Annotated in this window: 109 protein-coding genes (2 of these 109 running past the window's edge); 58 read left to right on the top strand and 51 right to left on the bottom strand. The window is 51.6% G+C overall.

The annotated features are described in order from the left end of the window. From modB to FMR86_RS04655, 16 genes are all read left to right on the top strand, one after another. On the top strand, nt 1-355 hold the 3' portion of the coding sequence (modB, locus tag FMR86_RS04730; protein ID WP_163349935.1) for a molybdate ABC transporter permease subunit. It extends 311 nt beyond the left edge of the window; 355 of the gene's 666 nt are visible here — the last part of the coding sequence; the start codon falls outside the window, past its left edge; its stop codon occupies nt 353-355. Beyond that, nucleotides 352-1,056 carry an ATP-binding cassette domain-containing protein gene (locus FMR86_RS04725; protein WP_163349934.1) on the top strand — a complete coding sequence of 235 codons (705 nt, stop codon included), beginning with the start codon at nt 352-354 and terminating at the stop codon, nt 1,054-1,056. Before modB ends, FMR86_RS04725 begins: the two co-directional genes overlap by 4 nt. A 674-nt stretch (nt 1,057-1,730) precedes the next feature. Further along, the gene (locus FMR86_RS04720) at nt 1,731-2,750 is read left to right on the top strand and encodes a molybdopterin-binding protein (protein WP_163349933.1); all 1,020 of its coding nucleotides are present in this window, start codon (nt 1,731-1,733) and stop codon (nt 2,748-2,750) included. Nucleotides 2,751-2,819: 69 nt separating this feature from the next. Further along, complete coding sequence (locus FMR86_RS04715) at nt 2,820-5,537, top strand: molybdopterin-dependent aldehyde oxidoreductase (RefSeq protein ID WP_163349932.1); 2,718 nt, start codon at nt 2,820-2,822, stop codon at nt 5,535-5,537. A 237-nt stretch (nt 5,538-5,774) separates the two neighbouring features. Next, a complete protein-coding gene (locus FMR86_RS04710) occupies nt 5,775-8,054 on the top strand; it encodes a pyridine nucleotide-disulfide oxidoreductase/dicluster-binding protein (RefSeq protein WP_163349931.1) in 2,280 nt (759 codons plus the stop codon). Then, a complete protein-coding gene (locus tag FMR86_RS04705; RefSeq protein WP_163349930.1) occupies nt 8,051-8,266 on the top strand; it encodes a DVU_1557 family redox protein in 216 nt (71 codons plus the stop codon). The genes FMR86_RS04710 and FMR86_RS04705 overlap by 4 nt, the downstream gene beginning before the upstream one ends. Next, nucleotides 8,266-8,934 (top strand): DVU_1556 family methyltransferase, encoded by a 669-nt coding sequence (gene trsM, locus FMR86_RS04700; RefSeq protein ID WP_163349929.1) that lies wholly within the window; start codon nt 8,266-8,268, stop codon nt 8,932-8,934. Before FMR86_RS04705 ends, trsM begins: the two co-directional genes overlap by 1 nt. Nucleotides 8,935-9,039: 105 nt before the next feature. Beyond that, nucleotides 9,040-9,504 carry a DVU_1555 family C-GCAxxG-C-C protein gene (locus FMR86_RS04695; protein WP_163349928.1) on the top strand — a complete coding sequence of 155 codons (465 nt, stop codon included), beginning with the start codon at nt 9,040-9,042 and terminating at the stop codon, nt 9,502-9,504. Further along, nucleotides 9,494-10,843 carry a radical SAM (seleno)protein TrsS gene (gene trsS / locus FMR86_RS04690; RefSeq protein ID WP_163349927.1) on the top strand — a complete coding sequence of 450 codons (1,350 nt, stop codon included), beginning with the start codon at nt 9,494-9,496 and terminating at the stop codon, nt 10,841-10,843. Before FMR86_RS04695 ends, trsS begins: the two co-directional genes overlap by 11 nt. Further along, entirely contained in the window at nt 10,836-12,170 is a 1,335-nt protein-coding gene (locus FMR86_RS04685; protein ID WP_163349926.1) for a DVU_1553 family AMP-dependent CoA ligase, read from the top strand. Before trsS ends, FMR86_RS04685 begins: the two co-directional genes overlap by 8 nt. After that, the gene (locus tag FMR86_RS04680) at nt 12,167-13,204 is read left to right on the top strand and encodes an XdhC family aldehyde oxidoreductase maturation factor (RefSeq protein ID WP_163349925.1); all 1,038 of its coding nucleotides are present in this window, start codon (nt 12,167-12,169) and stop codon (nt 13,202-13,204) included. Before FMR86_RS04685 ends, FMR86_RS04680 begins: the two co-directional genes overlap by 4 nt. 2 nt (nt 13,205-13,206) lie before the next feature. Beyond that, entirely contained in the window at nt 13,207-14,340 is a 1,134-nt protein-coding gene (locus tag FMR86_RS04675; RefSeq protein WP_163349924.1) for a DVU_1551 family NTP transferase, read from the top strand. Next, complete coding sequence (locus FMR86_RS04670) at nt 14,337-14,957, top strand: histidine phosphatase family protein (RefSeq protein WP_163349923.1); 621 nt, start codon at nt 14,337-14,339, stop codon at nt 14,955-14,957. The genes FMR86_RS04675 and FMR86_RS04670 overlap by 4 nt, the downstream gene beginning before the upstream one ends. Nucleotides 14,958-15,057: 100 nt before the next feature. Next, nucleotides 15,058-16,200, top strand: a complete 1,143-nt coding sequence (locus FMR86_RS04665; protein ID WP_163349922.1) for an iron-containing alcohol dehydrogenase — start codon at nt 15,058-15,060, stop codon at nt 16,198-16,200. After that, entirely contained in the window at nt 16,200-17,390 is a 1,191-nt protein-coding gene (locus FMR86_RS04660; protein WP_163349921.1) for a nitrogen regulation protein NR(II), read from the top strand. The genes FMR86_RS04665 and FMR86_RS04660 overlap by 1 nt, the downstream gene beginning before the upstream one ends. A 3-nt stretch (nt 17,391-17,393) precedes the next feature. Continuing rightward, nucleotides 17,394-18,737, top strand: coding sequence for a sigma-54 dependent transcriptional regulator (locus tag FMR86_RS04655; protein WP_163349920.1), 1,344 nt, complete (start codon nt 17,394-17,396; stop codon nt 18,735-18,737). A gap of 151 nt (nt 18,738-18,888) precedes the next feature. On the opposite strand, the gene FMR86_RS04650 is transcribed toward FMR86_RS04655, so the two are convergent. Further along, nucleotides 18,889-19,263 carry a helix-turn-helix domain-containing protein gene (locus tag FMR86_RS04650; protein ID WP_163349919.1) on the bottom strand — a complete coding sequence of 125 codons (375 nt, stop codon included), beginning with the start codon at nt 19,261-19,263 and terminating at the stop codon, nt 18,889-18,891. Further along, nucleotides 19,220-19,516 carry a type II toxin-antitoxin system RelE/ParE family toxin gene (locus FMR86_RS04645; RefSeq protein WP_163349918.1) on the bottom strand — a complete coding sequence of 99 codons (297 nt, stop codon included), beginning with the start codon at nt 19,514-19,516 and terminating at the stop codon, nt 19,220-19,222. The genes FMR86_RS04650 and FMR86_RS04645 overlap by 44 nt, the downstream gene beginning before the upstream one ends. Before the next feature lie 204 nt (nt 19,517-19,720). On the opposite strand from FMR86_RS04645, the gene FMR86_RS04640 reads away from it, so the two are divergent. The 5 genes from FMR86_RS04640 (at nt 19,721) to FMR86_RS04620 (ending at nt 24,620) form a co-directional block, all read left to right on the top strand. Beyond that, nucleotides 19,721-20,266, top strand: coding sequence for a TlpA disulfide reductase family protein (locus FMR86_RS04640; protein ID WP_163349917.1), 546 nt, complete (start codon nt 19,721-19,723; stop codon nt 20,264-20,266). A 10-nt stretch (nt 20,267-20,276) separates the two neighbouring features. Further along, nucleotides 20,277-20,864, top strand: a complete 588-nt coding sequence (locus tag FMR86_RS04635; protein ID WP_163349916.1) for a peroxiredoxin — start codon at nt 20,277-20,279, stop codon at nt 20,862-20,864. 516 nt (nt 20,865-21,380) lie between these two features. Then, the gene (locus FMR86_RS04630) at nt 21,381-22,562 is read left to right on the top strand and encodes an iron-containing alcohol dehydrogenase (RefSeq protein ID WP_163349915.1); all 1,182 of its coding nucleotides are present in this window, start codon (nt 21,381-21,383) and stop codon (nt 22,560-22,562) included. 527 nt (nt 22,563-23,089) lie between these two features. Continuing rightward, nucleotides 23,090-24,256 (top strand): ATP-grasp domain-containing protein, encoded by a 1,167-nt coding sequence (locus tag FMR86_RS04625; RefSeq protein WP_163349914.1) that lies wholly within the window; start codon nt 23,090-23,092, stop codon nt 24,254-24,256. Nucleotides 24,257-24,326: 70 nt separating this feature from the next. Beyond that, nucleotides 24,327-24,620, top strand: coding sequence for a hypothetical protein (locus tag FMR86_RS04620; protein ID WP_163349913.1), 294 nt, complete (start codon nt 24,327-24,329; stop codon nt 24,618-24,620). Nucleotides 24,621-24,709: 89 nt separating this feature from the next. Here the strand turns inward: FMR86_RS04620 and FMR86_RS04615 are convergent, their stop codons facing one another. Both FMR86_RS04615 and FMR86_RS04610 read right to left on the bottom strand, forming a co-directional pair. Then, complete coding sequence (locus tag FMR86_RS04615; RefSeq protein WP_239057147.1) at nt 24,710-25,612, bottom strand: transporter substrate-binding domain-containing protein; 903 nt, start codon at nt 25,610-25,612, stop codon at nt 24,710-24,712. A 179-nt stretch (nt 25,613-25,791) separates the two neighbouring features. Further along, nucleotides 25,792-26,742 carry a hypothetical protein gene (locus FMR86_RS04610; RefSeq protein ID WP_239057139.1) on the bottom strand — a complete coding sequence of 317 codons (951 nt, stop codon included), beginning with the start codon at nt 26,740-26,742 and terminating at the stop codon, nt 25,792-25,794. 88 nt (nt 26,743-26,830) lie between these two features. Here FMR86_RS04610 and FMR86_RS04605 point away from each other — a divergent pair, with 88 nt between their 5' ends. The 6 genes from FMR86_RS04605 to FMR86_RS04580 all read left to right on the top strand — a co-directional run bounded on the left by FMR86_RS04605 (nt 26,831) and on the right by FMR86_RS04580 (nt 33,153). Continuing rightward, a complete protein-coding gene (locus FMR86_RS04605) occupies nt 26,831-27,658 on the top strand; it encodes a hypothetical protein (protein ID WP_163349911.1) in 828 nt (275 codons plus the stop codon). Nucleotides 27,659-27,969: 311 nt separating this feature from the next. Beyond that, a complete protein-coding gene (locus FMR86_RS04600; protein ID WP_163349910.1) occupies nt 27,970-29,439 on the top strand; it encodes a class I SAM-dependent methyltransferase in 1,470 nt (489 codons plus the stop codon). Nucleotides 29,440-29,448: 9 nt separating this feature from the next. Next, complete coding sequence (locus FMR86_RS04595; protein ID WP_163349909.1) at nt 29,449-30,216, top strand: exodeoxyribonuclease III; 768 nt, start codon at nt 29,449-29,451, stop codon at nt 30,214-30,216. A 241-nt stretch (nt 30,217-30,457) separates the two neighbouring features. After that, a complete protein-coding gene (locus tag FMR86_RS04590) occupies nt 30,458-32,611 on the top strand; it encodes a methyl-accepting chemotaxis protein (RefSeq protein ID WP_163349908.1) in 2,154 nt (717 codons plus the stop codon). Between the two features lie 144 nt (nt 32,612-32,755). Further along, nucleotides 32,756-32,905 (top strand): hypothetical protein, encoded by a 150-nt coding sequence (locus tag FMR86_RS04585; protein WP_163349907.1) that lies wholly within the window; start codon nt 32,756-32,758, stop codon nt 32,903-32,905. Nucleotides 32,906-32,973: 68 nt separating this feature from the next. Further along, nucleotides 32,974-33,153 carry a hypothetical protein gene (locus FMR86_RS04580; RefSeq protein WP_163349906.1) on the top strand — a complete coding sequence of 60 codons (180 nt, stop codon included), beginning with the start codon at nt 32,974-32,976 and terminating at the stop codon, nt 33,151-33,153. Nucleotides 33,154-33,292: 139 nt separating this feature from the next. Here the strand turns inward: FMR86_RS04580 and FMR86_RS04575 are convergent, their stop codons facing one another. Further along, the gene (locus FMR86_RS04575) at nt 33,293-33,463 is read right to left on the bottom strand and encodes a hypothetical protein (protein WP_163349905.1); all 171 of its coding nucleotides are present in this window, start codon (nt 33,461-33,463) and stop codon (nt 33,293-33,295) included. A gap of 161 nt (nt 33,464-33,624) precedes the next feature. Between FMR86_RS04575 and FMR86_RS04570 the strand changes: the two genes are divergently transcribed. From FMR86_RS04570 to cbiD, 5 genes are all read left to right on the top strand, one after another. After that, nucleotides 33,625-34,365, top strand: a complete 741-nt coding sequence (locus tag FMR86_RS04570; RefSeq protein WP_163349904.1) for an RNA methyltransferase — start codon at nt 33,625-33,627, stop codon at nt 34,363-34,365. A gap of 82 nt (nt 34,366-34,447) precedes the next feature. Next, on the top strand, nt 34,448-35,191 hold the full coding sequence (locus tag FMR86_RS04565) for a tetratricopeptide repeat protein (protein WP_163349903.1): 744 nt from the start codon (nt 34,448-34,450) through the stop codon (nt 35,189-35,191). Between the two features lie 27 nt (nt 35,192-35,218). Continuing rightward, nucleotides 35,219-36,604 (top strand): cobyrinate a,c-diamide synthase, encoded by a 1,386-nt coding sequence (locus FMR86_RS04560; RefSeq protein WP_163349902.1) that lies wholly within the window; start codon nt 35,219-35,221, stop codon nt 36,602-36,604. A gap of 31 nt (nt 36,605-36,635) precedes the next feature. Beyond that, nucleotides 36,636-37,805: a DNA polymerase IV gene (gene dinB, locus FMR86_RS04555; RefSeq protein ID WP_163349901.1), complete on the top strand. Its 1,170-nt coding sequence runs from the start codon at nt 36,636-36,638 to the stop codon at nt 37,803-37,805. Further along, nucleotides 37,798-38,895, top strand: a complete 1,098-nt coding sequence (gene cbiD / locus FMR86_RS04550; protein ID WP_163349900.1) for a cobalt-precorrin-5B (C(1))-methyltransferase CbiD — start codon at nt 37,798-37,800, stop codon at nt 38,893-38,895. Before dinB ends, cbiD begins: the two co-directional genes overlap by 8 nt. Here cbiD and FMR86_RS04545 read toward each other — a convergent pair. Next, entirely contained in the window at nt 38,886-39,158 is a 273-nt protein-coding gene (locus tag FMR86_RS04545) for a hypothetical protein (RefSeq protein WP_163349899.1), read from the bottom strand. The two genes, cbiD and FMR86_RS04545, sit on opposite strands and share 10 nt — an antisense overlap. A gap of 141 nt (nt 39,159-39,299) precedes the next feature. On the opposite strand from FMR86_RS04545, the gene cbiE reads away from it, so the two are divergent. From cbiE to FMR86_RS04525, 4 genes are all read left to right on the top strand, one after another. Further along, entirely contained in the window at nt 39,300-40,523 is a 1,224-nt protein-coding gene (gene cbiE / locus FMR86_RS04540) for a precorrin-6y C5,15-methyltransferase (decarboxylating) subunit CbiE (protein ID WP_239057138.1), read from the top strand. Beyond that, the gene (gene cobM / locus FMR86_RS04535) at nt 40,524-41,282 is read left to right on the top strand and encodes a precorrin-4 C(11)-methyltransferase (protein WP_163349897.1); all 759 of its coding nucleotides are present in this window, start codon (nt 40,524-40,526) and stop codon (nt 41,280-41,282) included. A gap of 17 nt (nt 41,283-41,299) precedes the next feature. Beyond that, entirely contained in the window at nt 41,300-41,695 is a 396-nt protein-coding gene (locus tag FMR86_RS04530) for a secondary thiamine-phosphate synthase enzyme YjbQ (RefSeq protein WP_163349896.1), read from the top strand. Nucleotides 41,696-41,791: 96 nt separating this feature from the next. After that, nucleotides 41,792-42,544 (top strand): GGDEF domain-containing protein, encoded by a 753-nt coding sequence (locus FMR86_RS04525; RefSeq protein WP_163349895.1) that lies wholly within the window; start codon nt 41,792-41,794, stop codon nt 42,542-42,544. A 25-nt stretch (nt 42,545-42,569) separates the two neighbouring features. Here FMR86_RS04525 and FMR86_RS04520 read toward each other — a convergent pair whose 3' ends face one another. From FMR86_RS04520 to FMR86_RS04510, 3 genes are all read right to left on the bottom strand, one after another. Beyond that, nucleotides 42,570-43,268, bottom strand: coding sequence for a hypothetical protein (locus FMR86_RS04520; RefSeq protein ID WP_163349894.1), 699 nt, complete (start codon nt 43,266-43,268; stop codon nt 42,570-42,572). Between the two features lie 101 nt (nt 43,269-43,369). Then, nucleotides 43,370-44,263 (bottom strand): DMT family transporter, encoded by an 894-nt coding sequence (locus FMR86_RS04515; RefSeq protein ID WP_163349893.1) that lies wholly within the window; start codon nt 44,261-44,263, stop codon nt 43,370-43,372. Nucleotides 44,264-44,476: 213 nt separating this feature from the next. Continuing rightward, complete coding sequence (locus FMR86_RS04510) at nt 44,477-44,728, bottom strand: hypothetical protein (RefSeq protein ID WP_163349892.1); 252 nt, start codon at nt 44,726-44,728, stop codon at nt 44,477-44,479. A gap of 272 nt (nt 44,729-45,000) precedes the next feature. On the opposite strand from FMR86_RS04510, the gene FMR86_RS04505 reads away from it, so the two are divergent. The 5 genes from FMR86_RS04505 to FMR86_RS04485 all read left to right on the top strand — a co-directional run bounded on the left by FMR86_RS04505 (nt 45,001) and on the right by FMR86_RS04485 (nt 50,402). Further along, nucleotides 45,001-47,136: a SpoIIE family protein phosphatase gene (locus FMR86_RS04505; RefSeq protein ID WP_239057137.1), complete on the top strand. Its 2,136-nt coding sequence runs from the start codon at nt 45,001-45,003 to the stop codon at nt 47,134-47,136. Between the two features lie 51 nt (nt 47,137-47,187). Beyond that, the gene (locus FMR86_RS04500) at nt 47,188-47,433 is read left to right on the top strand and encodes a cysteine-rich small domain-containing protein (protein ID WP_163349890.1); all 246 of its coding nucleotides are present in this window, start codon (nt 47,188-47,190) and stop codon (nt 47,431-47,433) included. 13 nt (nt 47,434-47,446) lie between these two features. Next, entirely contained in the window at nt 47,447-48,001 is a 555-nt protein-coding gene (gene amrA, locus FMR86_RS04495; protein ID WP_163349889.1) for an AmmeMemoRadiSam system protein A, read from the top strand. 64 nt (nt 48,002-48,065) lie between these two features. Next, nucleotides 48,066-48,974 (top strand): phosphotransferase, encoded by a 909-nt coding sequence (locus FMR86_RS04490; protein WP_163349888.1) that lies wholly within the window; start codon nt 48,066-48,068, stop codon nt 48,972-48,974. A 3-nt stretch (nt 48,975-48,977) separates the two neighbouring features. Then, the gene (locus FMR86_RS04485) at nt 48,978-50,402 is read left to right on the top strand and encodes a metallophosphoesterase (RefSeq protein WP_163349887.1); all 1,425 of its coding nucleotides are present in this window, start codon (nt 48,978-48,980) and stop codon (nt 50,400-50,402) included. Nucleotides 50,403-50,453: 51 nt separating this feature from the next. Here FMR86_RS04485 and purN read toward each other — a convergent pair whose 3' ends face one another. The 3 genes from purN to FMR86_RS04470 all read right to left on the bottom strand — a co-directional run bounded on the left by purN (nt 50,454) and on the right by FMR86_RS04470 (nt 55,758). Continuing rightward, the gene (gene purN, locus FMR86_RS04480) at nt 50,454-51,128 is read right to left on the bottom strand and encodes a phosphoribosylglycinamide formyltransferase (protein WP_163349886.1); all 675 of its coding nucleotides are present in this window, start codon (nt 51,126-51,128) and stop codon (nt 50,454-50,456) included. Nucleotides 51,129-51,343: 215 nt separating this feature from the next. Next, nucleotides 51,344-52,852 (bottom strand): uroporphyrinogen-III C-methyltransferase, encoded by a 1,509-nt coding sequence (cobA, locus tag FMR86_RS04475; protein ID WP_163349885.1) that lies wholly within the window; start codon nt 52,850-52,852, stop codon nt 51,344-51,346. Between the two features lie 251 nt (nt 52,853-53,103). Further along, entirely contained in the window at nt 53,104-55,758 is a 2,655-nt protein-coding gene (locus tag FMR86_RS04470; RefSeq protein ID WP_163349884.1) for a valine--tRNA ligase, read from the bottom strand. 230 nt (nt 55,759-55,988) lie between these two features. On the opposite strand from FMR86_RS04470, the gene FMR86_RS04465 reads away from it, so the two are divergent. Next, entirely contained in the window at nt 55,989-57,233 is a 1,245-nt protein-coding gene (locus FMR86_RS04465; RefSeq protein ID WP_163349883.1) for a BPL-N domain-containing protein, read from the top strand. A 130-nt stretch (nt 57,234-57,363) separates the two neighbouring features. Next, nucleotides 57,364-59,325 carry a DUF342 domain-containing protein gene (locus FMR86_RS04460; protein WP_163349882.1) on the top strand — a complete coding sequence of 654 codons (1,962 nt, stop codon included), beginning with the start codon at nt 57,364-57,366 and terminating at the stop codon, nt 59,323-59,325. Here the strand turns inward: FMR86_RS04460 and FMR86_RS04455 are convergent, their stop codons facing one another. The 20 genes from FMR86_RS04455 to aprB all read right to left on the bottom strand — a co-directional run bounded on the left by FMR86_RS04455 (nt 59,326) and on the right by aprB (nt 81,933). Next, complete coding sequence (locus FMR86_RS04455; RefSeq protein WP_163349881.1) at nt 59,326-61,131, bottom strand: hypothetical protein; 1,806 nt, start codon at nt 61,129-61,131, stop codon at nt 59,326-59,328. Continuing rightward, nucleotides 61,055-61,867, bottom strand: a complete 813-nt coding sequence (gene truA / locus FMR86_RS04450) for a tRNA pseudouridine(38-40) synthase TruA (RefSeq protein WP_163349880.1) — start codon at nt 61,865-61,867, stop codon at nt 61,055-61,057. The genes FMR86_RS04455 and truA overlap by 77 nt, the downstream gene beginning before the upstream one ends. 177 nt (nt 61,868-62,044) lie before the next feature. Then, nucleotides 62,045-62,731: a MotE family protein gene (locus FMR86_RS04445; RefSeq protein WP_239057136.1), complete on the bottom strand. Its 687-nt coding sequence runs from the start codon at nt 62,729-62,731 to the stop codon at nt 62,045-62,047. Continuing rightward, nucleotides 62,655-63,092, bottom strand: a complete 438-nt coding sequence (gene fliJ / locus FMR86_RS04440; RefSeq protein ID WP_163349879.1) for a flagellar export protein FliJ — start codon at nt 63,090-63,092, stop codon at nt 62,655-62,657. The genes FMR86_RS04445 and fliJ overlap by 77 nt, the downstream gene beginning before the upstream one ends. 25 nt (nt 63,093-63,117) lie before the next feature. Next, nucleotides 63,118-63,282: a hypothetical protein gene (locus FMR86_RS20370; RefSeq protein WP_203544778.1), complete on the bottom strand. Its 165-nt coding sequence runs from the start codon at nt 63,280-63,282 to the stop codon at nt 63,118-63,120. A gap of 13 nt (nt 63,283-63,295) precedes the next feature. Next, the gene (locus FMR86_RS04435; protein WP_163349878.1) at nt 63,296-64,504 is read right to left on the bottom strand and encodes a hypothetical protein; all 1,209 of its coding nucleotides are present in this window, start codon (nt 64,502-64,504) and stop codon (nt 63,296-63,298) included. A gap of 327 nt (nt 64,505-64,831) precedes the next feature. Then, nucleotides 64,832-66,925, bottom strand: coding sequence for a methyl-accepting chemotaxis protein (locus FMR86_RS04430; protein WP_163349877.1), 2,094 nt, complete (start codon nt 66,923-66,925; stop codon nt 64,832-64,834). A gap of 168 nt (nt 66,926-67,093) precedes the next feature. Continuing rightward, nucleotides 67,094-67,285: a ferredoxin gene (locus tag FMR86_RS04425; RefSeq protein WP_163349876.1), complete on the bottom strand. Its 192-nt coding sequence runs from the start codon at nt 67,283-67,285 to the stop codon at nt 67,094-67,096. A 122-nt stretch (nt 67,286-67,407) separates the two neighbouring features. After that, nucleotides 67,408-68,193: an ABC transporter substrate-binding protein gene (locus tag FMR86_RS04420; protein WP_163349875.1), complete on the bottom strand. Its 786-nt coding sequence runs from the start codon at nt 68,191-68,193 to the stop codon at nt 67,408-67,410. 158 nt (nt 68,194-68,351) lie between these two features. Beyond that, nucleotides 68,352-69,065, bottom strand: a complete 714-nt coding sequence (locus FMR86_RS04415) for an ABC transporter ATP-binding protein (RefSeq protein ID WP_163349874.1) — start codon at nt 69,063-69,065, stop codon at nt 68,352-68,354. Between the two features lie 3 nt (nt 69,066-69,068). Then, entirely contained in the window at nt 69,069-70,238 is a 1,170-nt protein-coding gene (locus tag FMR86_RS04410; protein WP_163349873.1) for a branched-chain amino acid ABC transporter permease, read from the bottom strand. Nucleotides 70,239-70,266: 28 nt separating this feature from the next. Further along, nucleotides 70,267-71,169, bottom strand: coding sequence for a branched-chain amino acid ABC transporter permease (locus tag FMR86_RS04405; RefSeq protein ID WP_163349872.1), 903 nt, complete (start codon nt 71,167-71,169; stop codon nt 70,267-70,269). Between the two features lie 66 nt (nt 71,170-71,235). After that, the gene (locus FMR86_RS04400; protein ID WP_163349871.1) at nt 71,236-72,369 is read right to left on the bottom strand and encodes a branched-chain amino acid ABC transporter substrate-binding protein; all 1,134 of its coding nucleotides are present in this window, start codon (nt 72,367-72,369) and stop codon (nt 71,236-71,238) included. Nucleotides 72,370-72,395: 26 nt separating this feature from the next. Beyond that, nucleotides 72,396-73,151 carry an ABC transporter ATP-binding protein gene (locus tag FMR86_RS04395; protein WP_163350051.1) on the bottom strand — a complete coding sequence of 252 codons (756 nt, stop codon included), beginning with the start codon at nt 73,149-73,151 and terminating at the stop codon, nt 72,396-72,398. A gap of 619 nt (nt 73,152-73,770) precedes the next feature. Then, entirely contained in the window at nt 73,771-74,454 is a 684-nt protein-coding gene (locus FMR86_RS04390; protein ID WP_163349870.1) for a hypothetical protein, read from the bottom strand. Between the two features lie 21 nt (nt 74,455-74,475). Continuing rightward, entirely contained in the window at nt 74,476-75,696 is a 1,221-nt protein-coding gene (gene qmoC, locus FMR86_RS04385) for a quinone-interacting membrane-bound oxidoreductase complex subunit QmoC (RefSeq protein WP_163349869.1), read from the bottom strand. A gap of 14 nt (nt 75,697-75,710) precedes the next feature. Next, on the bottom strand, nt 75,711-77,984 hold the full coding sequence (locus FMR86_RS04380; protein WP_163349868.1) for a hydrogenase iron-sulfur subunit: 2,274 nt from the start codon (nt 77,982-77,984) through the stop codon (nt 75,711-75,713). Nucleotides 77,985-77,990: 6 nt separating this feature from the next. After that, nucleotides 77,991-79,229, bottom strand: a complete 1,239-nt coding sequence (locus FMR86_RS04375; protein ID WP_163349867.1) for a CoB--CoM heterodisulfide reductase iron-sulfur subunit A family protein — start codon at nt 79,227-79,229, stop codon at nt 77,991-77,993. 158 nt (nt 79,230-79,387) lie between these two features. Continuing rightward, entirely contained in the window at nt 79,388-81,379 is a 1,992-nt protein-coding gene (aprA, locus tag FMR86_RS04370) for an adenylyl-sulfate reductase subunit alpha (protein ID WP_163349866.1), read from the bottom strand. 68 nt (nt 81,380-81,447) lie between these two features. After that, on the bottom strand, nt 81,448-81,933 hold the full coding sequence (gene aprB, locus FMR86_RS04365; RefSeq protein WP_163349865.1) for an adenylyl-sulfate reductase subunit beta: 486 nt from the start codon (nt 81,931-81,933) through the stop codon (nt 81,448-81,450). Between the two features lie 881 nt (nt 81,934-82,814). Here aprB and sat point away from each other — a divergent pair. The 13 genes from sat to FMR86_RS04300 all read left to right on the top strand — a co-directional run bounded on the left by sat (nt 82,815) and on the right by FMR86_RS04300 (nt 96,598). Further along, on the top strand, nt 82,815-84,095 hold the full coding sequence (sat, locus tag FMR86_RS04360) for a sulfate adenylyltransferase (RefSeq protein WP_163349864.1): 1,281 nt from the start codon (nt 82,815-82,817) through the stop codon (nt 84,093-84,095). Nucleotides 84,096-84,273: 178 nt separating this feature from the next. Beyond that, nucleotides 84,274-85,914: a chorismate mutase gene (locus FMR86_RS04355; protein ID WP_163349863.1), complete on the top strand. Its 1,641-nt coding sequence runs from the start codon at nt 84,274-84,276 to the stop codon at nt 85,912-85,914. Continuing rightward, nucleotides 85,877-86,131, top strand: coding sequence for a hypothetical protein (locus FMR86_RS04350; protein ID WP_163349862.1), 255 nt, complete (start codon nt 85,877-85,879; stop codon nt 86,129-86,131). Before FMR86_RS04355 ends, FMR86_RS04350 begins: the two co-directional genes overlap by 38 nt. A 121-nt stretch (nt 86,132-86,252) precedes the next feature. After that, nucleotides 86,253-88,169 carry an aconitate hydratase gene (locus tag FMR86_RS04345; RefSeq protein WP_163349861.1) on the top strand — a complete coding sequence of 639 codons (1,917 nt, stop codon included), beginning with the start codon at nt 86,253-86,255 and terminating at the stop codon, nt 88,167-88,169. A 101-nt stretch (nt 88,170-88,270) separates the two neighbouring features. After that, on the top strand, nt 88,271-90,172 hold the full coding sequence (locus tag FMR86_RS04340; protein WP_163349860.1) for a SurA N-terminal domain-containing protein: 1,902 nt from the start codon (nt 88,271-88,273) through the stop codon (nt 90,170-90,172). Between the two features lie 185 nt (nt 90,173-90,357). Next, nucleotides 90,358-91,542 (top strand): bifunctional glutamate N-acetyltransferase/amino-acid acetyltransferase ArgJ, encoded by a 1,185-nt coding sequence (gene argJ / locus FMR86_RS04335; protein ID WP_163349859.1) that lies wholly within the window; start codon nt 90,358-90,360, stop codon nt 91,540-91,542. Nucleotides 91,543-91,578: 36 nt separating this feature from the next. Next, entirely contained in the window at nt 91,579-92,196 is a 618-nt protein-coding gene (locus FMR86_RS04330) for an HD family hydrolase (RefSeq protein WP_163349858.1), read from the top strand. A 157-nt stretch (nt 92,197-92,353) separates the two neighbouring features. After that, nucleotides 92,354-93,166, top strand: coding sequence for an ABC transporter permease (locus FMR86_RS04325; protein ID WP_163349857.1), 813 nt, complete (start codon nt 92,354-92,356; stop codon nt 93,164-93,166). A 9-nt stretch (nt 93,167-93,175) separates the two neighbouring features. Next, nucleotides 93,176-94,015 (top strand): ABC transporter ATP-binding protein, encoded by an 840-nt coding sequence (locus tag FMR86_RS04320; protein WP_239057135.1) that lies wholly within the window; start codon nt 93,176-93,178, stop codon nt 94,013-94,015. Between the two features lie 18 nt (nt 94,016-94,033). Then, nucleotides 94,034-94,480, top strand: a complete 447-nt coding sequence (mlaD, locus tag FMR86_RS04315; RefSeq protein WP_163349856.1) for an outer membrane lipid asymmetry maintenance protein MlaD — start codon at nt 94,034-94,036, stop codon at nt 94,478-94,480. A gap of 34 nt (nt 94,481-94,514) precedes the next feature. Beyond that, nucleotides 94,515-95,183, top strand: coding sequence for an ABC transporter substrate-binding protein (locus tag FMR86_RS04310; RefSeq protein ID WP_163349855.1), 669 nt, complete (start codon nt 94,515-94,517; stop codon nt 95,181-95,183). Between the two features lie 12 nt (nt 95,184-95,195). Further along, nucleotides 95,196-96,101: a VacJ family lipoprotein gene (locus tag FMR86_RS04305; RefSeq protein WP_163349854.1), complete on the top strand. Its 906-nt coding sequence runs from the start codon at nt 95,196-95,198 to the stop codon at nt 96,099-96,101. 5 nt (nt 96,102-96,106) lie between these two features. Continuing rightward, nucleotides 96,107-96,598: a YfcE family phosphodiesterase gene (locus FMR86_RS04300; RefSeq protein ID WP_163349853.1), complete on the top strand. Its 492-nt coding sequence runs from the start codon at nt 96,107-96,109 to the stop codon at nt 96,596-96,598. A 72-nt stretch (nt 96,599-96,670) separates the two neighbouring features. Here the strand turns inward: FMR86_RS04300 and FMR86_RS04295 are convergent, their stop codons facing one another. Further along, complete coding sequence (locus tag FMR86_RS04295; RefSeq protein WP_163349852.1) at nt 96,671-96,892, bottom strand: hypothetical protein; 222 nt, start codon at nt 96,890-96,892, stop codon at nt 96,671-96,673. Between the two features lie 25 nt (nt 96,893-96,917). Then, nucleotides 96,918-97,517, bottom strand: a complete 600-nt coding sequence (locus FMR86_RS04290) for a MarC family protein (RefSeq protein ID WP_163349851.1) — start codon at nt 97,515-97,517, stop codon at nt 96,918-96,920. Nucleotides 97,518-97,783: 266 nt separating this feature from the next. On the opposite strand from FMR86_RS04290, the gene FMR86_RS04285 reads away from it, so the two are divergent. Next, nucleotides 97,784-99,820 (top strand): methyl-accepting chemotaxis protein, encoded by a 2,037-nt coding sequence (locus FMR86_RS04285; protein WP_163349850.1) that lies wholly within the window; start codon nt 97,784-97,786, stop codon nt 99,818-99,820. A gap of 171 nt (nt 99,821-99,991) precedes the next feature. Here the strand turns inward: FMR86_RS04285 and secA are convergent, their stop codons facing one another. The 4 genes from secA to FMR86_RS04265 form a co-directional block, all read right to left on the bottom strand. Further along, nucleotides 99,992-102,505 carry a preprotein translocase subunit SecA gene (gene secA, locus FMR86_RS04280; protein ID WP_163349849.1) on the bottom strand — a complete coding sequence of 838 codons (2,514 nt, stop codon included), beginning with the start codon at nt 102,503-102,505 and terminating at the stop codon, nt 99,992-99,994. Between the two features lie 160 nt (nt 102,506-102,665). After that, the gene (locus FMR86_RS04275; protein WP_163349848.1) at nt 102,666-103,802 is read right to left on the bottom strand and encodes a (Fe-S)-binding protein; all 1,137 of its coding nucleotides are present in this window, start codon (nt 103,800-103,802) and stop codon (nt 102,666-102,668) included. Beyond that, a complete protein-coding gene (locus FMR86_RS04270) occupies nt 103,802-105,187 on the bottom strand; it encodes an FAD-binding oxidoreductase (RefSeq protein WP_163349847.1) in 1,386 nt (461 codons plus the stop codon). Before FMR86_RS04270 ends, FMR86_RS04275 begins: the two co-directional genes overlap by 1 nt. Nucleotides 105,188-105,265: 78 nt before the next feature. Continuing rightward, on the bottom strand, nt 105,266-106,147 hold the full coding sequence (locus tag FMR86_RS04265) for a LysR family transcriptional regulator (protein WP_163349846.1): 882 nt from the start codon (nt 106,145-106,147) through the stop codon (nt 105,266-105,268). 168 nt (nt 106,148-106,315) lie between these two features. Between FMR86_RS04265 and FMR86_RS20365 the strand changes: the two genes are divergently transcribed. Beyond that, nucleotides 106,316-106,474: a hypothetical protein gene (locus tag FMR86_RS20365; protein WP_203544777.1), complete on the top strand. Its 159-nt coding sequence runs from the start codon at nt 106,316-106,318 to the stop codon at nt 106,472-106,474. A 96-nt stretch (nt 106,475-106,570) separates the two neighbouring features. On the opposite strand, the gene smpB is transcribed toward FMR86_RS20365, so the two are convergent. The 13 genes from smpB to ffh all read right to left on the bottom strand — a co-directional run. Next, entirely contained in the window at nt 106,571-107,041 is a 471-nt protein-coding gene (gene smpB, locus FMR86_RS04260) for an SsrA-binding protein SmpB (protein WP_163349845.1), read from the bottom strand. Nucleotides 107,042-107,050: 9 nt separating this feature from the next. Then, nucleotides 107,051-108,835 (bottom strand): phosphoenolpyruvate--protein phosphotransferase, encoded by a 1,785-nt coding sequence (gene ptsP / locus FMR86_RS04255; protein WP_163349844.1) that lies wholly within the window; start codon nt 108,833-108,835, stop codon nt 107,051-107,053. Continuing rightward, nucleotides 108,836-109,153, bottom strand: coding sequence for an HPr family phosphocarrier protein (locus FMR86_RS04250; RefSeq protein ID WP_163349843.1), 318 nt, complete (start codon nt 109,151-109,153; stop codon nt 108,836-108,838). It lies immediately after the preceding gene. 41 nt (nt 109,154-109,194) lie between these two features. After that, nucleotides 109,195-109,941 (bottom strand): PTS system mannose/fructose/sorbose family transporter subunit IID, encoded by a 747-nt coding sequence (locus FMR86_RS04245; protein ID WP_163349842.1) that lies wholly within the window; start codon nt 109,939-109,941, stop codon nt 109,195-109,197. A 155-nt stretch (nt 109,942-110,096) separates the two neighbouring features. After that, nucleotides 110,097-110,936, bottom strand: coding sequence for a 16S rRNA (cytidine(1402)-2'-O)-methyltransferase (gene rsmI / locus FMR86_RS04240; RefSeq protein ID WP_163349841.1), 840 nt, complete (start codon nt 110,934-110,936; stop codon nt 110,097-110,099). After that, a complete protein-coding gene (locus FMR86_RS04235; RefSeq protein ID WP_163349840.1) occupies nt 110,881-111,282 on the bottom strand; it encodes a YraN family protein in 402 nt (133 codons plus the stop codon). The genes rsmI and FMR86_RS04235 overlap by 56 nt, the downstream gene beginning before the upstream one ends. Next, nucleotides 111,264-111,917 (bottom strand): ribonuclease HII, encoded by a 654-nt coding sequence (locus FMR86_RS04230; RefSeq protein ID WP_163349839.1) that lies wholly within the window; start codon nt 111,915-111,917, stop codon nt 111,264-111,266. The genes FMR86_RS04235 and FMR86_RS04230 overlap by 19 nt, the downstream gene beginning before the upstream one ends. 220 nt (nt 111,918-112,137) lie before the next feature. After that, the gene (rplS, locus tag FMR86_RS04225; RefSeq protein ID WP_163349838.1) at nt 112,138-112,488 is read right to left on the bottom strand and encodes a 50S ribosomal protein L19; all 351 of its coding nucleotides are present in this window, start codon (nt 112,486-112,488) and stop codon (nt 112,138-112,140) included. A gap of 46 nt (nt 112,489-112,534) precedes the next feature. Then, nucleotides 112,535-113,845: a tRNA (guanosine(37)-N1)-methyltransferase TrmD gene (gene trmD, locus FMR86_RS04220; RefSeq protein ID WP_163349837.1), complete on the bottom strand. Its 1,311-nt coding sequence runs from the start codon at nt 113,843-113,845 to the stop codon at nt 112,535-112,537. Nucleotides 113,846-113,870: 25 nt separating this feature from the next. Further along, entirely contained in the window at nt 113,871-114,434 is a 564-nt protein-coding gene (rimM, locus tag FMR86_RS04215; protein ID WP_163349836.1) for a ribosome maturation factor RimM, read from the bottom strand. Nucleotides 114,435-114,468: 34 nt separating this feature from the next. After that, complete coding sequence (locus FMR86_RS04210) at nt 114,469-114,702, bottom strand: KH domain-containing protein (protein ID WP_012765792.1); 234 nt, start codon at nt 114,700-114,702, stop codon at nt 114,469-114,471. A 78-nt stretch (nt 114,703-114,780) separates the two neighbouring features. After that, nucleotides 114,781-115,017 (bottom strand): 30S ribosomal protein S16, encoded by a 237-nt coding sequence (gene rpsP, locus FMR86_RS04205; protein WP_012765791.1) that lies wholly within the window; start codon nt 115,015-115,017, stop codon nt 114,781-114,783. Between the two features lie 72 nt (nt 115,018-115,089). After that, nucleotides 115,090-115,343, bottom strand: partial view of a signal recognition particle protein gene (gene ffh, locus FMR86_RS04200; RefSeq protein WP_163349835.1) — the 3' end only. 1,264 nt of this gene lie beyond the right edge of the window; 254 of the gene's 1,518 nt are visible here — the last part of the coding sequence; its start codon lies beyond the right edge, outside the window — the gene reads right to left on this strand; the stop codon is at nt 115,090-115,092.

Raw genomic sequence — 115,343 nt, 5'->3', positions numbered from 1 at the left:
ACCCATGCGTGCGGCCTTTGAAAAGCTGGACATCCGGCTGCTGGAAAACGCAGCTGTGCTGGGGCTTTCTTCCACCGCCACCTTCTTCAGGGTGGTACTGCCCAACAGTCTGCCCGGTCTGGCGGCCTCGGCCATGCTGGTCTTTGCCCACAGCCTCGGTGAATTCGGAGTAATCCTCATGGTCGGCGGTTCCATCCCCGGTTCCACCAAGGTCGCTTCCATCGCCATATACGAAGCAGTGGAAGCCATGCGTTACGACGACGCCATGTACATGTCGTTGGCAATCATCCCGGTCAGCTTTCTGGCCTTACTCGCCATCAACCGACTCAACCGTGTCAGCCGGAGCAGAGTATGACTTTGAAGATAAATATCCGTAAACAGTTGCCCAACTTTGCACTGGACGTAAATCTGGACTGTAAACCCGGCACCCTGACCGCCATTGTCGGTCCGTCCGGGGCCGGAAAAAGCACCTTGGTGCGCATCATCGCCGGGCTGGAAAAGCCGGATGCCGGAACCATCTCCCTCGACGGAAATATCTGGGTGGATACAGCCGCAAAAAACTTTGCCAAGCCGCAGCAGCGCGGGCTGGGACTTGTTTTTCAGGAATACACCCTCTTCCCGCACTTGAATGTGCGCAAGAATGTGGCTTTTGCCGCTGTGGATAAAGAGTGTGTTTCCGGGCTGCTGGAAAAATTCGGAATCTCGCACATCGCTGAAAGCAAGCCGGCCAACATCTCCGGCGGGGAACGCCAGCGGGCGGCCTTCTGTCAGGCCCTTGCCCGCGAGCCGGTGCTGTTGTTGCTGGATGAACCCTTCTCTGCGCTGGATATCGCCACCCGCGAAGGGTTGCGCAAAGAATTGCGCGCCCTGAAAAGCGAACTGAATATCCCCATCATTCACGTTACCCATGATCTGGAAGAGGCCTACTATCTGGCCGATTCCATCTTCGTTTTGGAGAACGGGCATGAATCACCGCAATGGCTGGAACGTCAGCGCAATAAATTTTGTGCTGAAACAAAGCCGCGCCCCCATCTGGAGCTTGTCGGCAATATGTAATGTCAACCAACAGGTTGTCATGGTCAACTCCGGTTAACCATAATTTCAGCAAAAACCTGCCGGGAAACGCGCTGATTCAACCCGGCAGGTTTCCGTTTTGCACAAACCCCAATATGACCGTTGCAGTTCCGCACAAACCCTTATCCAGCCTTGCATAGCGCGGTTTCCATTCTGCACAGTCTGCTTCTGACACACATCCGCATGACAACTGTCCCATAATGACACACTCCCGACACAATCAGCTTTTTATGCGAACTTTCACATGTTAAACCTGAAATTATAGCAGACAAATAAAAACCTGTAAAAAAAAATTTAAAAATATTGATCCAGTCTTAAAAATCATCTTTTCACCAAACCACCGTTTTCATTAACTATGTCATTTTGGACCTAATTTTGCTTTAAGATTTACTCAGTTGAGGTGGATTCTGCACATCCCTTGCCCGTCAAGGGCTGCAGAAGCTTGTCCAAAAAGGAACGATACCAAACCGCCAATATATTGGGGTTACTTGACTTATTATTCCCACTTGGACATATAAAACCCAAAATCATAATGATTTTTTAAAAGCATTTCCGCGCTGATCTATTATCTTTAATTATGTCTTTTTTGATATACTCAACAAGGACTTTGCGGAAATTGAAGAAAGCGAACCTATTTCACTCCGGAGCCTTATTTCATGATGAAAACTGTTCCTGTTCAGGATGCCATCGGCAATGTCCTCTGCCAAGATATGACCCGCATCGTCCCCGGCGAATTCAAAGGCCCCGCCTTTAAAAAAGGCCACATCATCACCCCGGATGATATTCCGGTGCTTCTGGAGATCGGCAAGGAACACGTCTACATCCTGACCCTTGAAGAAGGCCAGCTGCATGAAAACGATGCCGCCAGACGCATTGCCAAAGCAACTGCCGGTCCGGGAATCACCCTCACCGACATCAGTGAAGGACGCATCAACATGGTTGCCTCCCCCGGTCTGCTCTGCATCAATGTGGAGGCTTTAAACCGTATCAACTCCATTGACGAAGTTGTGGTGGCCACCCTGCACAATGGAATACAGATTACTGAATCCCGCGAAGTGGCCGGAACCCGCGTAGTTCCGCTGGTTATTGATGAGAGTAAAATAGAACAGGTTGAGGAAATCTGTCGCGACTGCGGTCCCATCGTCAGTGTGAAGCCTTTCCGCAATCTCAAAGTGGGCCTCATCACCACCGGAAGCGAAGTCTACCATGGCCGGATCAAGGACAAATTCGGTCCGGTAATCCGCAAAAAATTTTCCCAGCTTAATTCGGAAGTCATGGGTCAGACCTTTGTCAGCGATGACCCCGACATGACCAGCACCGCGATCCTCAAAGCAATTGATGACGGAGCGCAGATGGTGGTGGTCACCGGCGGTATGAGCGTCGACCCCGACGACCAGACCCCGGCATCCATCCGGGCCACAGGTGCTGAAATAGTCACCTACGGCTCCCCCACCTTTCCCGGAGTAATGTTCATGCTCGGTTACCTGAACGGTGTACCCATCGTCGGTCTTCCGGGCTGTGTCATGTACTACCGGGCCAGCATTTTCGACCTTATAGTTCCGCGGATTGTGGCCGGCGAACGCCCCACCCGCGCTGAAATCGCCGAATTGGGCCACGGCGGTTTCTGTGCCGGTTGCGACACCTGCCGCTACCCGCTGTGTTCTTTCGGTAAATAGAGGATAGTTCGACGTCCTTCCCGGACGCCTGCTAATACAAAAAAGCAGTAATTCAAGGAGGTTCTTTCCATGATCAAACGGACTCTGAAAGTTAACGGCGTTGAGAAATTCATCATCTGCGAAAATGATGAAACCCTCGCCAATGTTCTGCGTGAAAAACTCGGTCTGCTCAGCGTAAAGATCGGTTGCGGAACCGGACAGTGCGGTAGCTGCTCCGTTATTATAGACGGCAAGCTCAAACGCACCTGCGCCCTGAAAATGAAACGTGTTGAAGATTTCACCGAAATCCTCACCACCGAAGGTATCGGTACCCCCACCGAACTGCACCCCATCCAGCTCGCATGGATTGCCCACGGCGGCGCACAGTGCGGTTTCTGTACCCCCGGTTTTGTTGTCTCCACCTACGCCCTGCTCCTTGCCAATCCCAAACCGACCCGCGCAGACATCCGTGACTGGTTCCAGAAGAACCGCAACGCCTGCCGCTGCACCGGTTACAAACCCTTGGTTGACGCAGTGCAGGACGCAGCAGCAGTAATGCGCGGCGACATGTCCGAAGACGATCTGCTCTTCAAGATGCCTGCTGACCAGCGCATCTGGGGTTCCAAATATCCCCGCCCCACCGCAGTGGCAAAAGTCACCGGTACTCTGGACTACGGTGCAGACCTCGGCCTGAAGCTGCCCGAAGGTTCCCTCAATTGCGCCCTTGTACAGGCTGAAGTTTCCCACGCCAACATCATCTCCATCGACACCAGCGCAGCTGAAGCCATGGAAGGCGTTGAAAAAGTCGTTACCTACAAGGATATCAAAGGTAAAAACCGCATCACCGGTCTGATCACCTTCCCCACCAACAAAGGTGACGGTTGGGATCGTCCTATCCTTAACGACGAAAAAGTCTTCCAGTACGGTGACGCCATCGCTATCGTCTGCGCTACTTCTGAAAAAATCGCAAAAGAAGCAGCCAAGCTGGTTAAAGTAGAACTGGAACAGCTTCCCGAATACATGAACGCCCCTGCCGCCATGGCAGAAGACGCCATGGAAATTCACCCCGGCACCCCCAACGTTTATTTTGAACAGAAGATCGTCAAGGGCGAAGAAACCGCTCCGATCATGGACAAAGCCGACGTTGTTCTTGAAGGTTCCTACTATGTGCAGCGTCAGCCGCATATGCCCATCGAGCCGGACGTAGGTTTTGCTTTCCTTGATGATGACGGCAAGCTCAACATCCACTCCAAGTCCATCGGCCTGCACCTGCACGCAGCCATGATCGCTCCGGGCTTAGGCGTTGAACTCGAAAACCTGATCATGGTCCAGAACTATGCAGGCGGTACTTTCGGTTACAAGTTCTCCCCCACCATGGAAGCACTGGTCGGCGCAGCCTGCCTCGCAACCGGCAAGCCTGTTTTCCTGAACTACACTTGGGAACAGCAGCAGCAGTACACCGGTAAACGTTCTCCCTTCTTCACCGACATCCGCCTTGCCGCAAGCAAAGACGGCGACCTGCTCGGTATGGAAACCGACTGGACCTGCGACCACGGTCCCTACTCCGAATTCGGTGACCTGCTGACCCTGCGCGGTGCCCAGTTCATCGGTTCCGGTTACAAACTGGAAAATATCCGCGGCCTCGGTAAAACCGTCTGCACCAACCATGCATGGGGTTCCGCTTTCCGCGGTTACGGCGCACCTGAAACCGAATTCGGCTACGAAGTCATGATGGACGAACTGGCTGAAAAAATCGGCATGGATCCCTTCGATCTGCGCGAAAAGAACGTCTACCGCCCCGGCGACACCACTCCCACCGGCTGCCAGCCTGAAGTCTACTGCATGGAAGACATCTTCAAGGCCGGCCGTCCCAAGTATGAAGAGATGAAAAAGTGGGCTGCTGAAGCAGCTGCCGAAGGCTGCAAACGCGGCATCGGTATCGCAGTAGGTATCTACGGTTCCGGCCTTGACGGACCTGACACCGCTGAATCCGCAATCGAACTGAACAAAGACGGTTCCGTAACCCTCTTCAACTGCTGGCACGACCACGGTCAGGGTGCGGATATCGGTTGTCTGGGTACCGCCCACGAAGCCCTGCGTCCCCTCGGCCTCGCTCCCGAGCAGATCCATCTGGTCATGAACGACACCCGCAACTGCCCCAACGGCGGTCCCGCAGGTGGTAGCCGCTCTCAGGTTGTTATCGGTAACGCAATTATCGCCGCCTGCCGCAACCTCATGGACGCCATGCGCAAGTCTGACAACTCTTACATGAGCTACGACGAAATGGTCGCAGCGGGTAAAGAGCTCCGTTACGACGGTAAATGGTCCGCTCCGGCCACCGATTGTGATGAAAACGGTCAGGGTTCACCCTTTGCCTGCTACATGTACGGTCTGTTCATGTCCGGCGTAGAAGTTGAAATCGCTACCGGTAAAGTTCAGGTTGAAAAGATGAAGCTCATCGCAGACATCGGTAAGATCAACAACAAACTCGCTGTTGACGGCCAGATGTACGGCGGTCTCGCTCAGGGTGTCGGCCTCGCACTTACCGAGGACTTCGAAGACATCAAGAAGCACGCCACCATGGTCGGTGCAGGCTTCCCCTACATCAAGCAGATCCCCGATGATATCGAACTGGTGTACGTTGAGACCGAACGTCCCAACGGTTCCCACGGCGCATCCGGTGTCGGTGAGCTTCCGCTGACCACCCCGCATGCTTCCATCATCAACGCAATCTACAACGCCTGCGGCGCACGCGTAACCCATCTCCCGGCTCGCCCCGAGAAGGTTCTCGCTGCCATGAAAGGCTAATTAGTTGAATGTAAGCCCGGATTCTGGTTTGATACCGGAGTCCGGGCTTTTTTTGCCTCCGGCGGCTCTACCGAGAGTCCCTCCGGGGGCCAAAGAACCCTTTTGATTCGCCACTTCCTGTGGCTCACCCCTTCGGGGCGTTGCCTTACAGGAAACGTCCAAATCCGCTTTCCTGCGGATTTGTGGAAAAAGGGTTCTCTGGACTCTCCCAAAACCTTTCAATAGGGCTTCGCCGTTATGGATCAAAAAAATCTTCGTGATTGGGAAGCGCGGTGTACTCAGGAAGAGCCGCCTAAGTGTAAAGCTCGTTGTCCGCTGCATGTAGACGGGCGCGAGTTTTGTCGTTTTCTTCAGGCAGGACAAGTGGATAAAGCATGGGCTGTGCTCTGCAAAACCATGCCCTTTCCTGCGGTCACTGCCAGAATCTGCGGCGGGGACTGTCAAAACGACTGTCTGCGCGCCCAGAGGGGCGGCGGCATTGAACTGGCTTCACTGGAACGGTTCGCTGCCGAGAACGCCAAACGCACTCCCATAATCCGGGCTTTGCCGCCAAAAGGAAGAAACATCGCGGTCTTCGGTGCTCACCTTTCCGGGCTGACCGCCGCATGGGACCTCGGCAAGAAAGGTTTTACCGTCATTGTCTTTTGTGAAAACAAAATGCAGGGTCTCGGTCATCTCCCGGCAGAGCTGGTCAGCAATGAAATTATTGAAAAAGAACTGGCCCAGCTCGGCAAAATGAACGTTTCCTTTGCAGAGCACGGCAAGCCAGATGCGCAGACGATCATGGCCGCCAGCAAAAGCTTCGATGCTATTTTTATTGATCCTCTGATCTTCAACGCCACCCAGTTCGGCCTAAGTCAGGTGGACCCCGCCACCTTGGAGACCAGCATTGATTTTCTATTCGCCTCCCCGGATGTAAGCGGTAAATCAATCACCGAACTCATCGCAGTAGGCCGCAAGGGAGCTCTTTCCATTGAACGCAAGCTCCAGAACGCCTCACTCACTGCCGGACGGGACCGCGAAGCACCGTTTGAGACAAAGCTTTTCACTAATATCAGCAAGGTGGCAACGGTTGATCCTGTTGCTGTTCCAGACGGAGGCTATTCTTTGGAACAGGCCCGCGAGGAAGCATCGCGCTGTCTGCTCTGCGAGTGCATGGAATGCGTGAACAACTGTGTTTATCTGCAGGAATTCAAGAGCTACCCCAAGGCTTACGCCCGCCAGATTTACAACAACGCCTCCATCGTCATGGGCACACGCATGGCCAACACCATGATCAACTCCTGCATGCTCTGCGGACTCTGCGAACAGGTCTGCCCTGAAAATTTCGCCATGCAGGACATTGTCCTCGAAGCCCGGCAGGATCTGGTTGAAAAAGGACACATGCCGCCCTCGGCCCATGAATTCGCCTTCCGCGACATGGATTTTGCCGATTCTTCCGTCTGTGCGCTGGCCAGACACCAACCCGGCACAGAGAGCAGCAGACAGTTTTTCTTCCCCGGCTGCCAGCTCAGCGCATCCGACCCCGGAGCCATTGAACGCACCTACGCGCACCTCTGTTCCGTGCTGGACGGCGGAACAGGACTGCTGCTGCGCTGCTGCGGCGCGCCAGCGGACTGGGCCGGACAAAAAGATATGTTCGGACGTAAAATGGAATCCCTGAAACGGGACTGGGAGTCCCTCGGCCGTCCGCAGATTATCGCCGCCTGCCCCTCCTGCATGGAGAGCCTGCAAAAAGGATTGCCGGAAGCGGATGTTATTTCCCTGTGGACAGTTCTGGGGTCTGAACTTGGACAGCTGTCCCAACACCCGGAACTGGAACTGCTTTCCTTACAGGACCCCTGTTCCGCACGCAGCAATCACGATTTGATGAATGATGTCCGTATGCTGCTCAGCGGACTGGACATCACCTTTGAAGAGCCGGAACTTTCCGGCTCCCAGACCGAATGCTGCGGTTTCGGCGGACTGCTCAGCAATGCCAACCAGCCGCTTTCCCGCAAGGCCGCAGAGCATCGGGCTGAAAAACTGGACCATGACGGAGTGACCTACTGCGCCATGTGCCGCGACATGCTTGCCAAAGCCGGAAAACGGTGCATGCATTTTCTGGATATAATTTTTCCTGACGGCAACGAAGATCCCGCCGGACGCATTGCCCCCGGCTATTCCGCCCGGCGCGAAAACAGGGTCCGCTTAAAGGAAAACCTGCTCCGCCAGACCTGGAACGAGCAGCCCGAACCACGCCACGATTACGAATCCGTGGCAGTGGAGTTCACTGAGGAAGCCCGGACCATGATGGAGGAACGGCGTATCCTTTTATCGGACATCCAAAAAACACTGCATGCGGTGCAGGATTCAGCGCAAGTGTTGGAAAACACAGAGACCGGACACAAGCTGATACAGTTCCGCCCGGTAACAGTCACCTACTGGGTGGAGTATGAAATGAAAGGCGGGAGCTATCTTGTCCACCGGGTCTGGTCTCATAGAATGAGAGTTCTGGGAGTAGGAGGTAATTCATGAGTACCTTAAAAGTTCTGGATGAAGATTTTTCCTCGTGGAAATGCGCGACCTGCAATAAACCGCTGAACCCTTCTCCGGTGGAACTGGAATATCTGGACAGCCGCTTCAATGTGGAACTGCCCGCCTGCCCGGATTGCGGATTTGTGCTTATTCCCGAAGAACTGGCTTTAGGAAAAATGGCCGAGGTGGAACGGATGCTGGAGGATAAATAATGACCGGGACCCCGCTCTGGGAAAAATCCATCCTGCGTGATGCCGCCGGAAACACCCTGCGTCCCGGAGGTTTCACCCTCACCGACCGGGCCGTTACCCTGACCGGACTTCCCGTAGACGCACGGGTTCTGGATGTGGGTTGCGGACTGGGCGCAACAGTGGAATACCTGCGCGCTCAGCACGGCCTGAACGCCTGCGGCATGGACTATTCCCCGCGCCAGCTTGCCGAAGCCCCGGCAGACCTGCCACTGACCCGTGCGGACGGCTCTTCTCTCCCCTTTGCGGATTCCAGTTTTGACGCAATCTTCTGCGAATGCGTACTCTCGTTGCTGCCGGACAAGGAGCAGACCATCAGCGAATTCAAACGGGTGCTGAAGGAAAACGGCAAGCTGATCATCAGCGACCTATATCAAAGAGGAAAAGGACAACACGGCACCGGACAAATCCAATGCCTTGACGGATCATGTGCCAATTCACCGCTCTATCTGGGGCGCATCGAACAAATTTTAAAAGAAAACTCCATGCATATAGCCGCCATCGAAGACTATTCCCGGCTGCTGGTGGAACTGGCCGCCAAACTGGTCTTCGCCGGGGAAAATATCCCCTCGCGCGGGCAGAATTGCTGCGAACGCCCAGGCTATATGCTGATGATTGCAACTCAAGACTAACTCCCTAATATAACATGGCGAAGCCCTAATAAAAGTTTTTGGGATTCTTAAACCCTTTTTACAAAAAGGGTTTAAGGCCCCCGGCAGGGCCGCCGGAGGCACCACATGACCGATACAGATCTTAGAATAATGCAATTAAACGGCGCAGGTTATTGCTGCGCCCAGATCATGATCATCCTCTGCCTTGATAACCTGCAGCAGGAAAACCCGGACCTTGTGCGCGCAGCACAGGGCCTTTGCATGGGCATGGGCGACTGTGCCGGGACCTGCGGTATTTTAAGCGGCGGACTCTGCGCGCTGGGACTTTACGCAGGCAAGGGCACGGACGTGGAGACATCCGAAGACAATTATCCACTGCTGGTGGAAAGCTTCCGGGAATGGTTCAAAAAACGGGTTACGACAGATTTCGGCGGCATAGCCTGCAGCGACATTCTGGACGGTGAATGCGGACAGCCAAGGGCGGACCGCTGCGGAGTGCTGCTGGGCGAAGCTTATGCGCAACTAGTGAATATTTTACTTGAAAACGGTTATGACCCGGCTGTGGGAAGGGATGATTCCGATGGATATTAGCTTTGATGTTGTGGAAACAGAGTCCCTCTGCCCGGTCTGTTTAGAAAAGATTCCCGCCCGCCGCGTCACGGAAAATGGCGAAAGCCGCATTGTAAAAGAATGCCCTGAACACGGAAAATTCAGCACTCCTTTCTGGCGCGGTGAACCTGCTGTTTCCGGCTGGTCGCGCCCGAAGATTCCTTCCGCTCCTCCGGTGATGGATACGGCGGAGAGCAAAGGCTGCCCCTTTGATTGCGGCCTCTGCCCGGACCATAACCAGCACACCTGCACCACACTGGTGGAAATCACATGGCGTTGCGATCTGAAATGCAAGGTCTGCTTTGCCTCGGCAGGCCAGAAAGTCCCGGCTGATCCCACTGTACCGGAACTGGACAAACTGCTGCAGAAAGTGCGGGCCACAGCCGGACCATGTAATTTACAGCTTTCCGGCGGCGAACCTGCTGTGCGTGATGATCTGCCGCGCATTGCCGAACTGGCCAAAAAACACGATTTTCCTTTTGTGCAGGTTAATACCAACGGGGTGCGTGTGGCCCGCGAACACGGCCTTGCCAAACGCTGGGCAGCGGGCGGTGTGGATTCCGCCTTCCTGCAATTCGACGGAACCCGTGACAATATTTACAAAACCATTCGCGGTCGTGCACTGCTGGAAGAAAAGATCAAGGCAATTGAGAACCTCACTGCGGCGGGGATCGGGGTGGTGCTGGTGCCGACGATTGTTCCCGGTGTGAACGATGATGACATCGGGGAAATCCTGAAACTGGCTGTTTCATATGCTCCGGGCGTGCGCGGGGTGCATTTTCAGCCGGTCAGTTACTTTGGACGCTACCCCGCCCCGCCTTCAGACGATATGCGCATCACCCTGCCGGAAATCATGACCGCACTGGAAGAGCAGAGCGAACACCTTGTGCACCGTGACGACTTTATGCCTCCGGGATGCGAACATTCCCTGTGTTCCTTCCACGCCAATTATCTAGTTATGGAAGACGGCAGCCTGAAAAAACTTTCTGCAAAAAAGGAAGGCTGCTGTACCCCGAAGCCTGCATCCGAAGGCGCGGATAAATCCAAGGCTTTTGTGCGCCGCCAGTGGGCCGCACCGGAAGAAACCTGCGACTGCAAAAAGCCGCAGGACGACCTTGATCGCTTCTTGAGCCGGGCCAAAACACACATTCTCGCCATTTCCGGAATGGCATTTCAGGACGCATGGACCCTTGACCTTGACCGCTTAAAAGGGTGTTGTATCCATGTGGCTGCTCCGGACGGCAGGCTGATTCCGTTTTGCGCCTACAATCTCACCGCCATGGACGGCTCCACCTTGTACAGGAGGATGATTGATGACTGAACACCCGCTGGGTAAATGGCTCAATCTGCGCATGGGCCGTGCTCCCGATCTGCAACCCGTATCAATACGCGAACTTCAGGAATGGCAGTTTGATTCCCTGCGCCGGACCTTGTTTCAGGCTGTTAAGAACTGCCCCTTTTACCATGAACGGCTGGCCGGAATGCAAACCGGGGCCGTACACTCCCCTGCGGACCTCGCAAAGCTGCCTTTCACCACTGCCGATGACCTGCGCGCAAATCCCGACAGTTTCCTCTGCGTTTCGCAGGATGAAATCGCGCGGGCCGTGACCCTCGCCAGTTCCGGCTCCAGCGGTCCGCCCAAACGGCTGTTTTTCACTGCCGGGGACCTTGAACGGACCATAGATTTTTTTCATTACGGAATGGCCCCCATGCTTAAGGAGGGGGAAACCATTCTGGCAATCCTGCCCGATTCCCGGCCCGGCGGGGTCGGCTCCCTTTTTGCGGAATCCATTTCCCGGCTGGGCGGGGAAACCGTTCTTCCGGTCAACCCGTCCTACATCAGCACCCTGCTCAACCTGCTGCTCGATAATCACGCCAGCTGCATCTTAGGTCCGGCCATCCAGATTCATGCACTGGCCCGGCTGCTGGAAAGCAAGAACATCGTCATCAACCATGTGCGCTCGGTACTGCTTTGCTGGGATGTGTTGCCGCAAGCCAGTATGCAGACTATTTCACGGGTCTTCGGCTGCGAGGTCTTCTCCCACTGGGGCATGACTGAGACCTGCCTCGGCGGAGGTGTGGACTGCCACGGTGGATCGGGCATGCATCTGCGTGAACCGGATTTCTATGTGGAAATCATCAACCCGGCCACTGAAGAGCCGATCCCGGACGGCCATAAGGGCGAAATTGTGATCAGCACCCTTTCCCGGCGGGCCATGCCGTTAATACGCTACCGTACCGGGGATGTGGGCTGCATCATGCCTGATGAATGCTCCTGCGGGCTGCCCCTGCGCAGACTGGGTGCGGTGGAAGGACGGCTCGGTGACGGCATTATACTGCCCGGAGGAAGCAGGCTCGATCTTAATGAGCTGAACAACGTCATTCTGCCCCACAAGGCTGTCCTTGATTTCACCGTTGAATATCAACCGGAAACAATGCAACTGTCCCTTAAGCTGGACGTGCTGCCGGACACAAAACCGGGACCGGAAATCAAAAAACAGCTGCTGAGCTACCATAAAATCAAACAGGCATGTGATAACCACAATTTGAATTTATCAGTCAGACTTGCTAATCAGGACGGAACCATCCACTCCGGTTTCGGAAAACGCTCCATAACAATCAAACCGCTACAGGCCGGTACTCTATGAAAAAACTCATTTCCAATCTCTGCTCCCAGCTTGAATCCGGCAACGACCTTATTCTGACCTCCATTGTAAAAAGCTCCGGTTCCACTCCCCGTTCTTCGGGCAGCAAAATGGTGGTCATGCGTGACGGATCTATTGACGGGACCATCGGCGGTGGACTGGTGGAGGCACTGGTCCAGAAAGAAGCGGCCAAAATCTTTACTGAAACCGCAAATTCCGTATACTTCCGCGAATTCGACCTCTCCAACGAACTGGCCGCCAATGCGGACATGATCTGCGGCGGACATGTGGAGGTAATGCTTGAACATCTTCCTGCAAACGAGGAAACAATCGCGGTCTTTTCTGCGATCAACAAAGCTTTACGTCAGGGCAAACATGCCGTCCTGTTCACGGCTTCTGAAAACGGACTTATTAAAGAAAGGCAGGCCGTGCGGCCCTGCTGCCAGTTGCCAAAGCTGCAATTTGCCGAAGAAAAAACAGCGACTGACCAGCTTGAAGCAGCCATAAAATCCGGTACCCCGGTAATGAAAGAACAGGGTGATACGCTGCTTACCACCGAAGCCTTCATCCCCCAGCCGGATCTATTTATTTTCGGAGCCGGACATGTTTCCCGGCCCACAGCGGAGCTGGCCCACTCAGTCAATTTCCGCACCGTGGTCCTAGATGACCGCACGGACTTCGCCAATGAGGAAAGATTTCCGCAGGCAGCTGAAATCCATGTGCTTGATGATTTCAAGGATTGCTTTGCCGGACTGGAAGTCAACGGAAATTCATACATTATTATCGTCACCAGAGGACATCTGCATGACAAGACCGTACTGGGGCAGGCTCTTGAAACGCCTGCCCGCTATGTTGGCATGATCGGCAGTTCAAAAAAACGCAACGCCATCTACGATGCCCTGCGCGAAGAGGGAACCGCGCAGGAACAGATAGACCGTTGCCACTGCCCCATCGGGCTTTCAATAGGAGCCCAGACACCGGAAGAAATAGCAGTATCAATTGTAGGGGAACTGATCCAGAAACGTGCCGGGGGTTGAGCATGAAAATTTATGGACTGATTCTGGCGGCGGGTTTTTCCTCACGTATGGGCAAGCTGAAAGCCCTGCTGCCTCTGGACGGCTGTACCGTGCTTTCGCGCTGCATCCGTTCGCTGGTTAACGGCGGAGCCTCTGATATCTTCGTGGTTACCGGACATATGGCGGAGCAGGTCGGTGCGGAAGCCAAAACACTGGGCATGCATGAAATTTTCAACCCGGACTATGAGCAGGGCATGTTCTCCTCTGTACAGGCCGGGGTGCAGGGGCTGCCCGATGATGCATCCGCCTTTCTGGTCCTTCCGGTGGATATTCCGCTGGTGCGTTCTTCCACCATCCGAGCCCTGACCTTTGATTACTCATCTGCCCCCGCAAAAATCATCTACCCCTGCTTTCGCGGCGAACGGGGCCACCCCCCGCTGATCAGTGCCGAACTTATCCCCGAGATCATCGCCCATGACGGCAGCGGCGGCTTACGCACGGTCCTTGAACGGTACGACAGTGAGGCCCGAGAACTGAACATGCCGGACCTCGGCATCCTGCGCGACCTGGACACTCCCGAAGATTACGAACAGGCCCGGCTTATTTCCCGGCGGAGGGTTCCCCTGCCTGAAGAATGCGAGGCCCTCTGGGAACTGGCCGACACCCCGCTGCAGACCCGTGAGCACTGTAAAACCGTAGCTGAAGCGGCCTGTCTCATGGCCGAAGCCCTGAACAGGACCCGCAAACAGCAACCGCTGGACCTTAATGTGGTCAAATGCGCGGCCCTGATGCACGATGTGGCCAAGCTCAAACGCAACCACGAAGCCGCAGGCGCAGCTATTCTCGCGGGTTACGGATTTTCCGGTATCGCCGACATTGTGGCCGCCCATCGGGATACGGACATCAAGCCCGACTCCCCGCTCACCGAGCAGGAAATCGTCTTTCTGGCTGATAAACTTTTTCAGGGCACCAATCCGGTCTCCCTGGACCAGCGTTACGGCAAAACCCTTGAACGCTGGAAGGACGACCCCGAAGCTGTGGCCGCCATTACCGGAAGGCTGGCCCGGGCCAAGGACCTGCTGGCCCGTTATGAGCAGGAAGCCTGTATCAGCGTACCCGAACAACTCTCCTCGCTGGCCGCCAAGGAACTGGTATGATCATACTCATCCGCCACGGGGAAATAGAAGGCGCCAAAGGTCGCGCAGTGGGTCAGATTGACCTGCCCCTCTCAGAAAAAGGACTGATCCAATCTGCGCAACTAGCTGAATCTTTAGCATCTTTCCGCCCCTCGCATATCTATTGCAGTCCCCTGAGCAGAACGGTGCAGACCGCATCATTCATTGAAAAGCAGTGCGGAATGGAAGCTGTCCACGTTCCTGAAATCAAGGAAATCAGCCTCGGTAATTGGGAAGGACAAAGCTTCAGCGATATCAAATCCAGCAATCCCGAGGAGTTTACACAGCGGGGTGCTGATCTGGCCGGATTCCGCCCACGGGGAGGAGAGAGCTTCAACGACCTGAAAAAACGGGTCGCTGATTTCCTCAGAGAACTTGATGAAGAAGGCCCGCTCATGACGGTGACCCATGCCGGGGTGATCAGGACCGTGCTGCATATTGTACTCGGTTTTCCGCTGGATAATATTTTCAGGATGAAACCGGATTACTGCCATGCCACTGTGATTGAACGAAAAAAGGGCGGGTTCCTGCTGAAGGCATACAACCTGCCTCCCGAACCGGGGCTGGGCAGACATCTAAGCCGGTTGATGCCGGATTAAGGTCGGTTCCCCTGCCCTTGACTTATTTTGCATACGGACAGACAATAAAATAATGCAATAATTATATGACGATACACATAATTCTAAGCAGGGGTAATATATGCAGGTAACCAAATTCGCCATCCCGGAAGTTATTTTCGGCAACGGCAGCATCAACTATCTGGCCTCATGCGCACAGCGGCTGGGAGCCAAACGGGTCCTGCTGGTCAGCGACAAGGGATTGGAAGAATCCGGCTGGGTAAAAATCATCCTCGACCTGCTGAGTGCCGCAAATCTGGACTGCGTGTATTTCGACGGACTGACCGCCAACCCGCGGGCCTGCCAGATTCAGCAGGGTGCCAAGCTCTACCACGACCACAAGGCCGATGTTATCATCGGACTGGGCGGAGGCAGCCCCATTGACGCCTCCAAGGGCATTGCCACCATCGTGAGCAACGGCGGGGAAATCCACGATTACGAGGGAGCCAACCGCATCAGCCGCCCGCTGCCGCCAATGATCCTGATCCCCACAACCGCCGGAAGCGGGTCTGACGTATCTCAATACGCCATCATCACCGACAAACAGCGCAAAGTAAAAATGGCCATCATCAGCCGTTCGCTGGTGCCCAATATTTCCATCATCGACCCCGACCTGCTGATCACCAAACCACGGGAACTGATCCTTGCTTCAGCAGTGGACGCACTGGCCCATGCCATTGAATCCTATGTCTCACGGCTGGCCTCCCCATTTACGGAATCGCAGGCCCTGACCGCCATCAGGCTCATTGCCGGAAACATCAAGACCGCAGCCAACTCCAAGGACGCAGAGGCCCTGAAAAATCTTTCCATTGCCAGCACCGCAGCGGGCATGTCTTTCAGCAATGCGGGCCTCGGGGTCGGCCATTCACTGGCCCACTCCCTTGGCGGACGCTATGATGTGACCCACGGATTGACCCTGCCCATTCTGCTTCCTTCGGTGGTCCGCTTCAATAAACATTGTGCGGAACGGAAAATGGAAACCATCGCCCGGACCATCAACGAAAGCTGCCCGGCCCCGGCCAAGCAGAAAAAACACGATTTAAGCGAAATCCTGCAATCCATGTTTTTGGAACTGGGCATCCCCATGCGTTTACGGGAAATTGTCCCGAACAACGAACAAATGGAAGAAATCTGCCGTCTGGCGGCCAAGGATGCCTGCACAGTGACCAACCCCCGGGAAGCGGACTGTGAAGACCTCATGTCAATCTGTGCGGAGGCGTGGTAATGGCTAATAAAACATCACTCCACGACCTCATCGGCATTGAACACCACAAGCTGAACTTCTTTCAGGATCTCCAGAAAAACATCAAGGAACTGAAGGATACCAACCGCGAGTCCGAAGACCAGCGTTGCGAAATCGCGGCCATCCTCGACGGCATTACTGATGTAATGATGGTCCTTTCCGAGGATCTGGAAATCATCTCCGTAAACCGTATTTTTGAAAAACTGTTTCCCGGAATCAATCCCATCGGCAAGAAGTGCTACGCCCTGTTCCGAGACAGTGACCACCCCTGCCCGGAATGCCCGGCCTTTAAATCACTATCCACCAACTCAGTCTGCAAGGACACCGCCATCTTCCGCATTGAAGGCAAAAACCTGCGCTTTGACATGGTCGCTTCACCGCTTAAAACACCCGGAACAGAGGAAGACCGCATCCTGATTTTCAAACGGGATGTGACCATGGAAAAAGAATATCAGGCAAAATTTTATCAGGCGGAGAAAATGGCCACCATCGGGGTGCTGGCCGCAGGTGTGGCCCATGAAATCAACAACCCCATGGCCGCAGTAGCCGGATTTGCCGAAGGCATCCAGCGCAGGCTGACCCGGCTGGATGACAAAATTCCCGACGATCTGGCCGAAGATCTCTATGACTACACGAACACCATCCTCAAGGAGTGTCTGCGCTGTCAGGACATTGTTAAAACCCTGCTTTCATTCAGCCGCCCGGTGGCCTCGGAATTCATTCCCGTGGACATGAATCAGGTGGCCGAAGATACCCTGCGTCTGCTGGACCACCAGTTCCGCCGCTACCAGCATGTCCGGCTGGAAGTAAAACTGACCTCACCCATGCAATTCATACTCGGTAACGAGGCCCAGTTGAAACAGGTAATCCTCAACCTGCTGACCAACGCGGTGGACGCCATCGAGCACAACGGCAGAATCAGCATTGAAACATTCATTGAAAACGAACATGTGGGACTGAAAGTCAGCGATTCCGGTTACGGCATTCCCGAAGAAAACCGGGATATGCTCTTTGAACCGTTCTTCACCACCAAGCAGGTGGGCAAGGGAATCGGCATCGGTTTATCCACCTGTTTTAACATAGTAAGAGAACACAGCGGCGAAATCATTGTGGACAGTGAAGTGGGCAAAGGTTCCAGCTTTACTGTACTTTTCCCCCTGCAAAGAGATTAGAGAATGCCTGAATCATACAAAGTGCTTGTTGTAGACGACGAAAAATCAATCCTCAAACTGCTCAGCAAAGAGCTGGCCAGTCCGGAACGGATTGTCCAGACCGCAGACTGCGCCAAGAGCGCGCGGGAAATGGTCCGCAAGGAGCGTTATGAAGTTATCGTCTCCGACATTCGCTTACCGGACGGGGACGGACTTGAACTGCTCACCGAATTCAAAGACATGGAACCGGATGTGGAAGTGATCCTGATCACCGGGCACGGCAACATCGATAACGCCGTGGAAGCGATCCGCATCGGGGCCTACGATTACATTACCAAACCTTTCCGCCTTGACCGGGTGGAACTGGTGGTGGACCGGGCATGGCAGAGGGTCTGCCTGACCCGTGAAAACCGCAGCTACCGCCATTCCCAGCAATGCGATACCGCAAGCTCACAGCTCATCGGCAGTTCAACGCCCATCAAACAGATCCGCCACCTGATCAACAAAGTCGCGCCCACCAATGTCCCGGTGCTGATCACCGGGGAATCCGGGGCCGGTAAAGATGTTGTGGCCCATTCCATACACTGCGCCAGCCAGCGCGCAGGCAAGCCCATGATTGTTAAAAACTGCGCCACCCTGCAAAAAGAACTTTCGCGCAGTGAGCTTTTCGGACACACTAAAGGTTCCTTCACCGGGGCCACGGAAAACTGCGACGGGCTGATGACCTTTGCCCATACCGGGACCCTGTTCCTTGATGAAATCGGGGAACTGCCCATGGAAGTTCAGGCGTCACTCTTACGCGTGCTGGAATCGCACACCTTCCGCCGCGTGGGCGAAAAAGACGAACGCACCGTGGACATCCGCTTCCTTTTCGCCACCAACCGCAACCTCGCCAAAGAGGTTGAGGAAGGCCGCTTTCACGAAGCACTTTTCCACCGCATCAACGTCTTCAACATCAGCCTGCCGGAACTCAATGACCGCCGCGAGGATGTGCCCCTGCTCATAGATTTCTTCATCAACAAGCTCGGCTTCCAGATGGGGCAGGGCGAATACACCATCAGCGAACGGGCCATGCAGTGCATGCTCTCCTACCACTGGCCGGGCAACGTCCGCGAACTGCGCAACGTGCTGGAACGCAGCATCATCCTGGCCGACAACAACACCATCACCTGCGCCTGTCTGCCCAAGGAAATCGCCGACCAGCCCGAACGGGAAGGCGAGGGAGGAATCCTCTCGCTGGAACGCATGGAGCGCGAACACATCATCAAGGCTTTGGATTTCTTTAACGGAAACAGGCAGAAGGCCGCACAGGCTCTGGGCATCGGACGCAAGACCCTTTACCGCAAGATTGACAAGTACGGGTTGTAGCGGAAAGATTTAAATAGGAAATTTAAAACCGCCCTGTGGGAACATGGGGCGGTTTTGTTTTGGCAAATCTAACAAGAACTACGCTAATCGATATAGAACTGGTTAGAACTATTTAGGTCGTAGTAGGTTTGGTTAGATCCTGTTAGTTTTTTTACAAAAAATGCTTGTACGAAACATTCAAAGCTTCGCCCAGCTTCTTAGCCATCTCAATAGTAATATTACGCACTCCGCGTTCCATCTCGGAAATATTATTTTTATGAATTCCGGTGGCAGCGGAAAGCTGGGCCTGAGTCATATCTTCACGGAAACGCGCACCGCGCAGCAGGTCGCCCGGTGTGACATCGGGGAAGGCTTCATCCACGGTAACAATCTCTTCGCCCTCATCATTAAATTCCTGCACATCAAGACCTGCCAAGGCCCAGAAGGATTTGGAGGCTTCAATAAATTTTGCGGCCTGAGATGCAGGCACTTTTATACAAAAATCAACCGAATCTTTTGTAGTTGACCTTCTCGTGAGTTCCAACATATTTGACCTCCATTATCTGGATTGAATCATCTTTTACCACCCAAACCGCCACATAGCGCGGTTTGCCTTTATTCAAATGACAGTGGTACACACCGTCCATCCCCTTGAGCTTTCCATAATTGGGCCAGCCTGCCTGCTGCGGCCCTTGGACTTTCAGGTTTGCATTGAGCAGAAAAAACGCCTGCTGCACGGGCTTCGGTAGTTTTTTGATCCGTTTTTGCAGCTTTGTTGCAATATTTACTGTCCAGCTCATGCCCAAAAGATAACCAGTGAATGGTTATCAGTCAACTATCAAGGTTTAGCAAACATCCAAGCACATCGGCTCACAAAGCAGATTTAGACCTCCCTCAATTCCATACCATTTCAGTGCCAAACCAACCCCAGCAGTACTCCGGCTGGACTTCCTCCCCCATTCAGGCAGGATATATTGTCCATAAACTCCCGAGGAGGACCAAATATGCGCAAAATCTGTTTTGTTTTAATAATCCTTTCATTGTTTTTAAGTTCAGTTACTTACGCCAATCCTCTCCAGCCCGGAGACAGTTTCCCGGACATTAAACTGGAAGGCAAGCTTAGTGCTGAACACGAAAAATATCTGGGACTGAGCGGTGCCGGGCCTTGGAATATTCAGGATATTAATGCCGACTACATTATTATAGAAGTCTACAGCATGTACTGCCCGCACTGCCAGAAAGAGGCCCCGGCAGTGAACTCATTCTGCAACCTGCTCAACAAATCCGAAAAATGTGCTGATGTGAAATTTTTCGGGCTTGCCGCGGGGAACTCAGAATTTGAGGTGGACTTTTACAGAAAAAAATTTTCCGTGGAGTTCCCTTTGTTCACAGATACGGATTTAGACCTGCATTCGGATTTAGGGGCACCCGGCACCCCGCATTTTTTCATGCTTAAAAAGGAAGGCAAAAAATTCAAGGTCATCCTCTCCCATGCCGGCCCCTTTGAATCAGCCGAAAAATTCCTGAAAGCAATCAAAGACAAGCTTTAGGAGAATAGAAATGAAACGAATAATTCTCTGTACCGCCGCCCTTTTCCTGCTCTCCAGTGTGAGTGTGCAAGCAAAAGTTGCCGAAGAGCAGATATATAAACAGGAAAGACTCAAGCCCGTGGACAGCAAGCTCAAAGTCAAAGTCGGAGAAAAAGCACCGGACTTCACCCTGCCCTCCACGTCCGGTAAAAGAATCAGCCTCTCGGACTACCGGGGCAAAAAAAATGTGGTCATCTCATTTGTGCCTGCAGCGTTCACCCCCATCTGCTCCGACCAATGGCCGGGTTACAATATCGCCCGTGAACTCTTTGAAATGCATGATGCAATCATACTCGGCATCACTACCGATAACGTCCCTTCGCTGCATGCGTGGACTTCCCAGATGGGTGACGGCGGAGTCTGGTTTCCGGTGCTCTCGGACTTCAACCCCCACGGGGAGGCGGCAGGCACATATGGTGTCCTTAGACCGGAAGGAATCAGCGAACGGGCAATTATCATTGTCGATAAAAATGGGATGCTCCGTTACATTGACGTACACGATATAAACAAACGACCGGACCTCGGAGGAATCATAAAGGGACTTGAAAAATTGAACTGAGTGCCAAAACGAAAAGAATGAATTAAAGCCGTTCCGTTAATTCGGGACGGCTTTTTATTTTCTTCAATGCAAAACAAAACTTTTTAGCCTAACACAAACAGCAACAACACACAAAGAAAACAACTTGATCATACAATCAACTAACAATAACCATAAAATTTAATGCAGAAAACAACCTTCAGCGCATTTATTTAATCTTCATATATGCTCAACCAAGCACAAGTGCCATCTGACACACAGCACTACATCGCTGGTCCATAATGACACACCCCCCTTTCACCCCCCGCAATGTAACACTTTTGTCACTCTTGTTCTATTTTTCACATTGAAATAACCAATTTCAGCAGTGCAAATGGATCTCAAATGATTCATCACGAAAAGACACAAAAACAGACAAGTTGCCTAAATATAACACTTTTTCACTTTGGCACACGTCTTGCCCTATGAAAAGCGTTAATAAGTACACGACTAGGCCCAACCTTCAATAACCTATTAAGCTACAAGGATGGACTCAAAATGGCAGTACGTGAACAAGTAAACGGCTTTTTTATCCCCAGCGTAACCCTTATCGGTATCGGCGCACACAAAGAAATCCCCTCCCGCATCAAAGCTCTCGGCGGCAAAAAACCCCTGCTCGTAACTGACAAGGGTATCACTGCTGTAGGCATCACCCAGCAGATTGTAGACATTCTGAAAGCTGAAGGTATGGACTGCGTAGTCTATGACGAAACCATTCCCAACCCCACTGACAACAACGTTGCCGACGGCGTAAAAGCCTATCAGGACAACAAATGTGACTCCCTGATCACCCTCGGTGGCGGTAGTTCTCATGACTGCGGTAAAGGCGTTGGCCTCGTTGTTGCCAATGGCGGTAAAATTCACGATTTCGAAGGCGTGGACAAATCCACCAAACCCATGCCTCCTTATGTAGCGGTTAACACCACCGCAGGTACTGCTTCTGAAATGACCCGTTTCTGCATCATCACTGATACTTCCCGCAAAGTTAAGATGGCTATCGTTGACTGGCGCGTTACCCCCGGTATCGCACTTGACGATCCGCTGCTGATGATGGGCATGCCCCCGGCACTGACCGCAGCAACCGGTATGGATGCACTGACCCACTCCGTTGAAGCCTGGGTTTCTACCATCGCCACCCCCATCACTGACGCTTGTGCTGAAAAATCCATCCGTCTGATCCACAAATACCTGCGCCGCGCAGTTGCCAACGGTCAGGACATCGATGCCCGCGAAGGTATGTGCTACGCCCAGTATCTCGGCGGTATGGCCTTCAACAACGCATCTCTGGGTCACGTACACGCCATGGCTCACCAGCTTGGTGGTTTCTATGACCTGCCTCACGGTGAGTGCAACGCAATCCTGCTGCCCCACGTTGAGCAGCACAACCTGATTGCTAATGTTGAACGTTTCGCAATCATGGCTGAATGGCTCGGCGTTGATACCAGCGGCATGGACGAACGTGATGCAGCTGACGCAGCGCTTGATGCAATCCGCCAGCTCTCCGCTGACGTAGGCATCCCCGCAGGTCTTATTGAACTCGGCGAAAAATACGGCAAGAAGGTCTCCGAAAAAGACATTCCGACCATGACTGCCAACGCTCAGAAAGACGCCTGCGGTCTCACCAACCCCAGATGTATGACTGACGAAGCAGTTGCCGCTATCTACAAAGCAGCTCTGTAATATAAAAAGTTCCATCCTGCCTGCGACATCTGCAAGTCGCGGGCAGGATGTACAAATGTTTTGTCACAGGCATGCGGATCATTTTGCATAACAGAGGTCATGGATTGGCAAAGGTCTGATCCGTTTTGCCTGACATGTGACACTCGGTATGAAGGAGTCACATAACTTCCGGCACTGGCGCGCAGGTGGAGCTGCAAACTTAATTGCCCGGATGGACAAAGTATTTACCGAGGGGGATTATCCCCCTCAGAAATTTACCCCGCGCAGGCCCGGTTGCTGTTTAAGCCCGCAATTACAGCATACGGACCAATGCATAAATTGTTTCAATCACGTGCGGTCTTAACAGACCGTAACCCCGGCACCTTGGAAACAAATGCAATCGGGCCTGCACAATTTTCTCCCCGCACTCTGCTATCCCCACTTTTTAAATTTCTGTATCTTTTCGTATCCCTAACACCGAACTATTGTGTTTGAGCGGTAATATCTTTATTACAACCGTTGAAACCCCACACACAAAGGAAAACACAATGTTCATCGTCGAAAAACCATACGTATCCGAGCTGTTAAAAAAGACCCTCGCAAAGCTGGGCAAGCCTGTACTTGAAAACGAAGTCGCCAGTGAAGCGTTGCAGAACACAGACGTCTCACTCAGCCCGGAAAATGATTTCGTGACCGAGTATAACCGGGACCGCAACCAGCCGGTCTACTCCAACTCGGAAAACGCCATTGACTGGATCGACAGCAATCTGAAGAGCGGTGATCTGCCGCGTACTATCAGGCTTTTCAAAGACAAGGGAGCCTTCCGTGATCTGGTTAGGGACATGTATCCGGACTTCTTTTACCGCACCCTGAAATTCGAAGAGCTGGACAGCGTTAACGCAGAAGAACTGCCCATACCCTGCGTGGTCAAACCCTGTGTGGGATTTTTCAGCCTCGGCGTACATATGGTGGAATCTGTTGCAGGCTGGACGCAGGCTGTGGAGAGAATCAAAACTGAAGTGGAAGAAATTAAAACCATGTATCCGGCCAAAGTGCTGGAACTGGACAACTTCATCATTGAGGAATGTATCGAAGGTGAGGAATTCGCTGTAGATGCCTATTATGATGCCGAAGGCAATCCGGTAATCATCAACATCCTCGGACACCTCTTCGCTTCCAGCGATGACGTCAGCGACCGCTGCTACATCACCTCCACAGAAATCATCAATCAGCACCATGATGAATTCCTGAACCTGCTGCAGGAAATCGGCAGCCGCGCGGAGCTTAAAAACTTTCCCATCCACATCGAAGTACGCACGGACGGACGCGGCAACCTCGGGGTCATAGAAGTCAACCCCATGCGTTTCGCAGGCTGGTGCGTTACCGATCTGGCCCACTATGCCTACTCCATCAATCCCTACAAATATTTCATGGAAGGGTTAAAACCGGACTGGGCCGAGATATCAAGATGCTGTGAAGGCAAAGTTTACGGCATGGTCATCGGTGAAATTGATTCAAGTGTTGACCGCAGCCAAATAAAATCCGTGTATTACGATGGATTCAAGGCTAATTTTTCCAAAGTGCTGGAGTTACGGGAAATTGATTACACAAAACATCCAGTCTTTGCCTTTATCTTCGCGGAAGTTGGCGCAGATAATATGGATGAGTTAAAGAAGATGCTGCATGCGGATTTTACGGAATATTTAAAGTTTTAACCCCACCTTTGACAACGCCACCCATTTACGGCAGGTTCCGGGTATTATATCAACCCCTCAAGGAGATCGTATGAGCGAAACAGTCGAAGATTTGACTATACATTACGAAGAAGACGGTCAGGTAATTGTAAAAGAACTGGACAAAGAAGTGCTGACCAAAGGCGCATGGACCACCATCATGTTCCGCTACAAGCAGCTGGACCGTAAAAGCGGTGAATACGGCAAGGACATGTACACCATCCGCCGTTTCCGCAAAATGAAAGGCGAATACCGCCCACAGTCCAAGTTCAACATCTCCAGCCCGGATCAGGCCCGCAAGATCATCAATGCCCTTGAAGGCTGGATCAAGGATCTGGAAGATTAAATTCTGCCGCTGAAGAATTGCCGCAGGGCAATAAAAAACTCCGCCCGGTTATCGGACGGAGTTTTTTTTAGTTCAAAACAGCTGATTTATTACGACTTAATATTCAAAAAAAATTCACCATAATATTGAAACACGCCGGGATAATATTTGTTGACCATCCCCCGGTATTCCCCGCTTTCTTTCAATTCTCTGAAGAACTTATTAAATTCATCCAACAACTCTGGAGATTCCTTGCGAAAAGCAACCCCCATGCGCTGCTCCTCAGATATGGGACCTATTATTTTCAAGGAATCTCCCCACTTGTCCAGAGCTACAAGGGCGTCGGGAACATCAATTAGTGAAACATCGGCCAGCCCTTTAAGCAGAGCCGGAGCCAGATCGTTCACTCCACCGGGAAAATTAAGAACAGCAGTAGTGGAGCTGTTGAAATTATATAAGGCCGGGTCAAGGCAGGTCTTTTCCTTTCCCATGACCAGAGCCCCCGCAAGGGCTGCCCTAACCTGCCGGATGGCATCTTTGACATTGCCGTTCCTTTGCAGGGGAGCCATTGGAAAATCTTTACGGGCAAGACAGAGGACCTGAGTGGGAAATGTAGGCGTCGAATAATCAACTACCTTTCGCCTCCACTCAAGCATGGTCAGACCAGTGGCGATGACATCACCCCGGATTTCAGCACGCCCCAGAAGCTTGACATTGTCACCCACCGGGAAGACATGGCTTCCGGTTAAATCGCCGAACACCCTGCTCCAGTTGGACTGCACAAATTCGTAGCGCACTCCAAGGTGCCGGGCAAAACGCTGCATAAGCTCCACATCCAGTCCGGTCCCTTCTGCTGTCACAAAATTAGCATAGGGGATTCCCAGATGGCGAAGCACACCTTTTTCTTTAATATCTACCAGATCAGACGCAAAAACATGCGCAACGGAAAAGACTACAAACAAGCAGGTAATGCAAAAAGAATAAAAATAATTTTGCAACCCCTTTACACGCATCACTAATGCCTCCGTCAACTTAAAACACCCACCATTACCCCTTAAAGACTATAGTTTCGCTACTGCCATAACGGACACTTAGCAACTGAATATTTTCACATTACACGCACTAAACAGAGAATCACAACACTAATCTGTTTAACTTCAAGAAGTTAAAACAAGTATTAAAAATGAAACTTCTAATTAACCGTATACGCCCCGCCGGCTTCCACCTTCTTGACAGTTGAATTGGAAATGGTGAACCAGAGAAACTCGCTGAACTTGGTGCCCAGCTCGTTCTGTTCACTATAGGTACAACCAACCAGCCATCCGGCATCGGTGTAGTAACAATCTGTTGCAGACTCCATCTCCAGTGTTTCAGGATACATGGAGTTTACTTTTAAATATTCTTTTACTTCAGGATAATATTTGCGATCCGCAGAAAGCTGCGGCTTGGGACCGAACTTTTCCAGTTCTTTCATGAATGCTTCATACTTTTCCCGGTAACGCTCATATTTGCTCTTATAAAGCTTTTCTCCGGGATTGAGCTGCATCAACTCTTCATAAATATCCATATTCGCCTTGAAATCGCGGACAGGCAGGGCCTGCGCCTGAGCGTAAAGTTTGCGTTCCAGTCTTTTGCGCAGCTTCTTGTCGTACCCTTTCAATTCCTTGCGGTACTTGCTGTTTTCAGGATCAAGGTCGGCCAGTTCAGCATAATACTTGGCCAGATCGGCATAATTCCACTTGGAAGTCCTGTTGATACGCTCCAGCAGATCTTTTTCCGTAGCCAGATGAATCATGGCCCGCAACTCATCATTCATGAGTTCTTTATTCTGCTCCGCTACGGTCAGGGCTGTTTCGGCATTCCCGGTCTCAATGAGCCTCTTCATGGCCTCGACAACCTTGGCTCTTTCCGCATCCTGCTTCTCTGTAAGAATGCGCTCCTGCTCAACCCTGTTCTGCTCGGCAATACGGGCCTTTTCCTCGGCAATGGACTGCTGCACAGTAAAAACCCCATACCCGGCCGCAAGCAGGACAATCCCCCCTGCAATGCAACCCAGCAAAATCTTCCGCGACTGAATGAATTCTTTAATGGTTTCAATATTCATGGCCGCAAAGATACGGTCACTGCTTTTAGCCGTCAACAAAACATGTACCCATTTCCCCTTTTTTTGTTATCCGACCTAAACATTTCTTTAGATACTCCGATATGACCACCATGGAAGGAATACGGTCATGATAATAAACGGATCAGCACTAAAAAGTAATTACGGAGCTCCGGCTTTACTGGACAACGGTTCTCCGCTTTTGGGCGGGAGCCGGACTTCCGGCGTTAGAGCGACGCGCCTGAATGTTTCGGCCTCGCCCGTAAATACTGCTGATCAATTTGCAGACCTGATCGCTCAGAAGACCGTATCTCCGGATAAAACAGGCGAAATTCAGAAGGGTTCCGAGGGTGACGCACAGAATCCCAAGGACCCTTCTGACCTGGCCGGGGCACTGGCCGGCGCAGCCGATTTCATCGAAGGCAAGTTCGGCCACGATGCAGCCACCGCTTTCAAAGGCATAGTCATTGCCAATTCCGGTGATCAGATCACTGAAGATTCCCTGAGCAACGGACTCTTGAAATCCATCCAGTTCATTGACCGCAACTTCGGCTTTGCTGCCGGGGATCAGGTCATGGACCATTTCAATTCAAATCTGAACAACGCCATCAACGGCTACTTTGAAAACGGACTGCAGGAACATTTCTTTGCCGCCAGTCCGGGAACGGGCGCGCAACTGACCCTGCAGAACACATTTGCACAGGTCAGCCAACAGTTCGGAGAAGACACTGCCGAAAACATCAAGAGCCTTATTGAGCAGGTACTTGAAGACGAAGGCAAAAGCCTTGATTCCCTCAAGAAGGGACTTGAGGAAGGCTTATCCGAAGCGGAAAAGACCAACCCCGGAATCACAGATCTGGCCGCGCCCCTCGCAGCTGGGGAAATTATGGACAAGCTCCAGTCCGGCAGTTCCGTCATGGCACCGCCGCCCGGTTCAGTATTAAATCTCTCAGTGTAGCCTGTAAAACCGGATTCAATCTCCCTAATTTACTGTTCAAGATTCTTTTTTTTTGCTATCGGTAAGGAATCCAGTTCAATAAGCATTAAATGGAGGAGATGGATATGAGCTTTTTCTGGTTTTTCTTCGGCCTTGCAATGACTATTGCCGCTATTGCTTTCATTAAAGCAGGCAGCAACGAAGACTAGTCACTTGATTTACGGGATGGTGCCCGTTATTTTTTTAAGCCCGCTTTATGCGGGCTTTTTTTATGTCCGTCTTTCAGGTAATTATGATGAATCCCAATTCAACAGCAACAATACGGACAGAAAGTGAGCAGACAGGCAATACTGGAGCAGATCCAAAAAAACAGTGCAGCTTGGAACATCGTCCCCAGCGTAATAAAAAACAACGCGGGCGAACCGGAATTTGAAATGCTGCTGGCAAATGCCGAAATGCGGGACCCAGGCACGGCCTCCCTTCACTTCCGGGAAACCCGTTGCGGCGGTTTTGAATACGCATCAAGAGCGTTCCTGCACGCCCACCTGCAACCGAACGACCTGTTCATCGATGTCGGTGCCCATTTCGGACTGTACACACTGACCGCCGCCAGAAAATTTCCCGACCGGGTCGATGTACTGGCTATTGAGCCGCATCCGGCCAATTTGAAAAGATTGTCCATGTGGTGCGAATTCAACGAATGCGCACAAAACGTAAAAATCGCACAATGCGCCGCTTCCTCGCAGAGCGGACAGAGCGAACTGATCCAGAATTCCTCCATGGGACACAGCCTTGTTCCCCAGCCGGGCAACCGCAGTCAGGGAGAACCGCTCCCGGTCCGGCTGGAAACCCTGGACAATATCGTCCGCCAAGCCGGACACATGGACTCAAAGCGGCGGGTCATCCTCAAAATCGACACCGAAGGCCATGAACTGGACACCCTTACAGGAGGGCTGGAGCTGCTCAAAACAGGCCGGGTAGCAGCCATCATCTGGGAAAAAGGACATTTCCATAATTCCAAAAAAGGAATTATGGAATTCACCGCCATAATGGGAATGCTGCGCGATCTGGGCTATGATTCCTACCGCTTTCCCCACGAGGACATGGGCGGCCCGCTGGTCCCCTATCCTCCCAGTCACGAATTGTGCAATGTGATCAGCATAGACAGATCCATCAAGCCGCAACAGGTCTACGAACAGCCGTGGTCGGCTCACGCGGTGATGTCCTCTTCCATGCGCCCTCCGGTTTCGGAAAATTTCATGATCGGTTTTACCGAAGAATTGATCAGGGAGAAAAAAACAGACTGTGGACGCTGGGCCCGCTGGAATATGCTCGGAAGTGAAGCTGATTTGCGGGCAGGCATGGCCGGACAACTGGTGCCTGAAAAAAGCACCGTTCTTGATGCCGGGGCCGGAATGATGCTCCTGCGCGATTATATCCCGGAAAGCTGCACCTACGTCCCGCTGGATATGGTAGCCCGCAACCGGAACACCATAGTGGCCGACCTCAACCAGCAACAATTCCCGGTTAAAAAATACGATGTGGTCTGCGCCCTCTTCCTGCTGGAATTCCTGCATGAACCGCAGCTGTTTTTCGACTGGACTTTCAGCAATTCAGATAAATTAATCTTCACCTACCACCCACTGCTGCCGGGTGCGGACGCAGGCAAACGCCGGGCTGCGGGATTTTTTAATGACTTCAATGTTGATGAACTGAAAGCCATGGCCCTGCAATCAGGCTGGAAAAATATTTCTTTCACTGACATTACCTTCGGGCAGGCTTGTTTTGAATGCTTAAAATAAGGATTGAGTATGAAAATTTATTCATGGAACGTGAATGGCTACCGTGCTGTAATAAAGAAGAATTTTAACGAATGGTTTGCAGAGAGCGACGCCGACGTGGTCATGGTTCAGGAAACCAAGGCCCATCCGGACCAGATTCCGGATAAAAACCGCGATTACGAGGGCTACGAATCATTCTGGAACTGGTCCAAGGTCAAAAAAGGATACTCCGGTACGGCCTGCTTTTCCCGCCAGCCGGTGCTCTCCCATTCCTTCGGCCTTACAGATGAAAAGTATCAGGGCGAAGGGCGGGTAGTGCTCATGGAGTATGAACACTTCTACCTGTTCAATATCTATTACCCCAACGGGCAGATGAGCGATGAGCGACTGGAATACAAAATGGGCTTTTACGACAGCTTCCTCGAATACGCTGAAGAACTGCGCAAGAAAAAGCCCATCGTGGTCGGCGGAGACTTCAACACCGCGCACAAGGAAATCGACCTCAAGAACCCCAAGGCCAACTCGGAACGGTCCGGCTTCCTGCCCATTGAGCGGGCCTGGCTAGATAAATTCATCGAGCACGGCTACGTGGATACTTTCCGTATGTTTGACGAAAGTCCGGGCAAATACTCATGGTGGAGCTACCGTTTCAACGCCCGCAAAAACAATGCAGGCTGGCGTATTGACTACTTCTTTGTCTCCGAAGAACTGAAGGACAAAGTAAAAAATGCATGGATAGAAGCCGATGTATTAGGTTCCGACCACTGCCCCATTGGAATTGAATTGGATTTCTCCTGATCCTCCTACCTGAAAAAACTGAATTTGGGATATGATTCAAAAATACCGGCAGCCCTGCAACAGGACCGCCGGTATTTCATTATAGGACACATATACGTCACCATCGTTTACGTAATTTTATGGATTCCTTCCTTCTTTTATTGTAATGTTGAATCTAAATCTAAACTTAAATCCTACGGATCCGATAGGATAATAAGTCCATAGATGACAAGCCAGTCACAACAACACGAGGGAGGGACACATGTTTAAGAACATGCGCATAGGCACCAAAATCGCGCTCAGTATCAGTGCGCTCATGATCGTCATTTTCGTTGCATTCACGGCTATTACAGCCAGTCAAAGCAGGGAAAACTCAATTCAGCAGACTGAGCTTCTGGCTAACGAGATGGCAGGTCGATACGGCAATGAAGTCAAGGGAATCATTGAAAAAGCCCTTGATGCTTCATGGGCAGGTGCTGCAGCCATGCAGAGTATCGCAAGCTTCAAGGACAGTGCAAATCGCGAAATGGTCAACGATTTCGTCAAAACCCTGACCGAAGCGGACCCCATGTTTTTCGGAACCCAGATTGTTATCGAACCCAACGAGCTTGACGGTCGCGATGCAGAGTTTAAAGGAGACAAAAATTTCGGTCCCAACGGTGAGTACGGGCAGTACGGATGGTATGACGGCACCACCTGGAAGCTTGCCGAGATGCACAAAAACGACCCCAACAATACCCGTGCCTGGTACATGGTCCCACGCGACACAAGAAAGGCAGTCCTGACCGAACCTTATACCACCGACGTTGTTCCTGAAGTAATGGCAACGGTCAGCGTACCCATCCTCAAGAGCGGAAAATTCATCGGAGTTGTCGGCATCGACTTTGTCCTCGGCTCATTTGAAAAAATGGTTAAGGACATTCATCCCATGGAAACAGGCTACGCCTTCATCACCTCCAACAAAGGATACTGTGTAGCCCACCCGAATAAGGATATTGTAACCAAGAATATTACCGAAGCCTTTCCCGCAGAAGACCGCGATGCAATCCTGAACGCCATTGAAAACGGCAAGACCTTCAGCAAGGTTATGGTTTCCCCTAAAACCGGGAAAGAATTTTATTACGCTTTTGAGCCCATCGTTGTCAGCGGCACCACCACTCCATGGTCCATCGGTCTGGCAATCCCCACAGACAAGATCTACGCTGAGGCCGATGCTTTCCTGCAGCAGATCATAATTATGTCAGTCATCGCCCTGCTGCTGGTCATCGGTGCGATACTGGTTATTGCCCGCTCCATCTCCAAACCCATCGGTATCATGGTCGAAGGTGCGCAGGAAGTTGCAAACGGCAACCTTGATATAAAACTGGACTCAATAGAATTCAGCGGAGAACTGCAGACACTCCATGAGGCTCTTGGCAAAATGATTGCGAACCTTATCAAGCTGATTTCCACTGCCGAAGAAAAATCAGAAGAAGCGGAACGCCAAACTCAGGCCGCAAACGAGGCCCTTGAAGAAGCCAGACAGGCCAAGGAGGCAGCAGACCGCGCCACAGCCGAAGGCATGCTTCAGGCCGCGCGCCAATTGGAAGATATTGTGGCACAGGTTACTTCCGCATCAGAGGAGTTGTCCTCTCAGATTGAAGAATCCGCACGCGGCTCTGACACTCAGCGCGAACGGACATCGGAATCCGCCACCGCCATGGAAGAAATGAACGCTTCCGTGCTTGAAGTGGCCCAGAATGCTTCGCAGGCAGCGGAAAGTGCCATGGACGCCAAAAGGAACGCTGAAAACGGCGGACGCATTGTTGCCGATGTTGTCTCCTCCATTGATTCCGTCAACGAGGCATCCACAAAAATGGTCAGCGGCCTGAACGAACTGGGCACGCAGGCTGAAGGCATCTCGCAGGTCATCACCGTGATTACCGACATTGCTGACCAGACAAACCTGCTGGCCCTGAACGCGGCCATTGAAGCAGCCCGTGCAGGTGAAGCAGGACGCGGATTCGCGGTTGTTGCCGACGAAGTCCGCAAACTGGCGGAAAAGACCATGCAGGCCACTCAGGAAGTTGAGCAGGCAGTGCACGCCATTCAGGCTGAAACCCGCAGAAACATCGAAGAGATGAACAACGCGGCCAGCATGGTATCCAAGAGCACCGAATACGCCGGACAGGCAGGTGAAAGTCTTGAAACCATCGTTGAGTTCGTTGACTCAACAGCGGATCAGGTCCGGGCCATCGCTACTGCCAGTGAAGAGCAGTCCGCAGCCAGTGAACAGATCAACCGTGGAACTGACGAGGTAAACCGTATCGCCATGGAAACCTCCGAAGCCATGCAGCAGTCCATGATTGCTGTATCAGATCTGGCCAGACTTGCAGGCGACCTGCAAAATCTGATTGAGGAGCTGAAAGACGTGTAATTAACCACTGATATAATTAACAAAAAAGGTGGCGAGATTAATTCTCGCCATCTTTTTTTATAATTATTAAACTTTTTACTTGAAAACGATTCTCAAGTTCATTAAGACTATTTTCAGGCAAACAACAAAAACAGGAGAAAGACCATGACCCAGACAGCCAGTATTTCTTCGATCAATAAGAAAAAATTTCTGAAAAAAGCATTTAAAGGGTTCAGCGGCTCCAACGAAAAAAGAAGTAAAGACGCAGGCGCCCCTCCTTTCCCGGTTCCTGAAAAAGAAACCGGGCATTCCTGACCGGGACGGACTGAGTCCAAGTGACCGTGAAGTTGAAATAAAATAAATAAACCAAGGCGGAACATAAAATGTCGGACGTTGTAAAAGAAGCAGCCCGTATGCGGCGACAATACGGATGGAAAACATACCTTATAAAATTTAAGGACTACTACTCTTACACTTTTGACCCCAGCCTTTTTCCGGATTTTGAATTACTAGGTGAAGTAGGTGCCGACGGAGCGATCATCCCCTCCTCCAAGGCTAACTAAGCAACCTCAGCACTCTCCCAAGGTTGTGACACCCATGCTATAACCCGACTTCACCCTCCCGGCTTCGCGGCTCTACTGCAGCAGCGGATCATATTCATTTCATCCACTGCATGCAGGCGGAGCCGGGAGATATCCGGGACTACCCCCCGGAACAGCTTTCGCTGGATTCATCCCCCACCCGCTCAAGAACCTCCTTCAAGGCATCGGGAATTTCCCCGCCGCCATTTAAAAGCTCACGCACTTCATCTGCGCTGAGTCCTGCGGATTCGGCAATGGCCAATATTTTTTCTGAAATTTCAGTATCATTCATAATCTTTGTTTTACACGCCCTCCACTTAGTTTGCAAAAAATGATTTTCCGGCAAAAACGAAACTGGACATCAGCTAAAGATGGCTCTATTAAAGCCCTTCGTCTGGACAAGAAAAGGGATTGCCCGCTGCTTTAGACGAAATAATTTTCTCCGGAGCAAACATGCTGGACAACCTGAGCATAGTACTTTTCGGTACCAAATACCCTGAAAATGTGGGTTCATCAGCCCGCGCCATGACCAACATGGGCTGCAACAACCTGACCCTCGTGCGCCCGGCCTCGTGGAATATGGATAAAGCCCTGCCGTTGGCAACGGTTAAAGGCCGCGACATTGTAGAAAAAGCCGTTGTTTCTGACAACCTTTCAGAAGCCCTGAAAGATCATACCCGGGTCTACGGCACAACAGCCCGCACCGGCGGCTGGCGTAAAGGGGTAATGACTCCCTCCAACGCAGCACCGCTCATAGTGGAACAGCTCCGGGCCGGGGAAAAAGTAGCTGTGGTTTTCGGCCCCGAGGACCGGGGACTGACCAACGACGAAACCCAGCTCTGCTCACGACTGATCAATATCCCCACCAGCCGGGACAACAGTTCCCTGAACCTGTCTCAAGCCGTGCTGATTATCTTGTACGAATGTTTCAAGAACGCACTGGATAAGCCCTTCACTCCGGCAGGACCGCCGGAAGAGCGTTCCACCTCGTTTGAAGAACAGGAAATACTGGCTTCCAACCTGCAGGAAACTCTGCTGGCCATCGACTTCCTGAAAGCCGACAACCCGGACTACTGGATGATGCCGGTCAGAAGATTTATGGCCAGAATCGACATCAAACGAAATGAGTTCAACCTGCTCATGGGAATCTGCCGTCAGATTAAATGGATAGCCGGACAGGCAGGCAAAAAATAACGAGATCATCAGCCAAGCCCCTTCTCAATTTCGAGAAAGAACGCTACAGTAAAGTGTAATTCAAGACTTGCGGAGCCTGTAAATGACTGAAGATAATACAATTCAAGATCTAAGTGGAGTTTTCTCCCGCCAGAGAATCGCCAAAGTCGGGACCGGAACCACCACCCGACGCGTTGCCCAAATCGGCTACTATTTTGTTGAACAGATGGCAGAAGACCTTTTTCAGGTCCGGCCCCTGAACAGCAATTTCGTTCCCACCGGAGACCCGGAAGGAATCACCCGCGACGAACTTCTGGAAGCATATACCCCTGAACCTGAAATGTACCACAAGCAGGTTCTGCCCAACATGAAGGATCTGCAGAAAACCCTTGCCCGCGCGGACCGTCACCGCCAGCAGGGAAAGACCTTCAGTGCCGAGATGGAATATAACAACGCCATCAAAGTGGACGAAATGAACGTACGCGGCAATTTCGGCGTCGGTCTCTGCCTGATGCAGAGAGGCGAAACTGACCGGGCCAACGATGTTTTTGCCCGCCTTGTTTCCATGGACGCGCCCTTTGCCCCGGAACACAAGCATATGTTCAATGATTTCGGCATCAACCTGCGTAAATCCAAAATGATCCCGCAGGCTATCGAATATTATTCCAAAGCCATTGCTCTCAGCCCGGAAGATGAACACCTGCGCTACAATCTTGCCCGCGCTTGTTTCGAAGACAAGCAATATGAAAAAGCACGCGAAGAACTTGCCAAGTGTCTGGAACTTAATCCGGATTTTGAAGAAGGCAAAAAATTTGTCGCCTATCTGGATAAAAATAAGCTGGGCTGATCAGAAAAAAAGCTTTATAGAGTTCCAATGAACTCAATCAAAGGATTCATTGTAGCAGGAACGCATAGCGGTTGCGGCAAGACCTCGGTAACACTGGGGCTTATGGCTGCACTCGCCCGTCGTGACATTAAAGTCCAGCCCTACAAAACAGGACCGGACTTTATTGATCCGGGGCACCACACCCGTGCTGCGGGCAGACCCTGCCACAACCTCGACGGCTGGATGCTTTCCGGCATAACCCTGCGTGATATTTTCTCCCGCTACGCTCAGGATGCCGATGCCTGCATTGTTGAAGGCGTAATGGGCCTTTACGACGGTTATTCCGCTCTTGATGAAACCGGCTCCACCGCACATCTTTCCAAAGAACTGAATCTGCCGGTCATACTGGTGGTCGATGCCGGGTCCATGGCCCGCTCCGCTGCCGCACTGGTGCAGGGATTCTGCAATTTCGACCCGGACACACCTGTTGCCGGGGTGATTTTCAACCGCGTGGGCAGCAGCAACCATGCCCGAATCCTCGAAGAAGCCATATCACTTACTGATGTTCCGCTCATCGGCTGCCTGCCCCGGCGGGAAGAAATAGCCACTCCCTCACGCCATCTGGGCCTTGTAACCCCGGAACATCTCGATGATCTCGACTCCAAATACAACGGACTTGCCGACTGGGTGGAGGAAAACCTCGACCTCGAACAAATCATTGAAGCCCTGCCGGACATCCCGGTTCAGCCCCGCTTTGATGAAGTGCCCATGATCCCCAAAACAAGAATCGGGGTGGCACAGGACGACGCTTTCTCCTTCTACTACGAAGAAAACCTGCGCTTGCTGCGCGAGGCCGGGGCAGAACTGGTCCCCTTTTCCCCCATAGAAGACAAAGCACTGCCCGAGAACATTTCAGGACTCTATTTCGGCGGAGGTTACCCGGAACTGGCTGCATTTGATCTGGCCCAGAACACCAAGCTGCGGCGGACCATTGCGGATTTCTCAGCAGCAGGACACCCGGTTTACGCCGAATGCGGCGGATTCATGTATCTCATGGAATCCATCAACAAGAATGACCGGATCTTTCCCATGTGTGGAATCTTCCCTTTCCGCTGCTCCATGCAATCCCGTTTCCAGGCACTGGGATACCGCGAAGTGGAACTGTCCCGGCCCACAATCCTCGGCCCGGAAGGGACAACGGTCAGAGGGCATGAATTCCATTACTCCGCCCTTGAAGAGATGGATGACACCCTGCTGGATCGCGAGACATCCTATCAGGTTACCTGCAAAAGGAATGCTTCCGCCAGCGAAGGCTTCATTGCCAACGGCAACACTCTGGGCAGCTATATCCACCTGCACTTTGCCAGCAATCCGCTGGTGGCGGAAAATTTTGTAAAAGCCTGTGTAAACTCTTCCCGTACGGAAGATCTTTAAGCTGACTGCATTACTCCGGGACGGATACCCCATGCAGAAGTACATCATGCATATAGACATGGACGCCTTTTTTGCGTCCGTGGAACAGCTGGACAATCCCAAGCTGCGCGGCAAACCCGTGGGCGTCGGCTCCCTGCACGAACGCTCCGTCTTAAGTGCGGCCTCATACGAAGCCCGCAAGTTCGGGGTCCGCTCGGCCATGCCCGTACGCCAGGCCCTGAAACTCTGCCCGCAGCTGCAGGTGGTTTCCGGCAGCAGGCACAGATACAAAGAGATTTCGCATAAAGTAATGGAGGTGCTCTCCAACTACTCTCCGGTGGTGGAAAAAGCCTCCATTGACGAAGCCTACATCGACATCACCGGGACGGAAAAACTCTTCGGCACTCCGTTGCAAATTGCTCAATCCATCAAAGCTGATATTCGCAAAGCCACCGGACTGACCGCATCCGTAGGCATCGGGCCGGTTAAATTTCTGGCCAAAATCGCTTCCGACCTCAATAAACCGGACGGCATATCCATCATCACAGCTGATCAGGTGCAGGATTTCCTGAAAACCCTGCCGGTGGAAAAAATCCCCGGCGTGGGCAAAAAAGCACTGCCCCGACTGCGCTCTTTCGGCATCACCTATGCCGCCGACCTGCGCCGCTATCCCCCGGAATTCTGGAAAGAGCGGTTCGGGGAGCGGGGACTGGTCCTCTATGACAAAGGCGCGGGCATCGACCCTACCCCGGTAACTGAGGGCGCGCCCATGAAATCCTCCAGCGCGGAAAACACCTTCGGCGAAGATGTTTCCGACATCCACACCCTGAAAACCCTGCTCCTCAAACAATCCGAACGAATTGCAGCGGACGTGAGAAGGCACGGTGTCAAAGGCCGGACCGTGACCCTGAAAATCAAATTTCCCGACTTCCGCCAGATCACCCGCAGCCGGACCCTTGATTCCCGGACCTCCCATGCCGGGACAATCTACAATACAGCATGCGAACTGCTGAATGCGGAACTACCCATCGGCCCCATCCGGCTGATCGGCGTCGGTATCTCCAATTTCGAAGAACGCACCAGACAGCTATCCCTGCTGGATGACCCGGATAAGCCGAAAGAAAACAAGAAACTGGAACAACTGGACAAGGCTGTGGATCAGGTCCGCCTTAAATTCGGCAAGGACATGCTCACCCGGGGGAGGCTGCTTGAAGATGAGTAAAGAGCTGCGCGAAGGATACACCACCGGGTCTGCGGCCACAGCCGCAGCCATGGGAGCCATCAGGGTACTGCTCGGCTCCGGCCCGCCGGAACAGATTGAAATCCCCCTTCCGGTCAAGGGAACTCTGGAAATTCCCGTTGCATGGATCAGGAAGGAGAAAGCTGGAGCACGCGCAGCAGTCATCAAAGACGGCGGAGACGATCCGGACGCCACCCACGGCCATGAAATCCATGCAGTGGTGGAAATCCATCCGGCTGACTCCCTGCGGGTGGAACTTAACGGCGGAACAGGTGTCGGCAGGGCAACCCTGCCCGGACTGCCCGTACCGGTTGGAGAAGCAGCCATCAATCCTGTGCCCCGCAGGCAGATCATTGCCGGTGTGCTCAAGGAAATCAGCAACACCGCACCGGATTTGTGCGGACTGGTCAAAATCACCATTGAAGTGCCGCGGGGCGAGGAAATCGCCAAAGAAACCATGAATGCACGGCTTGGCATTCTGGGCGGGATCTCCATACTGGGCACTCAGGGAATAGTGCGCCCATACAGTCATGCTTCATGGAAGGCTTCCATCGCCCAATCATTGAATGTGGCCCGTGCAGCCGGACTGGATGAAATAACCTTCACCACCGGACGGCGCAGCGAAAGATTTTATCTGGAGCAATTCCCCCGGACACCGCAGATCGGCATGATTCAGGCAGCGGATTTCTTCAAATTTTCCATGCAGCAGGCCCGGCTGAAAAAGATGCATAAAATACGCTGGTCCATTTTCATCGGCAAGCTGGTCAAACACGCCATGGGCTTTCCCTACACCCACGCCAAAGACTGGGCCATTGATTTTGACCTACTGGCTGACTGGTGTGCTGAACTTGGTATGCCCGAAAAATTGGTCGAAAAAAACCGGGCCGCGATAACGGCCCGGCATATATATGAAATGGTCCCCGTAGAATCGCGCGAAGCTTTCATCAGCATGCTGGTCCGTAAAGCATGCGAGAATGGCCGCGCATTCAGCGGGAACTCGGAGGTAGCAGTAGAATACGTCCTCTTTGATTTTGACGGCAATATGATCTACAAATCTGAAGATCAGAAATAGTCCTCTTCATCATGTTCTCCAAGGGAATACAGGACATAAACACCTGCTGCACCTGCCAGCAGGGCCACCACATAAAAGGGCGTACAGCGGTTTTCCGTACCGGCACTGTAATGCACTATCTCCTGTTCGATATGCATGTTGCCCATAATGTCATTTACATCGGACATGGTTTTTCCGGCCAGCATGGGAGCGGTGAGGGAGAATCCGTAGAAAGCAGTAAGAAAGGAACCGAGTAAAAGAGCTATGGCGATCAACTTTTTCATATCTAATCACCTCCGCAAAAAGTATGGAAGGGGTCAATTCCATAGTAACAGATTCTTATTTTTTTGCTAACTAATATTAAAAAATTTTACGATTTAAAATCTTCCTTTAATATCCGGCCAATAGATTACATGGAACATAAAATGAAACATCCATTACAAATAATCGGGTTACATCCGGGCAGCCTTGCAAGCTCGCAGGAAGCACAAAAAACCATTTCCAAAGCTGATGTGCTCAGCGGAGGAAAACGGCTGCTGGATGCTTTCCCGAAATTCAAAGGTAAAAAAATACCCTTTGCTTCGCCCATGGAAGAATATGCACGGACCCTTGAGAAGCAGCTGCAAAAAGGAAGACAGGTAGTTCTGCTGGCTGACGGAGACCCTCTGCTTTTCGGCATCGGAGCATCCCTGATCCCCCTGCTGGGCGAGGAGAATGTTGTAATCAGCCCCGCGCTGTCCGCAATTCAGCTCGGTGCGGCAAGACTGGGCAGCAGCTGGAAGGATTTTAAAATAATTTCCCTGCACGGGCGCGATGATTTTTCCACGCTCTTCGGTGCTATGCAGCGCAAAAAAGACTGCGCCGTGTACACCGACAAAACCAACACCCCGCAAGCCATTGCCAAACGGCTGGTGGATAAGGGGATAGACAACTACTCCATGGCCGTGCTGGACCAGTTGAACACCCCGGAAGAGGTGGTCGCGCAGGGCAGGCCGGAATCTTTCCTCAATTTCAGCTGCTCGGACCTGAACATCATTATCCTCACTGCGGACAATAAAGATTACAGCACCCCGCTCTTCGGGCGCTCTGATGATGAATTTATCAGGGAGAAGGGTCTGATCACCAAACTCCCGGTGCGAGCGGCAGGCATCGCCCTGCTGGACCTGAGAAAAAACCAGACCGTCTGGGACCTCGGCGCGGGCTGCGGCTCAGTGGCCATCGAAGCTTCATTTCTTGCTGCTGATTCGCGCATTTTCGCAGTGGAAAAAAACAACCCCCGCGTGGCAATGATCAAAGAAAATATCCGCAATCTGCGCGCATGGTCTGTGGAAGCGGTCAGCGGAGAAATGCCGCAGGCTCTGGCCCAACTGCCCGACCCGGACCGCATCTTCATGGGCGGAGGCATCGGGCGCGATGACTCGGTTATCCGCGAAGCTGCCGCAAGACTGAGACCCGGCGGCAGGCTGGTGGTCCACGCCATCCTCATGGGCAGCATCCAGCGCAGCCGCGATCTTTTTGACGAACAGGGCTGGCAGTGGCAGTCCATGCAGATTCAAGCTTCAACTTCTGATCAACTGGCCGGGGATGTCCGCTACAAAGCATACAATCCGGTAACCATACTCTGGGCCGACAAGCCCGAAGGACAATAAATGGGTAAAGTATATTTCATCGGTGCCGGACCGGGCGACCCGGAACTTATCACCGTAAAAGGCCAGCGGATCATCCGCGAAGCCGGGCTGGTCCTCTATGCCGGATCACTGGTTCCTGAAGCAGTAATTGCCGAAGCCTGTGAAAACGCGCGCATTAAAAACTCCGCCTCCATGTCTCTTGAAGAGACCGACCGGATCATGCAGGAACATGCAGCCAAGGGAGAAATCGTGGCCCGCGTGCATACCGGAGATCCGGCCCTCTACGGAGCGGTACAAGAACAAGCCCGGTTGCTGCGGGCAGCCGGAATTGAATATGAAGTCATTCCCGGAGTAACCTCGGCCTGCGCTACAGCGGCAGCTTCCGGCGCGTCATTCACCGTTCCCGGCGGGACCCAGACCATGATCCTGACCCGCATGGCCGGACGGACCCCGGTACCGGAATCCGAATCCCTGCAAAAACTGGCCGTGCACAACTCAGCCATGGCTATTTATCTTTCAGCGGGCAATCCTATGGGCATTCAGGAAGAACTGCTTGCCGGGGACATGGAACCGTCCACCCCGGTCATCCTCGGTTACCGCATCGGCTGGCCCGAAGAAAAATCAGTGGAAACCACCCTTGAAAACCTTGCCCGCACCGCAGAAGAAAACAACTTCACCCGGCAGACCATTTTCCTGATCCTGCCCGGAAAGAATGATGACAGTGAATCCCTGCTCTACGATGCCGGATTCAGCCACATGTTCAGAGAAAATAAGGATTAAACACAGGAGAACAGAAGATGGAAACCTTGCAGATCCGAACCAACAGCCGCGAAGAGATGATCGATATCACCGGAACAGTGCGCCAGCTGGTCAAAGACAAAGGCTGGCAGTCCGGCGCGTTGCTGCTCTACTGCCCGCACACCACCGGGGCGGTCACAGTCAACGAAGGAGCCGACCCGGACGTGGTCCGCGATATTATCGTGAACATGCGCAAGCTCGTCCCCCACCGTGGAGACTACCAACACATGGAAGGCAATTCCGATGCACACATAAAAACCTCCATGTTCGGTCCGGACCAGATGCTGATCATCGAAGACGGGGATGTTATGCTCGGTACATGGCAGCGTATATTTTTCTGTGAATTTGACGGACCGCGCAGCAGGAAGCTGTGGGCGCAGTTTATGGGCAGCTAGGCAATAAATTTAATTGCTATTTTAGCCATCATGCGCCAAAGTTCCCGCAACGCATAGATTTAAAATAACAACTACAACATTTACCCCGATACTTCCATGACAGCTGAACAAAAGCCCCTGAAGCGCGACTCACAACCGAACAACCATTTCATGCGCAGACTCTTCTGCTTCGCCGCATTAGCACTCATAACCATACTGACGGTTGCTCTTGTCGGCAGGTATACGGACATTTCCCATCTCTGGACAACCGCTTCCATTGCCCTGCTGGGGACCTTTATGTCAGCCCTGCTGGTCGTATTCCTTGAAATAAAAATTTCAAAACTCACCAGCGGCTACCAAGCCCGCATTAACGAACTTGAAAATCTTTCCAGCGTTGACAAACTTACCGGACTGGCAAACAGACTCAGGCTTGATGAAGTTTTCAACTATGAGGTGGGCAAGGCGCAGCGGCACGGCAGTTCCTTTTCCATCCTGCTGCTTGATCTGGACAGGTTCAAAAACATTAATGACAACTTCGGAAATGATATCGGAGACAAGGTTCTTCAGGAAACAGCACAGCTGCTGAAAGAGAACCTGCGCAAAACAGACACCATCGGTCGCTGGAGCGGGGAGGAATTCCTGATCATTGCTCCTGAGACAGCAGACGACAAGGCCATGCAACTGGCGGATAAAATCCGTAAACTCGTTGCCGGGCACTACTACACCCCGGTGGGAACGGTGACCTGCTCCATAGGGGTCGGTTCTTTCCACGATGAGGACAGCAGGGAAAGCATGACCGACCGGGCTGACCGGGCCCTGCTCAACGCAAAGGACGCAGGACGCAACAGGGCGGTGTACGGAGAGGCATAGCTCCCGCCGGCCGGATGCAGGCTGATTAAACCGCCCGGCTCTTCAAACTGGCAAAAGCCAGAATCACACCCAGCACCCCGCCGAGGAAAGCGGCAAAGATGATACGCATGTCCGGCGGCAGCATGAAGGTCACGGTCTGGGCCGGAATCCAGAAGATGGGCACAGTCTTTTTAAGTACGAATCCCCACATGTTCTCCCAATCGATGGCGGCAAAACGGGCCGCAACATCCACTGGTTTGATCAGAGCAACCAGCTTCCCTTCATAAACCTGAATATGGTCATCGTAAATCTTATGCAGGATCATGAGCACCGGAGCGAATACGGTGTTGAGCATGACGCTGGTGGTAAATGAAATGAGCAGCCGGGCAAAAAATCCGTCTTCAGCTGTGATGTTCACACCCAGCGAGGTCAGTACTGCCGGGGACCCCACCGCGAACACCGCGAAACAAGCCTTCAGGAAAAGTCCGATGAATCCCCACATGACCGCTTTGGCAATGAGTCCGAATCCGGGCCGCCAATAGCGTCCGTCCACAATGCGCAGGGCCACGCATTCCCCGAAAGTGGCCAGAATTGCGAACTTGAAAAAACTCAGAATATAACCGTGTTCTTTGGTGTAAAGCTTGAAAGTCTCAATGGGATGCGGCTGGCATGCAATCCAGACAAAGATCAGGGCAATGACTGTGAAAACAATATAATCCGAACGTTTCAGGGAAATTTTATTCATGGCTGCCGGCTTGTTGAGGTTGAATTCTGCGAAACATGTCCCGCTCCGCTGCATGCAGATAGCTTCTTTACCTTTCTTCTGCCTCGGATAAAAGGTTTAATTTACCCTTCAGACTGCTTGGCACTTGTCCCCAGCCAGATAGCCAGCAGCGCAAGCAAAGCCCCGCCAAGTTCAATAATCCCGGCAGGCTTAGCAAAAATCAGCATATCCCAGATAAAAGAAAGAGCGGGCATGATCAGGATGGTCAGTCCGGCCTGCGCGCTGGTTACTCCGGGCAGCCCTTTGGAGATCAGAAGCCAGCCGAGAGCCTGCGACACAACGCCGTAAAGAACCAGCCAGAATGCATCACCAAGCGTGGGAATGACAATGGACGTTGATTCCCAAATAAAAAATATGCCCATGCTGACCGCTGAGGCAAGGGTTACAAGAGCCACAACTGTAACCGCAGAAATACCGGCTGAACGCATCTGGATATAACGGATGGCAAGGGTATAGAGAGCCAGCCAGAATGCCGCACTCAAACCGAGTCCGGCCCCTGTAAGGTCGCTGTGCAGCAGGTTGGCCGGGCTAATGCCGATCAGCAGGCACAGTCCGCTTAAAGCAAGAGGTATGGCCAGACCGAAGCGGAGCGAAAGCCGCTCCTTAAAGAAAATCCAACCGGCCAGAGCAAGAATAAACACCTGAAAATTGATCAGGATGGTGGCCACGCCGGGACCGAGAATATTGATGGACCTATGCCAGCACATCAGGTCCAGAGTAAGGCACAGCCCACCGCCGCAGATAAGCCGGAAATGGTTCTGCAAAACCTTTAAAAAAGAACTTCGACCGAACCTCATGGCAATAACGGTCAAACATATCCCGCCGATGAAGACCCGGTAGAAAGCCGAGACATCGGCACTGGTACTCGACAGTTTGGCAAAGACAGCGGAAAAACTGATGCAGACCGCACCCAGAACAACAAAAAGCAACGGAGAAACAGCCGGCAAATGATTCAATTTTGCAACACCAGTTGCATCCTTGCATCCCTTTGGAAGCACCACAGACCCATCATCCTGCATAAAAACAGCACCTTAGCTGAAAAGATAAAAAGAAAGCCAACCCAGAAAGGTTTAAACCAGCAATTTATATTCCTTTTTAATCTTCAGAATGCCGAATTGAGAAGATAGATCTTCGGTCTGTTTAAACACACGCAAAACAGATGATCCTGATCATAAGAAACAGCCTACCCGCCCTTTATCACCCTCCGAGACAGGGCAGGGGCAGATTTGCGGGCCGACCCGCTTCTTGGCACCGTTCAGGACCATGCGCAGACAGAAACGGGAACCGTGTCCGCCGCTCTCTGCCACACAATTAAAAATTTCTTCCCCGGCGCGGTCAATGGCCTCGGCCACGGTCATACCCTGTCTTTGCAAACGCTGGGCCTTCTTCCTGAGCAGTTCTTCCAGCAATGCGGTGTTCATAAGCCACCCCCGAAATGTTCTCGAACCCTGTTCATATCCACGGATGCCGGATTTCCGGCACATCCACTCCCTGACAAGTTCTGATGCAATTTCCAATCCTTCGTTGCCGTCCGGCAATAAAGCAGATACAATAAAAAGCAAAACAAGCGGTAATAATTGCGGAAGTCACTTTTAATATAGCATTGTCAGGCTTTTGAAGCGACCTTTTTCGCATTATTTTTTGAACTGACTCCAAATACATATCCGGCAAAAAAATACCAGAAACTATGAGCATGCGTTTTAAATTATTCATCCTGCTGCTGGCCTTCAGCCTGATCCCCCTGCTGGTGGTCTCCATTATCAGCCGTCAGGGCATTCAGGATCTGGGGCAGGTCCAGTCCCACAACCTGCGTGCGGACATGATAAAGATCCTGACCGATGAGATGCACCAATCCGCCAAAGATTCGGCCAAACTGGTGCAGCAGCAGGCCGTATCGCTGGAATTCGCCCTCAAAGCCATCGGTGCTGAAGCCGAGGATGTGCTCAACGATCCAGTGGAAGGAACCCCTAAAGTCTACTTTGCCGAAGACTTCAATACGAAAGGCAGGCAGCCTGCTGACTTCGGGCCTTCCCCGCAATATTTTGTCATCAGTGAACAAGGCCAGAAACAACCGTCTTCAGTAAGTCTGGAGGAGCCCGTTTTTTTCTATCCCAAGGGACAGGAGCAGCTGAAAAATATACCGGACCTGACCAGACTTTATCTGCTCAAGCCTGATTTGAAAGCTTTTTTCAATCAGGCCGGAGCAGCATTGCACCGCGTATATATCTGTCTTAACTCCGGGCTGCACATTGCCTATCCCGGACACGGCAACTACCCGGAAAATTACGATCCCCGCAAAAGGCTCTGGTTTACCGAAGCGGTTAAAGCAGGCTCAATTGTCTGGGACAAATTCATCGACGCCTCCACCGGGCAGCAGGTTTACACCCTTTCCAAGCCTATCCGGGACCGCGAAGGCAAAACCATCGGGGTGGTCGCCATCGATATCCAACTGGTGGAGCTGCTGCGCAAGGATGACCTTTCCTCACAATGGTCCAGTGCCATCCAGTCCTTTGTGGTCGGCCCGGTCAAAACTGACAACGGGGTGGAACTGCGCATCTGGGCTGAGGCGGGGCACAAAGAAGCCAATATCTCATGGCAGACCGACCTGCCCAATAAAGCCCGCTACCTGCAATCGGCAGACAAACAGTCCATGGCCAAAATGATCAGCTCCATCAGCAAAGGGGAGTCCGGGGTAATCCGCATGCCCTGCAACGGGGTGGATTCTGTCTGGGCCTTTGCGCCGTTTCGCAACGAGGGCAGCTATGTGCTGATCACCCCGGAACGGATCATCACCCGGGTGCCGGACAGAGCAGCCCTGCAGGCACTGAGCTTAAGCAAAGATCTCTATGTTGCCGTTGGAGCAGCCTCCCTGTTCACCCTGCTCACCGTCGCGCTGGTGGCTTTTCTGGGCAGCCGCAAAGTTCTCAAACCGTTGCTGGCCATGACCGATGCCGCTGAAAAAATTTCCGAAGGCGATCTTTCCGTGCATGTTGACGTCAAAACCGGTGACGAACGGGAAACCCTCGCCAATGCCTTCAACCACATGATCCCCAAGCTGCAGGACCACCTGCGCATCACCAAATCCATGGAACTGGCGCAGGAAGTCCACACCAACCTGCTGCCCATGGAATCGCCGCAAACAAGCGGTCTGGATATTTCCGGCATAAGCATTTCCTGTGACGAGACCGGGGGAGATTACTTTGACTACTACACCCCGCCCCGGACCGGGGGAACCGGAATCCTGCTCGGCGACGTAACCGGGCACGGAGTCTCCGCGGCCCTGCTCATGACCACCGGACGCGCGCACCTGAAGCATGCCTCCGGGCACATGGAACCGCTGGCCGAACGCATCGAGGAAGTCAACAGGCTGCTCTGCTCCGACATCGGAGATACCGGGCGGTTCATGACCCTGTTCTGTCTTGAAATTTCCCCGGATAATTCCGCTGCGACATACGTCCGCGCCGGGCACGATCCGGCCACCATCTACGACCCGGCCCATGGCGAAAAACGCGATCTAATGGGCTCGCCCATGCTGGCACTGGGTATATTTGATGAGGCCCGGTACGATGAATTCGATATTGAACTGCACGAAGGGGAAATCATTTTCATCGGCACAGACGGCATATGGGAGGCCCGCAACACCAAGGATGAAATGTTCGGACGGGATCGGCTCGACCAACTCATCTTTGCCAATGCCCACAGATCCGCCGCTGAAATCCAGCAGGAAGTAATAGCCGCTGTCTACAAATTTCAGGACGGCATGGAGCAGGAAGACGACATTACTCTGGTTATTATTAAAGTTAATAAATTCAATAAAGACAAAGCATGATGCGCTTCGCCGCTTTGGTTTATAAACCAACGGTTGCTTTAAGGACTACATATGGAAAACAGTCACCGTTTTTTTAGAAATATAGATTGCAAATACTTCCCCTGTCATAAAACCAGCGACGAAACATCCTTCAACTGCCTGTTCTGCTTCTGCCCGCTCTATCTGCTGGAAGATTGCGGAGGACGGTTCAAGATAACCGCCAAAGGAGTGAAAGACTGCACGGACTGCAAAATTCCGCACCGGCCCGAAGGCTACGATTACATCATCAAAAAGCTTAAAGAAGCCAACGAGAAATAACTCCGGAGAACCAATGTCAGAAAATTTCAGTTTCACCCTGACTCAGGAAGAAAAGGACTACCTCAAAGGTCTGGTCCGCAAATCCATCCTCTGCCGCTTGAACAAGCAGGAGGAAGCCATTCCCGAACCTGTAACCGAACATCTGCGCGAAAACTTCGGGGCCTTCGTGACCCTGAACAAAAACGGACATCTGCGCGGCTGCATCGGAAACGTGCAGGGAACCGGACCGCTCTACAAAACCATCTGGAAAATGGCCCGCGCCGCCGCTTTTGAAGACCCCCGTTTTCCGCCACTGAGCGAAGCCGAGTTCGAGGAAGTTGAAATAGAAATTTCCATCCTCAGTCCCATCAGCCTCTGTCCCGATACAGATAAAATCACAATCGGGCGGCACGGCCTGATCATGCAACGCGGCCAGCAAACCGGACTTCTTCTGCCGCAGGTGGCCGTGGACTGGAAATGGGACCGCGACCAATTCCTCGCCCAGACCTGCCAGAAAGCAGGCATGGAACCCACGGCATGGCAGGACCCGGCAACCAATATTTTCTGGTTTGAGGCAGAAGTATTTTAAGATGCCTCCGGTGGCCAAAGAAACTTTTATCAAGGCTTCGCCGCCTTGCCTGTGAGGTTTTGCCATGCTCGATGCTCTCTCCCCATGGGGTCTGACTACCCTTGAACGCCACAACGATAAAAATATTCCCGGCAGCCCGGAGCGGGCAATTTCGCGCTCGGTGATTGAGGATACAGAGAACCGACTCTGGCTCATGGAGCGTATAGCCGGGACGCAGCAAAAAAGCCGCGCCGCCATTGCCGAAAACCTGCTCACTTTGCAGAAATCCGGCATGGACTGGCTGCTGCCTTATCAGGAGACAAAGGACGGTCAGGTCATTGCCGAGATCATGGGCTTCCCTTGGCAGCTCTCGCCTTTTTATGAATCAGACGAACTGCCCCGCCCGCAATATGTTTTTGATGCCCAGCGGGGCACAGAACTGGCCAAATTTATTGCCCAATTGCGCGAGCACAGCAAGGGTAAGGAAATGCACGGACAGGACCAGTCTTTCGCGCTGATCAATTACGCCCGCGAGCTTGCCGCTACCGTCAAGGAGCGTGAACCGCAGATCTACAAACGGCTGGAACCGATCTGCGCCCACCTTTTCCCGAAAATGGAGCAATTCCCGCAACTGCCCAAGGCTTTCTGCCACGGTGATTTTCATCCGCTGAACGTGCTCTGGAAAGGCAAAAAAATCGGCGCGGTCATCGACTGGGAATTTTCCGGCCTGCGCCCGGAAATCTACGACGTAGCCAACATGATCGGCTGCGTGGCCTTTGAAAATCCCGGCGCACTGGGCGAAGGACTCATCCCGGCCTTCATGGACGGCCTCTACGACAACACAGACATCAGTGACGACAGTTACGAATCACTGCCCGCCTACATACCCTCCCTGCGCTTTGCATGGCTTTCCGAATGGCTGCGTAAAAAGGATCATGAAATGCTGGAGATGGAACTGGAATTTATGGAGCTGCTTTTGGCGGTGATGGGGTAATTGATGTTTTCGGACCGGGCTGCAACAAAATCCCTGCCGAAACTGCATTTATGTGCAGTAATGCTGGTTTTGCTGCTGCCCTTCCTGCTGGGGAACAACAAAGGCTGCGGCACAGCCGCCCCTTCAACATTTATCGCCATCAGCGACGTCCACTTCAACCCTTTTGACGACACAACCCTCTTTGACCGTCTTGTTGCCGCCCCGGCAGAAGACTGGGACGAAATTTTTCAAAGCTCGACCAAAACGGCACTGCCCGCTTACGGCGAAGAAAGCAACTTCACCCTGCTCAGCAAAGCCCTTGATTCCGCTACGAGTCATGATGCCAATCCTGCAGTGGTCATCTTCCCCGGCGACATTCTCTGCCATAACTTCAAAACCACTTTTGACAACCTTTACGGCTCGGTTGATCAGGATGCGCTGGAATCATTCATCATGAAAACCGTGCGTTTCTTTGTGCTGCAAGTCCGGGAACGATTCATAGACGCCCCGGTGCTGTTCACCCTCGGCAATAACGATTCCTATGCCGGAGATTATGATCTGGTGGCTGGCGGGGATTTTCTGGCGGAGACTGCGGATCTGTTTAAAAACCAATGGCTGGACGACTGGGTACAAAGCTCGACTTTCAACCAGAGTTACAAAGCAGGCGGCTACTACACGGCATCCGTAAGTAAAAAGAGCATCCGGCTTGTCAGCTTAAATTCAGTGCTCTTTACCACCCACCGTCCCGCCCCGGTGGCCGGGGATGCGGCATACATCCAGCTGGACTGGTTTGAAGAGCAGCTTGCCGCCGCCCAAAACAGCGGCCAGCAGGTTTACGTTGTAACCCACGTACCGCCGGGGACCAACATCTACAGCACCATTGCCAACCACATGGATGCACAGGGCAGGATCGCGGACGTGGATGATATGTGGCACGATGGATACCAGACCCGCTTTCTGGCCATCATGGAAGCCTACCCAAACCTGAGCATAACCTTCTTTTCCGGACACACGCATATGGATGAATTCCGGCTGATATACAACGACGCGCGCAGCAACACTCCGGCCACAGTACTGGGACAGCCGGCCATATCACCTGTTTTTGAGAACAACCCCGCGTACAAGGTTTTCAACGTCAATATAGAAAACTGGGAACTTCAGGACTACACGGCGCAAGCCCTGCGGCTGGATCAAAGCAGTGAAAAATTCAGTCAGGAATACAAATTCACAACGCAATACAACTTAAGCAATGCCACAGCCCCAAGCATGGCGGCACTTTCAAATTCTCTGGCATTAGGCGGTGAAGATAAGACGTCCTACATCCAATATTACTATTCAGGCAGTCCGCGCTCGCCCATCACCGAAACAAACTGGCACGGTTACCGCTGCTCAACAGGATTTGTGCGGGCGGATAAGTATAAAACTTGTGTGAATAATTCGGTGCCGTAAAAAACGAAGGACCATTTTCCTGATGCCAGAAAAATGGTCCTCTAAAATCTTCTAAAATCCGACTTCCAATGGCGGATTGATCAAACTCAACCCATCCGTCTCAGCCAAATCCACATCAGCTTCAGCAAGCTTCACAAACCGCCCTTCCACGGACAATCTATCCTTTGCCAGCCACTGCACAGCCTGCGGCAGAATACGGTGTTCCTGCTTAAGAATACGTTCGCGCAGTTCGTCCTCATCTTCGCCGGGATAGGCGGGTACCGCTGCCTGAATGATCACGGCCCCGTGGTCCATTTTCTCATCCACAAAATGGGCGGTGCACCCGGCCAGCTGCACGCCGTATTTGGCAGCATCGCCCTGCCCGTCCACACCGGGAAAGCTGGGCAGAATTGCCGGATGGATATTCACAATTTTACCGGGGAAAGCATTCAGAAATACCGGAGTAATAATGCGCATGAATCCGGCCATAACCACGGCTTCCACCCCGGCCTCTTTGAGAATCCGCACCATCTCTGCGTCAAATTCCTCGCGGGGACCGAAATCCTTATGGCTCAAAACCGCAGTGGGGATGCCGTAAGCTTCGGCCCGCTTCAGGCCGTAAGCATCAGCTTTATTGGAAAGAACAACTTTGATGTCTACATCAAGGATGTTGTCTTCCATTTTTTCAATAATGGATTGTAAATTTGATCCGCTACCAGAAATAAGTACGGCAATAGGAAGACTCAAGATTCCCTCCGGGGGCCAAAGAAACTTTTAATAAGCTGTCGCTACGTTAGCAAAGACCGTCATAATATTTGGTTCTAACTCTAAACTTCTCGGCGAAGCCCTAATAAAAAGTTTTGGGATTCTTAAACCCTTTTCCCAAAAGGGTTTGAGGCTCCCGGCAGGGCCGCCGGAGGCATAAAAAAATGGAGGACCGCAAGGGTCCTCCATTTTAGTAACTATGCTTCCTGCACCAGAGTATCTACCAGTGCGGGGATGGTGTAATCTTCGGGCTGGATATCCGGCTCATAACCAAACCCTTCGAGGGTCTTGGCGGTGATGGGCCCGATGCAGGCGATTTTTACACTGTCTTTGTATTTATGGAAAACTTCCGGCTCAATTAGATTGAAGAAGTTTTCAACTGTGCTGGAGCTGGTGAAAGTCAGGTAATCGATCTTTCCGGCTTCGAGGGCCTCGGCAATGGGACCGGGATCGTTCTCGGAAAGTCCGGTCTCATAGACGGGCAGGATTTTAACTTCTGCTCCGGCCTTGCGCAACTCTTCGGGCAGCACTTCGCGGGCGATCTTGGCACGCGGGATGAGTACTTTCTTGCCCTTGATGCCCTTTTCGAGCAGCCCGGCAACAACGCCCTCGGCAACGTACTTTTCAGGTACGAAATCAGGCTTGATGCCTTTTTCGACCAGCGCGTCAGCAGTGGCGGGTCCGATGGCGGCGATTTCGATTCCGGCAAAAGCGCGGGCGTCGAGACCTGCTTCGTCCATCTGGCTGAAGAAATGTTTCACGCCGTTCACGGAAGTGAAAATCAGCCAATCCCAGCTGGACAGCCCTTTGATCTCGGCCTGAACGTCGGAGTAATCAGCAACTGGCTCGATGTTGATGGTCGGGAACTCATGCACGCAGGCACCGAGCTTGCCGAGAGTGGAAACAAGACCGCTGGCCTGTTCACGGGCGCGGGTAACCACAACGCCTTTCCCGAGCAGGGGTTTCTTCTCAAACCATGCCAACTTGTCATGCAGAGAGCAGACGCCGCCCACAACGATGATGGAAGGAGCCTTGAACTTGCGCTCTTTTGCTTCCTCGGCAACATTTTCGAGGGTGGAGACAAAAGACTGCTGGTTGCAGCGGGTACCCCAGCGAACGAGGGCCACCGGAGTTTCGGGATCACGTCCGTTCTTGATCAGGTTTTCCGCGATCATGGGCAGGTTTTTCACGCCCATGTAGAAAACGAGGGTGCTGGTGGATTTAGCGTAAACGGCCCAGTTGTGACCGGACTTTTCCTTGGTGGGATCTTCGTGTCCGGTGATGAAGCATACGGAGGTGGTGAAATCGCGGTGGGTTACCGGGATACCTGCGTAAGCGGGTGCAGCAACACCAGCAGTGATACCGGGAATGACTTCAAAGTCGATTCCGGCTTCGACCAGCTCTTCAGCTTCTTCGCCGCCGCGACCAAAGACATAGGGATCGCCGCCTTTCAAGCGGGCGATGACTTTGCCTTCGCTGGCTTTCTCAACGATGAGTTCGTTGATTTTATCCTGCGGCAGGGTGTGGTCGCCGCCTTTTTTACCTACGTACAAAATTTCGCAATCAGCTTTGCAGTAGTTCAGAAATTCAATGTTTGCCAGGTAGTCGTAGATAAGCACATCCGCTGTTTCCAAGACTTCTTTAGCTTTAACAGTCAACAGCCCCGGATCACCCGGTCCAGCTCCAATCAGATATACCAAACCCATATTTGAACCCTCTCTGGTTAAAGGCAATTTGATGCGCTATGCGCTTTTGACGAATTGATTTCGCCGCCGGCGGCCAAAGAAACTTTTTGAAAAAAGTTTCTCTGGACTCTTCAAAAACTTTTAATAGGCTGTCGCATTTAGCGCATTAAAGCGGCGAAGCCCTAATAAAGCGTTTTGGGATTCTTAAACCCTTTTGGAAAAGGGTTTAAGGCCCCCGGCAGGGTCCCCGAAGGGCCGCCGGAGGCTATAAGCTATTCCATTACGCTTACGAGACGATCTTTCAGCTCGGTAAGCTTTGCTTTCTTATCGTTAATCTCTTCCAAGCGGGCTTTTTCTTTTTCCACAACAGCTGCGGGAGCGTTGCTGACAAAGCCTTTGTTGGAAAGTTTCTTTTCGATTATTACGAGATCTTTGTCCAGCTTGGCGAATTCCTTGTCCAGACGGGCAAGTTCGGACTCGAAGTCCACTGCGCCTGCGAGAGGTACGAAGAGTTCGTTACCCTGCACAACTGCGGTACCGGATGCGCTGGGACCTTCTGCGTCGGGACCTGCGGTTACGCTGTCCAGACGGGCCAGAGCTTTAAACAGATCGATGTTGTCGTTGATCAGCGCGGCGGACTGCTCATTGGCAGTGCGCACGATGAGCTCCAGCTTCTTGGAAGGAGCAATGATCAGCTCGGTACGGATGTTACGTACGGCGGAAACAAGACCCTGAAAAAGTTCCATATCTGCGATGGCTTTTTCATTGCGGCAGTTGTCGCGCTTTTCAGGGTAAGCAACGGTGGCGATGTCGTTGTTCTCAATTCCGGGCAGTACAGACCAGATTTCCTGAGTGACGAAAGGCATGGTCGGGTGCAGCAGGACCATGGTCTCGGAAAGAACGGTCCAGAGCACCTTCAGGGTTGCGTCTTTGCGGCTTGCATCGTCGCTGTAAAGATCCGGCTTGATCATTTCGAGATACCAGTCACAGAACTCGTTCCAGATGAACCTGTACATGGTCTGGGCCACTTCGTTGAAGCGGTAGGCTTCCACTGCTTCGCGCATGGTGTCCTTGACTTCTTCGAGACGGTGCAGAATCCACTCGTTGGCGAGGCCGGATGCATCTTCGAGGGACGCTTCAGGCTTCTTGCCGTCGAGGTTCATGAGCGCGAAACGTGCGGAGTTCCAGATTTTGTTCACGAAGTTGCGATAACCGTCAATGCGCTGCTCGGAAAGCTTGATATCGCGGCCCATGGCGGCAAAGGAAGTAAGGGTAAAACGCAGGGCGTCAGTACCGTACTTGTCGGACATTTCCAACGGATCGATGACGTTACCGGTGGACTTGGACATCTTCTTGCCGTGTTCGTCACGCACAAGGGCGTGAATGTAAACGTGGTGGAAAGGAATCTGGTCCTGAAAGTGGATACCCATCATCATCATGCGTGCGACCCAGAAGAAAAGAATGTCGAATCCGGTGATCAGCACGGATGTGGGGTAGTACTTGGCAAGTTCCGGAGTCTCTTCAGGCCAGCCCAGAGTGGAGAAAGGCCAGAGAGCGGAAGAAAACCAGGTATCAAGTACGTCTTCTTCCTGAGTAAGCTTGGAAGAACCGCACTTGGTACACTTGCTGGGATCTTCATTGGAAACAATGAGTTCGCCGCACTCTTCACAGGTCCAAGCCGGGATACGGTGTCCCCACCAGATCTGACGGGAGATGCACCAGTCGCGGATGTTGTCCAGCCACTCGTAGTAGACCTTTTCCCAGTTGTTAGGGAAAATTTTGGTTTCGGAAGGAACAGCGGCGCGGGCTTTTTCAGCCAGCGGCTTCATAGCCACAAACCACTGTTCGGAAACATGCGGCTCGATGGTGGATTTACAGCGATAACATTCACCCACGGAATGCTCGTGATCATCGATGGAGATGAGGTAGCCTTCAGCTTTGAGGTCCTCAACGATAACCTTGCGCAAATCGTCCTTGTACATGCCCTGATATTTCTCAGGACCGTTTTCATTGATGTTGCCGTCTTCGTCGAACACGGAAATAACTTCAAGGTTATGCTTGCGGCCCAGTTCCCAGTCATTCATGTCGTGAGCGGGAGTAACCTTCAGCGCACCGGTACCGAATTCCATGTCTACGTAGGAATCACCGATGATGGGCAGTTCGCGTCCTACGATGGGCAGGATCGCGGTCTTGCCGATGAGATGCTTGTAGCGGTCATCTTCGGGGTTAACGCAGATGGCGGTATCGCCGAGCATGGTTTCGGGACGGGTGGTGGCGATGGTCAGTTCGCCGGAACCGTCGGAAAGCTTATACTTGAGATTGTAGAAATGGCCCGGTTTGGGGGAGTGTTCCACTTCGTCATCAGCAAGGGCGGTGTGGCAGCGGTTACACCAGTTGATGATGTAGTTGCCTTTGTAGATGAGACCTTCTTCGTAAAGCTGAACGAAAACCTTGCGTACAGCCTTGGCGCGATCTTCATCAAAGGTGAAGCACTCGCGGTCCCAGTCTACGGATGCGCCCATGCGGCGGATCTGCTTGAGGATATGGCCGCCCTTCTCTTCCTTCCATTCCCAGACGCGCTCGATGAATTTCTCACGGCCGAGGTCGTCACGGGTCTTACCTTCGGTCTTGAGCTGACGCTCAACAACGTTCTGGGTGGCGATGCCTGCATGGTCGGTGCCCGGAACCCAAAGAACGTTCTTGCCCTGCTGACGCTGGTAGCGACAGAGGATATCCTGCAGGGTGATGTTCAGGGCATGGCCCATATGCAGCACACCGGTGACGTTGGGCGGCGGAATCACGATGGAGTAAGGATCGCCGTCTGCTTCGGGATCGGGGGTGAAGGTCTTGTTTTCTTCCCAGTGGTCAAGCCACTTTTTTTCTACATCCCAAGGTTCATAACCTTTGGGGAGATTTGATTCCGCCATGTAAGGACTCCTGTTCAAATATAAATTCTTAAGCAAAAGAACACATAGCGGGTCACCGTTTCCCGGCTTCCCGATGCGTAATTTATGCTAAGTTGGTTTTATAATAATATTTTTTAAAAAAGATGTGCTTTGCCTGCCCTGATTTTCCGTGTATTTACGGGTCAGGGGTCACAGACAGAAGCACCCGCCTCGTCAACTTGCGCTACACACACTTATAAAGAGACACGAACATGTCAAGTATCTATATATTATGGGACGACTCCCACATCTGGGGACTGCTGGTAAAAAGAGCCCTTGAAGCATGGAACATCGACCACGAACTGGTGCGTGGGCATCAAATAGCGCAAGGACTGCTTTCAGGCAAGCCTCCGGCGGCACTTATCGTTCCCGGCGGCTGGGCCAAAGGCAAGGCCATGCGCCTCGGCGGACCGGGAATCCTCGAAGTCCAGAAATATGTAGGCGAGGGCGGTAACTACCTCGGTTTTTGCGGCGGAGCCGGACTGGGATTGTCCGATGCCGGAGGATTGGGCTTAAGCTGCTGGCAGCGCAAGGGTTTTGAAAACAGGCTGCATCATTTTTTAAGCGGACACATCAACGTTCAGTTGGACCAGTCCAATCCGCTGGTACCGGACTGTCTTGGTGAAAGCGCACTTATTCCGGTCTGGTGGCCGGGACAATTTTCTCCCAATGAGCGAGACTCTACAACTGCACTGGGCCGTTACCGCGAACCGGGCAACGACTTCTGGGTGGCCGACCTGTGCATCAATTCACTTCCCGAAGGCACCCTTAATGACTGGCGGAACATGTACGGAATATCCCTTCTGCCGGAATTTCTGCATGACCGTCCGGCTGTGATTTCCGGACAGACCGGGAAAGGAAATTTCATCCTCAGCTACCCACACCTTGAAACTCCCGCATCTCCGCAGGCCAATATCTGGCTTTCACATATTCTCGACTGCATGCAGGGACAGGAAACGCAGGAACGGCCAACTCTTCCGGCATGGGAACTGGCCGACACCCCCATTGAATGGGAAGACCCGGACCTTGTCTCAGTACGCAAATCCCTTGAAAAGATCATCGCCACCGGACAGGGACATTTTCTGCTCTTCTGGCGCAACCCGTGGCTGCTTGGCTGGAGGCGCGGTATTCCCGGCGCGGCATTAAACAGCCTCTATGCACTTATTTGCAAAGTAACCACCCACAATCCCAATGATGCTTCCATTGAATTATGGAACAGCTGCAAAGATGAATTTATGAAATACATGGACGTCTTTGAAGAAGGGGTTACCGGATATCTTCTCGCAGAACGTTTCGCCATGACCATGCGCACCCTTGAGCCTGATACTATATTCCCCAAGGCATTGCAGGAGCAACGCAACGGACTTTTCGGTCCTCCTCCCGGAGCAGGTGGAATTTACGCAAAACTCCTCTCCATGCTCGAAGAACTGGTCTGGGTAATGCATAAAGCAAAATAAAAAACTGTCGAAAAAGCTTATATCAGTAGTATTTGAACATTGACTGAATCTAATATAGGGTAAATTAATAAATAAATATTTTCCAATTCCGGCTTAACGGCAATTGCTGCATACACGGGTAATGTGATCCATGACTGAGCAAGCGACATCTGCACGGGGAGCAGACCTTCGCAACAAGCAGAACAATACTGCTGTTGAAAACCGTGATGCCGTGCTGGAATTCCAGCTCACCCCGGATAAAATGGCTGCCTTTGTTTCTTCCTACACCCCTGCGGAAGGGGAAGGAACTCCTCTTTCCCTTGAATTTATGAAATCCGAACTGGAACGTTCCGGCATAAACGGCGAACTGGACCACGACGGAGCCATGTTCGCTCTGAAAAGGGCCGGGGAAGGCAAAAGCATCATCAATGTAGCCCTTGTGCGGGCCATATATCCCCAGAATGCCATAGACGGACAGATCATCACTGACGCGGACCTGAATTTTCCGGTAATGCCGGACATGGAATTCGGCACCCTTAGTGAGGCGATCCCTGCATCATGCGGCAGAAATCTGGATGGCGACGAAATTCCTGCCGAAGAGACCCATACCCCCAAGCCGCTTGCCCTTGCAGATGCAGATAACCGCAACTGCACCCTTGATGCAGAAAGCAGAAAACTTGTTGCCGATATTTACGGCCTGGTCAAAATACAAGACCAGCAGGTCATGGTAGAGCCGTTGATCAAGGTCTCGGCCGACATGATGAAAGTTTCGGCCAGACTCTATGCCCACGACTGCTTTGGAGTCAGGTACGATCTCGGTGCCCTTGAACCGGCCCTTGAAGCAATGGAAATTTCCCGCCCGCTGCAACACGTGGCCGGGCAGACCGCTATAAAAAAAGCCCGCGAAACTGGTGTGGCTCAGGAAGCAGTCATCGCAACCGGAACAGAACCGGTTCCCGGCAGGGACGGATATTTTGAATATGACCGCGAAGAAGCAACTTCCTGCTCCATCGGCACCACCGGGGAAGATGACCGGGTTGATTTCAAGGATCGCGGGGTCCATCCCATGGTCAGTCCCGGAGATATCATCGGCAAAATCCATCCGCCCGTGGAAGGCAAAGCCGGCGAGGATGTTTACGGCAGGCTGACCCCGCCGCCCGGCGGCAATCCCCTTGAAATAAAAACCGGAGCCCATGTTGCCCCTATGCCGGATGGCATCACCTACAAAGCCACGGCCACCGGAATTGTTCACTTTCAGGACAACACTCTGGCGGTCAAAGATGTGCTGGAAACAAAGGGTGACGTGGATTACTCCACCGGGAATATCAAGCTGGAAAAAGGCTCGGTACATGTCAACGGTTCCATCAGGGAAGGATTCACAGTGGAAGTCCCGGCCCACGTTGTGGTCAAGGACTCCATAGAAGGAGCCAATGTCACTGCCGGGGGAGATATTGAAATCAAGGGCGGACTGGTTATGTCCGGCAAAGGACTTGCCAAGGCAAAAGGAACTATTACCGCTCAGTTCGCATCCAATGCCCGCATTGAGTGCGGCGATGAAATCATCATCAAGCATGAGATGAGCAATTGCATGATTCGCTGCAAAGGACCGGTCAGTGCTTTAGGCGGCAAGGGAATTATCCAAGGCGGGATTGTCAGCTCGGAAGTCAGCATCGAAGCCAATGAAATCGGCTCGGAAATCGGAGTAAAGACAGTTGTCGGAATTTCAGCCAAACAGAAAATCAACAAAGAGCTGATCAAAGAAAGGGACGCCCTGCGGGCGCGGCTGATGAAGATTAATTCAGCCATAGGTCAGGGGGACGATGAAACCATTCTTAAATCCACTCCTGCAGCCAAGCAGGAACAGATGAAGCAGATTCTTGTGCTCCGTGGACGCATCAAGCTAAAGCTGAAAGAAATCCGCAAGCAGCTGTCCAAAGAACTGCACGATTACTACAAGTCCTTGGAACAGCTCTCCATCCGTGTACACCGTAAAATTCATCCCGGTGTTGAAATCAAGATCGGCGGCAAAACCGTGCAGATCAGCAAGCCCACCCCACGCATGAAATTCCGCTTTGATGCTGACGAACGGACCATTGTTGCGGCTAAATTTTAATCAGCCCTTGGTGGAAACAAGTCGTCCGGTATCATCTGTCGGGTCATCAAAATCGAAATCAAAACTGTCCTCAAAGGTATCCACCAGTTCTTTTTTTACTTCCAGTTCCAGCTCGGTTCGCGGTGAAGGTTCGGGCAGCCACGGTCCGGGCAAAGATGTTTCCGGAATCAGGTAGGAGCTGACTTTGTTCTCTATGACCCTGTCGCTGACCTCCTGCCAGCGGGAGAAAAGGCCGTCCTCCTCATCTTCCAGCAGTTCGCGGACCTTATCCGGATCAGCCAGCAGGGCATCGTAGAAGGCATCGGAATCAAACCAGAGCAGCTTGTCTTTTTCAGCTTCCTTTAGGCCCATCCATTCCAGATCAACTTCATTGTCAATAACCGGATCGCGCCAGAGGTCGGCAAAACCTTCACGGAAAAGATCCTCCGCAGGCAGGATTGCTTTGCGCAGGTCGTTATAGCTGTCAGTAACCAGCCCGACATTCTTTTCCATCTCGGTTACTGCGTCCACCACCCGCAGGGGCAGGCTGTCCCCGAAGCTTCCATCCACTTCAACTGTGACCCTGCCCCGGTCAAGAGCGAATTCACCGCCGGCAACACGGACTTCACTATAACCGTCGATGGTCATCTGTGAATCTGAGCCGGGATGGGCAGTGGCATTTAAACCCAGCACTTCCAGCCCGGAATCCGGGTCCAGCACCAGCCTTTCCCCGATCTTGGGATTGACCGCCGTAATATTTACCGCCTTGCCGTCAATAAGATAATAATCGTCACCTGTATAAACCGGAGAGACAAGCTTACCATCAACTTTCTCGGCACCTATTTTATCTGATGTGGAAGCAGCTGAATTGGCGATACGTGTCAGCACTGTATCCCAATCATCGCCGTCCTCCACATAAAAATCGATGGTCCCGGACTCGGTACCGATGGAATAGCCTATAGAATAATCCCCCGCGGCAATGGTGGTCGTTGCGTTGGCGTCAAAAGCTTTGGTCAGAAATTGTGACGGACCTCCGGCAGAAGCATTGGAGAGTTGATAAAGCCCCTCCTCTGCCGGACCGATGGGCTTCTGCGTGGCATAAAGTTCCAGATTGGAGATAAGATGTCCGCTGGTGTCACTGAAGGAAAGCTTGTTGGCGGCAGCCAGATCCTGCGTGCTGTCGCCCCGGTTCTCTTCAGTGACCACGTAGGCGGTGTTCACGGAAAAAGCCAGGGCCGATCCGGTGCCCATCAGATCATCAGGATTGGACCCCACAGCATTCTGCTTGAAGATGCGAGCCTGTACCGGAAGAGTGCTTTCATTGACTGCATCGCGCACTGCTTCCAGTAACTGATCATTGGTCATCCCCCCGGTAATATCCACCTCTAAATTTTTAGTGGATGAGCCGAGGGTCATGTCAAATTTATAAGTTCCGGCATCAAGGGAGGTTGCCGCTTCCCCGCTGAAGCCGCGTGAATAATAACGGTAGTAACGCTGATAATCATCTTTGTGGGTCAGGGATGAGCTGATATTCTTATCCAGCAGGGGATCATTGACCACCAGCCGGGAGCTGCTCAAACCAAAGCCCTGACCGGGCCAGCGGAAAGAAGAAAGGGTTTCGCTTAAGGATTTGACCCTGGACTGCACCTCCATGGCCGCGGAGGGTGCGGTGAGCTCGTACTTGTTTTTCAGTGCGGCACGACTGAACCTGTCCTCCCAGTATGAACCGGGAAAGACCTGCTTCAGGGAATCAGACTTCTGTGTTGATTCCGCTATCCTGAGCTTGCTTCCGTCCAGTGTCAGTTCCGCCACAACCCGTTTCTCCATAGTAAACACCGGCCATACACAACCCCTGTGCAGGAGCTGTGGCCGGAGCCAGAGTTCTGTCCTTCATCTGTAATAATGATCGGACAGTTTCGGGCTGGGCTTTACCCCGCCCGATGCGTACCAGACAGCCGACCATGTTGCGGACCATCTGCTTCAGGAAGCCTGAACCGCAGACTTCCAGAACCATTTCCTGCTCGGTCTGGCCGGGGTAACGTTTGAACTCATGGATTGTACGTACGGTGGTTTTGATCAAAGTGCCGGTATTCTGGAAGGAAGAAAAATCGTGCTCGCCCAGAAAATACTCCATACCCTGATCAAGAGCGACAAGATCAAGAGGGCCGCATTTCCAGACATAATGCCTGCGCCATGGAAGGAAAAAGCTGTTCTCCAGCCACAAGGTATAAGTATAAGTTTTGCGGATCGCACTGTAGCGGCAATGAAAATCGGGAGAAACGGAAATTGCTTCCAGCACAGTCACATCGTCAGGAAGCAGGGAATTTAGTGCCCGCTGCCATTTCACAGCAACAAAGCTTTCATCCACATCAAAATGGGCTACCTGCCCCAAGGCATGCACGCCGCTGTCAGTACGCCCGGAACCATGAACCCGCACCGGGGTTTTGGTAACCCGCGCAATGGCCTTTTCCAGCACGCCCTGCACAGTGCGCAGCCTGGGCTGCAACTGCCAGCCGCAAAAATTGGTGCCGTCGTAGGCTAGAGTCAACTTAATTCGTTGCATTTTAAGAATTATTTGATGCGCTATGCGCTTTTGATAAAAAGAGTTCGCCTCCGGCGGCTTAAACCCTTTTCCAAAAGGGTTTAAGAATCCCAAAACGTTTTAATAAGCTTCGCTGTTTTTTTAATTCGAAGACCGTCACTGAAAATAATCTGCGAAACACAACTAAAACGTCTTCGCTTATTCTTCCAGAGGAGTCTGGAGCTTGGTCAGTTCTTCGGAAAGTTTGGCAGCTTTCTTGGGAGTCACGAACCCGAGGATGGCTCCGGCACTGCGCCCGCGCATGCCTGACAAAATCTTGACAGCGAGATCTGTATCTAGGGATTCGATAACCTGTGCGGCCTGCTTGGCCTTCATGGCAGTGTAGACGCCTACGAGATGCTTGATTTTCTTGTCCTTGAGCACATCGGCATCGGCGATCATCTTCTTGAGACGCTTTTCAAGATCATTCAATTCGGCCAGCTTCTTGTCCAGACTCTGCTCAAGTGTGCGCAGTGAGCGTTCCTTGCGGGCCAGTTCATCTTCCTTGGCCTTAAGGGCTTTCCAGTCCGCTTCGGGCATATTGGAAGGCTTGGCAGCTTTTTTGGGAGCTTCTTTGGCTTTATCTTTGGCCTGGGCTTCAGCAGCGACTGCTTCAGGGGGAGTGACGGCGTTGCGTACAACATTGCCGCTTTCCACCACCGCTTCCACAACCTCTTTAACTTCATCATGATGACCAGTCAGATCGAAACCGATGGACCCGATGAGGGAAAGTTTAAAAAGTGCCAGAAAAATCAGGCAAAAGAGTATTTTAGAAATTTTCAGGTTTGAAGCGAATTGTTGCCATTTCGTCGTACTCTTTTTGTTCTTTGAGACTTTCTTCTTCATGATATTTCTTCGCCTGATTCTCTTTTAGCTTTTCGAGCAGTTTACGATCTTTTGACTTTTTCACAGCTTCTGCACGACACTTTTGCAAATTAAGGGCCAACTGTTTGAGGCGGTTCTGAGCAGCAACAAGATCCTCCTGCAGGGCCATATCATACTGCTGCCAAAGCCAGACTTCGTCTGCAGTACGGTTTTCGGATCTGGTCTTGCGGTGGGCGACGACCAATTCTTCAACAGCCCAGAGTTTTTTCTTGGCCTCCTGATGCAGGCGCAGGGCTTCCGCAAGAGCAAGCTTGGCCTGCTCTTCCGCCTGTTCCCTGAACTCCAGAACCTTTTCAAGCTTGAATACAAAAGGCTTGGCCATATTATGAATTGATCATCGTGGAGGACTATTTCTTTTCTTCGGGCTTTCCGGCCAGCCCGCAATAACCTTTATCTTCATCTGCGTAACGCCACATCATACACATGGTTCCCTGACAAAACTTCATCTTGTCATCACTGGTCATAAGGTAGGGACAGTATTTAAATTTGGCTTCGCTTTCAGAATAGAGCATGGATACCTCGCTGCTAGTTGGATACGACCTTCTCATAGATCAGGCACTGCTTGCCCATGGCCTGCTTGACATATTCCTTGACCAGAACGCCGATGCGCTCCTCGCGGGTGAACTTGTCGGCATACCTGCCGTTCTCGTACACTTCCGGGAATTTGTCGGACAGGACCGGATGCTCGGCGGCAATGTGCTCGATCTGCTTTGAGTACTCGGAAATATAATGATCAATGTCCTGATCGGACATGGCTTCGATTTCACGGACCTTTTCAGCAAAAGCCTTAGGAGTGGGCAGTCCGTTGGATTCCATCAGGTCGGAAAAGGCGCGTCCGAAACGCTGGCTGCCTTCAAAAATATGCTTGGGGCGAACCACGTTCAGCCCGGCCCATCCGGCACTAAGCCACTTGAAAAGATAACTCACGGTCTCAGCGGGATTATTCTTATCCTGAATGAACAGGTTCACGGCCATTGAATCGTACATGAAGGTATCCATCCAGCCCATGCCGCCGGAAGTCAGTCCGGGGATGCCGCTGTAAAAATAGTTCCACTGATTATCATCCACCACCAGTCCCTTCATACCCACGCTGGACTTATCCATCTGCTTGGACACGGAAAGGAATACATCGCGACCTTCATATTTGAGCAGCACCAGCAGACGATTGAGATCGTAACGGTAGTACCCTCCACCGAAAGAGTCGGGAGTGTTGACTTCAAATTCCTTGCCCCGCCAGACCCTGGGGGTATCGCAATCATCAAGATATTTCCACGGCTGAGCCTTTTCAATGGCAAACTGGCTGTCCGCATGCCAGCCGCTGACCCGGATTACCGAAGGATAAAGGGCATAGTTGGGAATTTCAGGGTTGTAGGTATATTCAAGAATACGCTTCAGCCCGGCATTTACCTGCAAACGCATGGCTGCGCCATTGGAGGAATCCCGCTTGGGCAGCTTAATGATCTTATCCGTTTCCGGAGTATCATCTACATACTTGATAAGAGCCTTGATCTTTGAACCGTCAAAGCTGGAATCCTTCCCGGCCAGAAAAGTAAAAAGGTAATTCAGTCCGGCATCAACATCTTTCGGAAGGGATACTTTTTTATCTTTCTTCTTTTCGCCAAAAGAACACTCCGCATCCGCTGCCATGAAAAGCATAGGAACCATGGCGACCATGACCAGGGCAACTGCACGAAATAATGCCCGAAAAGACATCAGACCCATAGAAGTTTTCATATATTCTATTCACCTTCCCGTCTGTTTGCGACGGGTTTTTATTCATTTTTCGTACTTCATATTTATGCACTAATCCGCGTCTTGGCAAGCCCGACATAATGGCGGAAACCTGCAGGATTGCTGTGCTGAACGCAATTCCATCCTGTTATCGGGACTAGCAAAATAAATACCCTTTGCGGGTTCGTCCATAATTCAGGAAGAATACGTGTAACTGCTCCACTTGCCAGCCGGAAGGGAAAAGGTCAACTGTCTGTAATCCGTCGGTCACAAAAAGGCCGGGATGAATTAATCTTCATCCCGGCCTGCTGAATTAATATTTTCCTGCTCTTACGAGTTCTTTAAATCATCAATCAGGTTGTTGAGCATATTGGAAAGCTCGGCAAGATTGGCCATGGCATCTGCCGACTGTTCCATGGCGTTAAAGTTTTCATCCGCAATACGGTTGATTTCCGAGGTGGACATATTGATCTCTTCGGAAGCGGCACTCTGCTCTTCCGCAGCTGTAGCGATAGAACGAACCTGCTCCGCTACCAGTTCAATGATATCAAGGATGGAGGTCAGTGCTTCCCCGGCCTCATTAACCAGAACGGTGGTGGAATCAACCATTTCCGCAGTCTCGGCCATGGTATTGATAGAATTCCGTGATGACTGCTGAATAGAGCCGATAGCACCGCCAACTTCGGAAGTAGCACTCACGGTCTTCTCGGCAAGCTTGCGGACTTCATCGGCAACAACTGCGAATCCGCGTCCTGCTTCCCCGGCCCTAGCCGCTTCAATGGCCGCATTCAAAGCCAGCAGGTTGGTCTGGTCCGCGATATCGGTGATCACGCTCATGACACTGCTGATGGATTCAGCCTTTTCGCCCAACTGGCCCATTTCATTACCCAGCTTTTCAGATTCGTTTTTAAGGTTACCCACAGCGGTCACAACCTTATCCACAATCTCCGAACCACGCCCGGCTTCACTCTTGGCCCGCTCGGCTTCTTCCGAACTTCTGGAAGCATTGGCTGCCACTTCAAGAACGGTGGCATTCATCTCTTCCATGGCTGTAGCATTTTCAGCTGCCCGTTCGCGCTGCATTCCCGAACCGCTCCTTGATTCCTCAATATTGGCGGAAAGCTGGGTGGATGAGGATGAAATACGTTCCACGATCTCCTCCAGCTGCCCGGCGGCCTGCATCATACCCTCGCGCTTGGCGCTCTCGGCCCGGCGGGTAGCTTCTTCGGCCTCTGCAAGAGCCCTTTCGGCCTGCACAGTCTTGTCTTCCGCCTCGCGGGTCTTTTCGTCAGCAAGGGAAATTGTCTTCACCAGCTCTCCGGTCATGGCTTGCAGGTTATTCAAAAGCTCCTTCAATTCGGCCCGGTATGAAACATCTTCCGGCTCTGCTTTGTAGTTACCTGCGGCAATTTGTCTGGCGAACTCGCCCATGGCGTGTATAGGCCGTACCAGCCTGCTGTTAACCAGCACCGCACCAAGGGCCCCGAAAACCAGAGCTGCAACTACGGCAATAAGCAACATAGTCAGGTTGGCTTCCTTGGATGCAGCATAAATTTCGGCATGGGGAATAAAAGCGATCATGGTCCAGCCGGTCTCTTTGGAACGATAGACTTCTGCCGAAAATTTCATTCCCTGAAACTCAAGATCGCCCAGCCAATCCTCCTTGGAATTGTAAGCAACTTTCAAGGCCGGATTATCAATTTCATCAATTTTCTTAAAATTATTCTTCGGAGTTTTGGGGTCAGCCAGAATTGTTCCGTCTCCCTGTACCAGAACAACAAAACCGGTTTCGCCGATCTTAAGATTGTTGATGATTTTGGTCAGACCACCAAGAGAGATATCAACAGCGGAAACCCCGATAAAGCTCCCGCGACTGTCCTTAATCTTTGTTACGTATCCGATATTGGGAATTCCCTGAGTGGTTATATATGCGGAAAGGAGAGTGGATTCGGTAGGTGAATTTTTCCCCTCTTTATACCAGGGACGTTTGCGCGGATCATAATCATTTGTCATAGCCTCTGTTCCGTCCTGCGTATATCCGCCGTCTTCAAAACCCATATAGACGTAGGCAAAAGCCGGATTAGCTTTCATTAAATCATTGGCAAGACGGTTAACCATAATTTCACTTTGATCAGTTGCCAGCTCGGCAGGCTTTGTGGTTCTGTCCAGCTCAAAATATTTTGTCCATTTACCCATGGCCGTCTTTGTTTCATCCAGTCCGGCCACGAATCTGCTGACATTTTCAGCCTTATTCAAAATTTCAGTTATGTAACTGTTGATGAGCTTGAGTTCTTGACTGGCCGTTTTACGGTATGACTCTTCGGCAGTACTGTCGAACTGCACTGAAACGGTAAACATCACCACTGCAACAGAAATTATCATGGGCAGCACAATAGCCATAATCATTCTTGTTCTAATCTTCACAGTAAACACCCCTTTTTAGAAACTGCTGACATATACAAAAACTCAATACATATTAACCACAATAAGCTTTTTTTGTCTATGTAACAAAAAAACAATTTCTTTGCTTACTCTCAAAAAAAAGACGCCCGTAAAGGCGTCTTAACATACAGTCCATATTTGGAAACACATCTATTCAATAACAATACACTCCACCGGGCAGGAATCAATTGCTTCCTCCACACAGTCGAGATCAACAGCATCCTCTTTGATCACTTCCGCCTTCTCACCTTCGGAATCAAGGGCAAAGACTTCCGGACAAAGCTCCACACAGGTTTCGCAACCAATACACTCATCCTGATCAATTACTACTTTCTTAGCCATAATCTGCCTCCAGAACTTTCGGGGAATTACCGCTTTTATTTTGGAAACAACTTAATCATAAAGTGTATCTTTTGGGCAAGCTTTTAATTGCAGCAGGATCAGGACTTTTGCATACAAATGAATCAATACATTGCTTCGTGCTTTTCCATTATCATGGAATATTTGCCGCTGGCTTTAATCTTCTTCAGCCCTTTATTAAACTTCTCCAGCAACATCTCTGCATCAGGATCATGTTTAGAAATAATCAGACGCATCGGTTTTGGGGACAATCCGGCATTGATTTTACCAAATTCATCTTCACGGCCCATCAACAATTGCCTAATCAAAAAGTCTCCGACAGCTTCGGCTTCAGCCAAAAAATCAATATGCCCTTTGAGAAGCATCAAAATCCCATTGGCACTATTCGTAATCACTTTGCAACGATAGCCGCGCTTTTTTAAATCCTCAAGCTGCGCGTAGCCCAAAGGCACTCCTACTATGTAAGGATAAACTTTCTCGGCGTTAAGCGATTCATTGTCTTGGAATTTATTTTTATAATAAAAGAACATAAATTCTGTTGAAAACAATTCATCAGAAAACAATCCGAATTCTTCCCGGTCCACCTCTTTGCGCCAGGGGTAGCTGCCAGCGCACCCGCCCTTCTCCACTGAAAGCAAAGCTCTGGTCCAAGGATAAAATGTATTGCTCACCTCAATCCCGACTTCTTTGAACACCTCGGCAACCAGTTCAGCCGCCATCCCGTTATCAACCAGGTATTCAGAAACATACGGTGGCCATTCTCCTGTTGCGAGGGAAACGCTTCTCCTTTCCGCCAACCCATCCACTGGAGAAGACAACAGAAACAAAAGCTGAATTATTATAAATATGGCGGATTTAATACTTAACAACGTCTTTACCTTGCTCTTCATACAATTCAATTATCACCGGGCAACAACAGGTACTTAGCTATAACATATCCATGCAAAGCTGTCTAAACAGTTTCGATAAATCGTTACATGCCATACAACGTAAAAAATCCCCTGAAACATGACTTTCAGGGGATTTCCAACAATTGATCCTATGTGTGCTATTCGCCGAGATAAGCCTTCTGAATATCCGGGTTGTTAAGCAGCTTGGAAGCTTCATCTTCCATAACTACATTTCCGGTTTCCAGAACATAACCGCGATGAGCCATGCTCAAAGCGACTTTTGCATTCTGCTCAACCAGAATAATCGTCGTGCCCAGCTTGTTAATTTCATTGATAATATCAAAAATCTGCTTAACGATAAGCGGGGCGAGACCAAGAGAAGGTTCATCCAAAAGGAGCACCTTGGGACGACTCATGAGCGCACGTCCGATGGCCAGCATCTGCTGCTCTCCGCCGGAAAGGGTTCCGCCGGCCTGTCTGCGTCTTTCACGCAGGATTGGGAACATGGCAAAGACCCGTTCCATGTCGTCAGCAATCTCGGTATCACTGCGAAAGAAGGCACCCATGTCGAGGTTTTCCTCAATGGTCAGCCGGGGAAAAATACGCCTTCCCTCAGGAACCTGACAAAGTCCCATGGCGGGCAGACGGTCGGATGCAACTTTATTGATGCATTCGCCCTTGTAATAAATCTCTCCGGCAGTGGCCTGAACGATGTTGCAGATGGTCATCAGGGTTGTGGATTTCCCGGCACCGTTGGCACCGATGATGGAAACAATCTCCCCTTCCATGACCTTGATACTGATTCCTTTAAGGGCCTTGATGCTGCCATATCCTGCATGGATATCACGAAGTTCTAAAATAGGTTCTGACATGGCTTAATCCTTTTCCGCCTTCATAGTGCGTTTGGGAGGCAGCAGCCCCTGCGGCCTGAAGAGCATCATCAGGGTCATTACGCCACCGAAAACCAGCATGCGGTAGAGTTCAAAATCCCTGAAAATCTCCGGCAGGGCAATAAGGGCCAATGCGCCGAGGATAACCCCGGGAATTGAGCCCATACCGCCGAGAACAACCATGGAAAGAACCATTGCCGATTCAAGGAAGGTGAATGATTCCGGGCTGACAAAACGCATGCGGGCCGCATAGAAAGCACCGGCCATACCGCCGAAGCAGGCACCGGAACAATAAGCCAGCAGCTTCATATAAAAAGTCGGGATTCCCATAACCTCGGCGGCAGTTTCGTCCTCACGAATGGCTTCCCATGCGCGCCCGATACGGGAATGGTTCAAACGGTAGACCGCGATGATGGTGAAGACCACCAAGGCGAGAATCACGTAGTAGATCAGGGAAAGCTTTTTCAACCAGAGGTGCTCAAGGGTGAATCCATTGGCAAAATCAGGCCAGTAAATTCCCGGAGCCTTAATCCCGGTGATCCCGTTGGGACCGTTGGTCAGGCTCATCCAGTTATTGAAGACCATACGCACGATTTCCGCAAAGCCCAGCGTTACAATAGCCAGATAGTCACCGCGCATACGCATGGAGCAGTAACCGATGATGCAGGCTCCCAGTCCGGCCACTGCCGCACTGATGGGCAGGCAGATCCAGAAAGCAAGCTTGTAGGAAACCGAAAGCAAGGCATAGGTGTATGCGCCCAGACCGTAAAAAGCGATGTAGCCGAGATCGAGCATGCCTGCGAGGCCGACAACAATATTCAAACCGAGGCCGAGGCAGATGTAAATCATGCAGTTGATGGCCACGTCCTGCGCATAGCGACCGAAAAGATGCGGATAAGCACAGGCAAAAGCAAGTATGGCAAAAGCCCAGAGAGCAAAAGGAACGCTTGATGCTGCCTTCTGCACCCCTCCGGCTGCGGCCCCCATCGGTTTAGTGAAAAAGTTAAAAGCACCAATGCTGTTCAGCTGTCTTAGGACAAGAAGAAAAGAGCAGCCCGCTGCAATCTTCCACCAGACCGAAAAGGTGGTTGCCACTTCCAATCCTTCAGGCTTGATCCCGAGCAGGGGCCAGAGCAGGACGAACAGCCAGATCATCCCAACGCCTAAAGAAGTCCAGTGCTTTTTAAACTCTGGTATCGTCAACGTTCTCTCCCATGATTCCTGAAGGTCTGAAATAAAGCACCCCGATAAGGATCAGGAATGCGAAGACATCCTTATATTCACCGGAAATATAACCTGCGGCAAAAATTTCGACCATGCCGATGATGAATCCGCCGATCATTGCCCCGGTAATATTGCCGATTCCGCCCAGTACAGCGGCGGCAAAAGCCTTGATGCCCGGCACAAAACCCATATCGTAACGCACGGATCCGTAATAAAGGCCAACCATGATACCCGCCGCAGCAGCCAGTCCGGCACCGATGGCAAAGGTCAGGCTGATGATACGGTTGGAATTGATACCCACCAGCGCGGACATAATCTTGTCCTGAGCAGTGGAACGCATGGCCTTACCGATGCGGGTCTTGAAAACCAGAAAATTGAGGGCCACCAGCAGAAAAGCGGTCAGGCTGACGATGAACAGCTGCATGTAGGAAAGCATTACTGTTCCGAACTCAAAGCCGCCCTGAGTCAGTTCTGTGGGGTAGGCGCGGTCATAAACGCCCTGAGTGAGCATGAGTCCGTTCTGCAGAAAGATGGACATACCGAGCGCGGAAAGCAACACAGACAGTCTCGAGGAGTTACGCAGGGGCTTATAAGCCACTTTCTCCACGGCCATGGCCAGCATAGCGCAGTAGGCCATAGCCAGAATAAGTGAACCGGACAGGCAGACCCATGCCGGAGCACCCTGCGACAGCAGATAGCTCATGAAGATAACACCGACATAGCCGCCAGCAGCAAAAAACTCCCCGTGGGCGAAGTTGATAAGCTGGATGATGCCGTACACCATGGTATAACCCAGCGCGATCAGTGCGTAGACACTGCCGAGGGTGATACCGTTGATGAGTTGTTGAAAAAAATATTCCATGGATTCCCGGGGGCTGTTCGTAAAGGCCCCCGCCCGTTACGGGCAGGGGCCGACATTTATAGGCTTCTAGTAAAGCTTGCCGGTTGCAGGGTTCCAGTAGTTGATGAACTTGCCGCCATCAACCTTACGGATAATATAGTTGGAGCCGGAGTCTCCGTTGGGCTTGAACTTGATGTGCTTGGTGGCACCATCGTAGTCCAGCTTCATGAGTTCCGCTTTGACCTTTTCAGGATCAGTGGAACCGGCAGCCTTGAGGGCCTTGAAATAGGCCATGGCGGAGTCGTAAGCATAACCGGAGTATGCGCCGGGCTCACCGTGCTTGGGCTGGTACTTGGCGTAGAATTCTTTGTATGCGGGAGCTTCGTTATCAATGTAACCGAAGGTCAGGTAAACATCTTCAGCAGCGTCTTTTGCGATTTCAATAAGCTGGGGATGGTAAACTGCGTCCTGTGCCAGACGGGCAGCCTTGATTCCCATACGCTTGGCCTGAATAAGCATCAGCGCGCCGGTGGCGGAGTTCTGCATGGACATGTAGAACACATCAGGGTTGGTATTCTTGACTTTGGTCAGAATGGCGGAAAAGTCTTTATCGCCCTGGTTGACGTGCTCGTGACCGAGAACCTTGATTCCAGCTGCCTTGCACATCTTTTCAACGCCGTCGGCAAGCCCCTGAGAATATGCGGTCTTATCGTCAACGATGTATACGGACTTGGCACCAAGTTTATCCTGCATAAATTTCAATGCGATAGCCCCCTGATCGTCATCACGACCGCACATGCGGAACATGTAGGGCAGACCGCGGGAGGTAACTTTTTCGTTGGTGGAGGCCGGGGTGATCATGATGATGGATTCTTCATCAAGAACTTCAGATGCGGGCAAAGTTGCGCTGGAGCAGTAGGAGCCGACAACAGCGTTTGCTTCTTCGTTGATCAGTTTGTTTGCGGTAGCAACAGCCTGACGGGGTTCGCATGCGGTATCCTGCGGCAGGACCTCGATTTCATCAAAACCGGGGATTCCGCCGTTCGCTTTAACAACTTCCACTGCGGTGAGTACGCCGTTTTTGATGTCATTGCCGTCAGCGGCGTAGGGTCCGGTCAACGGTCCCATGGTACCGACTTTGAGGGTTTTAGCGAACACCATGCCTGCGCTCAGCATAAGAATAGCTGCCACAAGCATAGCTGTCATGATAGAACGTTTCATAAAATGAGCCTCCCTAAAGTGAATAGTTAGTTACCCAGATATGCCTCAATTACAGCAGGATTTTTCTGAATTTCTTCAGGGTTACCCTTTGCAATCATTACTCCGTGATCCAGAACCACCAGCCGCTGGCAGATGCCCATGACAACTTTCATGTCATGCTCAACCATCAGCACATTGATGCCCCTTTCAGAGATTTTACGGATTGTTTCCATAAGCTCGGCACTCTCCGCCGGGTTCAATCCCGCAGCAGGCTCGTCAAGAAGAATGGAGGTCGGCTCGGAAGCCAAGGCCCTCGCAATTTCAAGCCTGCGCTGATGGCCGTATGGAAGACTGGACGCAACCTCGTCAGCATATTCATCCAGCTCCGCAAAACGAAGCTCGTCCATGGCCTTTTCCTTGATCCGCTGCTCTTCCCTTTTCTGGGCCGGAGTACGGAAAATAGCACCGAAGACCCCGCAGGATGAGCGGGAATGCTGGGCGACCATTACATTTTCAAGGGCGGTCATGTTCTGGAACAGACGAATATTCTGAAAGGTTCTGGCAATGCCTTTATGAAGCACCTGATACGGCTTGAGCCCGGTAAGATTCTCGCCATTGTACTCCACGTGGCCGCCGGAGGCTGAATAGACCCCGGTTATCACGTTAAAGACTGTGGTTTTGCCAGCGCCGTTGGGACCGATCAGCCCCACAATCTCCCCCGGCATGAGAGAGAAGTTAACCTCTGCCAAAGCCTGCAGCCCACCGAAGCGGACGCTCACGTCGTGTAAATGAAGTTCTGCCATATTGGACATACCTATACACATTATTCTTCTTAAGATCAAGACAGAAGGCGATTTTTATTCCTTACTAACCCGATCTAAAGAATTAATATTCGCAACAATAATGCTTTACTTTAATTTGAACTACTATACTGATTGCAGAATCAGCACCCCTACTTACTTTGCAGCAATACAGTTGATTGCCAGATCAAAAAACATCAGAATCTAAATATAACTATATTCTGTATTCTAGTACTTTTCTCTAACATTAGTATCCACATATGCTGATTCACATTTAATCATACAGATTATAATGCTTAATAAAAGTCTTTTTTTGCCTACAAAATTGTCCATATATTTAGCACTATTTTCCATATTTGGCTAATTTCAGGCCAAACTGACGCGCGTTTGGGATTAGCTGACTTTTCATCTCCTAAAAACAGCTAATGGTGAATTTAGTTCGAGTTTTTCTCCATATCGCATCACATCGGATTTTTTACACTGACAAATGAGTTCTCACTTATGTAAAATTTTTATAAAAAAATTTTATTCTGTGCGCTTTTAAATAAAAAAAGACCCTGTCCGCAATGCGGACAGGGTCATACGAACTTCAATTGAATGAAGCTAAAAGGCTTTTAACGGCCTACCAGCTGTCATCACCGAAGGGATCGGAACCGAAGCCGAAATCTTCAGCAGGTGCACCACCGGTTTCGGGAGCACCAGCGGAGTCGCCAGCAGCAGGAGCTGCGCCTTCAGCAACAGCACCGGCAGCTACGGTTACAACACCGTGCTTTTTAACGTCTTCGATCATCTTGAGGAGTTCATCAACCTTGCCGATGTACTCTTCAACTTTTTCCTGAGAAGTAACGATGACTTTGTCGCCTTCGTCTTTACCAGCAGCTTCGAAAGCTTCACACTTGCCTTTGTACTCAGCCATGGCTTTTTCGGTTTCACCGAGTTTGCCTTCAGCAGCAGCAAGTTTGGTTTCCAGATCCTGAACTTTAGCAGCCTGTTCAGAAACAGTGGAACGGTATTCAGCGAGCTTTCCGAAGATAGCGTCAACCTGAGTCATTACGTCGCCGGGAAGTGCGCCAACGGATACGTTGTCGCCAAGGCCGGTAACCTGACCGGTTTTCATTTTAGCCAGTTCAGGATGCTGTTCGTAGATCCATGCTTTTGCAAGTGCAGCTGCAAAAGGTTCGAATTCAGCATCGATGTCTTTCTGAGTCATGTAACCCAGAAGTTCCTGTACGGAGTTGTTGCTTTCGCCACCCTTGATGTAGGACACAAAAGTGCTCATGGGGAAAGTTTTGCGTGCTTCAGACATGGTTAGTTCCTCCTTGCTCTATTACAGAGTAAAAGTCTTTTCTTCACGGACCGGCATGGGCAGACGGCCGATGTATCTTGCATAAGTTAAAGCTGCGGTCCTGTAGACGAGGTGTCCAAGCTTGGACCACGGCAGATAGACAAACATCATGAATACGGCGATCAAGTGTACATAGTACATGGGGTATGCGAGAATTGCCACGCCGAGGAGACGCAGTACTTCACACATTATGCCGGTTACGGCGATAGTCCAGATCAGGCCGAGCAGGTACCAGTCATAATAGCTGGATACATGTACGGACTGGTCCTGATTCAGGCGACGCTTGGTGAGCAGCACGAGAGAGTAAATCAGCAGTACTGCGCCAACGTTGGCCAGAATCTTGATCGGGTGCCACAGCGGCATGGGAGTATGACCAATGGGAGAGAGGAAAGGAATAATCTTTCCGCCCCAGTGGGTCACAGCAACCACACCGGTTACTACCATCAGGCAGATGAATGCGAGCATGATGAAACGGTGGCCGTTGAACTTCTGTTCGTCAGCTTCGTCGTTTTCACCGCATTCTTTCCACTTGGAGTGGGTCAACAGTTCGTTTTTGCAAACGTCGATGAAACACTCCAGCATGCCGGGCTTTTCAGACTTGTCACCTACAGCAAAGACCTTAGGCTGGTCCTTGAAGGATGCAATAAGGTTCTTCACTCCCTTGTAGAAGGTCCATGCCATGAAGCCGAAGGCGATCATGAAGATGGGGTCAATGGTGAAGTCGCCGGGAAACAGATGTCCGTAAACGATTTTACCATCTTTGAGAGGGAAGAAGGAACCGCGAACTCCCGCCATGATGAACCAGATCACCATGTAGATTGCTGCCGGGATAGCAATAAGCTTGGGCAGGTGTTTGGGGGAGCTCATCCACTCACCAATAATGGTGGGGGTCATCATCTTCTTATAGGACATATTGCGCAGCCCTGCGAGCAGGTCAGCCGGACGTGCGCCGCGGGGGCACAGGTCGGAGCAGGTACCGCAGTTGTGGCAGAGCCATATGTCGATATCACTTTCAAGTTTATCTTTAAGGCCCCACTGAGCCCAAACCATTTCCTTACGCGGGTAAGGATTATCGGCAGGCGACAGGGGACATGCTACGGAGCAGGTAGCGCACTGGTAGCACTTCTTGAGGCTATCGCCACCGACTTCCTGCAGTTCCTTGATGAACTGAAGATCCGGTTTAATGCGAATATCTTTTTCCATATCGCGTCTACCTCCTAGTAGCCCTTGAACGGGTTAGGACCGATCTTGATCATCTCGTTGACAAAGTTATCGATCATGTCGGGAACTTTGTCGTATTCGTCGATGGCAAGTTCAGCCTGGACAACACGCTCGGGTTCAACGCCAAGTCTGTTCAGAGAATCAGCGACGTTTTCCATACGGCGGTTACAAAGCTCAGAGCCTTTCACAAAGTGGCACTGGTAGTCTTCACCGTATTTACAACCGAGCAGCAGAACTCCATCAACACCCTTGGACATTGCATCTGCAATCCAGATGGTGTTTACGGAGCCGAGGCAACGGACAGGAACGACACGAACGTAGGGGGACCAGCCTTTACCGCGCATAGCTGCCATATCGAGTGCCGGGTAGGCATCGTTTTCACAGGCCAGTACGATAAAACGGGGACCGCCGACTTCCATATCATCAGGAACTTCAACCTGCTTGATCATGGAACCGATCATGTCGATGTTGTAGTTGTCAAAACCGATTACGCGCTCAGGGCAGGCACCCATGCAGGTACCGCAACGGCGGCAACGGGACGGGTTCGGCATTGGTGTTCCTTTTTCATCATCATCCAGTGCGCCGAAGGGGCATTCCTCGGTACAACGCTTACACTGGGTGCAGCGCATGAAGTTGAAAACAGGATAGGTGGAGTCACCGGAGCGGGGGTGTACAGCTACGCCGTGGTTGGAGGAGTTGATACACTGGATCGCTTTCAGGACCGCACCTGCTGCATCCTCACGGGCCAGTCCCATGGACATGGGCTGACGAACACAACCTGCGGCGTAAATACCGGTACGGCGTGTTTCGTAGGGGAAGCAGATGTAGTTGGAGTCTGCATAACCATCGAACTGCTGGAGGTCGGGGAATGCGGGCCCCTGTCTGTATACGAGGTTGATGGTCGGATCATGCGCGGTGGTGGGAACCATACCGGTGGGAACTACGACCAGTTCAGCTTCGATTTCAATATTTTCACCGAGCAGGGTGTTGCTTGCGGCAACGACCATACCGGCACCGGATTCCTTGATGGAAGTAACGGTACCCTTGGTCAGCATAACACCGGGGTTATCCTGGGCTGCGCGGTAGTAACGCTCGTTGATGCCGGGCACCATCATGTGATCGTAGATGATGTAGGCTACAGCGTCGTCGTCTTTTTCACGTACGTAGTTGGCCTGCTTGAGAGCAACAAGGCTGTTCAGCTCGGAGCTGTAAGGCAGGTGCTTGTAAGATTCCATGTCTTCGTAGACAAAGGTCTCTTCTTCTTCACCTTCTTCAGCAGCGGGTGCTTCTTCAGCTTCTTCGGTGGACTCGGCAGCTGCGGCTTCCTGTGCGGCGAACTCTGCTTCACTGAGGCGGGTATCAAGTACGAAAGCAACGGACTTTGCAGTCATATTGCCTTCCTTGACCATTGCTTCAAATTCAGCAGCAGTAACAACCTTGGAAGAACCGTAGCCCATGGGCTCTACGTATTTGGTGTCCTGAGGTACCCAACCGGTAGCCAGAACACAGGCACCGACAGCCATCTCTTCAACGGAGCCGCCGACTTTCACTTTAGCAGTGTATTTGCCGGGAGCACCTTCGAGAGCTTCAAGCTGTGCGGAGGTCAGCACTTTGATTCTGGAATTGGACTGAACTTCAGAGATCAGTGCTTCGATTCCGGTTTCGTGTGCTTCAGTATAAGGGTAGGAAAGAGGGAATGTTTTGTACATTCCGGCAGCCTTACCACCGAGGTTGGCTTCTTTTTCCACCAGAATTACGTCGTGATTGGTCTTGGCAGCGTAGAGAGCTGCAGTAAGACCGGTGAAACCACCACCCATGACCATGACAACTTTAGTAGCGTCAAAAGCCTCGGATCCCTGCTCATTGGTTTTGAGCAGCTTGGTTACGCCCATCTTGACGTATTCGTTTGCCATCATTTTGAGGAGTTCAGGAACTTCGCCGTTAGGATCTGGCATGGTGCCATCGGGATTCCTGAAAACCTTGATGCACTGTTCACGCAGGTTGACTCGTTCGACAGCGACATTGTCGAAGTCGAAAATATCCCAGTCAACGCGAGGGCTGGTGCCGCAGATACATACTGCGTCAACGTTGCCAGCGTCGATATCTTCCTGAATGAGCTTTCTTCCTTCCTCGCTGTTCAGGCGCGGATGCACCTTAACGACCGGACACTCGTTCGCGTAAACGCGACCGACCAGTTCAGCCATATCTTCAGCGTTCAGGTAAGGAGATACGCTCGCTTGGTCGAAATAAACACCGATTTTTTCGGGCATGTCGACTTACCTCCCTATGACCGTTTGGATCGCTTTGAGAGCAGCAGCAGTACCGGACTGGGCTGTCTTCATGACATCCAGAGGCTGCTTTGCACACCCGGCTGCGAAAATACCTTGTTCCTCACCGCCGACAATAAAGCCCTGATCGTCAACCTGCACGCCGGAGGGAACCGGAGTTCCTGCCAGACTGGGCTGCATACCGGTGGCCAGAACCAGAAGATCATGCTCGTTCTGGGACTTGATACCGGATTCAGCATCCTCAACAGTAACGAGGACGTTGCCGGAACCGGATTCTTCCACAACTTCAGCGACCTTACCTTTAACGGCATTGATCTTGTCATCGGAAAGAATACGCTTGGCGAACTTGTCGTAACGTCCCGGAGTACGCAGGTCGATGTAGTAAATGGTGACCTTTGCATCGGGATACTGTTCACGCACATAAGCAGCCTGCTTCAGGGAAGCCATGCAACAGATGTAGGAACAGAAATTGAGGTGGTTTTCATCGCGGGAACCCGCACACTGTACGAATGCGATGTTTTTGGGCTGTGCACCGTCTGAGGGGCGCACAATCTGACCGTCGGTAGGTCCGCTGGGAGCTGCAAGTCTTTCCATCGCCATGTTGGAAATACAGTTCTTTACGGTACCTGCGCCGAGGTTGGAAAGCTTGGTAACATCGTAAGGCTTCCAGCCGGTAGCATAAACGATGGAACCTACATTAAGTGTGATGACCTTTTCTTCTTCTTTAAGATCGATAACATCGACGCCTTCAAGAAGCTTGAGATCTTCATCGGTGCAATTTTCTTTTTCAAGAACGTATCTTGCGGGGAACGCAAAAGGAACGTCCATGTAAAGAGCCTTGCGGTCGCAGAGTTTGTACTCGAACTCATCGGTAATGTTGTTGGTCAACTTCTCGATGACATCGTTCAGTTCAACACTGCCCGGACCCACATATCTGGGTTTGATGCGAACCTTGACTTCGTATTCGCCTTTGGAACCGCTGATGGATTCCACTTCAGCCAAGGTAAAGAACTTAACGTTCTTATTGTTTTTGATTCTCTGAAACTGAATCTCCAGTCCGCAGGAAGGAGGACACAGCTTCGGAAAATATTTATTCAGCTGCATCACCCGGCCACCCAGATACGGCGCCTTCTCCACGATGAAGACTTCATGGCCTACTTCAGCGGCTTCGAGTGCAGCAGTGATACCACTGAACCCGCCGCCTACGACAAGTATGCTATTTGACATTCTCTATCCTCCTGAACTCTTAGAAGCCCTGAGCCTTAAAATGGCCCAAACCCGGACACCGACCATCGGTCGCAATTCGGATTCAGACCATTTCAGTGCAAGCCGTAAAAGAACGGCTGCGGGCTTTAAGCCCGCAGCCGCATATAGTCATTCCCGGCTTAGGTGGGGATGATCTGGTGGTATGCTTTCTTGAATACGGTGGTTTCACCTTTTTCAACGTCATACTTGGAGTTGACGAAGCATTTCCACTTGGAGTCATCGAGACCCATGAAGTCACCACGGTAGTAGAAACCGGGGTAACGGGACTCTTCACGGAATTCAATGTGCTGCATGTGCAGGCGTACAGTCCACAGTCTGTGGAACTGTTCCCAACAGCGCATGAGTTCGTGGAGGTCACGAGCAGCCAGTTTTCTGGAGTCTTCTTCGAGCATTTCGAGAAGATGGAAACCGGTGTGCAGCAGGGACTTGGAGGTAACGTACATGGTACCAACACCACCACCGTATTCATCAGTTGCCTTAACAAGGCGCATCATGAAGTTCTTGGGAGTGATGTAGTTGGGGTTAACTACGGGGTCGGTAGAGATGCCTTTACCTTCTTCGTAGGTGTACCAGGGCTGGTAGATCTCTTTAGCGAGATCAGCAGCGTTTTCTTTCAGAGCGGGTTTGAAGTCTTTGTGATCAACAACCCAGCGTACCATCTGCTTACCAACGATACGACCTTCAGCGTGAGAACCGGAAGAGAACTTGTGACCGGATGCGCCAACACCGTCAGCACAGGTCCAGAGGCCGTTAACGGTGGTCATACGGTTGTAGACTTTACCGTTGTCAGCTTTAACTTTGTAATCTTCGGGAACCCAGTCTTCGTCCGGACCGGAAGTCCAGATACCGCAGCAACCGGAGTGGGAGCCGAGGAGGTAAGGTTCGGTGGGCATGATTTCGGAACCGGAGTTTTCAGGTTCGATGTTCTGACAAGCCCAGAGGTTAGCCTGACCAACACACATGTCGAGGAAGTCTTCCCAAGCTTCGGACTCGAGGTGCTTCTGCTCAGCGGGGGTCAGTTCTTTGAAAGTGTTCTGCAGTGCGGTAGCGGTGTCCATGTAGATGGGGCCGCGGCCTTCACGCATTTCACGGAGCATCATGTGGTTACGCAGACAGGTCGGGATAATGTGACCTTTAGCGTAGCCGCGCTCTTCGTAAGGCTTGAGCATTGCGCGGTTAGTTTCGCAGTAGTCTTCGCCTTTGTAGTTGGTTGCTTTAGCTTTGAAGAGCAGGAACCATGCACCAACCGGACCGTAACCGTCTTTAAAACGAGCGGGTACGAAGCGGTTTTCCATCATGGTCATTTCAGCGCCAACCTGAGCACACATGGTGTAGGTGGAACCTGCGTTCCATACGGGGTACCATGCACGACCCATACCTTCACCGGTAGAGCGAGGACGGTAAACGTTAACTGCACCACCACATGCAACAACAGCAGCGTTACATTTGAAAACGTATACTTTGTTTTCACGAGTGGAGAAACCTACAGCACCAGCGATGCGGTTGGGCTCGTTAGCGTCGAGGAGCATTTTAACGATGAAGATACGTTCCATGTAGTTATCTTCGCCGAGAGCGAGCTTAGCTGCTTCAGCAACGATGCACTTGTAGGATTCACCGTTAATCATCATCTGCCAGCGACCGGAACGAACGCAAGCGTCGCCGTTACGCAGGGAGAGACCAGCTGCTTTAGCAGCTGCACCGTCGAGGTTCTTACCGTCTTTTTTGATCCAGCAGGGAAGGCCCCACTCTTCAAAAAGGTGAACGGAGTCATCAACGTGACGGCCGAGGTCAAAAATAAGGTCTTCGCGAACGAGGCCCATGAGGTCAGTACGAACCATGCGTACGTAGTCATCAGCATCGTTTTCGCCAAGATAGGTGTTAATAGCGGAAAGACCCTGTGCGATAGCACCGGAACGTTCCATAGCAGCTTTATCGAGAAGCATGATGGAGATGTCGCCACCAGCTTTTTCGATCCAACGGCATGCTTCATAAGCAACACCGCAGTTACCCATACCACCACCGACGAGGAGCAGGTCCACGTCTTTTTCTATAAGCTCAGGTTCTGCGAGAGCAACACCTTTGGAAGCTTCTTTACTAGGGAGAAGAGGCATGTTTCCTCCTTAATTAGGTTTTTAAGATTGCGTGAATTAATACACCTAAGACAAATGCTTAGCAGTGATTAATCCAGATCCTTCCAAGCAGTAGTCTTGTCTGCTTCAGCAACGTCAAACTTCTGTCCGAGAACTTCTTTGGGGGTAGCCAGTTCAGTTTCGGTGAAGAGCAGCTCGTTGTCGAAATCAGTCGGCTCGGGTTTACCTTCATAAGGTTTGATAGAACCTTCAGGGGTAGTGCGGATGGGGAACTTGAAGCGTTTTACGTTACCGTTACGGAATTTAACGGTCCACATGATGTCTTCAGCAGAACGCATGGGGATGGAAGTACCACCCATGGGTGCGAAGTCACCGTAGGGACGTGCTTCGATAGCGCCCTGGGGACAAATTTTAACGCAGGAGTAACACTCCCAGCATCCTTCGGGTTCCTGGTTGTAAGCCCGCATTTCTTCGGGATCCAGGATCATAAGATCGTTAGGGCAGATGTACATGCAGGCGGTCTTTTCTCCACCTTTACAGCCATCACACTTTTCCGGATTGACAAAGGTCGGCATACCTAGTCCTCCTAAAAGGGTTTAATGTTATCAATCACCGACATCCTATAACCATTTATAATCTTGCCTAATGTTTAAGGCTCGTGAAAATAGTAACTATCAAGCCCCACACCCGGTGTCAAGACGAAAGTGAAATTTAGAACAAGCTAATTTCAATTCCGTTAAATAAACGGTTCTGAAACACTGCCGCCAAGGTTTTCGCAACCTTAAAAACAGGCACGGCCTTTTGCGGCAAAACAATAATGTGTTCCATCATGGATAGGTATTTAGTTCAATCTAGCCTTTAATTGCAAGCCTTTTTTTCAGATTATGAGATATTCTTCACAACGACTCTAACAAACTGATTTTACACGCCAAGAACGTAGAGATTCCCCTGATTTTCTCTAGAAAAAATTCAAACCATATCTACATATAATATGATAAGACAAAACACACCCTGCCACCAAACCTTCGCGCAGCCCATGTTTTCACCCCGAAACCTCCCCTACAAAACCAACACGCAAGCACATTTCCCGAAAACTCAAGCATCAAAAGCACAAAACCCATTGAATTTACTATTCAAATTCAACACTAAAAATCAAAATCAACAATCCGACGACCTAGAGCAAGTGAAAAATTTCACTCCTTTTCAAATTTGCCCTTGACATTTCTTTCACAAACCATTCATAACCCCTTTTAAGCTTTATGGGGAAAATGCTTTTTAGGACTATCCTGAAAGCTCACTCCATGATAATGGTTTTTACGAATTTTCGTTCCGCAGACCCGCTTCACTTTAGAAGCGCAGCCTCCACAGTATACCCGGAGGCCGAAGATTTCTTATCCGGAGGTCTTGCGGAAGGGCCAAGGTGTTGAAAAAATAATTACTACAAGGAGACGTAAACATGTCTAAGCTCGTAGCCCCTCACGGTGGTAAAGGTCTTGTATGCTGCCTGCTCGAAGGCGCAGAACTCGCTGCTGAACAGAAAAAAGCAGAAGGTCTGAAAAAGATTGAAATTTCCGCCCGCGCAAAGGGTGACCTCATCATGATGGGATGTGGTGGCTTCTCTCCCCTGAACGGCTTCATGGGTAAAGCTGACTGGAAAGGCGTTTGTGAAAAATTCCTGATGGAAGACGGCACTTTCTGGCCTGTTCCGGTAACCCTCGACTCCGACGATGAAGACGTTAAAGTCGGCGACGAAATCGCTCTCGTAAACGACGGTGAAGTATACGCAACCATGCAGATCACCGAAAAATACGAAATGACCGAAGAAGACAAGAAGTGGGAATGCTACGAAGTCTTCAAAGGTGAAGGTGAAGAGTCCGAAGATTCCATCTTCTGGAAGACTGCTCTCGAAGATCACCCCGGCGTACAGATGGTTATGGCTCAGAAGAAGTACAACCTCGCTGGCCCCGTTAAAGTTCTCTCCGAAGGTGAGTACCCCGAACAGTACAAAGGCGTTTACCTGCGTCCCGCAGAAACCCGTGCAATGTTCGACGAAAAAGGCTGGTCCACAGTTTCCGCTCTCCAGCTCCGTAACCCCATGCACCGCTCTCACGAGTTCCTGGCAAAAATCTCCATCGAAGTATGTGACGGTTGTCTGATCCACTCCCTGATCGGTAACCTCAAGCCCGGCGACATTCCTGCTGATGTTCGCGTTAAAGCTATCGACACTCTCGTTGAGCACTACTTTGTTAAAGAAAACGTTATCCAGGCCGGTTACCCCCTCGATATGCGTTACGCAGGTCCCCGTGAAGGCCTCCTCCACGCTACCTTCCGTCAGAACTACGGTGTTAACCGCATGCTGATCGGTCGTGACCACGCTGGTGTTGGTGACTTCTACGGTCTGTTCGAAGCTCAGGAAATCTTCGACAAGATTCCTTACGCAACCGAAGCTTGCCCCGAGCCCGGCAAAGCTCTCCTTTGCGAGCCCATGAAGATCGACTGGACCTTCTACTGCTACAAGTGCGACGGCATGGCTTCCCTGAGAACCTGCCCTCACGAAAAAGAATCCCGCGTAATCCTCTCCGGTACCAAGCTGCGTAAAGCTCTGTCCGACGGTGCTGAGATCGTGGATCACTTCGGTCGTGACGAAGTACTCGTACAGCTCCGTGAATACTACGAAGGCCTCACCGAAAAGGTTGAAGTCAAAATGCAGGGCGCAGCTTCCGGCGACGCAATGTAATTTGAGTAGTATCACTACTTGCTTATTCAGGGGGGAGGCGTTTTGCGCCTCTCCCCTTTTTTTTGTAATAATCTAAAATCACGGGTATTTTTCACGTAAAACGACGGGGGTTGCCCATCAAAGCAAATCGCGCTATTAAGGTGGACTTCCCTATATCACATTTCAGGAAACAAAAATAATGCCCGAATATAAAAAATTTGACCGTTCCGGCGGTTCCGCACCGCGTAGACAGTCCCTGCTTGACGAAATCAAAGAGCTGGACGCAAGACTTCTTTCCCTCATATCCCGCAGAAATTACCTCATGGGTAAAGCTGCATCCAAGCGCAAGCAGAAAGGTCTGCCCCTCGGTGACCCGGATATGGAAAGACGTATCTTTGAAACATGGACCGCAGAAGCCGGTAACAAAAAGTTTGACGTGAAAACAGCACGCCGCGTTTTCGATCAACTTAACAACCTTGCTTACGCAGGTGTTGCCAAACCGGAAAACCGCAAGCTTTCCACTTATGTTCTTTCCCCGCCCCAGAAGCCTGTGAACGTGACCTTCGACGGTCCCGGCTCCCTGCTGCAGTCCAAGCTCTGGATTGCACTGAGTGCTGCTGCCGGTGCTGAATCCAAAATGGGTCCGCTCTGCGTCAATGACGAGATCACCGAATTGATCAAAGCATTCAACCAGGCCGGAGCACATCTTTCATGGGATGGCGAGACCGTTGAATCCCGTTCCGGTGACGGCATTGAATTCGAGGAAAAACTCGTCTTTGCCGGAGATGACGCCATGACCATGTTCCTGACCATTGCCTTCGGTCTTAAGACTGTAGGCAAGTTCAAAATCGCCGGCGGCCCCATCCTTAAACAGTACGACTCCAGACCTCTGGCCGAAATTCTTTCCCCGCTGGGCGCAAGGCTGAATACCCTTGACTTGCAGAGCCACGGACTGCCTGCACGCCTCGAATGCGGCGGACGCATGGCCTCCTCCCTTGAAATTTCTGAAGACATTCCTGCTGGATTTGTTGCTGCACTGGCTCTGGCCGCGTGGACCTATCCGCAGGGACTGACCTTCAAATTCGCTGAAGACTGGCAGGGCAAAGACCTGCTCAAGGAAGTTGTTGCTGTGCTCAAGAAGTGCGGAGTTAAAGCCAAGCTCAGTGAAACAGAATGCTCTGTTCCGGCCACCAAGGGGATCTCCGTACCGGAAGAACCGGCCATTGCACTGGAACCCGAACTCTGTGCCGCCCTGCTCTCCATCCCCGCTTTCAGCGACGGTCAGGTGACCATCAACGGAGAATGGCCCAAATCCGCCATTGCCGAAGATGCACTTGTAACCCTCAAGAAAGGTGGCGTGGACATTAAAATTTCCAAAGGAAGTATCACTGCATCCAAGGGTGAAGCTGCAGCTGATCTCTCCTTTGATTTCGGAAATGCAAACGACCTCTTCCCCGTGGGTCTGGCCCTTGCGGTCAACTCCCGCTCCGAATGCAAGCTCGGCAACATTGCCGACACTGTGCTGTTCGAACAGGGCGTTGAACTGCTTGAACGTCTCGGCATCAAGTACGAGCGTGAAGATGACGGCCTTACCGTTATCCCCGGCAGACTCAAATGGGACGAAGCATGGTCTGCACCGACCCCCTTCTTCGGTATTGCTCTCGGTCTTCTGGCCTGGATGCGTCCCGGAATCTCCATTGAGAATCCCGGCGATGTAACTGATCTCTGGCCCCGTTACTGGACCCTCTACAACAGCCTGCCGGAAATCAATGGACTCAAAGACCCTGAGGTTAAGAAAAAAGATGAATCAAAAACCAGAAGAAGAATCAAAATCGATTAGTATCCCTGAGATCGAAGTAGAAATCGAAAACTTTAAGAAGGAACTGGAACTCTGCATTCAGCGCACTAAAAAGCTGCTGGAGAGCGAGGTTCCTTCTGAAGGGATCTTTTTTGCCAATGAAATCTTCGAATCCAAACAGGATAAACTACGTCTGGAAGCAGAGATTGACATCCGTCAACGAAAAATAAACCGAATGCGCCTCGGAATGGAAGGATAACTGACCCCCGCCCTCATAACAGCTTTAGCGGGCACTTTATGAAGTACGCGGGTATGCGACGTACAACAGGACACTTAGTTTCAAATCTGCTTATGAAAAGCACAATCACTCCGGAGGTATCATGGGTTTAAACATAACTGAAAAGATCATATCAGCGCATCTCTTGAACGGCGAAATGAAGCCGGGCACTGAAGTCGGGCTACGAATTGATCAGACTCTTACTCAGGATGCCACCGGCACGATGGCTTATCTGCAATTTGAAGCCATGGGTATTGATAAGGTCCAGACCGAACTTTCTGTAAGTTACGTGGACCACAACACCCTGCAGATGGGATTCCGCAACCCGGATGACCACCAGTACCTGCGTACGGTCGCCGCCAAGCACGGCGTTGTCTTTTCCCCGGCCGGAACCGGTATCTGTCACCAGCTGCATCTGGAAAACTTTGCCAAGCCCGGCAAGACCCTGATCGGCTCCGACAGCCACACCCCCACCGCAGGCGGACTCGGTTCTCTGGCCATGGGTGCGGGCGGACTTTCCGTTGCCCTGGCCATGGCCGGACAGCCTTACTCCATCCCCATGCCCAAGGTGGTCAAGGTGGATCTTTCCGGCGCACTGACCGAATGGGCTTCAGCCAAAGACATCATCCTCAAGCTGCTTGAGCTCAAGACAGTTAAAGGCGGCGTGGGCGTTGTATTCGAATTCGCAGGAGAAGGCGTTAAGTCTCTCACAGTTCCCGAACGTGCGGTTATCACTAATATGGGTGCGGAACTGGGAGCTACCACTTCCATCTTCCCCAGTGATGACAACACCAAGGCTTTCCTTAAGGCCATGGGCCGCGAAGAAGACTGGTCCGAACTCATTGCCGACACTGACGCAACTTACGCCGAAGTAGTCGAAATCAACCTTTCCGAGCTGGAACCGCTGGTGGCCCAGCCGCATATGCCGGACCGTGTTGTCACCGTAAAGTCCCTTGCCGGGCTCAAGGTCAACCAGTCCGCCATCGGCTCCTGCACCAACTCTTCCTACTCCGACCTGAAAACAACAGCGCTGATCCTGCAGGACCAGCAGCTGCCTGAAGGCGTGGACCTGATGATCTCCCCCGGTTCCAAGCAGGTTCTCAAAATGCTTGCCTCCGACGGACTCATCGCCAATTTCCTTGATTCCGGTGCACGTCTGCTGGAATGTACCTGCGGACCCTGCATCGGCATGGGCGGTTCCCCCACCTCTGCCGGAGTCAGCGTGCGTACCTTCAACCGTAACTTTGAAGGCCGCAGCGGAACCCAGGATGCTCAGGTATATCTGGCCAGCCCGCAGACTGCTGCCAAACTGGCACTTGCCGGGGAATTCACCGATCCGGCCACTTGGGGCACCCCGCCGGCCAAGATCGAATTCCCGGAAGATGTGCCTTCCATCCGCCACCTGTTCATCTTTCCTCCGGAAAACCGGGACGAAATTGAAATCGTGCGCGGGCCGAACATTGTTCCCCTTGAAACTTTCTCCGCCCTGCCGGATGAGGTTTCCTCAGAAATCCGCCTCAAAGTGGAAGATGATATCACCACCGACCACATACTGCCTGCGGGCGCACAGATCACAGCTCTGCGTTCCAACATCCCGGCCATCAGCGAATATATCTTCAGCCGGGTTGATGAAGGTTTTGTAGGCCGTATGAAAGCCGCCGAAAGCGGAATCATCCTCGGTGGAGAAAACTACGGACAGGGTTCCAGCCGCGAGCATGCAGCTCTCGGCCCCCGTCATCTGGGCGTTGTTGCCGTTATTACCAAGTCTCTTGCCCGCATTCACCGGGCAAATCTTATCAATTTTGGCATTCTACCCCTTGTACTCTCTGAAAAGAGCGATTACGACAGATTGTCTGAAGGTAGTAAATTGACTATTGATACCACCAGCATCACCCCCGGCGGCGAATCCGTTGCCATGGCTGACGGTGCTGAAATCAAAGTCAAAAACGACCTTTCGGCAAAAGAGCTGGATATTATTAAAGCCGGCGGCCTGCTGAACTACGTAGGCAAACAATTGTAAATGAGTATGGCAGGAAGGACGCAGCTGCGCCCTTCCTGCCTGTTGTAAATAGAATTAACATTAGAAAGCAGCATCTGCTGCAAACGGAGAATGAAGAAGCCATGATGGACATTCTGCGCCAAAATTCCCAGAGCTGGTTGATTAAACTTATGCTCTTCATCATCGCCGCTGTTTTTGTACTTGCCTTCAGCACAGGCGGATTCGACGGCAACACTGATCCGGTTATCGCTTATGTCAACGACGAGCCGGTTCCCACTCAGGAATTCATGCAGGTTTACCGCGAAACAGCCGAAGCTATGCGGGCCCAGAATCCCAACATTGACTCCGACCAGCTTCAGTCGCCTGAATTCAAAAAAGCAGTGCTTGAGCAGATGGTCAGCAAAAAGCTTCTTGAAGCTGAAGCACGGAAGCTGGGGCTCTCTGTTTCCAACAATGAGCTTTCCTACAGCATCAGACAGATTCCCGCTTTCAGCGGTGCGGAAGGTAAGTTTGATATGAATCTTTATCAGGCTTTCCTGCAGAGCAGATCCATGTCTGCCGCTACTTTTGAAAATAACATGCGCAACAGTGCCTTGATCCGCAAGCTTCAGCAGTACGTAACCCTGCCGGTCAAGCCCTCTGAAGCCGAAGCTCGTGAGCTTTTCAACACCGCTTCTGAAAAAGTCCAGATCGACTACTACTATATTCCCAGCGCGGACCTGGTGAAGCATGTAAAGATCAGTGATAAGAGCATTGAAAGTTTCTACAAAAGCAATCCTGATAAGTTTACTATTCCTGCCCGCTCCGTAGTCAAATACATTGCTTTCACCCCGGAAGAACTCTCTATCAACGAGACAGTGACTCCCGACGAAGTCAAGGCTTACTACGAAGCAAACAAAGATTCTTTCCAGCAGGATGAGCAGGTCAAAGCCCGTCACATCCTCATCGCAGTGGATGAAAACGGATCCGACAAGGACGTTGCGGCAGCTGAAAAGAAAATCAAAAAAGTTCTCGCCAAAGCCAAGTCCGGTCAGGATTTCGGCAAACTGGCTGAAAAATACTCTGAAGGCCCCAGCAGCTCCAAAGGCGGAGAGCTGGGCTGGTTCGGAAAAGGAGCCATGGTTAAACCTTTTGAAGATGCAGCTTTTGCTCTCAAAAAGGGTGAAGTCAGCAAGCCCGTACGTACCCGTTTCGGCTGGCACCTGATCAAGGTTGAAGACATTCGTAAAGCCGGCCAGAAAGAACTGGATCAGGTCAAGGATGAAATCAGCACCATCATTGCTCAGGAAAAGGCAGCTGATTCCATCAGCGATAAACTCGACCATGCCATTGACCTGCTTGCCTCCGGCATGAAGCTGGACAAAGTTTCAGAAGAACTGGGCATAGGTTCCAAGAAAAGCGATCAGGCTACTGTCCAGAACCTGTCTCAGGCTTTCGGCATGACTGAAAGTGCAGCTCAGACCATCATCGGTCTGCCCAAAGACAGCTCCACAGAAATGCCTGTAGCAATTGACGGCGGCTATCTCCTCGTTGAAAAAGAAGAAGATATCCCTCCGTCCCTAAGTCCGCTCAAAGATGTTAAGGAAGACATCAAAAACTTCCTGACCCAGAAACACGCCATTGAGCTGGCTAAAGCCAAGGCGACTGTCCTCATGGGACAGCTGCAGGCAAAAGACTCTGAGGCCAAAATCCTGAAGTCCATCAAGAAAGACCTCAAAACTTCCGAACCCTTCGGACGTGACGGTTTTGTCCCCGGTCTGGGCATGAACCCCAGACTGGCTCAGGCTGCTTTTGCTGCCCCCAAGGACAAATGGCTCTCTGAAGCATTTGAATTCCCGGGCGGCTTCATCGTTGCCCGTGTGGATGAACGCATTCCTCCCAAGGAGGAAGCCTGGACCGCTCAGAAGGACATGTTCATGAATGCCATTTTCCAGCAGCGCAGCAATGAAGTCTTCAATTCCTTCCTTACCGAACTGCGATCCAAAGCGAAAGTTGACTACATTCGCAAGGACCTCCTGAACTAATACGGTCACACCAAGATCATAAAAACGGGTCTGTTCTTGTCGAACAGACCCGTTTTTTTATACGAAACACAACAACTTTTGTTTTAAACAGTTATTTTACCTTGCACAGTTTTTTCCTACGGAGTAACAGCTTTACACTAAGGCTTGTTATTATAGGAGTAGGAAAGACCATAGGATGAAAGACCATGCTTCAAATCCCCCAAGGATATAAATTCGCAGCTCTTGAAGCCGGATTCAAATACAGCGGCCGCAATGATCTGGCCCTGATAATCAGTGATGTCCCCGCTGTGGGCGCAGCCGTTTTCACAAAAAATAAATTTCAGGCCGCTCCGGTGACCGTGGGTAAAGAGATTCTGGCTGAATCACAAATTGTGCGCGGAGCCATTATCAATGCCGGGCTGGCCAATGCCTGCACCGGGGCTGAAGGAATTGAAGACTGCAGGGAAAGCCTTGTACTGGCAGCCAAATATCTTTCCATCAGTGACCGGGACCTGCTGCCCGCATCCACCGGAGTCATCGGCCCCCGTTTCAATATGGACAGATGGCGCGAAGCAGCACCCAGGCTGAAAAAAGCACTGTCCGACAATGACCCGGTCAAGGCCGCCAAAGCGATCATGACCACGGACAAATTTCCTAAACTGGCCTGGGGTGAAATCATCTGTGACGGCAAGCCCGTGCGCATACTCGGCATGTGTAAAGGAGCAGGCATGATTTCCCCGGACATGGCCACCATGCTCGGCTTTGTGACCTGCGATGCGGAAGTCGATCCCCTGTGGTGGCAGGAAGCCCTGCGCCGCTGCATCGACAAAAGCTTCAACTGTGTCACAGTAGACGGAGACACCAGCACCAATGATACGGTCATGGCCTTTGCCAACGGTGCTTCCGGTGTGAAGGCTGACAATGATCACATAAAAGATGCCATCGAAGCCCTGCTTCTGGATATCTGCCAGCAGCTTTCCTACATGATTGTTCAGGATGCCGAAGGCGGAACCAAAGTCATGCACATCAATGTGACCGGAGCGGCATCTGATGAAGATGCGCAGCTTATCGTCCGGGCTGTGGGCAACTCTCCGCTGGTCAAGACTGCACTCTTCGGCGAAGACCCCAACTGGGGCCGCATTGTCGCCGCAGCAGGCCGCAGCGGAGCTGAGTTTGATCCCGAAAAGCTGACCTTAAGTTTCGGCAAAATCGTGGTCTTTGAAAAAGGTAAGCCTGTGGAAGGCGACATGGACGCCCTACTGGAACCGATCATGCGCAAACAGGATGTTCAGGTTAACATCACCCTCGGCGACGGCAAAGGATCATCCCTGCTTCAGGCGTCCGACCTGACCCGCGAATATATCAGCATCAATGCCGACTACAGGTCATAATAATTTCACAATCCCCTGTCAGAACCAGATATTTATATGATGAAAAACCTTAAAAACCGCGACAAGATGACCAGACTTGCCGATTTCCTCTTTGAGGTCGGCATGCTGCGCAAAACCCCGCGTACCGGATACCAGTTCTTAGGCACTGGTTCCGAATCCGTAGCCGACCACTCCTACCGGGTGGCGGTACTTGGTTACGTACTGGCCGACATGGCCGGAGCGGATATGGCCCGTACAGTATTCATGTGTTTGTTCCATGACCTGCATGAAGCCCGCACCGGGGACTTCAACTACGTAAACCGTATCTATAACCGCAGCTACCGGGACCGGGCTCTGCGCCACACATTGGCCGGAACCGGGCTGGAAGACAAAATTTTCCCCCACTGGGAGGAACTGGAAGAGTGTGAGACCCTTGAATCAAAACTGGCTCAGGATGCAGACCAGCTTGACTTCATTCTCAATCTCAAGGAAGAGCTGGACATGGGCAACCCCTATGCAGGAAAATGGCTGGAATCGGCCTTAAAACGGCTGCGCACTGAAGAAGGACAGCAATTGGCCGATAAAATAGCTGAAACTGACCACAAGGACTGGTGGTATCTCGGCCCTCCGCCAAGCTGGTGGGAGAACAAAAACGGCCTTGATGATGAGGATTGATAAAAGTTTGCGGGTAAAAACTCACCCGGTCAATGAAATTACTGCCGTTACAGGCTTTTCACTCTTTTATTTTCCTGATCACTGTGCTAAGTGGACGGTTTAGGCTGAGTAACTACTGAATTAACTTTTTTATACAGAATTTATATATAAAACGACCATGTCCCAAGCTGAATCCGAAAACAAAATGCTCCTGCCCTTAAACCTGCTGGGTAAATACTGTATGCACCTGCTCTCCGAAGCAGGTGCCATGTTCATTTTCCTGCTGGACGGCATTTTTCACGTATTCAGTTCTCTGGGAATCTTCCAAAAAACGGTAAAAGAACTTTACTTCATCGGAGTAAAATCTCTTACTGTCATCTCCCTGATCGGGCTTTTTACGGGCATGGTTGTCGGTCTCCAGACCCAGTATGCGTTATCCAAATTCGGCTCCGACGGTTTCCTGGGCGCAGCAGTGGCCCTTTCTCTGGTCCGTGAACTAGGTCCGGTACTCACCGCCATCATGCTCACCGGACGCGCCGGGTCTTCCATGACCGCTGAAATCGGGGTCATGCGTATTTCCGAACAGATTGACGCCCTTGAGCTCATGGACATCAACCCTATGAGCTATCTGGTCAGCCCCAAGCTGCTGGCATCGCTTATTTCCTTTCCCATACTGACCGCCCTTTTCGACCTGATCGGCATTGCAGGCGGCTACATGACCGGAGTCTCACTGCTGGGCGGTAATTCCGGAGTATACTGGCACCGGGTGCACACAGCCCTGGGCTGGGACGATATTTCCGCCGGATTCAACAAATCCCTTGTTTTTGCTGTGCTGGTCTGTACCGTATGCTGCTTTCAGGGTTATTTCACCCACCACCGCAAAGACGGCAAAGGCCCCGAAGGCGTGAGTCAGGCAACAACAACCGCTGTAGTCATGTCCTGTGTGCTGGTCCTCGTGGCCGACTACATCATAACCTCCATACTTCTCTAGAGGGACCTGATGAGCAGCACAGCACCTGATATTAAAATCGAGAACCTGACCATCGGCTATGACGACACGCCGGTGGTATCAAATATCAACGCCACCCTTCCCGGCGGGGGAATTTCGGTCATTCTCGGACGTTCCGGATGCGGCAAATCAACCCTGCTTAAGAACATCCTCAAGCTGAACACTCCCATGGATGGAGCTGTTTATCTTGGCAGGCACAATATTTACGAACTCAAACGCAAGGCATTCCGCTGCCTCAAGCAGCGCATCGGTGTTCTCTTTCAGGACGGCGCACTGCTCGGTGCCCTGAACCTGTTCGACAACGTGGCCCTGCCTTTGCGTGAGCACACCAGACTTAAGCAGCCTGAAATCTACGAGGTGGTCAAAGCAAAGCTCAGTCTCGTGGGTCTTGAAGAATTCATGGATTATTATCCCAACGAACTTTCAGGCGGCATGCGCAAAAGAGCCGGACTGGCCCGGGCCATGGTCATGGACCCGGACATCCTCTTCTGCGACGAGCCGACATCCGGACTTGATCCCATCAACTCGGCTGAGCTGGACGGGCTGCTGCTGGAACTCAAAGAACGATTCGACATGACCATCGTCGTTGTCAGCCATGATCTGGCCAGCATGGAAACCATTGCCGACTACGTTGTAGTGCTCGGTGAAGGAAAAACACTTTTCAAGGGACACAAAGAAGAGCTTGTAGCTACGGAAGATCCCTATTTAAGACAGTTTCTGGATCGTGAAGGCGAAAAACGGGAAGCCCCCCGTCTGACCATGGCCCCCCTTGATCCTGCAGTAATGAAAATGGATTGCGCCAAATACATTGGCGATTTGAACAGCAATTAAATGCATATGGACTTCGGCATGAAAAAATATCCTAAAGAAACAGCGGTCGGCATCTTCGTCTTTCTCGGTTTACTCTGTATTATATATATGAGTGTAAAACTTGGTGACGTCCATGTGTTTGCCGATGACCATTACCATGTGCAGGCCAGCTTCAACGACATCACCGGGCTGCGGGTCAATTCCCCGGTGGAAATGATGGGTGTACCCATCGGGCGGGTGAATAAAATCGAACTTGACCTGGAAAAGCAGAAAGCAGTGCTGACCCTGAGCATTGAAAACCGCATAGAACTTACTGACGACGCCATTGCCTCGGTTAAGACCAGCGGACTGATCGGCGACAAATATATCAAGATAACCCCCGGAGGAGTGGGTGATCCCATCGAACCGGGTGGAGTTATAATTGAAACTGAGTCAGCAATTGATATTGAAGACTTGATCAGTAAGTATGTTTTTGGCAATGTCTAAAAAACAACCTCAAATAAATAATCGGTTCTCAAAAATGAAAAGAACATTATCCATAATTATCATCGCCCTGCTCCTTTCCAGCTTTGCCGGAACCTGTTTCGCGGCAGCTGACAACTCCCCCATGGTCCGCCTGCGGTCCGGGATTCAGGGAGTAATCGAAATTCTCAACGATCCCCAGTACAAGGGGAACCCTGAGATGCGGGAAAATCAAATTCTCAAAATCCGCGAAACCATAAAGGATTTCTTCAATTTTGAAGAGCTTTCCAAACGCTCTGTTGGCCGCCCGTGGCTGCAGTTCACCCCCGAAGAACAGGAAAGATTCGTGGGCCTTTTCACTGATCTGCTGGAGCAGACCTACCTCGCAAGAATCGAAGATTATTCCGGTGAAAAAGTCGCATTTGACAAAGAGACAATAATTAAGGGAAAATACGCCCAAGTAGATACCCGCTTGCTGACCGGCAAGCAGGATATTCCTGTTTTCTACCGTATGAAACTTAAAGACGGTGAATGGGATGTTTATGATGTAAAGATTGAAGGCGTCAGCCTGGTCAAAAACTACCGGACCCAGTTTTCCGGAATTCTTGACACCACCAACGATAAAACTTTTGCCGCCAGCAAAAAAGATCTCTTTGACCGTCTTGAAAAGAAGTGCGAAGAGTTGAAATTCAACCCCAAAGCCGCAGCTGAAAACGGCAAGAAATAACGGAAAACAACCATGACCCGGAACTACTCCACAACCATCCTTGCCTTTCTGGTGTTCGCAGTTATCCTGCTGACCTTTCCTTCCAAGGTCCGGTCAGCGGAAAGCACTGAGCCGGTGATGGTCGCACAAGTGGCATCAGGTGTAATCGGCGAAGTCAAAAACAATCCTGAAGAATACGCTGACGATGAATTCAGCGAAGATATGTGGGGCGACTCCGAGCATCACGAGGCGGCTTCCGCTTCTGATCCGTGGCAGGGCTATAACCGGGCCATGTTCAAGTTCAACGATTACCTGTACTTCAACATCATGAAGCCCATCACCAAGGGTTACATGTACGTGGTGCCCTTAAGACCCAGAACATGGACCAACAACTTTTTCCAGAATATCCTCTACCCTGTGCGTTTCACCAGCTGTGTTCTGCAGGGTAAATTCTATACTGCCGGTGCCGAGACATCCAAATTCATCGCCAACTCCATTTTCGGAATGGGCGGACTCGGTAACGTCGCCGGTGAAGCACAATCCACCATGCCTCTGTACATGGGAGCAGAAGACATGGGCCAGACTTTCGGAGTCTGGGGCATTCCCAACGGCCCGTACTTCGTGCTGCCCTTCCTCGGCCCCTCCACCGTACGTGACGCTGTGGGTGTAGGGATCGATACCTTCGCGCTCAACCCCTTCTGGTGGTTCGGCATTCCCTGGTACTACTCCGCCTCCGCAGGCGCGTACAACCAGATCAACAAACTTTCATTCCACATCGGGGAATACGAATCCCTCAAGGAAGGCTCCATTGATCCTTACCTTGCCCTCAGGGATGCTTACCTGAGCTACCGCGCCAAGCAGGTTCAGGATGCTAAGATTGACCCCAACAAACCCAAACCGCAGATGACCACCAACCCGGATGCGGTTCCCGAAAAATAATTGCCGTGAAAATCGCAGTTATCTCTGACACACACCTCCGTGAGCCTGATCAAAGGCTCACGGAGGTTTTTAATAAGTACCTTGCAGATGCGGACCTGCTCCTGCATTGCGGGGACATGGTCACCTTTTCCATGTGGCAGTTCTTCTGCCAGCATCCCAACTTCCACGCCGCACTGGGCAATTGCGATGAATGGGTTCTTTCCGATCATATACAGCCGCTGGAATCCGTTAATTTCCACGGCCTGCGCATAGGCATCGCCCACGGCTGGGGAGCGCGTTCACAAGTATCCCGCAATGTAGCCGATTCCTTCGGACCTGACTTTGATCTCGTCTGCTACGGACATACCCATATTCAGGACTGGTCTATCGTCAACGGAGTGCAGATGCTCAATCCCGGCAGCCTGACCTCGCCCCGCGACGAACGCCCGCCCTGCGTAGCATTTGTAGAAGTAGACAACGAACAAAACATGGAATGCTCTTTCGTGCCTGTGGATTAAAACGTAATTTCAAAAAAAGAGGGGGAGATGTGTACACATCTCCCCCTCTTTTTTTGAAATAAAAAATTGTTTTTACGCAAACGGATCACTAAGCAACTTATACTCACCGTTCTTTTCTTCAAAAATCCCTTTTCCCGCCATATCGGCAAGCATTGTTTTGATCTTACCGATTTCGCCGGGCGCAAGGACTTTGCCGCCTTCCATCTCCAAATACGACAGAGGCAGATACTCAGCCTTGCCTCTCTTGAACAATGCAACCAGAAATTTTTCAGTCAGTTTTTTAGCTCCAGCCATCTGCATATCCTCCTTTCAGAAACAACTAGTTGAGCATGAAATTACGCACCCCGGTAAAGAATATCTGGGCAGCGATGGACGCGACAAACAGCCCGGTCAAGCGGCTCATGATGTTCAAACCGCGTCTTCCCAGCAGCCGTTTGAGGCTTGAGGATACAAATAACAGAATTCCTACTGTTAATACAGCAGCAACAAGAGCACCGCAGGCCAAAGCCATATCTTTATACCCCTGCACGGATGAACCCATGACCAGCAGAGCACCGATGGTTCCGGGACCGACCACAATGGGTATGGCAAGGGGAACCACAGCAATATCGTCATCCTCATTACCGGCGTCGAACTTCTTGCCCCCGCCGTTAACCATATTCAGGGCTGAAAGAAAAAGCACCGCCCCAGCACCGATACGGAAAGCATCAAGAGTAATCCCGAACAGCTCGAAGATGTAACGGCCATAGAGGTAAAGAACCACAGAGCTGATAATAACGGCCACAGTAACCTTCACAGCTGTTTTCTTCCGCTCACTTGGGGTCATTTCCTGTGTCAGGGACAGGAAGGCTGAGATGGCGAAAAACGGGGTCAGGACAAAGAAAAGTTTCAGATAGGTTTGGAAGAAAGTTGCGAGCATGATTTTGCACTCACTGTTAAAATTTTTAATATTAAATGGTGAGATCACCTTTTGTTTGAATTTGATGGAGCTCTCTAACGCTCATTGATTATTCGATCAATAGAAAAATGACCACTTTTTAAAAAAATACATAACTAAAATTATTTCTTTCTTAAAATAATATTTTCTTTGGATTTTCCTTCCAGTCTATCAGCCGGATATGTTATATAATACAACAGCACACTTATATATAACGTAATAACAACACATACACCCAGGAGATTCTGATGTTTAAAAACATGAAGCTGGCAATGAAATTGGGATTGAGTTTCGCACTCATGATCTTTCTCAGTGCTGCCATGGCCTATGTTGGCTATGACGGTATGAGTGGAATTGAAGACAGGGTTGATAAGGCTGATGATGTCAACCGCATGGTCCGTATAATCCTTGAAACCCGGATGAGTGAAAAAAATTACATGCTCCGGGCAGAAGAAGATTACCTGAAAAAACACGCCGAGTTGATCAGCACCTTGAAGTCGCAGGTAAAAACCACAAACACAAAGTTCTCCCAGAAAATCAATCATGACCAGATGACCGAACTGAACGCGGCCGTGGATAAATACAACAATGCTTTTACCGGTTATGTGGAGCTGGTCAAAAAACGAGATGAAACCATGGAGCTGATGCGGGCAGAGGCCCGTACCGCCCTTTCCGGACTGGAAAAGGTGCGTTCAGACCAGAAAGAACAACTGGACTCCATCCTCAGTAACACCCGCCAAAAAATAGTAGCCGGAATCCGCAGGTCTGAATTTGGAACTATCAGCACTCTTTACAATAAAGGGCAGCAGGACATCGAAGACAAGCTGACCAAGGCAGACGATGCCAACCGAGCCATCAAATGGTTCATCACCGCCCGCAAAAATGAAAAAGAATACATAATCTCATCCGACCCCAAATATCTGGAAATGGTCAGGGATGACATTGTTCAGATTGAAAAACTCATTCAGGACCTCAAACGAAGGTTTATCAACCCGGCCAATATCGCGCAGGTAGAAGGAGTGCTTAAATCCATTTCCGGATACTACACTAATTTCCATAACTATACCGGACTCATGGCCCAACAGGTTGAAGCTGAAAAGATCATGGTTGAAGCGGCAAGGGGTGCGGACGCACAGTGCCGTGCCGCACGTGCCGACCAGAAAGCCAAAATGCTGGTCCAGATTGAAACTTCCAGCACGCTGCTTTTCAGCGGTGCACTCATCGCCCTCATACTCGGCCTGCTGACCGCATTTATCCTGACCAAAGCCATCACCGGCCCCATTCAGATGGGCGTCCGTTTTGCACAGCGCATGGCTCAGGGAGACTTTACCCGCACACTGGATATCGATCAGAAAGATGAGGTAGGAATCCTTGCCGCCGCCTTGAACAACATGGTTAACCGTCTTTCCGTGGTAGTAGCCGAAGTGGGCAGTGCCACTGAAAACGTGGCCTCGGGTAGCGAAGAACTTTCCGCCACCGCCGAATCACTTTCACAAGCCTCCACAGAGCAGGCTGCCAATGTGGAAGAAGTATCCTCCTCTATGGAACAAATGACTGCTAACATCCGCCAGAATGCAGAAAACGCCCAGCAGACTGAATCCATTGCCGTGCAGTCCGCACAGCAGGCCGAAGAAAGCGGTGATGCGGTAACTCAGGCTGTGGACGCCATGAAAAATATTGCGGAAAAAATTTCCATCATTGAAGAAATCGCCCGCCAGACCAACCTCCTGGCCCTGAATGCCGCCATCGAAGCAGCCCGGGCAGGAGAACACGGCAAAGGCTTTGCCGTTGTAGCCGCAGAGGTACGCAAGCTTGCCGAACGCAGTGGTGAAGCGGCCCGTGAAATCGGGGACCTGTCCACCGGAACAGTGGATATGGCCGAAAAAGCAGGGGAGATGCTGGTCCAGCTGGTGCCGGATATCAAACGCACCGCTGAACTGGTGCAGGAAATAACCGCAGGAAGCAGCGAGCAGCTCAGCGGAGCAGAACAGATCAACAAAGCCGTGCAGCAACTTGATCAGGTCACCCAGCAGAATGCCTCCGCTTCTGAGGAAATGGCTTCCACTTCCGAAGAACTCTCCAGTCAGGCAGAAGAACTGCAGCAGACCATGGGCTTCTTCAGGGTTAACAACAACGGCAATGCACACGTTCCCCACGCCCTGCCTGCCGCTCACGCAGCTCCCGGACAGAAACAGACCGCACCGCAGGCTGAAAGCGAAGGTTCGGCAGGTCTGGCATTGGACATGGGCAGTAATTTCTCTGATGGGGATTTTAAAAAGTTTTAGGAATGCCTCCGGCGGCCAAAGAAACTTTTTGAAAAAAAAGTTTCTTTGGACTCTTCAAAAACTCTTATCGGGTCTTCGCCGCTCCGTATGAAAATTACTTGCTAGTTTAAACAAAAAGCCTCCCGTGAACATTTCACGGGAGGCTTAAATTATCGCTTGTGTCTGCCGGGATTATTTACCGCAGCACTTCTTGTACTTCTTGCCGCTTCCGCAGGGGCAGGGATCATTGCGGCCTACCTTGGGTTCACTGCGTCGTTTGGGTTTTTTCTTGGTCTCGGTTTCCTCTGAATCGGAATATTCGAGATCGGATTTGCTTTCCTTGTGCTGGAATTCATCTTCGCGAACCTCGGTTTCAATGCGCAGGTGGCAGAGCGCGCGCACGGTGTTTTCCTTGATGCGATCCAGCATTTCGCGGAAGAGCTCAAAACCTTCACGCTTGTACTCGTGCTTGGGATCCTTCTGACCGTAGCCGCGCAGACCGATACCTTCACGCAGGTGATCCATGTTCAGCAGATGCTCTTTCCAGTTGCGGTCAAGGGCTTCCAGCAGGAAGTAACGCTGAATCTCGTGGTAGTGGTCGCCCGCGCTTTCCGCCAGTACACCGAGGATTTCCTGAACCCATTCTTCGGCCTGTTCACGGGTGGGCAATGCTTCCTTGAATTCCTCATTACGGCTCAGACCGCAGAGTTCATCAAGACGGACACGGACCATTTCCTCGGTCTCTTCGTCAAGGGGTTTACCCTTGGCTTCTTCAACAGGGTAGAATGCATCTTCAAAAAGTTCTTCCACAAACTCGGCGGTCATCTCGGACATATCTTCGGAGTTCATGACATCGCGGCGCAGGGTGTAAATTACTTCACGCTGCTGGTTCATGACGTTGTCATAATCGAGGAGTTGTTTACGGATTTCAAAGTTGTGGCCTTCGACCTTCTTCTGGGAATTCTCAATGGCCTTGGTGACCATGCCGTTCTCAATAGGCTCACCTTCTTCCATGCCCAGCTTGTCCATGATCCCGGCGATACGGTCGGAACCGAACAAACGCATGAGATCATCATCAAGGGCAAGGTAAAAACGGGTGGAACCGGGGTCACCCTGACGGCCGGAACGACCACGCAGCTGGTTGTCGATACGGCGTGATTCGTGACGCTCGGTACCGATGATATGCAGACCGCCAGCATCCAGAACACCTTCACCTAGCTTGATGTCAGTACCACGTCCGGCCATGTTGGTGGCGATGGTTACGTGGCCCTTGTGTCCGGCCTCGGCAACGATCTCCGCTTCCTGCTGGTGGTGCTTTGCGTTGAGCACGTTGTGGGGAATCTTGCGCTTCTTGAGCAGGCTGGAAACCAGTTCCGACTTCTCAATGGAGACAGTACCGACCAGCACAGGCTGACCTTTCTTGTACTTGGCGGCAATATCATCGGCAATGGCGTTGTATTTCTCACGCTGAGTCTTGTAGATGGAGTCAGGGTGGTCTTTACGGATCATTGCGGTGTTGGTGGGGATGACGATTACTTCCAGATCGTAAATCTGTGCGAATTCAACACTTTCGGTATCCGCGGTACCGGTCATACCGGCCAGTTTATTGTACATGCGGAAGTAATTCTGGAAGGTGATGGAAGCAAGGGTCTGGTTCTCGGACTCGACCTTAACGCCTTCTTTCGCTTCAAGAGCCTGATGCAGACCGTCGGAGAAGCGGCGGCCGGGCATGAGGCGGCCTGTGAATTCATCAACAATAACCACCTGACCGTCTTTAACGATGTAATCAACATCACGCCCAAAAAGGTGGTGGGCTTTGATGCCCTGCATGATGTGGTGCTGAAAAGAAATATGCTGGGAGTCGTAGAGGTTGTCGATACCCAGAATCTGTTCGCATTTCATGACCCCGTCATCGGTCATGGTGATGGAACGGCCCTTTTCATCAACTTCAAAATCCTTATCCCTTTTAAGCAGGGGAATAATGGAGTTGACCCGGCCGTACATGGAGGTGGCATCGTCGGATGCACCGGAAATAATCAGCGGGGTACGCGCTTCATCAATGAGGATGGAGTCAACCTCATCCACGATACAAAAATTCAGTTCACCCTGAACCAGCTGTTCTTTGTAGAACTTCATGTTGTCGCGCAGGTAGTCGAAACCGAATTCGTTGTTGGTACCGTAGGTGATGTCGCAGCCGTAAGCTTCCTGACGCTCTTCATCACTGAGCCCATGCACAACCACTCCGACAGTCAATCCGAGAAAATTGTAGAGCCGGCCCATCCACTCGGCATCACGCTTGGCAAGATAATCGTTAACGGTAATCAGGTGTACGCCTTTGCCGGAAAGAGCATTGAGGACTGCCGGAAGGGTCGCCACAAGGGTTTTACCTTCACCGGTCTTCATTTCGGCGATACGTCCGCTGTGCAGGACCATGCCGCCGACCATCTGTACATCGTAATGGCGCATTTCAAGGGAACGGATACCAGCCTCGCGCACGAGAGCGAAAACTTCTACCAGAATATCATCAAGGGAAGTGCCTGCGGCAACCTGCTCTTTATATTCAGCTATCTTCTGCGGAAACTGCTCATCTGTAAGCTTTTGCATTTCCGGTTCAAGGGCAGCTATCTGATCAATCTGCGGCTTCAACTTTTTAATAAATCTTTCATTTCGTGAACCGAACAGCTTGGAAACAATCAAATTAAACATCTAAAATCCTTACTTTGATGCGCTTCGCGCTTTTGTCATGGGATTTCGCCTCCGGCGGCCAAAGGGGATAATCCCCTTTGGAATCCCTAAATATTTATCTTTATTTTAAAATTCCAGATAAACAGGCAATTTATAATCGCGGATGTTATTTAATAAGGCTTTATTTCAAAATATCAAGCCAGTGAGCAGCAAAATATTCATCTTTTACAAGACTGGCAAGTTGAATCGTACAGGCAGAACAACCGCTAAGAATTTGGCCGCCCGGCTGCATGCCCTTGGTAAGCTGTGCAAGGCAATGGCGCCCCACTTCCTTGGACAGTTCCGGCGCGCCCAACTGCATGATTCCGCCGAACCCGCAACAGAGGTCTTCCTGCACCGGGAGCAGCCGCTCCCCACCGATTAATTCAACCAGTTTGCGGTCTGTATCATCTACGGGAGCGTGGCAGGGCTGGTGGTAAGCAACCTGAGCGGGAACATTGTCGAGAAATTTGAATTCAGCATCCAGCAACAGGGAGGATAACGGGGTCAAAGCCTGCCGCCATTTATCGAAAAGCTTGGCATCACCTGCAAAATCTTCAAGGGAATATTCTTTCAGCCCTTTCAGGCAGGTGACGCAAAAAGTAATCAGTAGCGGACAGTCCGCGTCTTTCCAGACTTTAATATTCTTTATCCTTGAATCAGCCTGCCGCTCCAGCAATCCGGCACTGCCGTACGAAGAACCGCAACAGCTGAACTGCGCGCCTTCCGCCCGGAGCAAGCCCATACCATCCATGAGCTGCTCAGCCTTAACGGCCCAGTCTTTACGTGCAAAACGGCCCACGCAGCCTTTGAAGAGAATTACTCTGCGCTTTTCAAATTTGGTCTGCGGCCCCAGTTCCGCCCACGGCTCAACTCTTTTGGCGAAAAGGGATTGCATGCGCTTGCGGGCCGAGCCGAATGGTTCCGGCAAAAATTCAGGAACCAGCTTGGAACCGGCTGCCGCCATAGGCCAGAGCAGGCCGGGGCTGCGCAACCACAAATCCCAGCAAGTCTGTGTAAAGTCTTTGGATTTGGACCGCAAATCCTTAACCAAATCCGGACCGGACATGTTTTGCGGGCAATTTTCAGCACAACGTCCGCAGGAAAGACAAAGCGAAGCCAGCGATTTAAAGTCCTTTTCGCTAAGGACCTCGCCGGATTCCAGAGACTCAAGAAAAAATTTGGCGCGGGGGGTCAGTTCTTCGCGTCCGGTAACCTTGAACAGCGGGCAGACTTCAAGGCATTTGCCGCACTGCACGCAACTTTTAGGAGCAGCCATCAGACCACCTTCCCGGGGTTCATGATGTTCAAGGGGTCGAATGTTTTCTTGATCCCTCCCATCAACCGCTGACTGGTTTTATCCAGCTGCATGTTGATGTACTTGGCCTTGGTCAGACCGATACCGTGTTCACCGGAAAGGGTGCCTCCCAGTTCGAGTGTCAATTGAAATATCTGTTGCTTGGCTTTGAGGGCCTTTTCCTGGTCCCCGGCAGATTTGTCATACATGGTGCTGACATGGATATTGCCGTCCCCCAGATGTCCGAAGCAGAGCACAACAACCCCAAGCTCTTCCCCAATGGAATGATAACCCTTGATGGCCTCGGCAACATGTCCGCGCGGCACAGCCACATCCTCGCCCTGCTTGTCAGGCGCAAGATTAAAAGCTGCAGGGCTGATCACCCGGCGCAGCTCCCAGAGCCGTTCCTGATCCGCGCCGCTGCCCTGTTCCACAAAAGTAACCGCAACACTCCGCAAAGCCTCCTCAATGCGTACCAGATCGGTCTTCACGGACTCTGCAGAGCCGTCTATCTTGAACAGCAGCAACCCTCCGGTACCGGCAGGCCAAGGCACATCGGAATGCATTTCCAAAGCCCGGATCGTATTATGATCCATGAGTTCCATGGCCGTGGGCAGTATTCCGCAACCGAACACAGCTTCGGCTCCCCTCAGGCAACCGTCCAGATCAGCAAAGCCCACCAGCACAGAAGCGGAAGTTTCCGGCAGGGGCAACAGCTTCAGGGTCGCTTCGGTAACCAGCCCCAGTGTTCCGGCGGAACCGACTATGAGCCGGGTCAGATCCAGCCCGACCACATTCTTCTGGGTCCGGCCCCCGGTACGGATAGTTTCACCGCCGGGCAGGACCACTTCCAGCCCCAGCACGTAGTCACGGGTCACCCCGTATTTCACGGCCCGCATACCCCCGGCACAGGTGGCTATATTTCCGCCGATGGTAGAAATTTTCATACTTGCCGGGTCTGGCGGATAAAACAATCCCTGCGTTTCCACAGCCTTCTGCAAATCAGCGGTAATTACGCCCGGCTGGGTCACAGCCACAAAATCGCGGCCATCGATATCCAAAATTTCATTCATCTCCAGCATGGAAACCACAATGCCGTGGCGTACCGGGACACAGTTCCCGACCTTATTGGTCGCCCGTGCCCGCGGATAGATAGGCATCCGCTCTTGTTGTGCCCATTTCAGCAGTTCCGCAACCTGTGCAGTTTCCTGCGGGCGCACCAGAGCCAGCGGCTTTGCATGTCGCTGGCTGGCGTCTACACCACAAGCGAGCAAAGTGCCGTCGTCAAAGCTTGATTCCCTGCCGGGGAAAAGGCTTTGCAGAAATTTTTTATGGGAGCGGGATAATTGATCTGGATATTGTTTCATGCCTTCGGCGACCCTCCGGGGGCCAAAGAAACTTTTTGGAAAAAGTTTCTCTGGACTCTTCAAAAACTTTTATTAGGGCTACGCCTTTTTCCAGACTTCTTCAACGCAGTCGAGCAAGGCTCTAACAACAGGATCATCGGCTTTGTTACGGGGGAAGCCGAAATATAAACCCACTTCGATATGCCCGCCGGGCCATATGAAAAATTCGCCCTTCTCAACACCTTCGGCGGCCTCATCAGCACGCATGACAGTAATCCCGTTGCCGGACTTGACCAGCGCGTTGTGGGTATCCTCGCTGTCGGCGATCATTGATTTGGTGACTTCAAGATCGCGGGAGGAAAAGGTCTCTTCAAGCTTGACGTTGAAAGAACACTCCTCCGGGGTCCAGATCCAGTCCAGCTTGGAAAGATCCACCCAGCTGGCATCTTTCATCTGCCCCTTCCACGAAGCCGGGCCGACCACGTGCAGGATGGTATTTTCGAGCAGAATGCCGTCCACTTCATCAGGCGGGCAGTTGGAATAAAAGAAGCCGCCGTCCAGCTTGCGGGCGGCGATGTCGCTGCGGATGGTCCATGTGGGCATCTGAACCAGACGCAGGGAAAGTCCGGGAAATTTTTCTTTGAGTAATTTGATGAGCTGCGGGGTACGCAGATAAACAGGAGAGGTTTGCAGGCCGACGCGTGCTTCGCCGGAAAGTTCGCCCTTCATGGAACGGGCTTCGGATTCGAATTTCTCCACGCAATCGAGCAGGTCGCGGGCTTTCTCAAGCAGCAGTACGCCTTCCGGTGTGAGACTCATGCCCTTGGGGGTGCGCTGAAAAAGGCGCAGGTCAAATTCTTCTTCAAGGGACTTGATATGCAGGCTGATGGTGGACTGGCTGGCGTGCAGACGCTTGGCCGCCCGGGTCATATTGCCTTCCTCGGCCACCACCACGAATGTCTTGATCTGATATAATTCCATTAATTTCAGCCCGCTATATAAACCATTTTAGATATCTCAAAACCCCATCGAAAAACTTAAAGGGGGTCTTCGATTATTCCCATTGGATTGAAAACATGAAAACGGGCAATAAGGACTCATCGGCTACGTGATTTTTAAAATCTTGATCACGAATACAGGAGAACCGTCATGAGCAGCATCAGCGCATTTGTCACAGAAGTTTTCACCCCTGAAGACAGCGAAATGGGCCGCGAAAAAAGAATCGACCCCGTAACCGGAATGGTTAAGACAATTTTCTGGGTCGGTGCAGCAATGGTTTTCACCATTCTTGTTTCCGGTCTCCAGTAAACAAGCCTTGATTCATTAAGGTTACTATACCCTTATCATGCTTTCTCCACCCACCGGCAAGGGGTGGATGAGAACTTTATACGGCTCGTTGGTCGGCTAGTAATTAGCCAGCTGACGGGCCGTATCTCTTGCTATATCCCTGCGCTTGAGCTCTTCCTTGCGGTTATGCACATTGCGGCCCTTGGCGAGGGCAATCTCAAGCTTGATATTACCTCTTGAGAAGTACAATCTGACAGGAACAACGGTCAAGCCTTTCTGCTCCACCCTTGTCTGCAGCTTTTCTATCTCACGGGCATGCAGCAGCAGCTTACGCGGACGGTCCGGCTCATGCTGGGTGTAGCCTGCATGGTCGTAAGGTGCGATATGAACCCCCACCAGCCATGCTTCGCCTTCCTTGAAATTGATATAGCCGTCCATGAAGCTGACCAAACCCTGACGCAAGGATTTGACCTCGGTACCCTTGAGCACCAGTCCGGCTTCCATGGTTTCCACGAATTCGTAATTACGGCGGGCCTGCTTATTGAGCGCAATTGATGAAGGGCTCTTCTTCTTTTTCTTCTTAGCCATGATTTCGGATTAACCTGCGATCTCTTCATTATCCAGTAGCGACGCAAAAAACGTCAGCTCTTCCGGATATTTCTTATAAATATTTTCCGTAACAAGACGGTTGATTCTGGTAACAGTGCGGCAGCCGAGTACATCTTTAAGCAGCTGCTTGCATTCCTGCATATTCAACTGCCGAAGAATGCGCTTAATGCCGGGGATTGCCTGCGGGGTAAGGGACAGGCTGTCGATCTGCATACCCATAAGGATAGGCACACAATAAGGATCGGACGCCACCTCACCGCAGAGACTGACCCCGATACCGGCCCGGTGTCCGGCGTCCACCACGTATTTGATGGAACGCACCACCGCCGGATGCAACGGCTGGTAAAGATAGGACACATGCGGGTTGGTGCGGTCAATACCGAGGCTGTACTGGATCAGGTCGTTGGTTCCGATACTGAAGAAATCAACTTCCTGAGCCAGAATTTCGGCAATCATGACCGCTGCGGGCAGCTCGATCATGACCCCGATGGGCATGTTCTCATCAAATGGGATGCCCTCGTCACGCAATTCCTGCTGCGCACGGGCAAGGGCACTTTTGGCCTGCAGAACTTCTTTCAGCCCGCAGATCATAGGAAACATCATGGAAACATTGCCGTGCACACTGGCCCGGAGCATTGCCCGGAGCTGGGTCCGGAACAGGTCCTGATGCTTGAGGCAGAAACGCATGGCCCGCAAACCAAGGGCCGGGTTGGCCTCATCCAGCTGGCCGAAATGGGACATGAACTTGTCCGAACCGAGATCAAGAGTACGCAAAGTAACCTTGCGCGGGGACATGATCGCCGCCAGTTCGGAATATTTCTCGGCCAGTTCATCCTCGGTAGGCAGGTCGGTACGGCTCAGGTAGGCATACTCGGTCCTGAACAGCCCGATGCCCTCGCCGCCGTTATCAATAACCGCCGCCACCTCTTCAAAAAGTTCTATGTTAGCGTGAACCTCCACCCGGTAGCCGTCTTCGGTCTCAGCCGGAAGCTGGCAGCTGCGGATAATGGTCCGCTGGTAATCATCGAACTGGGTTTCGAGCTTATAATACTCCTCCAGTTCCTCATCAGTCGGGTCAACCAGCACCTTGCCGGCCAGCCCGTCAATGATGACCAGATCGCCGTCCACAACGGAATTTTCCAATTCCTCCGCGCCGACAAGTGCGGGAATATTCAGGGTCCGGGCCAAAATACCGGTATGGGAAGTCTTACCGCCCAGCGTGGTCACAAAGGCCATGAGCTTGTTTACTTCAAGCTCGATGGTATCGGCTGGGGTCAGGTCATGGGCCATAAGCACCACGCGCCCTTCAACCGGCCGCAGGTTGGCTTCTCCGCCGATAAGCTTGGCCTGCACCCGCAGAGCCACCTGACGCACGTCCTGCATGCGTTCACGAATATAGATGTCCTCAAGGGCACCGAAAGCCTTTTCAAGATCGTTAACGGCTTTATCCAGTGCCCATTCGGCATTGATTTTCAGCTCATCAATATATTTCAGGGCCGAGGACTGCAGCTTGGGGTCCTTGAGCATCATCAAGTGGGAATCAATGATCAGCTGGTGCTCCTTAAGCTCCTCGGGAACCTTTTCCCGCACAGCTGCAAGCTCAGCCACGGCATCGATGAACCCTTTTTCCATCCGCTCTTTCTCGTCCTCCACCATATGGGTAGGCACGGTCTGCCGCGGCAGACGTGAAGAAATACTGCGGTTAAGAAAAAAAGCCTTACCGATAGCTATACCCGTTGAGACGGAAATTCCGTTGACGACCGCTCTGGCCACTTACTTTTCCTCGCCGAATCTGTTTTTAAAATGTTCTTCCAGACAATCAAGGGCCGCCACGGCATCCGGGCCGTCCGCCCGCAACTCAAGGACACTGCCCTGCGCTGCCGCCAGAGTAAGCACATCAAGAATGCTTTTGGCGTCGATTTCCTGCTCTTCGCAGACAACCATGATGTCCGCGGTAAAATTCTGGGCTTCCTGCGCGAGCTTTGCGGCCGGGCGGGCATGCAGCCCCAGCTGGTTGGTCACAACCACTGTCCGGGCAACCGCTTCCCCGCCTTCCGGGGATTCTTCGCGCAGTGCACTCTCTTCAGTCATTTCTCATTAATCCTTATATAATATTTCTTCAAAAGAAAAAATCAAAGCATATGTATTGTCAGCAATCCGATTACAACCACCAGCACCGCCACTATTTCACGAGCGATCTTTCCGGTTGCCACCAGCCAGCCTAAAACACCAAGTGCCGCCGTTCCCCCATACCATTCAAAACCGTTCAGGGGTCGGGGCCAGAGCTGGAACCAGATCAAAAGCACAAGGATGCCGTTGGCGTATTTAAGCCTTTCTCCCCAGTTGATCAAATCCCATCTTTTGAGTTCATCCAAAAAACCCAGTCCCTTATTAATCCCGGACCAGAAGGTGAAAACTTTAAAAACCTGCAAGCCGCAGAACAACACTAATCCGAGTAGCATAGCCTGCGTATGATGACCAGCCAGCAGCAGATTCACCGTAGCCAGTGCCCAAAAGATCAGGCCGCTGCCCGCAAAAACCGAATCACCGATGGCCGACAAGGTGTAGCTGGTGGTATTTTTCAATTTATCAAGCAGCTGCACCGGAAAACGCCCTTCCTTGATCTGCACTTCCACAGACAGGAAAATCGCCACCAGCAGCGGTGCCCAGAACGGATGTGAATTGTAATGCTTCACATAACGCTTGCGGGCCTTAACAAGCTCCGCATGGTCATCGTAAATAGCTTCCAGACCGGGCTGCATGGCATAGGAAAAGCCGATATTCTGCAGACCACGGGTATTGAAACCCGCACCCACAAAATACGAACGCAGAAAGCAGCTGACAAATGCCAGACCTAATTTCTTTTTTCCTTTATCCATACTATTTGATGCGCTTCGCGCTTTTTACTAAAAGATTTCGCCTCCGGCGGCTTAAACCCTTTTCCAAAAGGGTTTAAGAATCCCAAAACGTTTTATTAGAATTCAAGCGGCGAAGCCTAATAAAAAGTTTCCCTTCCCCAGCCGCCGGAGGCATTCTAACTATTCTTTTTTCTTTCAGTTACCTTTTCATAGACCGCTTTTGCTGTCCAGCCTTCGACTTTTTCGGCTATACGTCTGGCGATAACTTTGGGCTTATCGCCGGATTCCATCTCGGCATCGATCATATTGAAGATGTCTTCTTCCGAGGCTGGCCCCTCATTTACCGGGGGGCCGATGACTACGGTGATTTCACCGCGCAGCTCTTCGGAGACTTCTGCCCAGTCTTCGAGGTTGCCGTTAATAAATTCCTCGTAATCCTTGGTCAGTTCCCGGCAGATGGAAAACTCGCGGTTTCCTAAGCTTTCATAGGCCAGATGCAGGGTCTCCCGCAACCGGGATTTGCGCTCGAAAAATACAATTGTTGCCCCTGTCGAACCGTGGGCTTCGAAGAGCTTGCGCATCTGCCCTTCCTTGCGCGGCAGGAAGCCGAGAAAGGTAAACGGGTACGGCGGCAAGCCGCAGCCGGACAAGGCTGTTACCGGAGCACTGGGACCGGGAACGGGCACCACCCGTACACCGTGTTCGCGGCAGGCCCGGACCACCCGGTAACCGGGATCGCTCATGAGCGGGGTTCCGGCATCGGAAACAAGGGCCGCGTCCTTGCCCTCATCAAAATGGGCCAGCACCTTTTTGATCCGCTTTTCCTCATTGTGCTCGTGCAGACTGACCATGCTCTTGCCGCTGATATCCAATGCCTGCAAAAGTTTACCCGTACGCCGGGTATCTTCAGCAAAAATAAGATCAGCCTCCGCCAGCACCTTACGTGCGCGGTCGGTTATATCACCAAGGTTGCCAAGCGGTGTTGCCACCACCCATAGAGTTGAGGTCAAATGCATTTTCTATGTGCTCCGCACGGAATCCGGTTCCGTCGTCGGTTACAATAATTAAATCAAATCTGCAGGGCTTGTCCCAATAATCAAATGCCGAAAGATAACGTGTGGCGGCCTTGACCAGTTTCTTGCGCTTGGCGGAAGTCACAGCCTCTATACCGGACATCCTGTTGCGCCCCCTTCTGGTCTTCACTTCCACGAAAATAAGTTCATCGCCCTTTTCACAGATTATATCCAGCTCCCACTGCTTCCAACGCCAATTACGCTGGCGGATGGAGTAGCCGCGATTCTCCAGAAAGCGGACCGCGTAATCTTCGCCCGCCTGCCCGAATTCTAAATGCCGGGCAGACACATGCGCTCCTGTCTGGGCTTCTTCTTTTCAGGAAGAACTCCCTTGAACGTCATGCGGTGCACAGCGCAAGGGCCATGTTCTTTAAGTGCTTCCAGATGAACTTTCGTGCCGTACCCCTTATGAATTTCAAATCCATAAGCCGGATACCGTTTAGCAAGCTGCACCATGAGCTTATCGCGAAAAGTTTTGGCCAGAATGGAAGCCGCAGAAATTGCCGGTATCTTCAGGTCGCCCTTCACAACCGCTTCCTGCCTGCAGGACAGACCATCCAAATACTGCACAGGAACGGTCTTGTTGCCGTCCACCATTAACATCTGAGGCTGCACCTTCAAATGAGTGACAGAACGGCCCATGGCCCGGAAAGTAGCCTGCAGAATATTAATCTGATCCACCACCTGCGCCCGGCAGACACCCAAAGCCCAGCAGACAGCCTGCTCTTTAATCTCCACCGCCAGCCGATCCCGCGCAGCTTCATCAAGCTTCTTGGAATCGGTCAGCCCCGGCAAATCATACTCTTCAGGCAGAATCACAGCACCAGCCACAACAGGCCCTGCAAGGCAGCCACGCCCAGCTTCATCAATCCCGGCAGTGATGAGACTTTGTGTCTCCATCCCCGGCAACATATTTTCAGACATAGTCGGCGAAGCCCTAACAAAAGGTTTTGGGATTCTTAAACCCTTTTGCAAAAGGGTTTAAGGCCCCCGGCAGGGTCGCCGAAGGCATCTTCAAAAAGCAAAAAACCGTCATACCCAAACTTCACAGTCCGGGAATGACGGTTTTTCAACACAATATTGCGTTCCCATGCCGGACCCGAGGCCCGATGGGAGTATCCGCGAAGCATAAATGCTTCGTGGCCTACCAAGCCTGTTTGGACTTGATGCGAGCTGCTTTACCTTTGAGGCCGCGCAGGTAGTAGATGCGGCTGCGGCGTACTTTACCTTCTGCAACTACCTCTACACGCTCGATGTAGGGGGAGTGTACGGGGAAAACACGCTCAACGCCGATACCGTCGGAAATTTTGCGGACGGTGAAGGTGGAGTTGGTGGTACCTTTACGGTAACGCAGAACAGCACCCTGGAATACCTGGATACGTTCCTTTTCACCTTCGATAATACGCAGGTGTACCTTTACAGTGTCGCCTGCTTTGAAAGCGGGCATATCAATACGCATCTGTTCGCGTTCGATGTTTGCAATTACGTTGCTCATTTCGCTACTCCTTATATAAATTTCTTTGCGGCACCCGAAGGCGGATCTACCAGGCGTCATTAAGCAGCCTGTCGATCGTGATCGCCACCGCACTTCTTACTGATAGATGGTTGTATCCGTCCATGAACCTGATAGGCCGTAAGCTGCCTTCTGCCATGTCCAGAATTTCGGGAGCCAACCCGTGTCCGGTACCGAAAACCAGCAGTACGGGATTATCCTGCAGCATTTCACGAACCCTGTTCATGGTGGTGCTGCCTGCGCCCCGTGCGCTCGTGGTTATCAATATCGGCTTCTTACCCGTTCCCGACTCGATATGCTCCACCACATCTTGCAGGGAATCTTTTACTCCTACTTTGGAAAAAGCTGCGGCGCGGTCCGGGTTGAACTTGCTACCCGGTCCCGAGGTCCAGTGGGAAATTATCCTCTCGGCCAGTTTCTTCTGGTCCTCGATGGGAGTCACCGCAAAAAATCCGCTGATTGAGTAAGAGCGGGAAACGCGGGACATATCGTGAATATCGAGGTTTGTCAAAGAAACAGCGGCTTTTTCTCCAAATTTATTTAGCACGGGATAGTGAACAAGAGCCATATAAAGATTTTTTCCCAAACGTTTTCGGGGGATTGTGCGCAAATAACGCACATCATCTTTTTTTAACCCTTCTGCTTCGGCCAGAAGCTCCGGACGCGCATCCAAGGTTGCATCCAGAGACTCTTTTCTTCTCCATTCTTCGATCAAAGCATGGTTGCCTGAGGAGAGTACTTCCGGCACTTTCAGCCCGTCATATTCAGCAGGACGGGTAAAGTGCGGATACTCCAGCAGGCCGGAAGAAAAACTTTCTTCTGTACCGGATTCGGCATGACCCATAAAATCCGGCAGCAGACGGGCTACAGCTTCTATGAGGCACATGGCCCCGGCTTCCCCCCCGTTGAGCACGAAATCTCCTACGGAGACCTGTTCAACGGGAAAAATATCATCAAAACGGGCGTCGATACCTTCATACCTTCCGCAGACGAGGGTCAGCTCCTCTTCCTTGGAAAGCTTCACCGCCAGCTTCTGGGTCAGGGGTTTGCCTTTGGGTGAAAGCATGATCAGCCTTTTACCCTTGGGGCAACCGCCTTCCTTAGTCGGGCGTATGCCTACGCTGTCCAGAGCCTTGGCAATAGGGTCAAGAAACATGACCATGCCCGGCCCGCCGCCGTAGGGACGGTCATCGACGGATTTATGTTTATCTGTGGTGAACTCGCGGGGATCGACCTTGTTGAAAGAGACAATGCCCTTTTCAACGCCTTTACCCATGAGTCCGTGCGACAGCGGGGAATCAAAAAATTCCGGAAAAAGAGTAACTAAATTGAATTTCACTGCACTTAGCCTTAACTGCTCTGGCCTATTTCTTTTTCTTCCCGTTGTCTTTCTTGTCTTTTTTGTTCTCGACGAGATAGATATCGAGCAGCCCTTCAGGAGGGTCGACGACAATCTTTTCAGCGTCCAGATCAACAGACAATACAAATTCTTCAACAGCGGGAAAAAGAATTTCCTTACCCTCTGAAGAAGAGATCACCCATGTTTCCTGCCCGGGGGCAAGAATAAAGTTCGAGATGGTTCCAACCACGGTCCCGTCTTCAAGTTCGACGGACATGCCTTCCAGTTCGTACATGTAGACTTCATCATCCCCGGATTCGGGAAGATCAGCTTCACGCACCAGCACTTCCATGCCGCGCAGGCTTTCCGCCTCATCACGACCGTCGACTCCCTTGAAAGTCAGGAGCATGCGCCCTTTATGTTTCCGTGAAGAGCGCACAACAAAACGACGGGGCTTCTGTCCTTTCTTAGCCAGATAGAGACAGGGGACCTCGTCGAAGAGAAAAGGGGAGTCCGCATGGGATTCAATGCAGACTTCCCCCCTGAGACCATGTGGTTTGACCACCTCGGCAACTACAAGCATTTCCATAGCAGCCTTCCGGCAGGTCAGGTTCGTTTAGCTTCTATTCCAGAATTTCCAGAACAGAGCGTTTTCTCACCTTGGTTGATGCAGCACCGAGCAGGGTTCTCATGGCACGCGCGGTGCGGCCCTGCTTACCGATAACCTTACCGAGGTCTTCTTTAGCGACCTTGAGTTCGATTACGGAAGTCTGCTCCCCTTCGATCTCGGTGACAACTACTTCATCCGGATTGTCAACAAGCGATTTCGCGATGTACTCTACTAAATCCTTCAACATGCCAACAACCTCCGCTTCTGATTTCGAGTGTGTACCGTGAGTAGTGAAGAAGAATTCGAACCTGGCGAGATACGAACCCTAGGAATTAGCTTTGAGGAGAGATTTTACGGTATCGCTGGGCTCAGCGCCTCTCTCAAGCCACTTCTCTACTTTTTCCTTGTCAATTTTCACTTCAACAGGCTCAACCATGGGGTTGTAATAACCGCAGAAGTCCAGAGGACGACCGTCACGTCTGGTTTCGCTGTTGATTGCTACGATTCTGTAAAAAGGGCGTTTTTTGGAGCCCATACGGGTCAGTCTGAGTTTAATAGCCATTGTCTACTTTCCCCCATATAATCTTAAATTAAGTGGTTCGTTAATAAATTGCAAGCAAATGCCCACAAAAACCTATTTCTTCTTTTTCTTGCGGGCCTGCTTTTTAAGCTTTTTCTTTTTGCGGGCCTGAAGGGTCTTTTTGCTCTTGGCCTTGGTCGGCTGGACCATTCCGCCCATTCCTTCCATACCTTCGAGCCCTTCCATACCGGGCATTCCCGGCATTCCTGCACCGCCACCAAGTCCGGGCATTCCGGGCATATTAGGCATCTTGGGCATTTTGCCCTTTCCACCTTTTCCGCCCATCATTTTCTTCATCATCTTGCTCA

It is taken from the genome of Desulfovibrio sp. JC010, assembly GCF_010470675.1.
Taxonomy (GTDB): domain Bacteria; phylum Desulfobacterota; class Desulfovibrionia; order Desulfovibrionales; family Desulfovibrionaceae; genus Maridesulfovibrio.
The sequence above is the reverse complement of the archived record's forward strand: the minus strand, read 5'-3'. Positions and strand labels throughout refer to the sequence as shown.

What these genes read in the sequence shown, in the direction of transcription:
- FMR86_RS04725 (WP_163349934.1), top strand. Translation starts at nt 352, where the DNA reads ATGACTTTGAAGATAAATATCCGTAAACAGTTGCCCAACTTTGCACTG.
- FMR86_RS04720 (WP_163349933.1), top strand. Translation starts at nt 1,731, where the DNA reads ATGATGAAAACTGTTCCTGTTCAGGATGCCATCGGCAATGTCCTCTGC.
- FMR86_RS04715 (WP_163349932.1), top strand. Translation starts at nt 2,820, where the DNA reads ATGATCAAACGGACTCTGAAAGTTAACGGCGTTGAGAAATTCATCATC.
- FMR86_RS04710 (WP_163349931.1), top strand. Translation starts at nt 5,775, where the DNA reads ATGGATCAAAAAAATCTTCGTGATTGGGAAGCGCGGTGTACTCAGGAA.
- FMR86_RS04705 (WP_163349930.1), top strand. Translation starts at nt 8,051, where the DNA reads ATGAGTACCTTAAAAGTTCTGGATGAAGATTTTTCCTCGTGGAAATGC.
- trsM (WP_163349929.1), top strand. Translation starts at nt 8,266, where the DNA reads ATGACCGGGACCCCGCTCTGGGAAAAATCCATCCTGCGTGATGCCGCC.
- FMR86_RS04695 (WP_163349928.1), top strand. Translation starts at nt 9,040, where the DNA reads ATGACCGATACAGATCTTAGAATAATGCAATTAAACGGCGCAGGTTAT.
- trsS (WP_163349927.1), top strand. Translation starts at nt 9,494, where the DNA reads ATGGATATTAGCTTTGATGTTGTGGAAACAGAGTCCCTCTGCCCGGTC.
- FMR86_RS04685 (WP_163349926.1), top strand. Translation starts at nt 10,836, where the DNA reads ATGACTGAACACCCGCTGGGTAAATGGCTCAATCTGCGCATGGGCCGT.
- FMR86_RS04680 (WP_163349925.1), top strand. Translation starts at nt 12,167, where the DNA reads ATGAAAAAACTCATTTCCAATCTCTGCTCCCAGCTTGAATCCGGCAAC.
- FMR86_RS04675 (WP_163349924.1), top strand. Translation starts at nt 13,207, where the DNA reads ATGAAAATTTATGGACTGATTCTGGCGGCGGGTTTTTCCTCACGTATG.
- FMR86_RS04670 (WP_163349923.1), top strand. Translation starts at nt 14,337, where the DNA reads ATGATCATACTCATCCGCCACGGGGAAATAGAAGGCGCCAAAGGTCGC.
- FMR86_RS04665 (WP_163349922.1), top strand. Translation starts at nt 15,058, where the DNA reads ATGCAGGTAACCAAATTCGCCATCCCGGAAGTTATTTTCGGCAACGGC.
- FMR86_RS04660 (WP_163349921.1), top strand. Translation starts at nt 16,200, where the DNA reads ATGGCTAATAAAACATCACTCCACGACCTCATCGGCATTGAACACCAC.
- FMR86_RS04655 (WP_163349920.1), top strand. Translation starts at nt 17,394, where the DNA reads ATGCCTGAATCATACAAAGTGCTTGTTGTAGACGACGAAAAATCAATC.
- FMR86_RS04650 (WP_163349919.1), bottom strand. Translation starts at nt 19,263, where the DNA reads ATGTTGGAACTCACGAGAAGGTCAACTACAAAAGATTCGGTTGATTTT.
- FMR86_RS04645 (WP_163349918.1), bottom strand. Translation starts at nt 19,516, where the DNA reads ATGAGCTGGACAGTAAATATTGCAACAAAGCTGCAAAAACGGATCAAA.
- FMR86_RS04640 (WP_163349917.1), top strand. Translation starts at nt 19,721, where the DNA reads ATGCGCAAAATCTGTTTTGTTTTAATAATCCTTTCATTGTTTTTAAGT.
- FMR86_RS04635 (WP_163349916.1), top strand. Translation starts at nt 20,277, where the DNA reads ATGAAACGAATAATTCTCTGTACCGCCGCCCTTTTCCTGCTCTCCAGT.
- FMR86_RS04630 (WP_163349915.1), top strand. Translation starts at nt 21,381, where the DNA reads ATGGCAGTACGTGAACAAGTAAACGGCTTTTTTATCCCCAGCGTAACC.
- FMR86_RS04625 (WP_163349914.1), top strand. Translation starts at nt 23,090, where the DNA reads ATGTTCATCGTCGAAAAACCATACGTATCCGAGCTGTTAAAAAAGACC.
- FMR86_RS04620 (WP_163349913.1), top strand. Translation starts at nt 24,327, where the DNA reads ATGAGCGAAACAGTCGAAGATTTGACTATACATTACGAAGAAGACGGT.
- FMR86_RS04615 (WP_239057147.1), bottom strand. Translation starts at nt 25,612, where the DNA reads ATGCGTGTAAAGGGGTTGCAAAATTATTTTTATTCTTTTTGCATTACC.
- FMR86_RS04605 (WP_163349911.1), top strand. Translation starts at nt 26,831, where the DNA reads ATGATAATAAACGGATCAGCACTAAAAAGTAATTACGGAGCTCCGGCT.
- FMR86_RS04595 (WP_163349909.1), top strand. Translation starts at nt 29,449, where the DNA reads ATGAAAATTTATTCATGGAACGTGAATGGCTACCGTGCTGTAATAAAG.
- FMR86_RS04590 (WP_163349908.1), top strand. Translation starts at nt 30,458, where the DNA reads ATGTTTAAGAACATGCGCATAGGCACCAAAATCGCGCTCAGTATCAGT.
- FMR86_RS04585 (WP_163349907.1), top strand. Translation starts at nt 32,756, where the DNA reads ATGACCCAGACAGCCAGTATTTCTTCGATCAATAAGAAAAAATTTCTG.
- FMR86_RS04580 (WP_163349906.1), top strand. Translation starts at nt 32,974, where the DNA reads ATGTCGGACGTTGTAAAAGAAGCAGCCCGTATGCGGCGACAATACGGA.
- FMR86_RS04575 (WP_163349905.1), bottom strand. Translation starts at nt 33,463, where the DNA reads ATGAATGATACTGAAATTTCAGAAAAAATATTGGCCATTGCCGAATCC.
- FMR86_RS04570 (WP_163349904.1), top strand. Translation starts at nt 33,625, where the DNA reads ATGCTGGACAACCTGAGCATAGTACTTTTCGGTACCAAATACCCTGAA.
- FMR86_RS04565 (WP_163349903.1), top strand. Translation starts at nt 34,448, where the DNA reads ATGACTGAAGATAATACAATTCAAGATCTAAGTGGAGTTTTCTCCCGC.
- FMR86_RS04560 (WP_163349902.1), top strand. Translation starts at nt 35,219, where the DNA reads ATGAACTCAATCAAAGGATTCATTGTAGCAGGAACGCATAGCGGTTGC.
- dinB (WP_163349901.1), top strand. Translation starts at nt 36,636, where the DNA reads ATGCAGAAGTACATCATGCATATAGACATGGACGCCTTTTTTGCGTCC.
- cbiD (WP_163349900.1), top strand. Translation starts at nt 37,798, where the DNA reads ATGAGTAAAGAGCTGCGCGAAGGATACACCACCGGGTCTGCGGCCACA.
- FMR86_RS04545 (WP_163349899.1), bottom strand. Translation starts at nt 39,158, where the DNA reads ATGAAAAAGTTGATCGCCATAGCTCTTTTACTCGGTTCCTTTCTTACT.
- cbiE (WP_239057138.1), top strand. Translation starts at nt 39,300, where the DNA reads ATGAAACATCCATTACAAATAATCGGGTTACATCCGGGCAGCCTTGCA.
- cobM (WP_163349897.1), top strand. Translation starts at nt 40,524, where the DNA reads ATGGGTAAAGTATATTTCATCGGTGCCGGACCGGGCGACCCGGAACTT.
- FMR86_RS04530 (WP_163349896.1), top strand. Translation starts at nt 41,300, where the DNA reads ATGGAAACCTTGCAGATCCGAACCAACAGCCGCGAAGAGATGATCGAT.
- FMR86_RS04525 (WP_163349895.1), top strand. Translation starts at nt 41,792, where the DNA reads ATGACAGCTGAACAAAAGCCCCTGAAGCGCGACTCACAACCGAACAAC.
- FMR86_RS04520 (WP_163349894.1), bottom strand. Translation starts at nt 43,268, where the DNA reads ATGAATAAAATTTCCCTGAAACGTTCGGATTATATTGTTTTCACAGTC.
- FMR86_RS04510 (WP_163349892.1), bottom strand. Translation starts at nt 44,728, where the DNA reads ATGAACACCGCATTGCTGGAAGAACTGCTCAGGAAGAAGGCCCAGCGT.
- FMR86_RS04505 (WP_239057137.1), top strand. Translation starts at nt 45,001, where the DNA reads ATGCGTTTTAAATTATTCATCCTGCTGCTGGCCTTCAGCCTGATCCCC.
- FMR86_RS04500 (WP_163349890.1), top strand. Translation starts at nt 47,188, where the DNA reads ATGGAAAACAGTCACCGTTTTTTTAGAAATATAGATTGCAAATACTTC.
- amrA (WP_163349889.1), top strand. Translation starts at nt 47,447, where the DNA reads ATGTCAGAAAATTTCAGTTTCACCCTGACTCAGGAAGAAAAGGACTAC.
- FMR86_RS04490 (WP_163349888.1), top strand. Translation starts at nt 48,066, where the DNA reads ATGCTCGATGCTCTCTCCCCATGGGGTCTGACTACCCTTGAACGCCAC.
- FMR86_RS04485 (WP_163349887.1), top strand. Translation starts at nt 48,978, where the DNA reads ATGTTTTCGGACCGGGCTGCAACAAAATCCCTGCCGAAACTGCATTTA.
- cobA (WP_163349885.1), bottom strand. Translation starts at nt 52,852, where the DNA reads ATGGGTTTGGTATATCTGATTGGAGCTGGACCGGGTGATCCGGGGCTG.
- FMR86_RS04470 (WP_163349884.1), bottom strand. Translation starts at nt 55,758, where the DNA reads ATGGCGGAATCAAATCTCCCCAAAGGTTATGAACCTTGGGATGTAGAA.
- FMR86_RS04465 (WP_163349883.1), top strand. Translation starts at nt 55,989, where the DNA reads ATGTCAAGTATCTATATATTATGGGACGACTCCCACATCTGGGGACTG.
- FMR86_RS04460 (WP_163349882.1), top strand. Translation starts at nt 57,364, where the DNA reads ATGACTGAGCAAGCGACATCTGCACGGGGAGCAGACCTTCGCAACAAG.
- FMR86_RS04455 (WP_163349881.1), bottom strand. Translation starts at nt 61,131, where the DNA reads ATGGAGAAACGGGTTGTGGCGGAACTGACACTGGACGGAAGCAAGCTC.
- truA (WP_163349880.1), bottom strand. Translation starts at nt 61,867, where the DNA reads ATGCAACGAATTAAGTTGACTCTAGCCTACGACGGCACCAATTTTTGC.
- FMR86_RS04445 (WP_239057136.1), bottom strand. Translation starts at nt 62,731, where the DNA reads ATGAAGAAGAAAGTCTCAAAGAACAAAAAGAGTACGACGAAATGGCAA.
- fliJ (WP_163349879.1), bottom strand. Translation starts at nt 63,092, where the DNA reads ATGGCCAAGCCTTTTGTATTCAAGCTTGAAAAGGTTCTGGAGTTCAGG.
- FMR86_RS20370 (WP_203544778.1), bottom strand. Translation starts at nt 63,282, where the DNA reads ATGCTCTATTCTGAAAGCGAAGCCAAATTTAAATACTGTCCCTACCTT.
- FMR86_RS04435 (WP_163349878.1), bottom strand. Translation starts at nt 64,504, where the DNA reads ATGAAAACTTCTATGGGTCTGATGTCTTTTCGGGCATTATTTCGTGCA.
- FMR86_RS04425 (WP_163349876.1), bottom strand. Translation starts at nt 67,285, where the DNA reads ATGGCTAAGAAAGTAGTAATTGATCAGGATGAGTGTATTGGTTGCGAA.
- FMR86_RS04420 (WP_163349875.1), bottom strand. Translation starts at nt 68,193, where the DNA reads ATGAAGAGCAAGGTAAAGACGTTGTTAAGTATTAAATCCGCCATATTT.
- FMR86_RS04415 (WP_163349874.1), bottom strand. Translation starts at nt 69,065, where the DNA reads ATGTCAGAACCTATTTTAGAACTTCGTGATATCCATGCAGGATATGGC.
- FMR86_RS04410 (WP_163349873.1), bottom strand. Translation starts at nt 70,238, where the DNA reads ATGATCTGGCTGTTCGTCCTGCTCTGGCCCCTGCTCGGGATCAAGCCT.
- FMR86_RS04405 (WP_163349872.1), bottom strand. Translation starts at nt 71,169, where the DNA reads ATGGAATATTTTTTTCAACAACTCATCAACGGTATCACCCTCGGCAGT.
- FMR86_RS04400 (WP_163349871.1), bottom strand. Translation starts at nt 72,369, where the DNA reads ATGAAACGTTCTATCATGACAGCTATGCTTGTGGCAGCTATTCTTATG.
- FMR86_RS04395 (WP_163350051.1), bottom strand. Translation starts at nt 73,151, where the DNA reads ATGGCAGAACTTCATTTACACGACGTGAGCGTCCGCTTCGGTGGGCTG.
- FMR86_RS04390 (WP_163349870.1), bottom strand. Translation starts at nt 74,454, where the DNA reads ATGTCTGAAGCACGCAAAACTTTCCCCATGAGCACTTTTGTGTCCTAC.
- qmoC (WP_163349869.1), bottom strand. Translation starts at nt 75,696, where the DNA reads ATGGAAAAAGATATTCGCATTAAACCGGATCTTCAGTTCATCAAGGAA.
- FMR86_RS04380 (WP_163349868.1), bottom strand. Translation starts at nt 77,984, where the DNA reads ATGCCCGAAAAAATCGGTGTTTATTTCGACCAAGCGAGCGTATCTCCT.
- FMR86_RS04375 (WP_163349867.1), bottom strand. Translation starts at nt 79,229, where the DNA reads ATGTCAAATAGCATACTTGTCGTAGGCGGCGGGTTCAGTGGTATCACT.
- aprA (WP_163349866.1), bottom strand. Translation starts at nt 81,379, where the DNA reads ATGCCTCTTCTCCCTAGTAAAGAAGCTTCCAAAGGTGTTGCTCTCGCA.
- aprB (WP_163349865.1), bottom strand. Translation starts at nt 81,933, where the DNA reads ATGCCGACCTTTGTCAATCCGGAAAAGTGTGATGGCTGTAAAGGTGGA.
- sat (WP_163349864.1), top strand. Translation starts at nt 82,815, where the DNA reads ATGTCTAAGCTCGTAGCCCCTCACGGTGGTAAAGGTCTTGTATGCTGC.
- FMR86_RS04355 (WP_163349863.1), top strand. Translation starts at nt 84,274, where the DNA reads ATGCCCGAATATAAAAAATTTGACCGTTCCGGCGGTTCCGCACCGCGT.
- FMR86_RS04350 (WP_163349862.1), top strand. Translation starts at nt 85,877, where the DNA reads ATGAATCAAAAACCAGAAGAAGAATCAAAATCGATTAGTATCCCTGAG.
- FMR86_RS04345 (WP_163349861.1), top strand. Translation starts at nt 86,253, where the DNA reads ATGGGTTTAAACATAACTGAAAAGATCATATCAGCGCATCTCTTGAAC.
- FMR86_RS04340 (WP_163349860.1), top strand. Translation starts at nt 88,271, where the DNA reads ATGATGGACATTCTGCGCCAAAATTCCCAGAGCTGGTTGATTAAACTT.
- argJ (WP_163349859.1), top strand. Translation starts at nt 90,358, where the DNA reads ATGCTTCAAATCCCCCAAGGATATAAATTCGCAGCTCTTGAAGCCGGA.
- FMR86_RS04330 (WP_163349858.1), top strand. Translation starts at nt 91,579, where the DNA reads ATGATGAAAAACCTTAAAAACCGCGACAAGATGACCAGACTTGCCGAT.
- FMR86_RS04325 (WP_163349857.1), top strand. Translation starts at nt 92,354, where the DNA reads ATGTCCCAAGCTGAATCCGAAAACAAAATGCTCCTGCCCTTAAACCTG.
- FMR86_RS04320 (WP_239057135.1), top strand. Translation starts at nt 93,176, where the DNA reads ATGAGCAGCACAGCACCTGATATTAAAATCGAGAACCTGACCATCGGC.
- mlaD (WP_163349856.1), top strand. Translation starts at nt 94,034, where the DNA reads ATGAAAAAATATCCTAAAGAAACAGCGGTCGGCATCTTCGTCTTTCTC.
- FMR86_RS04310 (WP_163349855.1), top strand. Translation starts at nt 94,515, where the DNA reads ATGAAAAGAACATTATCCATAATTATCATCGCCCTGCTCCTTTCCAGC.
- FMR86_RS04305 (WP_163349854.1), top strand. Translation starts at nt 95,196, where the DNA reads ATGACCCGGAACTACTCCACAACCATCCTTGCCTTTCTGGTGTTCGCA.
- FMR86_RS04295 (WP_163349852.1), bottom strand. Translation starts at nt 96,892, where the DNA reads ATGGCTGGAGCTAAAAAACTGACTGAAAAATTTCTGGTTGCATTGTTC.
- FMR86_RS04290 (WP_163349851.1), bottom strand. Translation starts at nt 97,517, where the DNA reads ATGCTCGCAACTTTCTTCCAAACCTATCTGAAACTTTTCTTTGTCCTG.
- FMR86_RS04285 (WP_163349850.1), top strand. Translation starts at nt 97,784, where the DNA reads ATGTTTAAAAACATGAAGCTGGCAATGAAATTGGGATTGAGTTTCGCA.
- secA (WP_163349849.1), bottom strand. Translation starts at nt 102,505, where the DNA reads ATGTTTAATTTGATTGTTTCCAAGCTGTTCGGTTCACGAAATGAAAGA.
- FMR86_RS04275 (WP_163349848.1), bottom strand. Translation starts at nt 103,802, where the DNA reads ATGGCTGCTCCTAAAAGTTGCGTGCAGTGCGGCAAATGCCTTGAAGTC.
- FMR86_RS04270 (WP_163349847.1), bottom strand. Translation starts at nt 105,187, where the DNA reads ATGAAACAATATCCAGATCAATTATCCCGCTCCCATAAAAAATTTCTG.
- FMR86_RS04265 (WP_163349846.1), bottom strand. Translation starts at nt 106,147, where the DNA reads ATGGAATTATATCAGATCAAGACATTCGTGGTGGTGGCCGAGGAAGGC.
- FMR86_RS20365 (WP_203544777.1), top strand. Translation starts at nt 106,316, where the DNA reads ATGAGCAGCATCAGCGCATTTGTCACAGAAGTTTTCACCCCTGAAGAC.
- smpB (WP_163349845.1), bottom strand. Translation starts at nt 107,041, where the DNA reads ATGGCTAAGAAGAAAAAGAAGAAGAGCCCTTCATCAATTGCGCTCAAT.
- FMR86_RS04250 (WP_163349843.1), bottom strand. Translation starts at nt 109,153, where the DNA reads ATGACTGAAGAGAGTGCACTGCGCGAAGAATCCCCGGAAGGCGGGGAA.
- FMR86_RS04245 (WP_163349842.1), bottom strand. Translation starts at nt 109,941, where the DNA reads ATGGATAAAGGAAAAAAGAAATTAGGTCTGGCATTTGTCAGCTGCTTT.
- rsmI (WP_163349841.1), bottom strand. Translation starts at nt 110,936, where the DNA reads ATGCATTTGACCTCAACTCTATGGGTGGTGGCAACACCGCTTGGCAAC.
- FMR86_RS04230 (WP_163349839.1), bottom strand. Translation starts at nt 111,917, where the DNA reads ATGTCTGAAAATATGTTGCCGGGGATGGAGACACAAAGTCTCATCACT.
- rplS (WP_163349838.1), bottom strand. Translation starts at nt 112,488, where the DNA reads ATGAGCAACGTAATTGCAAACATCGAACGCGAACAGATGCGTATTGAT.
- rimM (WP_163349836.1), bottom strand. Translation starts at nt 114,434, where the DNA reads ATGGAAATGCTTGTAGTTGCCGAGGTGGTCAAACCACATGGTCTCAGG.
- FMR86_RS04210 (WP_012765792.1), bottom strand. Translation starts at nt 114,702, where the DNA reads ATGTTGAAGGATTTAGTAGAGTACATCGCGAAATCGCTTGTTGACAAT.
- rpsP (WP_012765791.1), bottom strand. Translation starts at nt 115,017, where the DNA reads ATGGCTATTAAACTCAGACTGACCCGTATGGGCTCCAAAAAACGCCCT.